We start from the raw sequence: 111,137 nt of genomic DNA on the forward strand, positions 1-111,137 counted from the left end.
CTCCCGCCAATGGCTGCGCCTGATGCAGCTTTCCAGCAGTAGCCTGCCGGTCGGGTCATTTACCTGGTCGCAGGGGCTGGAATGGGCTGTTGAGGCCGGATGGATTACCAGTGCCGATGCATTCAAACGCTGGCAAATTCAGCTGATGGAACAGAGTTTTTTCTGCGTCGACCTGCCGCTGTTTATCCGCCTGTATCAGGCCTGTGAGCAGCAGGAACTGGCCGCCGTCAAACACTGGACGGCGTACCTGCTCGCCTGCCGGGAAACGCGTGAGCTGCGCGAAGAAGAGCGCAATCGCGGCGCGGCCTTTACGCGGTTGATTAAAAGCTGGGAGCCGGACTGCCCGGCAGACTGGCTGGCGTTACTTGCACAAAGCCAGCTCTGCGGTATGGCATGGCTGGGCGTGCGCTGGGGAATTGGCGCACGCGAGCTGGCCCTGAGCCTGGGCTATAGCTGGATTGAGAGCGCCGTGATGGCGGGCGTTAAGCTCGTCCCGTTCGGGCAACAGGCCGCACAACAGCTGATTATCGGGCTGAGTGATCATTTTGCGAATGGGCTGGATGCAGCATTTTTACGGGGTGATGAGGCGCTGGGGGCGGCTACGCCACTTTCCGCCATCGCCTCTGCACGACACGAAACACAATATTCACGGTTATTCCGTTCCTGAGGATGCAACATGGCTGATTACAAACATCCCCTGCGCGTTGGCGTGGGCGGCCCGGTGGGTTCGGGCAAAACCGCACTGCTGGAAGCGCTCTGCAAGGCAATGCGCGACACGTATCATCTGGCGGTGGTCACCAATGATATCTACACCAAAGAGGATCAGCGCATCCTGACCGAAGCGGGCGCGCTGGAGCCAGAGCGCATCGTGGGTGTGGAAACCGGCGGGTGTCCGCATACTGCCATTCGTGAAGATGCGTCGATGAATCTCGCGGCCGTAGAGGCATTAAGCGAGAAATTCGGCAACCTTGATCTGATCTTTGTCGAAAGCGGCGGTGACAATCTGAGCGCCACCTTTAGCCCGGAGCTGGCGGATCTGACCATCTATGTGATCGACGTTGCCGAAGGCGAGAAGATCCCGCGCAAAGGCGGGCCAGGGATCACGAAATCCGATTTCCTGGTGATCAATAAAACCGATCTCGCGCCGTACGTTGGCGCCTCGCTGGAGGTCATGGAACGTGACACCAACCGGATGCGCGGCGAACGTCCGTGGACCTTTACCAATCTTAAAGCGGGTGACGGTTTAGCAACAATTATTGCGTTTCTGGAAGAGAAAGGAATGTTGCGGGTGTAGTGCGGTTTATTGCCGGGTGGCGGCTTCGCCTGACCCGGCCTACGGCTTTGTAGGCCCGGTAAGCGCAGCGCCACCGGGCAAAAAAACTTACGCCTCTGGCAGCTCCGCCAGCGGCCAGCGCGGACGCACGGACACGCTCAGGTCAGAGGTTGCCCCGGCGTTCAAACGCACCATCCCCGCGTAAGCAATCATCGCGCCGTTGTCGGTACAAAACTCCGGGCGCGCGTAGAACACTTCGCCGCGACGTTTTTGCATCATCTCTGCGAGCTTCGCGCGCAGGGTACGGTTAGCGCTCACGCCCCCCGCCATCACCAGACGCTTAAAGCCGGTCTGATCCAGCGCACGCTTACACTTGATCATCAGCGTATCCACCACTGCATCTTCAAATGCGCGGGCGATGTCCGCACGAGTCTGATCGTCGTTTTCGTTATTGCGAATCGTATTGGCCGCGAAAGTTTTCAGGCCAGAGAAGCTGAAGTCCAGCCCCGGGCGATCGGTCATCGGACGCGGGAAGACAAAACGCCCTTCCGTACCCTGAGATGCCATTTTCGACAGCATCGGGCCGCCCGGATAATCCAGCCCCAGCAGTTTGGCGGTTTTGTCGAAGGCTTCACCGGCCGCATCGTCAATAGACTCGCCCAGCAGTTCGTACTTGCCAATGCCCGTCACGCTAATCAGCTGGGTATGGCCGCCAGAAACCAGCAGTGCCACAAACGGGAATTCTGGTGGGTTATCTTCCAGCATTGGCGCCAGCAGATGCCCTTCCATATGGTGCACCGGTATCGCCGGAACATCCCACGCGAACGCCAGCGAACGCCCGACCGTTGCCCCAACCAGCAGCGCGCCGACCAGACCTGGGCCTGCGGTATAAGCAACTGCATCGATATCTTTTGCGCTCAATCCGGCTTCTTTCAACGCCGCCTGAATCAAAGGAACCGTTTTACGTACGTGGTCACGAGAGGCCAGTTCAGGGACAACGCCGCCGTAATCAGCATGGAGTTTCACCTGACTATACAGTTGGTTGGCGAGCAGCCCTTTTTCGTCGTCGTAAATCGCGATGCCGGTTTCATCGCAGGATGTTTCTATACCCAGTACACGCATGGCTTGTTTTACCTCATTTCAATACCGCGCAGTGTAGAGCCTGGGCGGGTTGATGTAAAACTTTGTTCGCCCCAGGAAGAAGGCTCGTGTATACTCCTCACCCTTATTAAAGTCCCTTTCAAAATCGCATCGGTGCTTTACAAAGCAGCAGCATTTGCAGTAAAATTCCGCACCATTTTGAAATAAGCTGGCGTTGATGCCAGCGGCAAACCGAATTTATTAAAGGTGAGAGTTACATGCCGGTAATTAAAGTACGTGAAAACGAGCCGTTCGACGTAGCACTGCGTCGCTTCAAACGTTCATGCGAAAAAGCAGGTGTTCTGGCGGAAGTTCGTCGTCGTGAGTTTTATGAAAAACCAACGACCGAACGTAAACGCGCTAAAGCTTCTGCTGTGAAACGTCACGCGAAGAAACTGGCTCGCGAAAACGCACGCCGTACTCGTCTGTACTAATCTGTTGAGGGCTACAGCCCTCAATTGACAGACAGAGTAGTAGTCGTAAGGCCGTGCTTCCGGAAGGAATGCGCGGCTTGTTTTCGTTTATAAGTCGCTTAATTTTTTGGGGCATATGGCCGGAAGAATCCCACGCGTTTTCATCAATGACCTGCTTGCCAGAACCGACATCGTCGATCTCATCGACGCGCGGGTAAAGCTCAAAAAGCAGGGCAAGAACTACCATGCGTGCTGTCCGTTCCATAACGAAAAAACCCCCTCTTTCACCGTAAACGGTGAAAAACAGTTTTACCACTGCTTCGGCTGTGGCGCTCACGGTAATGCCGTCGATTTTTTAATGAATTACGACAAGCTCGAGTTCGTTGAAACCGTCGAAGAACTGGCGGCGATGCACAACCTTGAAGTGCCGTATGAAGCAGGCAGCGGGCCCACTCAGATAGAGCGCCATCAACGCCAGACGCTGTATCAACTGATGGACGGCCTGAACTCGTTTTACCAACAGTCTCTTAAGCACACTGCTGCTGAGCCTGCGCGTCAGTATCTGACTCAGCGCGGACTGAGCGACGATGTCATTGCGCGTTTCGCTATTGGTTACGCCCCGCCCGGTTGGGACAACGTGTTAAAGCGTTTTGGCGGTAATAGCGAAGATCGTAAGTCACTGATTGATGCAGGAATGCTGGTCACCAACGACCAGGGACGAAGCTACGATCGCTTCCGTGAACGGGTGATGTTCCCGATTCGCGACAAGCGTGGCCGGGTGATTGGTTTTGGTGGTCGTGTACTGGGCGATGCCCTGCCGAAATACCTTAACTCCCCGGAAACCGATATTTTCCATAAGGGCCGCCAGCTTTACGGTCTTTATGAAGCGCAACAGGATAACGCGGAACCTCAGCGTCTTCTCGTCGTCGAAGGGTATATGGACGTTGTCGCACTGGCACAGTATGACATCAACTATGCCGTTGCTTCGCTGGGGACATCGACAACTGCCGACCATATCCAGCTGCTGTTCAGGGTGACCAACAACGTCATCTGCTGTTACGACGGTGACCGTGCCGGACGCGATGCCGCCTGGCGAGCACTGGAAACGGCGCTGCCGTACATGACCGACGGTCGCCAGTTGCGCTTTATGTTTCTGCCTGACGGCGAAGACCCGGATACGCTGGTGCGTAAAGAGGGTAAAGCGGCGTTTGAAGCGCGGATGGAGCAGGCACAGCCGCTCTCCACGTTTTTGTTTAACAGCCTGATGCCGCAGGTCGATTTGAGTACGCCCGATGGCCGCGCTCAGTTGAGCACGCTGGCACTGCCGTTAATCAGCCAGGTACCTGGCGAAACGCTGCGTATTTATTTGCGTCAGGAGTTAGGCAATAAGCTCGGCATTCTGGATGACAGCCAGCTTGAACGTTTAATGCCAAAACTGGCTGAAACCGGGGCGGTTCGCCCTGCGCCACAGCTAAAACGCACAACCATGCGTATACTGATAGGGTTACTGGTGCAAAACCCCGAACTTGCTCCGCAAGTGCCGTCGCTGGCGGGTTTGAACCACGAAAAATTGCCCGGACTTGGCTTATTTTCAGAATTGGTCAACACTTGTTTGTCGCAGCCAGGTCTGACCACCGGACAACTTTTAGAGCATTATCGCGGCACAAAAGAGTCCGCAACCCTTGAAAAACTGTCGATGTGGGACGATATAGCAGATAAGGATATTGCAGAAAAAACGTTCACCGACTCACTCAACCATATGTTTGATTCGATGCTTGAGCTGCGCCAGGAAGAGTTGATTGCTCGCGAGCGCACACACGGTTTAAGCAGCGAAGAACGCCGGGAACTCTGGATGTTGAACCAGGAACTGGCGAAAAAATAAGTTAAAGACAAAAGTATTTAACGGCTTAAGTGCCGAATATCGATCGGGGAGCCCCCGGCAGCCGCACTGAGAGGCAGCGGCAAAAATATAAGTACGCCCTCGCTTTAAAGGTTGGCAGCCCTATCGCCAACACCAATCAAACGAATTAAGTGTGGATACCGTCTTATGGAGCAAAACCCGCAGTCACAGCTGAAACTTCTTGTCCAACGTGGTAAGGAGCAAGGCTATCTGACCTATGCCGAGGTCAATGACCATCTGCCGGAAGATATCGTCGATTCAGATCAGATCGAAGACATCATCCAAATGATCAATGACATGGGTATTCAGGTGATGGAAGAAGCACCGGATGCCGATGATCTGTTGCTGGCTGAAACCTCCAACAACACTGACGAAGATGCGGAAGAAGCTGCTGCACAGGTACTGTCCAGCGTAGAATCTGAAATCGGGCGCACCACTGACCCGGTCCGCATGTACATGCGCGAAATGGGCACCGTTGAACTGTTGACCCGCGAAGGCGAAATCGACATCGCTAAGCGCATCGAAGACGGGATCAACCAGGTTCAGTGTTCCGTTGCCGAATACCCGGAAGCAATCACTTATCTGCTGGAACAGTACGACCGCGTTGAAGCTGAAGAAGCGCGTCTGTCTGACCTGATCACCGGTTTTGTTGATCCGAACGCTGAAGAAGATTTGGCGCCGACTGCTACTCACGTCGGTTCTGAGTTGTCCCAGGAAGAGATGGATGACGACGAAGACGAAGATGAAGAAGACGGCGACGACGACAGCGATGACGACAACAGCATCGACCCTGAGCTGGCGCGCGAGAAGTTCGGCGAACTGCGTACGCAGTACGAACTGACCCGTGACACCATCAAAGCAAAAGGCCGTAGCCACGCCGCTGCTCAGGAAGAGATCCTGAAACTGTCTGAAGTCTTCAAACAATTTCGCCTGGTGCCAAAACAGTTCGACTACCTGGTAAACAGTATGCGCGTCATGATGGACCGCGTGCGTACCCAGGAACGTATCATCATGAAACTGTGTGTTGAACAGTGCAAAATGCCGAAGAAGAACTTCATCACGCTCTTCACTGGCAACGAAACCAGCGAAACCTGGTTCAACGCCGCTATCGCGATGAACAAGCCGTGGTCTGAAAAACTGCATGACGTGAAAGAAGACGTGCATCGCGGGCTGCAGAAACTCCAGCAGATTGAAGAAGAAACCGGCCTGACCATCGAGCAAGTGAAGGATATCAACCGTCGTATGTCTATCGGTGAAGCGAAAGCCCGCCGTGCGAAAAAAGAGATGGTTGAAGCGAACTTACGTCTGGTTATCTCTATCGCCAAGAAATACACCAACCGTGGTCTGCAATTCCTGGATCTTATCCAGGAAGGCAACATCGGTCTGATGAAAGCGGTAGATAAATTTGAATACCGTCGTGGTTACAAGTTCTCCACCTACGCAACCTGGTGGATCCGTCAGGCTATCACCCGCTCTATCGCGGATCAGGCGCGCACCATCCGTATTCCGGTGCATATGATTGAGACGATTAACAAACTCAACCGTATCTCCCGCCAGATGCTGCAAGAGATGGGCCGCGAGCCAACGCCAGAAGAGCTGGCTGAACGTATGCTGATGCCGGAAGACAAGATCCGTAAAGTGCTGAAGATTGCCAAAGAGCCTATCTCCATGGAAACGCCAATCGGCGACGATGAAGATTCGCATCTGGGTGATTTCATCGAGGATACCACCCTCGAGCTGCCGCTGGACTCTGCCACCACCGAGAGCCTGCGTGCCGCAACGCACGACGTTCTGGCTGGCCTGACCGCCCGTGAAGCAAAAGTTCTGCGTATGCGTTTCGGTATCGACATGAATACCGACCACACGCTGGAAGAAGTGGGTAAACAGTTCGACGTTACCCGCGAACGTATCCGTCAGATCGAAGCGAAGGCGCTGCGTAAATTGCGCCACCCGAGCCGCTCTGAAGTGCTGCGTAGCTTCCTGGACGACTAATCCGTCCGCGATGAAAAAGCTCCCTTCGGGGAGCTTTTTTTTTGGGATTTTTCGTAGAGTACAAAAATTAGTAGGTACCCCCCGCAATAGATGCAATTGTAAATGATATTTATTTTCATTATCATTTTTCTTTTCGTAAACTACTGTAAAGAAAAATTACATGAATTTCAAAATATTAAAAAATCAATCTCTCTGCGCGCTCGCGATTTCTCTGGCCCTTCACGCGGGTTCTGCCTGTGCAAAGGACTTCTCCGAGGATCAGTTTTCTTCTCAACCGCTGGGTCACGGCGTTTACGAACTGGCTTATGATGCCGGACAAAACGCGGTCTATGCGGCGTCCGCCCCCTCTTTCGATAAAGATAAAACCGCCGGCGAAATGTTCCTGCTTTCAGCTGACTCGCTGAAGGTTGATAAGCGGATCGCGACCCAACGCCGCCCCTTCGCCGTTTCACTGGATGAAGCCAACCACATTCTCTGGTCAGGCAATGCGCTGGATGGCTCATTAACCCTGCTGGATACCCGCACCAACAAAGAAGTGAAGACGCTCCAGCTCGCGGATGATGAAAACAAAGCGCACGTTCGCGAAGTGGTACTCGATAAGAAACACCAGCGCCTCTACGTCTCCGGGATTGGCAGTGAAGGCAAAGGCGTGCTGTGGGTTGTCGACACTAAAAACCAGACGCTTGCGCACACCCTGAAAGGGATGGATCCGGTTGGCTTTGCCGTTGATGAAGCAGGCGACAAGGTTTACGCCGTCACCGGCAAAGGCGAACTGGTAACGCTGGATGGCAAAACATCCCAGGTTATCTCCCGCGTGAAAGTTGACCCATCCGAGCCAAAACATTACTTCCTGAATATCGCCCTGAACACCGCCAAAGGCGTCGGGTTTATCGCCGATACCAACACCGCCGATGTGCTGGTTGTACAGCTCGATTCCGGTAAGTTAGTTCACCGCGTTCCCACGCCGAACTCCATTGCCGCCGTCTACAACCCGGCGCGCAACGAAGTGTACGTTACCCATCGCAATGCCCGTCAGATAAGCGTTATCGATGCCAATACCTACAGCCTGAAACACACCATTAAAACGGCTGCCATGCCCAACAGCATGGTGCTTTCTCCGGACAGCAAAACGCTCTTTGTCAGCGTGAAGCAGGATGAAAAAGCCACCCAGGCTGACTATGTGCTCAAACTCGATTTAACCCAATTCTGAGGATTGCTTTGTGATTAACCAGACACGTACGGCGCTGGCGATTTCGCTCGCCCTCGCCAGCCTTCCTGCGGCCGTTTTCGCCGAGGAGACAACACCCACTAATGAAGATCAGATGGTGGTCACCGCCACCGGTTTCGCCCAGGAGCGCCGCGAAGCACCGGCGACCATCTCCGTGGTCGGCGAGAAAGAGCTGAACACCCGTTCGAACCAGAACGTGACCGAAGCGTTGCGTGAAATGCCCGGTGTATTAGTGGGGAACGGTAACGGGAGCCTTGCCACTGGCGATGTGCAGATGCGCGGCATGGACTCCACGTATACCTCCTACATGGTCAACGGCATCAAACAAGGGACCCGCGAGTCCCGCCCTTACGGCCATCATATCGGCACCGAAGCGGCATTCCTGCCACCGCTTGCGGCTATCGAACGTATCGAGGTGATCCGTGGGCCGATGTCCTCCCTGTATGGTTCAGACTCCATTGGCGGCGTGGTGAACGTCATCACCAAAAAAGGCTACAACCTGGATAAATGGACCGGGGTGCTGGAGGATAACTACTTCCTTCAGGAAAAAAGCGAGTACGGCAACACCAACCAGACCAATGCCTTTTTGATGGGGCCGGTCATTCCTGGCAAACTCGGCGTGAGCGTGGCGGCGGATTACCTTGATCGCCGTGACGACGACAGCCAGAACGATGAACGTTTTGTTAAGCACCAGGCCGGCAACCTGGACGCCACCATTAATATGGCCCCGACCGACACCCAGCTGTGGGATTTGAACGTCGTCAAAGGACATCAGGTAAAATCACACAACGATAAAGCCTGGCAATGGGACTTCGACCGAGACGCCGCGTCGTTATCCCAGCACGCGTGGTACGGCGACGACCTGGTGGAAGTGAAGAACTTCATCAGTTACGAGAACGCCAAAACCGAATACCGCATACCGGGCATGAGCTCGCAGTTTATCAAGCAGAAAAACTATGAAGCCAACAGCGCAAACACCTTTAATCTTGGCGATCATAAGCTAACGCTCGGGATCAACTTCACCCGCAATGAGCTGGATGATACGTTCGGTATCGCAGACAAAGAAGTTCCGGGGATCACGCCGGTCAGCGAGATCAGCCGTAACGGCTGGGCCGTGTTTGCCGAAGACGCATGGATGATGGTGCCGGACTTCACGCTGACCACGTCGGCACGTCTCGACCATGACAGCTACTTTGGCTACCACGTGACACCGAAACTCTACGGGAACTGGACAATTGATGAAAGCTGGGCGCTGAAAGGCGGCGTATCGGCGGGCTATAAAAAGCCAGACCTGCGTGAGAACAATGAAGGCTTTACCAGCGTCTACGGCTCCTATCCTTATTCATATATCGGGATCGGTAACGATGACCTGAAGCCAGAGCAGAGCGTCAACACCGAGCTGGGCGTCTACTGGCAGCAGGATACACTGGCGCTGGATGCCACCGCGTTCTTCACCAAATTTAAAGACAAGATCAGCGACTACACCATCTGCACCGCAACTGCCACGCAGAAGTGTATTTACAACGGTTATGAAGCTGAAGAAGTGTCCCAGTATTTCAACGTCAGCGATGCGGAAATCTATGGTCTGGAGCTGAATGCCGACTGGCAGGTCACTCCAGCTCTGAAGGCTAACGCAAACTATACCTACACTCACAGCGAGCAAAAAAGCGGTCAGTATAAGGGAGAGGCGCTGAACGAATTCCCGAGCAGTATGGCCAACCTGTCACTGACGTGGAATGCTCTCAATGACCTGGAGCTGTGGACCACCAGCAGCTGGCGCAGTAATACGCCAAACACCGGCAAATCGACCTCAACCGAGGCCTATGCACTGGTCGATTTAGGCGCCCGCTACCATCTCAATAAGAGCATCACGCTGATGGCGGGGGTTTATAACCTGTTCGACGTGAACCCGATTTACAAAACGTCCTATAACCAGTCTTCCATCCTGGAAGGACGCCGCTACAACATGGGGGCACGATTCGAATTCTGATAGTACTGCCGGAGCCTCAGGCTCCGGCGGTTACAGCCCGCGAACGACTAACGCTTCGTCGAGTTCGCGATATGCCTCAACCAGCTTATCCAGCGTCGCCCTGTTCAGCCCGCTCGGGTTTGGCAGTACCCACACCTGCGTGACGCCGATAGTGATTCGTTGTTTACCCCACTGCGTTCCGCGCTGACTAAACGCCTGCTCGTAGGCCTGCTTCCCGAGGATCGCCAGCGCCGCTGGCTGGTAGTCTTCCATCTTTTTAATCAGCTCACGCCCGCCACTGCGCAGTTCGTGCAGATTGACTTCGGTTGCCTGTACCGTTGGCCGCTCGACCAGCATAGTGATCCCGCAGCGTGTATCCAGCAGATGCTGTTCCTCTTCGGGCTTCAGTAACCTGTCGGTAAACCCTGCCTGATGGATAACCTTCCAGAAGCGATTTCCCGGATGAGCAAAGTGAAAACCGGTGTGCGCAGAGGACTTACCGGGGTTGATACCGCAGAACACCACCCGCAGGCCCGGGGCAAGAATATCGTTGATCATGTTTACTCCGATCGATACATCATCCGGGAAGTATAAAGGATTGATTATGCATTGTTTATAAAAACAGCAGGCAGGTGTGAATGGCTGGATCGCTGCGGGGAGTTACTTTATAATTCACCGCCACGGCCCCTTAGCTCAGTGGTTAGAGCAGGCGACTCATAATCGCTTGGTCGCTGGTTCAAGTCCAGCAGGGGCCACCAAATACAGCAAGGGCTGGAGAGAAATCTCTGGCCCTTTTGTTTTTCTTGGGACCACTGGCAGCGACAGTGCTTTCCGGGGCTCCAATTGCGTGACTTTCGGGTAAAGCGATTGTCTGCGGTTAATTTTTAGTTATCAAACAGCTGAACACCTCTATTGCTGATCCTATACGCAGCGCTCCCTGTACCAGGAACACAACAAACCTCTCACTCACCGTCAAAAACCCGAAAAACTAAAGAAATCCCCCATCGCGCCGATCATCATCCGTGTGTATTATTTCCTGTAGTGTTTACAACAACTAACCTTAACTCAAATACTTAAGCCCCAAAGCGAAAGGCATCATGAGCACACCGATCAAACGGCTAGAAATCATTAAAAATGCCATTGAACTGGAAGATGACGACATCATCATTAGCCAGCTGGCACGCCTGAAAAATGAAGCGTTTGGCGATGAGCTACAGGCAATCGTCGTGGCGCTTGAGCAGAAGAATTACACCGCCGCCATCGCGGCTATCACCGCCTGGTTACAAAGCCAGCGGGCGATTACCCAGTGGCGCGATCCGCAGGTGGCGGCCAGCAAGCTGGAGCTGAAAGCGCTGGAAGAACGCCTGCGGGATCTTATCGATCGTCGCAATGCACGCGTACAGCAGCTTGATGAGTTCAACGATCTCTATTTCTCCCGCCTGGGGCCGCTGATGCAGCAGATCCTCGCCCTGCGCAAAACACTTGCCGAGCTGAATCTTCGTCGTCAGCAGGCAGAAGCGCGTCGTCGCGAAGAGGACTATCGCCGCTGCCAGCAGTATATGGCGCAGGCGGTTGAGGTGTTAGCAACACTGACCCAGCGCTGGCGTGAGCTGCCAGCGGATTCAGTGCAGGCTGCGGAAGCACGCAAGCAGCTTCAGCAGCAAAGCAACCTGATTGCTAATTTGCTGGCCGAAGCACTGGAGCTGGAAAGCGGGTTAACGCGTGAAGAGGAGCCCGCACGTCAGGCCCAGGATGATGCTAATGACGAGTATGAAAAATACCGTGAACAGCACCACGATGCCGAAGTCCGTCTGCGGAAAGGGAAAAACCTCTCCGAAGAGGATCAGAACGAGCTAAAACGGCTCTGGCGTCAGGCGAGCAAGCTGTGCCACCCGGATCTGGTGGCAGACGATCTGAAAGAAGAAGCCAACACCATGATGGTGCAGCTGAATCAGGCCAAACAACGTGGAGACGTGAAAGCCATTCGTTCTCTGGTTGCTCGTCTGCAACAGGGCTTTGAGCCACTGATGGCAAGCGACCGGCTGAACGATCTGGAGCGTATCCGCAAAAAAATGGCGCAGGTACGCGAGCAAATCGACACCTTAGTGAACGAGCTGGCCGAGCTGGAAAAAGAAGAGTCCTGGCTGCTGGTCTCGTCTCTTAGCAATATGGAAGCTTACTTTGTCCAGCAGGAGAAAGCCCTGCATGACGTCCGCGCCTCGCTCGAACATCAGGTGAGCGAAGCGCAGCTGGATACCGCAGCGTAATTATTTGGCGTGCCAGTATGCGCTGGCACGCACTAATTGCTGATCAATCTCGTCATTTTCAAACTGGCGACTCAGGCTTTTCACCACCTTCCCTTCCCCGGTTAACCAGATAAAGTAATCCTCGGCGGGTACGTTAAACGCCGCCAGTTGGTCAGCCACCGCCTGCTCGCTATGCCCGACCACCCAGGTGATGTTGAACTCACTCAGATGCGCCAGATAATCCTTGTAAGATGCATCGCCAATGGTCACAACAGCATGAATTTCAGGGCGTACTGGCAGTTTTGCTATCGCTTCTAAACGACGACGCAGCGCAGGCATCCCGGACTCATCGCACACATACAACTGCCAGGCGTAATCCTCCGCGACCACCAGTGAACCGCGCGGGCCGCCGATGGTGAGTGTGTCACCCACTTTCGCCTGTAGCGCCCAGTTGCTGGCAACGCCGCCATCATGGACAAAGAAATCGAAGACCAGTTCATGACGCGCTTCATCGTACAGCGGTGTGTAGTCACGCGCCTGTGGGCGCACGCCTTCGCCCCAGTTGATCCCTTCATCGGTAACCACTGGCGGGACAAACGTCGCCCCTGGCTCCGGGAAAAAGACTTTGCTGTGGTCGTCGAAGCCTCTGGAGCTAAAGCCCTCCAGGGCATCTCCGCCTAAGACGATGCGCTGGAAGCCAGCCGCGACTCGCTCAACGCGGAGCACAGTCAGCTCGCGAAAGCGCAGGTCGTTACGGACGCGTTGTGGGTAGCGGGTCGATGTCATTTTTATGCCTTCCTGATGTGAATACGATATATCTAAATTAAACTGCAAATGATAATGATTGCTAACAATCAGGATTGCAAGATATTTTTTGATATAGTTAACACCAGACAAGCCACACAATAAAAATAACAACATAATCATATTATTAACTAATTACGTGATGACTATATTGCTATTAAGACATGTTTAGATATAAATTAGATATATCATTTTTAGGAGATACAATGCGACACGCACACGAAGGCGGTGGACGCCGCCAGCGATTTTTCGGCCACGGCGAGCTGCGGCTGGTGATTCTGGATATTCTGACCCGCAATGCGAGCCACGGTTACGAGCTGATCAAAGAGATTGAGAACATGACTCAGGGAAACTACACCCCGAGTCCAGGCGTCATCTACCCGACTCTCGATTTCTTGCAGGATCAGTCCTTTATCACCATTACGGAAGAAGACACCGGGCGCAAAAAGATTGCCATTACCCTGGCCGGGCAACACTGGCTGGATGAAAATCTGGAACATCTGGAGAACATTCAGCTGCGGATCAAAGCCCGCTGCGTTGGCTTCCAGTTGCGAAAAAACCCGCAGATGAAGCGGGCTCTGGATAACTTCAAGGCCGTGCTCGACCTCAGGGTCAATCAGGGAGAGCTCAGCGACGCGCAGCTTAAGCAGATCATCGGCGTTATCGACCGCGCGGCGCTGGAGATCTCCCAGCTGGATTAAGCTGGTGCGTACTCGTTCACGCGGAAGACTTTTACCAGCTCTTTCAGCTGCGTCGCTTGCTCGTTAAGCGATGCAGCCGCCGCAACAGACTCCTCCACCAGCGCCGAGTTCTGCTGAGTGGTGGCGTCGATCAGGCCAATCGCGCTGTTAATCTGCGAAATACCTTCCGTCTGCTCATGGCTGGCCTGGCGGATCTCCCGCAGGATGACGTCCATCTCTTCCACGTTACCGACCATGCCGTTGATAAGCCCGCTGGCCTTCTCGACCAGGTTCATCCCGTCCTGGGTCTGGCTGGTTGAGCTTTCAATCAGCTGGCGGATCTCACTGGCAGAAGACGCACTCTTCTGTGCCAGTTGGCGCACTTCACCTGCCACCACAGCAAAGCCACGACCGTGCTCACCCGCACGCGCCGCTTCCACTGCCGCATTCAGCGCCAGAATATTAGTCTGGAAGGCAATGGCGTCGATCAGGTCGATGATGTCGGACATCCGGTTTGATGTTTCGTTAATCAGGCGCATTTTGCTGGTCACCTGCTTCATCATCTCGCCGTTGTTTTTTACCACCGTGGCCGCATCGGCAGAGAGGTTGGTCGCTTCCCCGGTATGTGATGCGGTGTTTTTTACCGTTGCCGTGATTTGTTCCATCGATGCCGCAGTCTGTTCAACGGAGCTGGCCTGCTCTTCCGTGCGCGCAGCTAAATCCTGGTTACCGGCGACAATCTGCGCGGCGGCGCTGGAAATGTTTTCTGAGCCGGTCTGCACCTGCTGCACAATCTCCAGCAAGCGGGTTTTCATCTCCATCAACGCATTGAGCAGATGGCCGGTTTCATCCTTACCGTGGGAGGCGATAGTGCGTGTCAGGTCACCTTGTGCAATCGCTTCGGCAAAGGCCACCGCGGTACCCAGTGGGCGGGTAATCGAACGCACAATGTACCAGCCAATCAGGCTGCCAGCGCCCACGCTAAACAGCGTGATAACAATCAACCACAGGCGGTTGTTTTTGAAATCACCATCCACCTGCGCGCCAGCGCTTTGCATCTGACCATTCTGAACGCTGATAAGCTCCTTCACTTTATCCTTGTAGGCCTTTTGCAGGTTGAGCGTGTTGGTCATCATCTCCTGAATCGCCCCTGCGCGATCGTTGTTCTGTACGGCCTGCAAAATGCGGTAGCGGGAGTCGAGATACTGCTGGCGCACCCCGCGAATATCAGCCAGAACCTGCTGAGATTTTCGATCGTGCAGTTCGTTATTCAGGTCACCCAGGATAACGGTGATATGTTCGCTGATCTCTTTCAGATGCTGCTGGGACTGTGCGGTGTACTTGCCCTGCTCATCCAGCAACATGAGCTGCTGAGTGCTAATAAATTCCTGGAAGTTATCGATTAACTCGTTTGCTTTTACCGTGGTCGGATAATCATTGGTGATGATGGTTTGCATCCCGTTGTTGGCCCGGTTCAGGCTCAGCAGAGACAAGGTTGCACTGACCACCATCAGCACAATAAAGAACCCAAACGCCAGAAATAATTTTGTGCCGATCTTTACGTCATGTAAGAACATATTTACTCCATCGATGTGATTATTTCCCAGTCGTTCACCGTTATCGGTAACTAACCACCTAACTTTATGACTTTGATCGTTTTTTTATTCAATAACCACCACAATGGATAGGCACTAACTATTAATATTGACGCATTGATCGTTATACAACCAACGGAATGACGATTTCTGAAACAGTATCGGGGAAAACTGACTTAGGTAGGAATAAATAGCTGAGATAATTTATTTAGTTATTTAATATATATTTAACATTAAGTGGTAATAGTAATTACAAATAGCGGAAATAATAAAGCCGTTTATTCCGGACGAAATAAACGGCTTTCTGGAACGTTACTGACTCAATGCAGCACTGTCACCGCGTCTTCCAGACGCCCGGCACGGTGTTTAACCATGGCGGAAATCTGTGCGCTCTCTTCTACCAGGTCGGCATTTTTCTGGGTGATGCTGTCCAGCTCGGCGACTGCGCGGGTCAGCTCCGATAACCCGGTTGCCTGCTCAGAGGTCGAATGGCTAATCTGCGCGATAAGCTGGGTCACGTTTTTCACCTGCTCTACGATGTCGTCCATCGTGCGGCCTGCGGCGTGAACCTGATCGGAGCCCGACTGCACTTTACTGGCGCTGGCATCAATAAGCTTACGAATATCGTTGGCCGCATTGGCGCTGCGGCTGGCCAGGTGGCGAACTTCGCCGGCCACTACCGCAAAGCCTTTACCCTGCTCGCCTGCTCTTGCCGCCTCTACCGCCGCGTTCAGCGCCAGAATATTCGTCTGGAATGCAATGTCGTTGATAAGCGAGGTAATCGAGCCAATCCGCTGAGTGCTGTCGGCAATATCGTCCATGGTTTTCACCACGGTCTGCATCGCATTTCCGCCTTCGGTTGCCGCGCTGCTGGCGGCCATAGAAAGCTTATCCACTTCGGCGGCAGTTTCAGAGTTGCTTTGTACCGAGGCCGCCATCTGGTTCATTGTCGCCACGGTCTGCTGCACGTTCGTAACGGTCTGACGCGTGCGGTCGTTGAGATCCTCGTTGCCCTGCGCCAGCCTGTCGCTGCCATTACGCACGCTAACCACCTGGCTTGATACATCATTAATCAGCCAGCGGCACATCAGCCCCAGTTGCCCGACAGCCCGTAAAGTCAGCCCCAGCTCGTCGCTGCGGTTGAGGTGCTGCACGGTGTTGCGATCGCCGGTGGCGACCTTCAGCGCCTGGCGCGCCACGTTTTCCACCGGGCGGACAATTTGCTGCTCAAACAGCAGGGTTCCCAGCAGCATGACCACAGCCGCAGCCACAAGCGAAGCCCAGCCTGCGGACGTTGCCCAAAGCGTTGCCGCCATCACCGCAAACAGTACCGCCATCACGCTGCGTACCCGCCAGCGCAGCGGCATTGCCGGCAGTTTGCCGAGCCAGCTTTTGCGTACCACCAGCCCTTTGTGGATCCGCTTGTTGCAGCGCCCGTCATTCAGCGCCTGATATAAAGGCTCCACGGTGGCAATCTCTTCAGCCGTCGCTTTGGTACGAATCGACATATACCCCGTGACCTGGCCGTGACGCACCATCGGCACCGCGTTTGCGCGCACCCAATAGTGGTCGCCATTTTTACGGCGGTTTTTGACAATGCCGCTCCACGGTTCACCCTTTTGTAGCGTGTACCACATATCGGCAAAGGCCGCTTTGGGCATGTCCGGGTGGCGCACCAGATTATGCGGCTGTCCCAGCAGTTCATTGAGTGAATACCCACTCACCTGTACAAAGGTGTCGTTGGTGTGGGTCATGTAGCTGTGCAGGTCGGTGGTCGACATTAAGGTGGTGTCATCATCCAGAGGATATTCGTTCTGGGTGACATAGGATGGAGAGGACATTATGAGCATCCCTTGCAGGTTATTTGAATGTTAATTTTGTGGCTTAATCTTTTTTCGGCGGTAAACAGTTTATCTTTAGTTGTTAAATTTGACTGGGATCGCAAATTCCGGTTAAACCGCACTTTCTGTGCGTTTTTCTAATTAATTGATTTAAAATACTTTCGTTGAGAAATTACTCACAAAGCATGACCTGTTAATGCCCACTAAAGAAGCACGCCCTGCACCACGCAGGTGCAATTGACGAAACCGGTCGCTAAAACATCACCTCTTTCCCTGTCGCTTAATCCCGTTTGGCTTGCTTCGACATGATTAAATACTGAGCAACATAAATTTAACCTGGCGTTTATCCCGATTTTCGTTAAGTCAGCTGAAGTGGCGTAATCCCTGCAATACTTAAATCAGTATCATGTGATACGCGATCCCCGGGAGCACATTTTGAACAGGTTACCTTCCAGCGCCTCGGCTCTTGCCTGTACCGCGCACGCACTGAATCTCATTGAGAAGCGAACGCTTGATCATGAGGAGATGAAACAACTTAACCGAGAGGTCATCGATTACTTTAAAGAGCATGTCAATCCTGGGTTTTTGGAGTATCGCAAATCTGTTACCGCCGGCGGGGATTACGGAGCCGTAGAGTGGCAAGCGGGAAGTCTGAACACGCTTGTCGACACCCAGGGACAGGAATTTATAGATTGCCTGGGTGGTTTTGGCATTTTCAACGTGGGGCACCGTAATCCAGTTGTGGTTTCCGCCGTACAGAATCAACTCGCGAAACAACCTCTTCATAGCCAGGAATTGCTCGACCCACTTCGCGCCATGCTGGCGAAAACGCTGGCTGCGTTAACGCCAGGCAAACTGAAATACAGCTTCTTTAGTAACAGCGGCACGGAATCGGTCGAAGCGGCGCTGAAACTCGCCAAAGCGTACCAGTCGCCGCGCGGGAAATTCACCTTCATAGCCACCAGTGGCGCATTCCACGGTAAGTCGTTAGGCTCGCTGTCTGCAACCGCGAAATCCACCTTCCGCAAGCCGTTTATGCCGCTGCTGCCAGGCTTCCGTCATGTGCCGTTTGGCGACATTAGCGCTATGCGCACCATGCTGAGCGAGTGCCGTAAAACCGGCGACGATGTGGCGGCGGTGATCCTCGAGCCGATTCAGGGCGAAGGTGGTGTGATCCTGCCACCGCCAGGCTATCTGCCTGCCGTGCGTCAGCTGTGCGATGAGTTTGGCGCGCTGCTTATCCTTGACGAAGTGCAGACCGGCATGGGACGCACCGGCAAGATGTTTGCCTGCGAGCACGAAAACGTGCAGCCAGATATCCTGTGCCTGGCGAAAGCGCTCGGCGGCGGTGTAATGCCGATTGGTGCGACGGTCGCGACCGAAGAGGTGTTCTCGGTGTTGTTTGACAACCCGTTCCTGCACACCACTACCTTCGGCGGTAACCCGCTCTCCTGTGCGGCGGCACTGGCAACCATCAACGTGCTGCTGGAGCAAAACCTGCCTGCGCAGGCCGAGCAGAAAGGCGACATGCTGCTGGATGGCTTCCGTCAATTGGGGCGTGAATATCCTGACCTGGTGCAGGAAGCACGCGGCAAAGGGATGCTGATGGCCATTGAGTTTGTCGATAACGAAATCGGCTACAGCTTCGCAAGCGAGATGTTCCGCCAGCGGGTACTGGTGGCCGGTACGCTCAACAACTCAAAAACCATCCGTGTTGAACCACCGCTGACGCTCACCATCGAGCAGTGTGAGCTGGTGCTGAAAGCGGCGCGTAAAGCGCTGGCCGCGATGCGGGTCAGTGTGGAAGAAGCGTAATAACCCCTCCCCCTCCTGACGGAGGGGGAATATACGCACGCTTATGCCTACTCCGGTAATAAACCGACAAAACTGCGTTTCTTGCGCGGCTCCGACATCAACGCCTCAAGCTTATCCACGCACGCCAGGTAGTGCGGCGTTTTCTTATGGGCCAGCACCGCCTCTTCGTCCTTATAAGCCTCGTAGATAAAGAACCGGGTTTTCACCCGCGGGTCCTGCAATACATCAAAACGCAGGTTCCCCGGCTCCTGAATCGCCCCTTCGTGGTTGGCACGAAAGACCTCCAGAAATTCGTCCACCCGTTCAGGCTTGATGTTGATCTCCACTAACGTCACGTTCATTTTGCTTCTCCCTGTTTTTCTTCCTGCCAGAACTGGAACGCTTCCCGCGCGTTCATGTTCTCATGTACCACTTTCTTCACCGCTTTCAGCATGGCCAGCGGCGCGCTGGACTGGAAGATGTTGCGCCCCATGTCCACGCCTGATGCGCCCTGGTCAATTGCCCGCCAGCACATTTCCAGCGCCTCGTGCTCCGGCAGTTTTTTGCCCCCCGCGATGACGATCGGCACCGGGCAACTGGCGGTCACTTTTTCAAAGCCTTCATCCACGTAATAGGTTTTGACGAACTGCGCCCCCATTTCGGCGGCGATACGGCTGGCAAGCGAGAAATACCGCGCGTCACGCGCCATCTCTTTGCCGACTCCCGTCACCGCCAGCGTCGGCACGCCGTAACGCGCTCCGGCATCCACCAGCTTGATGATGTTGTTGATCGACTGATGCTCAAACTCACTGCCGATGTAGACCTGCGCCGCCACCGCGCAGACGTTCAGGCGCAGGGCGTCTTCCATCGCCACCGCCACACACTCGTTGGACAGCTCACCCAGAATCGAGTTACCGCCAGACGCCCGCAGCACCACCGGCTTGTTAGTGGCGGCAGGCACCTGACTGCGCAGAATACCCCGTGTACACATCAGCACATCGGTTTCACCAAACAACGGCGCAATAGAGAGATCGATACGCTCAAGGCCGGTGGTCGGCCCCTGGAAATAGCCGTGGTCAAAGGCCAGCATCACCGTGCGATTGCTTTTCGGGTTAAAGATCCGCGCCAGCCTCGACTGCATTCCCCAGTCCAGCGAGCCGCAACCCTTCAGGGTGAATGGCACGTTCTGCTGCGGTGTGCCGATGCCAAAATCCTTGCCGTCTTTGATGTCGTCTAAATCAGCCATGTGCTCCCCCGTCAGAAATCGTATTTGTTGATGTTCTCTTTGGTGAATACCACGCGTTCTGGCAGCAGCACGATGCCATTGCCTTTCGCTTCATATTGATAGCCCTGCACGCTGTTCGGCTCGACCTTCAGCGCCCCGATGTCTTTGACATCCACGCTGTCGCCCACGTTAAGATCGCCCTTTTTGAGTAAATGATCGGCGACATTGACCGCAATTTTGCCCTGTTGAACCACATCCCACAGACCGAAGGCTTTCACCGTGCCGCGTTCCACGTACGGACGCATCACGTTCGGGGTGCTGAACCCGACAATGGCGACCCCTTCACGTTTGAGGTTTTCCGCCGCCTGCGCCGCCGCTGGCAGCGCGTTGGCGTCCGGGGCGATGATCGCATCCAGATCCGGGTAGGCTTTTAAGATCCCTTCTGCGGTTTGCAGGGATTTGGTGGCATCGTTATAGCCAAACTGAGTGGTCACGATTTGCCACTGAGGGTGCTCTTTCTCGATTTTGGCTTTGGCCTCTTTCACCCACTGGTTCTGGTCGGTAACGGTCGGGCTTGAGTAGAAGAATGCGACTTTGGCATTCGGTTTGGTGACCTGCTTGCCGGCCATATCTACCAGCAGGCCGCCGAGCTGTTCCGGGGTTCCCTGGTTGATGTAAATACTGCGGCACTCGGGTTTGGTGTCGGAATCCCAGGTCAGGACCTTAACACCGCGCTGCATTGCGCGCTTGAGCGCCGGGCAAAGCCCGTCTGGCGACACGGCAGAGACGATAATGGCGTTATAGCCCTGGTTGACGAAGTTATTGATAAGCTGCACCTGCCCGGAGACGCTTGGCTCGGTTGGGCCGTCATAGGTAACGTCTGCACCGAGGTCTTTGCCCGCCTCTTTTGCGCCGTTACCACCGCTGGTAAAGAAGCCTACGCCCACCAGCTTAGGAATAAAGGCAATGCGGTCTGCCGCCTGCGCAGACGCCACGCTAAGCGCTATCGCCAGGACTATCAGTTTTGTTTTCATCTTACGCTCCGGGTAGTTTTGTGAAGAGAGATCGCACCCATTCACGGTGCAGACTCAACGAACGTCCCATCACCACCACAACCAACAGCGCCCCTGACAGCGCGCTCGACACTTGGTTGGGGATGCCGACCATCTGTAAACCCTGTTGCAGATACCCCACCAGCAGCGCCGCCAGTGCTGTACCCAAAACCGAACCTGATCCCCCGTAGATATTGGCCCCGCCGAGCACAGCGGCGGTGAGAGCAGGCATTAACAAATCGCGCCCCAAATCCGAACGCGCCGAGCCAAAGTACGAAACCATCACCAGGGCGGCAATCGCCGAAGCCACGCCCACCAGGCCATACAGCGCATAAGGCATCCCGTTGACCGATAGCGCCGCATAACGCGCCGCTCGCGGGTTTTGCCCAATCAGAAACAGATGCCGGCCAAAGCGCCCCCGGTGGGTGATAAGCCAGAAAAAAACGGTAATCAGCGCGAACAGCACCAGCGGAACCGGCAGCCCTATCAGCGTAAGATTGGCGAAGGCGGTAAAGCTGTCCGGGAAACCGCCAATCCCTTCATATCCCGTTGCCCCCGCCATACCGGAAAGCAGCAGCGCCCCGCCTCCGTAGAGGTACAGCGTGCCAAGGGTGATCACCAGCGGGCTAATGCCGGTGTAGTGAATGAGTGCGGCGTTAACCAGACCACACAGCAGACCCAGCAGCAGGGTCAGCGGAATAGCCACAAACATTGGCCAACCGGCCTGCATCATCACCCCCAGCGCAATGGCGCACAGGCCAATGGTCGAGCCGAGTGAAATATCGATACCGCCGCTGATAATCACCAGCGTCAGCGGAAGGGCCACAATGCCGATGCAGATAAAATCGCTGGTGCTGAACAGCAGCATGTTGATATCCAGCATCCGTGGGTTGATGGCCCCAAAAAGCAGGATTTCGAGCACCAGAAGGATCAGCAGCGCGCTTTCCCAGTTAAGCTTCATCTACGCCACCTCTTTTTTGCGTTTTGGGAACGGGGTGACGTGCTTTCCCCCCCGGTTACCCGGCTGGAAGCGACTGTATTTCAGCGCCCGCTGATGACGCGCCAGGGCCTGACGCAGACGCCCGTCGAGCACCAGTACTCCCAGCAGCACCAGCCCGGCGATAAAGTCATTCCACCAGGCCGGAAGCTTGAACAGCACCAGCACGGTGTCGATTTGGGTCAGGAAGAAGGCGCCGAGAAACGCGCCCACCAGCGTGCCGGTGCCGCCCAGCAGCGAAATACCCCCAAGCACGCAGGCCGCGATGGCCTTCATCTCCAGCCCGCTGCCAGTCTGGTTCGGTACAAAGCCAATTTGCGAGGCAAAGACGATCCCCGCACAAGCCGCCAGTACACCGTTCAGGGTGAAGGCAATCATCCTGGTGCGGTTCACCGCCACGCCAAGCTGGCGCGCAGCGGCAAGGTTATCGCCCACGGCGTAGAAATCCCGGCCAAACAGAGTACGCGAGAAGATCCATGCCCCAATGCCTGCCAGAATCAGCACGCCAAACCCTATCGGTGAGATCCCGATAACCACCGGCTCTGAGAGTGATTTCAGGCTCGACGGTAACCCTTCTATCCACTTGCCGCCCGTCCAGAGCAGCATCCCGCCGCGATATAACCCCAGCGTACCGAGGGTGGCAACAATCGCCGGGATACGTAGCCCGACCACCAGAAAGCCGTTAAATGCCCCCGCCAGTGCGCCAATGGAAAGCGCAAAAAGCATCGCCACCGGCAGGTTGTAGCCGCTGTTGAGCGCGACCCCCACGGCAATCGCGCACAGACCCACCGTTGATCCCACAGAGACATCAATATTGCGGGTCAGCATCACCATCGCCGCGCCCAGCGCCAGCAGGATCAGAATTTGCGAGCTGGCGAAGATCATTCCCAGGGTCTGAAAACTGAAATAGGCCGGGTTAAGGGCCACCAGCACGGCAAACAGCGCCAGGATCGCCAGCAGCGCGCTGAGCTCGCGGTTTCTCAGTAACATCTTCATGATTGTCCTCCGAAGGCCAGCGACATCATTTTGTCGAGGCTGACGGCATGGCGTGGCAGTTCCCCGCTGAGCATCCCCTGATGCATCACCAGTACGCGGTCAGCAAGACCTGGGAATTCGTCGAGATCGCTTGAAATCATCAGCACCGCGACGTTTTGCGCCGCCACGCTTTTTATCAGCTGATAGATGTCTGCCCGCGCCGACACATCCACGCCACGCGTGGGTTCATCCACAATCAGCAGCAGCGGGTTGGCCTCCAGGCAGCGCGCCAGCAAGACCTTTTGCTGATTGCCACCGGAGAGCGTCCGCACGGTCTGGTCTGCATCGATGAGTTTGATCCCCAGCGCCCGGTGATAACGCTCCACCACCGCCGCCTCGCGTTTGCGCTGCTGCCAGATGGACGGCTCATTCAGGGCGACCGTGTTCCAGCGAACTGGCGCATCCAGGAACAACCCTGAAACCTGCCGGTCTTCCGGCAGATACACCAACCCCTTATCCAGCCGCGAAAATACCGAATCGCTGCTGATATCCTGATTTTCCAGCCAGACGCGCCCCGCACGTACCGGGCGCAGGCCATAGAGTGTTTCGGCGAACTCAGTACGCCCGGAGCCCACCAGCCCGGCAAGACCGACAATCTCACCGGCGTAAATCTCAAGGCTGAGATCGATAAACCCTTCCCCGGTCAGCGTTTCAACCCGCAGCACCGGAAAATCCTGCGCCTGGGTGCGTCGGTTTCCCGGCAGCGACAGCCACAGCTTTTGGGTGTCACTTAATTCTTTATCGCGGCTAACCGGCGTCATCGCGCCAATGAGGGCGTTATCGTCGTATTGCGCCGTTTCACCGCTGAGGACAATGGCGCCGTCGCGCATGACTGAAACATGGCTCGCCAGTTGGCGGATCTCCGGCAATTTATGCGAGATAAACACAATGCCAACGCCCTGATCCTGCAACGCCCGGATCTGGCGAAACAGGCGATCGGTTTCCCCTGGTGTTAGCGAAGCCGTTGGCTCATCCAGGATCAGGATCGTTGCATTGCGCATTAATCCGCGCAGGATCTCCACCATCTGTTGATCCGCCACTTCCAGCGTGCTGGCGGTGGCATCCAGGTTGATCTGGCACTGGAGCTGCCGGAGTTTATCCGTCAGCTTTTTATCCAGACCGTTTTCGCGGGGCAGACGGAAAAGGATGTTTTCCCGCACCGTCAGATTCGGAAACAGCATCGGCTCCTGCGGGACAAGGTAGATCCCGAGCTTGTGCGCCTGCCCGGGCTTCAAACGCGCAAATGACTGCCCGGCGACTGAAAGTTCACCGCTGTCAGGCGTCTCGACCCCGGCGATGATTTTCATTAGCGTCGATTTTCCCGCGCCGTTTCCCCCCATCAGCGCATGAACCTGGCCCGCAAGTAGCGTGAAATCAATGCCTTTTAGCACCGGTACGCCAGAAAACTGTTTGCAGATATCACGTGCTTCGATAAGTGGGGTCATCATCGCTCCGCTATTGAACAAATGATTTTTAGAATTAATAATGTTCAAAAGCGTAGACGGTGAACTATATTTACAACCGTGCAGGGATCACAGTTTTATCGATTAAGATCCAGATAAACCAGAAACAATCTAAAAGATCCGTTTTGCCGCGTGGCTCACACTTTCCACCCGCGCCATCACGAACATATGATCTAAATTTTTATAAGAGTTCAAATATGGGCGATAAACGCATTGCTGAAGAAGGTCGGTTTGCAGGGCTTGCACTGGCGGAAGAGGAACTGGTGGCACGCGTCGCCTGGTGCTATTACCACGACGGCCTGACCCAGAACGATATTGGCGAGCGACTTGGCCTGCCCCGTCTGAAAATTTCGCGTCTGCTGGAAAAGGGGCGTCAGTCGGGGGTGATTCGCGTCCAGATAAATTCCCGCTATGAAGGATGTCTGGCGCTGGAAACCGAGCTACAGCGGCGATTTGGTCTGAAGCTGGTGCGGGTGTTGCCTGCCCTGAATACCCCGCCGATGAACGTGCGGTTAGGCATTGGCGCGGCGCAGTCTCTGATGGGCGTACTGGAACCCGGGCAGCTGCTGGCGGTGGGCTTTGGCGAAACCACCATGAGCAGCCTGCAACACTTAAGCGGCTTTATTAGCTCACAGCAGATCCGCCTGGTCACGCTTTCGGGCGGCGTAGGGCCGTATATGACCGGCATCGGTCAGCTGGATGCGGCCTGTAGCGTCAGTATGATCCCGGCGCCGCTTCGCGTTTCCTCCGCTGAAGTCGCCGGAATTTTAAAACGAGAAACCAGCGTGCGGGATGTGATCCTCGCGGCTACCGCAGCCGATGTTGCCGTGGTGGGAATTGGTGCGGTGAACCAGCGTCGCGATGCCACGATTTTACGTTCCGGCTATATCAGTGAAGGCGAACAACTGATGTATGCCCGCAAGGGCGCCGTGGGCGATATCCTGGGCTATTTCCTCAATGCCGAAGGGGAATGCGTAGACGAACTGGAGATCCACCGTGAATTACTAGGCGTAACGCTCGATGAGCTGGCGCAGTTACCCACCATCGTTGGCGTGGCCGGAGGTGAAGAGAAAGCCGATGCGATTTATGCCGCACTCAAAGGTCGCCGTATCAATGGCCTGGTGACGGAAGAGACGACAGCCCGCGCGGTGCTGGCTCTGGCAAACTGAGAGCCTGCCTTTCCCGCGCTAACAACGAGGCAAACTCATGAGTTACCTTTTAGCGTTAGATGCAGGGACAGGCAGCGTTCGCGCCGTTATTTTCGATTTACAGGGCAACCAGATTGCCGTCGGCCAGGCCGAGTGGAAACACCTGAGCGTGGAGAACGTGCCGGGGTCGATGGAGTTTGACCTCGACACCAACTGGCGGCTGGCCTGCCAGTGCATCCATCAGGCGCTGGAGCGCGCGCACCTGAGCGCCGCCGATATCCAGTCGGTCGCCTGCTGCTCAATGCGTGAAGGCATTGTGTTGTATGACCGCAACGGCGAGGCTATCTGGGCCTGCGCCAACGTCGACGCCCGCGCCAGCCGCGAGGTGGCGGAGCTCAAAGAGATACACGACTACCGTTTTGAATCCGAAGTGTACGGTGTTTCCGGGCAGACGCTGGCACTCAGTGCCATGCCGCGCCTGCTGTGGCTGGCCCACCATCGTCCGGATATTTACCGTAAGGCTGCCACCATCACCATGATCAGCGACTGGCTGGCGGCGAAGCTCTCCGGAGAACTGGCGGTCGATCCCTCCAATGCGGGCACCACCGGGATGCTCGATCTCTTCAGCCGCGACTGGCGTCCAACGTTACTGGATATGGCCGGGCTGCGCGCCGATATCCTCTCCCCAGTGAAAGAAACAGGCACGCTGCTGGGTGCGGTTACCGGGGCGGCGGCTCAGCAAAGCGGCCTGCGCGAAGGCACGCCGGTAGTGATGGGCGGTGGCGATGTGCAGCTTGGGTGCCTGGGTTTGGGCGTGGTACGCGCCGGGCAAACGGCGGTGCTGGGTGGTACGTTCTGGCAGCAGGTGGTGAATTTGCCGCAGGTGCGTACCGATCCCGATATGAATATCCGGGTTAACCCCCACGTGATCCCCAGCATGGCACAGGCGGAATCCATCAGCTTCTTCACCGGATTAACCATGCGCTGGTTCCGTGACGCTTTCTGTGCAGAGGAAAAACTGATTGCCGAGCGAATGGGCATGGATACTTACGCCCTGCTGGAAGAGATGGCGGCTCGCGTTCCGGCGGGTTCGCACGGCGTGATGCCGATTTTCTCCGATGCGATGCATTTTAAGCAGTGGTATCACGCTGCACCGTCGTTTATTAACCTCTCCATCGATCCGGAAAAGTGCAACAAAGCCACGCTGTTCCGTGCGCTGGAAGAAAACGCCGCGATTGTCTCGGCCTGCAACCTGGCGCAGATTTCGCATTTTTCCGGCGTGACGTTTGAAAGCCTGGTGTTTGCGGGCGGCGGCGCGAAAGGTGCCTTGTGGAGCCAGATCTTAAGCGATGTGACCGGGTTGCCGGTGCGTGTGCCTGAGGTCAAAGAGGCCACCGCGTTGGGCTGTGCAATCGCCGCCGGAACAGGCGCGGGCCTGTTTGCAGATATGGCATCCACCGGAGAACGGTTGGTGAAATGGAGCCGGGAATTTACGCCAAACCCAGAACACCGCGAGCTGTACGACGGCATGATGCAAAAATGGCAGGCAGTCTACGCCGACCAGCTTGGGCTGGTGGACAGCGGGCTGACCACGTCGATGTGGCAAGCACCTGGGCTGGTGCGGGTATCACCCTCACCCCGGCCCTCTCCCTGAGGGAGAGGGCGGTTTCGTCCCCTCTCCCCGTGGGGGAGGGTTAGGGTGAGAGCATCAGGCCACACAATTTTTGAATCCCATCACAATCACCGCATTCCCCTTTTCCCTTTTACTCCCCGCTGGCTAAATTAGTAACTCATCCGACCACATAACAATAATTTTACACTGGAAGAGAGTATGAGCCGCTACCCGTCGTTATTCGCCCCCCTCGATCTGGGGTTCACAACGCTCAAAAACCGCGTGTTGATGGGCTCGATGCATACCGGTCTGGAAGAACACCCCGACGGTGCTGAGCGTCTGGCTGCGTTCTACGCCGAACGTGCGCGTCATGGTGTAGCATTGATTGTCACCGGAGGCGTAGCCCCCGCTCCATCAGGTGTAGGTATGGAAGGCGGAGCCGTGCTGAACGATGCCAGCCAGCTGCCACATCACCGAATTGTGACCGATGCGGTTCACAAAGAGGGGGGGAAAATCGCCCTGCAAATTCTGCATACGGGCCGTTACAGCTACCAGCCGAAACTGGTCGCGCCATCGGCCATTCAGGCCCCCATCAACCGCTTCAAACCGCACGCCCTCGGCCACGACGAGATCCTGACGCTGATTGATGACTTCGCCCGCTGTGCCGCACTGGCGCGGGAAGCGGGCTACGACGGCGTGGAAGTGATGGGCTCTGAAGGGTATCTGATTAACGAATTCCTGGCGGCCCGCACTAACCAGCGCGACGATGAATGGGGTGGTGATTACGCGCGCCGGATGCGTTTTGCCATCGAAGTGGTACGCGCCGTGCGCGAACGTGCGGGCGCTGATTTTATCATCGTCTTCCGCCTGTCGATGCTCGACCTGGTGGAAGGCGGCGGGACGTTTGACGAAACCGTACAGCTGGCCCAGGCCATTGAAACGGCAGGCGCAACCATCATCAACACCGGGATCGGCTGGCACGAGGCGCGTATTCCCACCATCGCCACGCCGGTACCCCGCGCAGCATTCAGTTGGGTGACACGCAAGCTGAAAGGCAAAGTGTCGATCCCACTGGTAACCACCAACCGCATTAACGATCCTCAGGTGGCGGACGATGTGATATCACGGGGCGATGCCGATATGGTATCGATGGCGCGCCCGTTCCTGGCTGATGCCGAACTGCTGTCCAAAGCGCAAAGTGGCCGCGCGGATGAGATCAACACCTGTATCGGCTGTAACCAGGCCTGTCTTGATCAGATCTTTGTCGGCAAAGTCACCTCGTGCCTGGTCAACCCGCGCGCCTGCCACGAAACCAAAATGCCGGTGATCCCCACTAGCAATAAGAAGCGTCTGGCGGTGGTTGGCGCAGGCCCTGCGGGGCTGGCCTTTGCCGTCAATGCCGCTTCACGCGGGCACAGCGTGACACTGTTTGATGCGGCAAGTGAAATTGGCGGGCAGTTTAATATCGCCAAACAGATCCCCGGCAAAGAGGAGTTCTACGAAACCCTGCGTTATTACCGTCGGATGATCGCCCTGACCGGCGTGGATCTGCGATTAAATCAGTTTGTGAATGCTGCGGATCTGGCTGATTTCGATGAGGTCATCCTGGCAAGCGGGATCGCCCCGCGTCTGCCGGCGATCGAGGGGATTGATCACCCGAAAGTGCTGAGCTACCTCGACGTATTGCGCGATAAAACCCCGGTTGGGGAGAGCGTTGCCATTATCGGCTGCGGCGGCATCGGCTTTGATACGGCGATGTATTTAAGCCAGCCGGGTGAAGCCACCAGCCAGAACATTGCCGAGTTTTGTGTGGAATGGGGTATCGATACCAGCCTGAATCAGGCTGGCGGTTTGCGACCAGAAGGCCCTCAGCTGCCGAAAAGCCCGCGCCAGATTGTGATGTTGCAGCGTAAAGCCAGTAAACCCGGCGAAGGGCTGGGCAAAACGACGGGCTGGATCCACCGCGCCACGCTGTTGTCGCGCGGCGTGAAAATGATCCCGGCGGTCAGTTATCAGAAGATCGACGACGAGGGGCTACACGTGCTGATCGGCGGTGAACCGCAGCTGCTGCGCGTGGACAACATCATTTTATGTGCCGGACAGGAGCCGAAACGCGATCTGGCCGATCCGCTGCGTGAGGCAGGTAAAACGGTACATTTAATTGGCGGGTGTGATGTGGCGATGGAGCTGGATGCGCGGCGCGCGATTGCGCAGGGGACGAAATTAGCTCTGGCGATATAGGGCAAGGTAAAAGCAAAACGGCAACCCAGTTGCCGTTTTTAGTGTTTGCTCCCTCTCCCTGTGGGAAAGGGGTGGGGTGAGGGCATCAGGCCGCACATACAAAATCTTAACGACGACGACCCAGCTTAACCGCTTTCAGCACCACGAACTTGTTGTTGGTGGCGATGGTGGTGCAGTTACCAAAAATCTTCTTCAGCTTGTGGAAGTAGTCCAGGTGGCGGTTCGCCACGATATACAGCTCACCGTTAATTTTCAGGCAACGACGCGCATGGTGGAACATCTCCCAGGCGACGTTATCCGTCAGGGCATGTTTCTGGTGGAACGGCGGGTTACACAGTACAGCGTTGAAGCGGAAAGGTTCCACACCTGACAGCGCGTTGTTGATCATAAACTCGCAGCGATCCAGCGCCTCTGGCATGTTGGTTTCCACGTTAAGACGACTGGAAGCCACCGCCATCGGCGATTCATCACTAAACACCACGCTGGCTTCCGGGTTCTTCGCCAGCAGCGTCAGGCCAATCACCCCATTACCGCAGCCCAGATCGACAATCTCACCTTCCAGATTTTCCGGCAGATGTTCAATAAAGAAACGCGCCCCGATATCCAGACCGGTGCGGGAGAAGACGTTCGCATGGTTATGGATGGTCCAGTCGGTCCCTTCCAGTTTCCAGCTCAGCGTTTCTGGCGCGTCAGCCAGTTCCGGCGCACTGAAGGTACAGTTGATGAGACGCGCTTTTTTCCACGCCAGCGTGGTGGTAGTTGGGCCGAGCACTTTCTCGAACAATTCCAGCGTCGAGGTGTGAATATCACGCGCTTTTGCACCTGCGATAATACGCGTTTCCGGGGTGACGACTTTACGCAGCGCGCGCAGCTGTTGTTCCAGCAACGCCATGGTTTTCGGCACTTTGATCAGCACCACACCCGGCGCCTGCGGGTAGTCCGCAGTGCTGTCGAGAAACTTCACGCTGGATTCTTTGAGGTCGTTGTGGCGCAGGTTTTCACGCGTCGCCAGCTCACTTAAGTAGGAATCACCGATGCTGTAAGGGGTGTGTTCCGCCAGAGCACAGCCCAGCGCGCCAAACGCATCATTCAGGATCAGAACCGGGCCGCTGATTTCAGTGTCATCCAACTGTTGCAGCAGATATTCATCCGCCGCTTCCCACGCCATAAGCGGGTTGACGTCGTCCGTTTCCGGGAAACGTTTAAGGTTGAGTGAACGGAAACCGTTGTCTAAGTGGCTCATCGGCCCTCCTGAATGGTAAAATTTCGGCGTATCCCTGAAAAGGGTGCGTGAGTATACCCGTTTTCGCATTAATTTGGGCTTTTGATGAACCAACTAACTTATCTCCAGGGCTACCCGGCGCACTTACTTTCCCAGGTTCGCAGCTTAATTGCCGAGCAAAAGCTGGGCACGGTGCTGGAAAAACGCTACCCGGGCACCCATGATTTCGCGACCGATAAAGCCCTCTGGCAGTATACGCAGGATCTGAAAAGCCGGTACCTGAAGAGCGCACCGCCGATCAATAAGGTGATGTACGACAACAAGATCCACGTGCTGAAAAACGCGCTCGGCCTGCATACCGCTATCTCTCGCGTTCAGGGCGGCAAGCTGAAGGCGAAAGCCGAGATCCGCGTGGCGACCGTGTTCCGTAACGCGCCGGAAGCGTTTCTGCGAATGATCGTAGTGCATGAACTGGCACACCTGAAAGAGAAAGAGCACGACAAGGCGTTCTATTCCCTGTGCTGCCATATGGAGCCGCAGTACCACCAGCTCGAGTTTGATACCCGACTGTGGCTTACGCATTTATCGTTAAAAGGTAATGCGGAATAGCGCACTGGTTTTGCAATAATCCCGTGCTACAGTGGCTGAAGGTTCCCAGCTACGGAGTACGTAAACGTTTATGATACGTTTCGCAGTCATTGGTACGAACTGGATCACACGCCAGTTCGTCGACGCCGCCCACGAAACCGGCAAATATAAGCTCACCGCAGTCTATTCCCGCAGCCTTGAGCAGGCGCAGTCCTTCGCGAATGATTACCTGGTCGAACACCTGTTCACCTCGCTCGATGAGATGGCGCAAAGTGATGCCATTGATGCGGTCTATATTGCCAGCCCGAACTCCCTGCACTTCCCGCAAACCAGGCTGTTCCTCAGCCATAAAAAACATGTGATTTGCGAGAAGCCGCTTGCCTCCAACATTCAGGAAGTGGAAGCCGCCATCGCCCTGGCGCGTGAAAATCAGGTGGTGCTGTTTGAAGCATTCAAAACCGCCAGCCTGCCAAACTTCCTGCTGTTGCAGCAGTCTCTGCCGAAGCTTGGCAACGTGCGTAAGGCTTTCATCAACTACTGCCAGTACTCTTCACGCTACCAGCGCTACCTGGACGGTGAGAACCCGAACACCTTTAATCCGGCCTTCTCGAACGGGTCGATTATGGATATCGGCTTCTACTGTCTGGCCTCGGCAGTCGCGCTGTGGGGCGAGCCGCACGGCGTGACGGCCACCGCCAGCCTGCTGGATAGCGGTGTGGATGCACACGGTGTCGTGGTGCTGGATTACGGTGATTTCAGCGTTACGCTGCAACACTCTAAAGTCAGTGATTCAGTGCTGCCGAGCGAAATTCAGGGCGAAGCCGGATCGCTGGTGATTGAGAAGATCTCCGAGTGTCAGAAACTGAGCTTCGTGCCGCGCGGCGGGAAAGCGCAAGAGCTGACGCAGCCACAGCATATTAACACTATGCTCTATGAGGCAGAGGTCTTTGCACGCCTGGTAGAAAACAATGAAGTGAATCACCCAGGGCTTTCGGTCAGCCGCACTACGGCGAAGCTGCAAACGGAGATCCGCCGTCAGACTGGCGTGGTGTTCCCGGCAGACGACGTGAGCGCAAAAGCGATCGCGTAAAGCTGTGTAATGAAATCATGCACACCATTGACGAAACCGATGGTCTGACATATTTTGTTACCCGCAAAGGGGAGTAACTTCCTTGCCGGTGGATCGTCATTACGATGCGTGAAAATCGCATCCGGTCGCCGGGCAATCAAAAGCGTCTTTTTGGTTGTAAGTGAGACCTTGCCGGAAGGCGAGGTCTATGCATAAAAAGCGTAACGGCTATCGTCTTCTGACCATAGCCGTTTTTGTTTTTATGCGTAAGGAAGAAATATGAATACTGTCGGTACTCCGCTGCTGTGGGGCGGATTCGCAGTCGTGGTCCTCATCATGCTGGCTGTCGACCTCTTTTTGCAGGGTCGTCGTGGCGCGCATGGCATGTCCATGAAACAAGCCGCCGTCTGGTCGCTGGTGTGGGTAACCCTGTCCCTGCTCTTCTGTGCCGCCTTCTGGTGGTATCTGGCCTCAACCGAAGGCCGCGCGGTTGCCGACCCTCAGGCACTGGCGTTCCTCACCGGTTATTTGATCGAAAAAGCCCTGGCGGTGGATAACGTCTTCGTCTGGCTGATGCTATTCAGTTACTTCGCCGTACCTGCCGCACTGCAACGCCGCGTACTGGTATACGGCGTGCTGGGGGCGATCGTTCTGCGTACCATCATGATCTTTGCCGGTAGCTGGCTGATAACCCAGTTCGAATGGCTGCTGTATGTCTTTGGTGCCTTCCTGCTGTTCACCGGGATCAAAATGGCACTGGCGAAAGAAGATGGCTCCGCTATTGGCGATCGTCCGCTAGTGAAGTGGATCCGTGGGCATCTGCGCATGACGGACAAGATCGAGAGCGAACACTTCTTCGTGCGTAAAAATGGCCTGATGTTTGCCACTCCGCTACTGCTGGTGCTGATTCTGGTTGAGCTGAGCGACGTTATCTTCGCGGTAGACAGTATTCCGGCTATCTTCGCGGTGACCACTGACCCGTTCATTGTGCTGACCTCTAACCTGTTCGCAATCCTTGGCCTGCGTGCGATGTACTTCCTGCTGGCAGGCGCGGCGGAACGTTTCTCGATGCTGAAATACGGCCTGTCGGTGATCCTGGTATTTATCGGTATCAAGATGCTGATTGTCGATTTCTATCATATCCCGATCGCCATTTCGCTCGGGGTAGTGTTTGGCATCCTGATCGTGACGCTGATTATCAATACCTGGGTTAATCGCCAGCACGATAAGAAGCAGCAGGTGTAGTGGGTTTTGCCGGGTGGTACAGCGCCACCCGGCACTTCCGTTAATCAATAGTTAAAAAACATGACGCAACACGTAAAATCCAGCATTTTACGCTTCCCTCCCCTGCCACTTTCCCTATACTCGACCAGGCAAACATTTACTTACATCCGGACATAAATGTGACTTAGAGCACATCCGGGATGGAACGCAATTTCACTTAAGGAATCTCCATGACCACATCATCATCTGGACTGTTTGCGCGCCTGTCGCGCGGCAGCCTTGTTAAGCAAATACTGGTTGGCCTGGTGTTGGGTGTTGCGCTGGCACTGATATCTAAACCCGCCGCAGAGGCCACCGGCCTGCTCGGTACCCTGTTCGTCGGCGCGTTGAAAGCCGTTGCCCCGATTCTGGTCCTGACCCTGGTGATGGCTTCCATCGCCAACCATCAGCAGGGACAAAAAACCAATATCCGCCCAATCCTGTGGATGTACCTGTTAGGGACTTTCTCGGCGGCACTGACTGCGGTTGTCGTCAGTTTCATCTTCCCTTCAACGCTTCAGTTAACTACCGGCGCAACCGACATTACGCCGCCTGCGGGTATCGTTGAGGTGATGCACGGTCTGTTGATGAGCGTCGTGGCTAACCCTATCCATGCCCTGATTAACGCTAACTACATCGGCATTCTGGTGTGGGCTGTCGGTCTTGGATTTGCCCTGCGCCACAGCAATGACACCACCAAAAACCTGATTAACGATGTATCCAATGCCGTGACCTTCATCGTGACGCTGGTGATCCGCTTTGCACCAATTGGTATTTTTGGTCTGGTATCCTCAACGCTTGCAACCACCGGTTTTGGCGCACTGTGGGGTTATGCCCAACTGCTGCTGGTATTGATTGGCTGTATGGCCGTGGTGGCGCTGGTGATTAACCCGCTGCTGGTGTTCTTACAGACGCGCCGTAACCCTTATCCGCTGGTGTTGATGTGCCTGCGTGAGAGCGGCGTAACCGCCTTCTTTACCCGCAGCTCAGCCGCGAATATTCCGGTAAACATGTCGCTGTGTGAAAAACTGAATCTGGACCGTGATACTTACTCTGTGTCGATCCCCCTGGGTGCGACCGTTAATATGGCGGGCGCGGCAATCACCATTACGGTTCTGACGCTGGCGGCAGTCCATACGCTGGGTATTCCGGTAGATTTACCGACGGCACTGCTGTTGAGCGTGGTGGCTGCACTTTGCGCTTGTGGGGCTTCTGGCGTGGCGGGTGGTTCGCTGCTGCTGATCCCGCTGGCCTGTAATATGTTTGGCATTCCGAACGAGATTGCCATGCAGGTTGTCGCCGTTGGTTTCATCATTGGCGTGTTGCAGGACTCCTGCGAAACCGCGATCAACTCTTCCACCGATGTGATGTTTACCGCGGCCGTATGTCAGGCGGAAGACGCGCGCTTAGCGAAAAACGCCCTGCGTAGCTAATCTGTTAGCCCTTCCGTCAGCGGACGGAGGGGCTCTCTTCCTGTACCTGGTTTTCCACTTTAAACGGATCGATACCGCGCTTCTGCATTCGCCAGAAACGAATGATGTTCAGCCCGTTCATGATGAGGAAACTGCCTTCGATTAATGTCCCGCCAATCGACCCCAGCCAGAAGTTGTGGATCACCCAGCAGCAGGTTGAACACCAGATCACACAGCGCATCGTCAGGCCTTTACTGCGAAACAGCGCCCAGGTACTGACAATGGTGCCAATCACCGGTAGCAGCTCTATCGGATGATGAAACTTCGCCAGCCCAATTCCCCCGGTCAGCACAATAAATACCGCCATCACCCACAGGCTGCGGGTGCGCAGAGTAATGAGCGTACGCACGGTGTTGAGCATGGCGCTTGAGCCTGCCGGAAATGCACCCATCAGAAAGAAGTGCACGCCGATAACGGCGCTGTAAACCGAAAGCTGGATTTTGAATTTCCGCTCGTCGCGATTGATAAAAGTGGTGATACCAATCAGAAAGGCGATAACACCAACGCCCTGGGCCAGCCAATACGCGCTCATGAAGGAGTCCTGTGTTCAGGCAAAAAGAAACGGCGCTTCATTATATGAAACGCCGTTTCGGATTTAAAGCATGATGACTTACAGCGTAACGCCGCTTTTGAATATCGCCAGCTCGCGGAAGTCGTTTTTCTCGTTACAGGTCTGCTTGCCGTTAGCGAAGTCCACGATGGTATCGACGAATTCGTTCAGCAGTTGCGGCATTGCCTTGCCGTGGATCAGCTGGCCGGCATCGAAGTCGATCCAGTGTTTTTTCTTCGCCGCCAGCTCGCTGTTGGTGGCAATTTTCACCGTTGGCACAAAGCCACCGTACGGTGTACCGCGGCCCGTACTGAACAGCACCATATGGCAGCCTGCTCCGGCCAGCGCGCTGGTTGCTACCGCATCGTTACCCGGTGCGCTAAGCAGATTCAGACCGTGGGTTTTCAAACGTTCGCCATAGCGCAGCACGTCAACCACCTGGCTTGCCCCTGCTTTCTGGGTACAGCCGAGCGATTTCTCTTCCAGCGTCGTGATCCCGCCCGCTTTGTTGCCCGGCGATGGGTTCTCGTAAATCGGCTGGTTGTGCGCAATGAAGTACTGTTTGAAGTCGTTCACCATGGTGACGGTTTTCTCAAACGTCTCTTCGTCGCGGCAATGGCTCATCAGAATACGTTCAGCACCAAACATTTCTGGTACTTCGGTCAGCACGGTGGTGCCGCCGTTAACGATCATGTAATCCGAGAAGCGGCCCAACATTGGGTTCGCGGTGATGCCGGACAGGCCATCAGACCCGCCGCACTCAAGCCCGAATTTCAGCTCACTCAGTTTACCTGGTTCACGTTTGTCGTGGCGCATCACGTCATACAGCTGATGCAGCTGCTCAAGCCCTGCTTCCACTTCATCGTCCTGGTGCTGGCACACCATAAAGTGCACACGATCAGGATCAAACTCGCCCAGCGTTTCGCGGAAGGCATCTACCTGGTTGTTTTCACACCCCAGGCCAATCACCAGAACCGCGCCCGCATTCGGGTGGCGCACCATGTTTTGCAGCATGGTACGGGTATTAATATGGTCATCACCTAACTGTGAACAACCGTAAGTGTGGCTAAACAGGTGCACACCGTCGGTGCCTTCGGCATTGTTGGTCTCTTTCAGGAAACGCGTCTGAATTTGACGCGCGATCCCATTAACACAGCCCACCGTCGGGAGGATCCACAGTTCATTGCGGATCCCCACATCACCGTTGGCACGGCGGTAAATCTGTACGTCGCGATCTGCCGCCTGCCCGATGTCCGCCGGGGATTCAGGTTGATAGCTATACTCGTCCAGATCGCTAAGATTGGTGCGGGTATTGTGGGAATGAATATGTTCACCCGGCGCAATATCCGCCAGCGCATGACCAATAGGCAAACCGTACTTCACGACGTTTTCACCTTTGGCGATAGGACGTATGGCAAATTTGTGCCCACGCGAAATCGCCTGACGCAACGTGACTGTCTCATTTTCAACAGTCACGTCCGTACCTTCGGTCAGATCCGCCAGCGCTACGACAACGTTATCCAGCGAATGGATTTTGATGTATTGCATATCAACCTCAAACGGCCTTAGTTCAGTTCAATGGCGAAGTAGTCACGCGCATTGTTAAAGCAGATGTTTTTCACCATTTCGCCCAGCAGCTGAATATCCGCCGGTGCTTCACCCGCAGCCACCCAACGGCCAATCATCTGGCACAGAATGCGGCGGAAATATTCGTGACGGGTATAAGACAGGAAGCTGCGGCTGTCGGTCAGCATCCCGACAAAGCGGCTTAACAGGCCCAATTGTGCCAGCTGCGTCATCTGACGCTCCATGCCGTCTTTTTGGTCGTTGAACCACCAGCCGGAACCGAACTGCATCTTGCCTGGCATCCCTTCGCCCTGGAAGTTACCGATCATGGTGCCCAGTACTTCGTTATCGCGCGGGTTCAGGCAGTACAGAATGGTTTTTGGCAGCAGATTCTGTTCGTTCTGTTTGCTCAGCAGTTTTGACAGCTCTTCCGCCAGCGGACGGTCGTTGATGGAGTCAAAGCCCACATCCGCGCCCAGCAGTTTGAACTGACGCTGGTTGTTATTACGCAGCGCACCAATGTGATACTGCTGAACCCAACCGCGACGAGCATATTCTGCGCCGAGGAACACCAGTACCGCGGTTTTAAACTGAGCCACTTCGTGCTCGCTTAATGTCTCACCGGACAGACGACGCGCCAGGATGCTATCCAGCTCGGCTTCGTTTGACTCCGCGAACAGCACCACATCAAGCGCGTGGTCAGACACCTTACAACCGTGCGCAGCAAAGTGATCCAGACGTTTGGTCAGGGCGGTTTGCAGGTCGGTGAAACGACGAATGTCGGTATCAGACACTTCCGCCAGCTTCGCCATGTAGTCGTTGAATGTTGCCAGCTCGATGTTGAACGCCTTATCCGGGCGCCAGCTTGGCAGCACTTTGATATCAAAAGAGGTGTCTTTCGCGACAACCGCGTGATGCTCCAGTGAATCGATTGGATCGTCGGTTGTACCGACCATCTTCACGTTCATCTGTTTCATGATGCCGCGTGCGGAAAACTTATCCTGCGCCAGCAGTTCGTTGCACTGGTTCCAGATCTCATCCGCCGTGGTTGGAGAAAGCAGTTTGCCGGTGATACCAAACGGACGACGCAGTTCGAGGTGCGTCCAGTGGTATAACGGGTTGCCGATAGTGTGCGGCACGGTCGCTGCCCAGGCGTCAAACTTCTCGCGGTCAGTTGCGTCGCCGGTACACAGGCGCTCGGCCACACCGTTGGTGCGCATTGCGCGCCATTTGTAGTGGTCACCCTTCAGCCAGATGTCATACAGGTTTTTGAAACGATAATTTTCGGCAACCTGCTGCGGCGGTAAATGGCAGTGATAGTCGAAAATTGGCTGGTCTTTTGCGTAGTCGTGGTACAGCCGGCGAGCAAATTCAGTATCTAGCAGAAAATCTTCAGTCATAAACGGAGTCATTTATCGTCTTCCTCTTAACGAGTGCGTCAAAAAGCTTATGTTCAGATGCTGCAAAGTTATCACACCAATTTCCAGCAGCCGAAGTTTTTTTCGTGAGTTAGATCAATAAACGTCAACAAATAAAATACCCTCAACGGAGTAAACCCTCTCGCAGCCCGCGCCATATCTGGCTTTGCGTGCAGAAGATAATGTCCCTACAAAGAATCACACTTTTGTGATGTCACTCACCTTTTAAAGTTGTATGACAAGTTATCTTTTCGCCGTCGCAAACAATTAGCCGACGGAATGCATTACTGGTGTGAAAAACATCGGATTTAACGGTACGGATACCGACTTATGCACGATTACTTATGGCAAGGTTCGGGCCGTTCCGGGAAATTATCCCGGTTACGCCCCTCCCGTTAACAACAGCTCCCGGCAACGGTTGAGAGGTTGCCGTGCTCCGGCACGGAAATAACATAACGATGAGGTTTTACATGCGTAAAATTAAAGGGTTACGTTGGTACATGATTGCACTGGTGACGTTGGGCACCGTGCTGGGCTACCTGACACGTAACACCGTGGCAGCAGCGGCTCCTACGTTGATGGAAGAATTGCATATCTCCACACAGCAATACTCTTACATCATTGCTGCTTACTCCGCGGCTTACACCGTAATGCAGCCTGTAGCAGGTTATGTTCTTGATATTCTGGGTACTAAAATCGGTTATGCGTTCTTCGCTGTCGCATGGGCCATTTTCTGCGGTGCAACAGCACTGGCAGGCAGTTGGGGCGGTCTGGCACTAGCGCGCGGTGCGGTAGGTGCAGCAGAAGCCGCCATGATCCCGGCAGGCCTGAAAGCCAGCTCCGAGTGGTTCCCGGCGAAAGAACGTTCTATTGCTGTCGGTTACTTTAACGTCGGTTCTTCTATTGGTGCGATGATTGCTCCGCCACTGGTGGTCTGGGCTATCGTGATGCACAGCTGGCAGATGGCGTTCATCATCTCTGGTGTACTGAGCTTTGCATGGGCAATGGCGTGGCTGATTTTCTATAAACACCCACGTGACCAGAAAAAACTGTCTACTGAAGAACGTGATTACATCATTGGCGGTCAGGAATCTCAGCACCAGACTAACAACGGCAAAAAAATGTCTGTCTGGCAGATTCTGGGCACCCGTCAGTTCTGGGGTATCGCACTGCCACGCTTCCTGGCAGAACCAGCCTGGGGTACGTTTAACGCCTGGATCCCACTGTTCATGTTTAAAGTGTATGGCTTTAACCTGAAAGAGATCGCGATGTTCGCCTGGATGCCAATGCTGTTCGCTGACCTGGGTTGTATCGTGGGGGGTTACCTGCCACCACTGTTCCAGCGCTGGTTTGGTGTAAACCTGATTGTCTCTCGTAAAATGGTGGTTACCATGGGTGCGCTGCTGATGATTGGCCCAGGTATGATCGGCCTGTTCACCAGCCCTTACATTGCTATCGCCCTGCTGTGTATTGGTGGTTTTGCTCACCAGTCCCTGTCTGGCGCACTGATTACGCTCTCATCTGACGTCTTTGGTCGTAACGAGGTTGCTACCGCAAACGGCCTGACCGGTATGGCCGCCTGGACTGCAAGTACCATGTTTGCTCTGGTGGTTGGTGCCCTGGCTGACACCATCGGTTTCAGCCCACTGTTCGCTGTGCTGGCTATCTTCGACCTGCTGGGTGCGGTGGTTATCTGGACGGTGCTGAAAAGCAAATCGGCTGAAGAGCTACAAAAAGAGTCCGTCGGGGGACCCGCAACACAAAGTTAGCGGTGATGCTGTTGTGCCGGGTGGCGGCTTCGCCTTACCCGGCCTATAAAACCCAATAAAACCGCAGGCCGGGGCAACCTGGCAAATACAACAAGAAAGCCGCCATAGGGCGGCTTTTTTCATGGCGAAATCTGGAGACTGGCTCGCAAAAGTGGTATAACAAATAATCCGTCGTACCCTGCCTGGAGCGCATATGGAAATCACCGAATCACGTCGTTTATATCAGCAACTTGCTGCCGAGCTGAAAGATCGCATCGAGCAAGGTGTCTATCTTGTCGGTGATAAACTCCCCGCTGAGCGTTTTATTGCTGATGAAAAAAGCGTGAGCCGCACGGTGGTGCGTGAAGCCATCATCATGCTGGAAGTCGAAGGCTATGTTGAAGTACGCAAAGGCTCCGGCATTCATGTGATTTCCAACCAGCCAAAACACTCCCCGGTGCCGGACGAAAGTCTGGAGTTCGCCAGCTATGGGCCGTTTGAGCTGCTTCAGGCGCGTCAGCTGATCGAAAGTAACATTGCCGAATTTGCTGCGACGCAGGTGACCAAGCAGGACATCATGAAGCTGATGGAAATCCAGGAGAATGCGCGCAAGGAAAAATGCTTCCGCGATTCCGAATGGGATTTGCAATTCCATGTTCAGGTTGCGCTGGCAACGCAAAACACCGCTCTGGCGGCAATTGTTGAAAAAATGTGGACTCAGCGCGTTCATAACCCGTACTGGAAGAAACTGCACGATCACATCGATTTGCGCACCGTGGATAACTGGTGTGACGACCACGACCAAATTCTTAAAGCGCTGATTCGTAAAGACCCACACGCGGCAAAACTGGCCATGTGGCAGCACCTGGAAAATACCAAGCAGATGCTGTTTAACGAAACCAGTGATGACTTCGAATTTAACGCCGATCGCTATCTTTTTGCGGATAATCCTGTCGTTCACCTGGATACGGCAGCCAATCTCGCAAAATAGTTCCCCTTTCTGCTGGCAGGCGCTTCGCTGCGCCTTCCGGCGCAACAGGGTAAGCAAAACATATATAGTGTCAGCCTTTGTAAATCCCCTCGCTCACCTTCATGGCTTAAGCCAAAATCATTCCGCCCCATGCAAAATCTGTGACGCAGAACGTTGGGCTTTGTTACAATTGGATTCAATTTGCTTTCTTGTAAGTTAGTGCTTGCCAACTAGCCATTTAACAGGGAACAGTTCTGGCCACCACAATGTGTCCGCGAGCGACCATAATGAAATCATAAAAATGTCGCCGTACTGTTTTTCCCGGATAACAGGCGTGACGTTAACCGATTTCCAGGAACACTGAATGGAACTTTTGACCCAACTACTACATGCCTTATGGGCCCAGGACTTCGAAACGCTGGCCAATCCGTCCATGATTGGGATGCTCTATTTCGTTTTGTTTATGATCCTGTTTCTTGAGAATGGATTGCTTCCTGCCGCCTTCCTGCCTGGCGACAGTCTGTTAGTGTTGGTCGGCGTGCTTTGTGCCAAAGGCGCAATGGCATTCCCCCAGACCATCCTGCTATTAACCATTGCTGCAAGCCTCGGCTGCTGGGTGAGCTATATCCAGGGACGATGGCTGGGTAATACACGCATCGTGCAAAACTGGCTTTCGCATCTGCCGGCGCATTACCACCAGCGGGCGCACCACCTGTTCCACAAACATGGGCTTTCGGCGTTGCTGATTGGCCGTTTCATCGCGTTTGTACGCACTTTGCTGCCAACCATTGCAGGGCTTTCCGGCCTAAGTAGCGCACGCTTCCAGTTCTTTAACTGGATGAGTGGCCTGCTGTGGGTACTGATCCTGACAACGTTAGGCTATGCACTTGGCAAAACGCCAGTGTTCATGAAGTATGAAGACCAGTTAATGTCCTGCCTGATGCTGTTGCCAGTTGTGCTGCTGGTCTTTGGTCTGGTCGGTTCACTGGTTGTCCTGTGGAAGAAAAAATACGGGGCCAAGGGCTAACAATGGTCATTTCACCGTTATCCCTGCGCCGCTTGTCTTACGCATTGATTGTGCTGGTGTTCTTCAGCGCGATGCTGCTGATATGGACGGCGCTCCAGCACCAGGAATCCACACTGGCAATCCGGCCGGTGAATCAGGGAGCCAGCGTACCAGACGGTTTTTCCATCTGGCACCACCTGGATGCAAACGGGATCCGCTTCAAGAGCATCACGCCACAAGATGATGTTTTACTGATTAAATTTGACTCCAGTGCGCAAAGTGCAGCAGCCAAAGTCGTGCTCGACAGAACGTTGCCGCACGGATACATCATTGCTCAGCAGGAAGATAACAGCCAGCCAGCGGCCTGGTTGTCACTTCTGCGCGACACATCGCACCGGTTTGGATAACTTCCAGGATTCTGAATCTTTTCACTTACTTTGGTGATTACCCCGTTTACTTACTATGCTTAAGTACGCGGAGCATCATATCTATGTTCTCCGCATGACTTTGGACATCAGCACACTCCCCGGACGTGCTGCAAACAATGGAAGGTTCCAATAATGAAATACCGCATCGCCCTGGCTCTGGCCCTTTTTTCATTAAGCACAGCCTCTTTCGCCACCTCTCTGTGTCAGGAGAAGGAGAAAGACATTCAGCGTGAAATCAGTTATGCCGAAAAGCATAACAATCAGAACCGGATCAATGGCTTGAAAAAAGCGCTTAGCGAAGTGAAAGCTAACTGTTCCGACAAGGAGCTTCGCGCAAGCCACCAGAAGAAAATCACGGAGCAAAAGGAAGAAGTAGCAGAGCGCCGTCACGATCTTCAGGAAGCGAAAGAGAAAGGAGATGCGGATAAAATTGCCAAACGCGAGAAGAAACTGAAAGAAGCGCAAGAAGAACTGAAAGCGCTGGAATCCCGCGATTATTGAGTTAACGGAAGTCTCACAGGAGAAAATCATGTCAAAAGATACTACGTCAGAAAACCTGCGCGCTGAGTTGAAATCCCTGGCGGATACCCTGGAAGAAGTGCTGAACTCCTCTACCGATAAATCAAAGGAAGAGGTCAGCAAGCTGCGCAGCAAAGCCGAGCAAGCATTGAAAGAGAGCCGTACCCGCCTGGGTGAAACCGGTGATGCTCTGGCGAAGCAGACCCGCGAAGCGGCTGCACGCGCTGACGAATACGTTCGCGATAATCCATGGACTGGTGTAGGCATTGGTGCCGCTGTTGGTGTGGTTCTGGGTGTCCTGCTCACGCGTCGTTGATTATGGAAGACAATCGTCATACTGAAGGTCCGGCAAAGAACATCATTGGCATCGGACAGCGGATTTTAACCACCCTCGTTGGTATCGCTGAAACGCGCATTCGCCTGGCCGTGGTTGAACTGGAAGAAGAGAAAGCCAATATCTTCCAGATCCTGCTGATGCTTGGTCTTACCCTTCTCTTTGCCGCATTTGGCCTGATGAGCCTGCTGGTGCTGGTTATCTGGGTTGTCGATCCGCAGTATCGTCTTAACGCCATGATTGCGACCACCGTGGTGTTGCTGCTGGGTGCTGTGATAGGCGGTATCTGGACGCTGCGAAAAGCGCGCAAATCCACGTTGCTGCGCCATACCCGCCAGGAGCTTGCAGCCGACCGCACGCTGCTGGAGGACGACAAACCATGAGCAGCAAAACCGAGCTCAGGCAGCGAAAAGCGTTCCTGTTAAGCCAGATCCAGCAACAACGGCTGGATCTGGCAGCCAGTCGTCGTGACTGGGTGGATGCAACGCGCCCGCTGGATCGTAGCTGGAATACCTTCCTGAACCTGCGTTCATGGGTGCTGGTTGGCAGCAGCGTGATGGCAATCTGGGGTGTCCGCCATCCCAGTAAGCTGATTCGCTGGACGCGTCGCGGCTTTGGTATCTGGAGCGCATGGCGTCTGGTGAAAGCAACCCTTCGTCAGCAGCAACTGCGCTAGTCTGTGTGGTGCCGGGTGGCGGTTACGCCTTACCCGGCCTACATTTCCCATTTCTCTTTCTTGTCCCTCCTTGCTCAATATCTTTGATAAAGATTGACAGTTTTCCTTGCTAACAATTGTCATTCGTCACGTTTATGATTCTCTCCATCGACAGCAAAGACGCGGTATCTACCCGAATTTGCACACAAATAAAGATCAGCCGCTCATGTGGTTTCCTGGAGAGTAAAATGAAAAAATTAGAAGATGTTGGTGTACTGGTAGCGCGTATCCTGATGCCAATTCTGTTCATCACCGCAGGTTGGGGCAAAATCACCGGTTATGCGGGTACACAACAGTATATGGAAGCTATGGGCGTGCCGGGGTTCCTGCTGCCACTGACCATTCTGCTTGAGTTCGGCGGCGGCCTGGCAGTACTGTTCGGCTTCCTGACCCGTACCACTGCACTGTTTACTGCGGGCTTCACATTGCTGACAGCATTTATCTTCCACAGCAACTTTGCGGAAGGCGTGAACTCCCTGATGTTCATGAAAAACCTGACTATCGCTGGCGGCTTCCTGCTGTTGGCTGTGACCGGTCCAGGCGCATTCAGCATCGACCGTGTTCTGAATAAGAAGTGGTAAGCACGCTATACTGACTTAAAAAAGCGAGGAGATATCTCCTCGTTTTTGCTATCTGACGGAGGAGGAAAAAATGGGACAACTCGTAGACGGCGTCTGGCAGGATGTCTGGTATGACACTAAATCCACCGGAGGACGTTTCAAACGCTCTGTTTCGGCCTTCCGTAACTGGCTGACGGCAGATGGCGCACCTGGCCCCAGTGGCGAAGGGGGCTTTGCAGCCGAGAAAGACCGTTATCATCTCTACGTTTCACTCGCCTGCCCGTGGGCACACCGCACGCTGATTGTGCGTAAACTCAAAGGCCTGGAATCATTACTGCCTGTCTCAGTTGTCAATCCGCTGATGCTGGAAAACGGCTGGACATTCGACAGCGATTTCCCTGCCGCGACAGGTGACGACCTTTACCATCACGATTTCCTGTACCAACTGTATCTGCGTGCAGATCCGCACTATACCGGCCGCGTCACCGTACCGGTGCTCTGGGACAAGAAAAACCAGACGATTGTCAGCAATGAGTCGGCCGAAATCATCCGTATGTTCAACACCGCGTTTGATGCGCACGGCGCCCGCGCCGGTGATTACTATCCGGTTGAGCTGCGAGATAAAATTGATGAACTGAACAGCTGGATCTACGACAACGTGAACAACGGTGTCTACAAAGCCGGTTTTGCCACCAGCCAGGAAGCCTATGACGAAGCGGTCGCGAACGTCTTCACATCGCTGGAGCGTCTGGAGCAGATCCTCGGTCAGCATCGCTACCTGACGGGCGATCGCCTGACGGAAGCGGACATCCGTCTATGGACCACGCTGGTGCGTTTTGATCCGGTCTACGTCACTCACTTTAAGTGCGATAAACATCGTATCAGCGACTATCTGAATCTGTACGGGTTCCTGCGTGATATCTACCAGATGCCGGGCATCGCTGAAACGGTCGATTTTGGCCATATCCGCACCCACTACTACCGCAGCCACAAGACCATTAACCCGACGGGTATTATCTCGATTGGCCCGTGGCAGGATCTGGATGAGCCGCACGGGCGCGACGTTCGATTTGGATAAATATTAAGGGCATCAATAGATGCCCTTTTTTAATTCATAATATCAATCTATCCTTACCTCGATCGCCTGGAAAACAAGTGATTAACTGAATATTGAGGCAAGGAAAAAATGGACTGGTATTTAAAAGTACTGCGCAACTACATCGGATTTGGTGGACGCGCTCGCCGCAAAGAATACTGGATGTTCGTTCTGGTGAACTTCATCCTTATCATGGTGCTGGGCATTGTCGATAAAATTCTCGGCTGGGAACGGGCTGGTGGTGAAGGCGTTCTCACGACAATTTATGGTCTGCTGGTTTTGCTGCCGTCCTGGGCCGTGCTGTTTCGTCGGTTGCACGACACCGACCGTTCGGCATGGTGGCTACTGCTGCTGTTGATCCCGATAATCGGCTGGCTGGTGATTCTGATCTTTAACTGTCAGAGCGGTACGCCGGGTGAAAACCGCTTTGGTGCCGACCCTAAACTCAACGCCTGATTCGTTGCCCGGTAGCTTACGCTTACCGGGCGTACGAACCTATTTATTGTAGTGGGCAAACAGCTTCGGTATTTCTCGCAAACACCACGACTTCGCTTCCCCCATACTGTCACGACGCCACGCCATAATAATATCGACCTCACTGGTGTATTCCGGACTCACCACGCGCAGCCGTCCTTCGGCGATATCTTTTTCGACGAAGGGATAAGGCATGGTCGCCATCCCGAGGCCAGCCAGCAGTGCCTGGCGCTTATCTTCCAGCGATGTCACCGTCAGACGCGGCTGTTTATCCAGCAGCTGTACCGTTAATACCGGGCGTTCACGTGCGGTATCCGCTACCGCCACACCGCGATATTTCACGCGCGTCACTTCAGACAGTGGCTCGGGCTCCTGATGAATTGGGTGGTCGGGTGCAGCCACATATACGTTCATCACGCTGTAGAGCTTACGGGAGTTGATTTCAGACGATGAACGGAAGTGCATATCCGGTGCAATCACGATATCCGCCCTGCCCGTTTCCAGACGCTCCCACGCCCCTGCCAGCACTTCGGTAATGATCGACAGCTGGGTGTTGGCTTTATCCGCCAGGCGGTCCACCAGCGGGAACAGCGCCTCAGTTGGCACTAACGCTTCCGTGACCAGCGTCAGATGCGTTTCCCAGCCACGCGCCAGCGCTTCGGCGTCGGTGGTTAGTTTATCGGCCGCTTCCAGCAGCACGCGCCCACGCTCCAGCAGCATCCGCCCAACGTTGGTGAATTTTGTTCTATGACCGGAACGATCGAATAACACCACGTCCAGCTCTTCTTCAAGCTTCTGCATGGTGTAGCTCAGCGCAGACGGAACGCGCCCCAGTTCATCTGCCGCAGCGGCAAAGCTGCCACGCCTGTCAATCGCGTCCATGACGCGAAGCGCCTCAAGCGTCAATGCTCTCTCTTTTGCCATCTCGTTCTCATTCAGGAAATTTGAACATACCAGGCAGAATATCTGGCTAACAATCAAGCGTCCATACCTTTACCATTGTTTTAGTGTAAAGAGAGGTCAAGTTTATGATTACGACAAGAACAGCTAAACAGTGCGGACAAGCTGATTTCGGTTGGCTACAGGCCCGCTACACCTTTTCCTTTGGACACTACTTTGACCCAAAACTCCTCGGTTACGCATCACTGCGCGTATTGAATCAGGAAGTGCTCGCCCCAGGTGCGTGCTTCCAGCCGCGCACGTATCCGAAAGTCGATATCCTGAACCTGATCCTGGAAGGCGAGGCAGAATACCGCGACAGCGAGGGCAATCATGTCCAGGCGAAGGCTGGCGAAGCGTTGCTGATTTCAACGCAGCCGGGCATTAGTTACAGCGAGCATAACCTCAGCAAAGACAAGACGCTGACCCGAATGCAGCTGTGGCTGGATGCCTGCCCAGAGCGGGAAAATCCGCTGGTACAGAAGATAGATTTGAAGGGCGAAAAGCAGCAGTTGCTTGCATCGCCTGATGGCAGCAACGGCAGCCTGCAACTGCGCCAGCAAGTGTGGCTGCACCATATCGAACTGAAAAAAGGTGAGCAGGCAAGTTTCCAGCTTCACGGCCCGCGCGCCTATTTGCAGTCGATTCATGGCACGGTACATGCGTTGACGCACACGGAAGAAAAAGAAGCGCTCACCTGCGGTGACGGAGCGTTTATTCGTGATGAAGCGAATATTACGCTGGTTGCCGATACGCCGCTGCGTGCGCTGTTGATTGATTTGCCGGTGTAAAAATCCCCCTCACCCCACCCCCTCTCCCCAAAGGGGCGAGGGGCTCGATTGGTTCCCTCTCCCCTTTGGGGAGAGGGCTAGGGTGAGGGGTGAGAGGCAATTCACGACACCTTACTCGCCATTATCTCAATGATCTGCCGGTCTGTTGCCTGCATCGAGCGGCACGCCAGTGAGCACAGATTAGCGATAGACTGCTCAACATCGTGCGCGACAATTCCTTCATTGCCCGTTACAGCGGAATCATCCAGCGCCATCATGACCGCCTTCCAGGCGCTCCCGACGCTGGTTGATACCTTCATCGCGCAACTGTTAGACGCTCCGTCACAGATAATCCCGCTGACATCGCCGATCATGCTGCCGATAGCCATTGCGATCGTCTGGTAACGCCCGTCCATTAGCCACGCCATTCCTGCCGCCGCGCCCATGGCCGCCGTTGTTGCAGCGCACAGCGCCGACAAGCGTGGAAGCTGGTAATGGATATAGATGGCCGCCAGATGCGACAACATCAATGCCCGGGCAAGACGTTCATCATCAGCCTGAACATACTCAGCCACCACTACAACCGGCATCGTTGCGGTGATCCCCTGATTGCCCGAACCGGAGTTGCTCATGGCCGGCAGCGTTGCGCCCCCCATTCTGGCATCAGAGGCTGCACTGGTGCGGATAACAATGTCTGAACCTATATCCTGCGCCATCCATCCACGCGCGCGCTGTTTATGCAGCGTGGCGCCGATGTGCAGCCCCCACTTTCCGCTTAACCCTTCGCGAGAGAGCGCATCGTTCAGACGTGCCGCTTCCAGGATAAAGCGGATCGCATCGAACGGTACCTGCTCCACAAATTCGACGATCTGCGACAGCGTGGTGTGTGAAAACACCCCCAGTGGATCGCAGCCCATCTCACCGGGCTGCTCGTTAAGGACAAAGCGCGTTTCACCCTGACAAACGATCTCCACGACGCGGGTATGCCCACCGACAATGGTGACCATAGCCGATGTGGTGCCAGCATGAACACTGGCACGGGAATAAAGGATCTCATCGCAAGGTTCTTGCAGCTTCACCTGTACCCGTCCGGCTTGCAGCAGTGCTTTTGCCTTTGCCAACGCGTCGCCTGAGGCATCTTTCAACACCTCCAGCCCGGCCTGCGCGTTACCGCCAATGGCACCCAGTGCTGCGGCAATGGGTAGCCCGACCATGCCTGTTCCCGGTACCGTAACGCCAAGCCCGTTTTTCATCAGGTTTGGCGACACCCACGCATCTATCTGCGTGACCTCACCGGGAAGTTGTTCCGCGGCAATGGCACAAGCCAGCGCCAGTGAGACAGGCTCTGTACACCCCAGCGCAGGTTTAACTTCTTCCTGCACGGCACGAATAAAATGGTTCCATAAAGGATTGATTTGCTCAGACATCGTTACGACCTTTATTGCTCCTCAGGAGAACGCGAGGAAAGGAGAAACACAAAGCAGCAGCCCGGTGATGATAATAATCACCAGCGATACGCCTTTATATTTATGCAGCGCGGGGACTTTGTAGACCAGCCACGCCGGGATCAGGCAGCCAACCATTCCAAAGATAGGGCTACAAATAGAAGTGAAGCTCAGGACCGGTGCGTTTAAGACAATGGCGCTCCAGGCAAGCAGGATGGCGAACAGCATGATCCCACGTTGAACGGTACGTTCATTGATATTCTCTGCCGGCATTCTGCGGCGCAGAATATTCATCACAATGCCCTGCGTGGCTTCGCGAAAACCGAGGTAGACACCGAAGAAGGCGGTCATGACGGCGAAAATATTCAGGATCACGCTGACGATTTTGACCCAGCCCGCACCGTCACCGCTAATAAACTGTGCGGCGATCGCCAGAGCCGAAATATTTTGCTCATAGGCTTTTACCGCTTCATCGTGGCCCATCGCCAACGTGAAGGAGACGGCATAGAAGAAGACCGTCACAAACAGCACGCCAAAGGCAATGTTCATCGCCCGCAGCGCTTTGTGTCGCGCCACTTCTACCGATTTTTCCCGTGAACGATAAGAGATAACCATCGGGCTTAAGGTCTGGATAAACAGAATCGAGGTTAAGGTGAATGGCAGCGTAATAATGGCGTTTTTAATTAATAGCCCCATCGGTGGCAACATGCCCACATTAGCTAAATGCCAGAGCCCAATCATCGACAAGCCCAGCGCTGCAACCACAAACAGCTTGGTGAGCACCATCAGGCTGGAAACTTTAAACAGCAGCTTTTCACCACGTGATGAAATCGCCACCAAAATACAAATCAAAAATAAACCGTAGAACGGGTTTTCGGAAAGCAAACCGTCGGTGATGCCGAAGGTGTGCAGATACGAGGCGCTGTCGTTAGTGATGGCGGTGGAATAGACAAACATCCAGATCACCAGCATCACAAAATAAAGTGCCCCTAATAAAACCCCCCAGTTTTTCCCCAGATAACCGCTGATGACGCTCGGGTAATCTTTGCACTCCGGCGATTCCGCCAGCGTATTAATAAACAGGCGCTGGAATAAATACATGGCTGGATAGCCAATAATTGACGAGAGCAAAAATACCCACAGCCCCATCAATCCCACCTGTACCGGGAGAAAAACAATCCCCGCGCCGATAGCCATCCCGATACTCATAATGACCCAGCCCGTGTCGGAGCTGTCGAATTTAATGGCCTCGCGCCATTCACTTTCACTCATTCCTGCCCGTCTTGCCGCGGGAGAATCGTTCACAATCACACTGCTATTTGTTGCCGTATCCATAAGGCACTCGCTTATTTTGTAGGGTAAACAGTTGTTTTTATAAGGTTCTGCCCACCAGCGATAATGAGCCAGATTGTTGCAGGTGCTTGTTATTAGAGTGAAAAGATCATACCTGGAGAGAGGGAGAAAAAAGTCACAAGTTTTATAGGGATTTTCTGTTACGGGAGGAAAATTTACTTCTTTGTGAGATGAAAGGACGTATTTTTTCTAAAAGTGATGACGATCAAGAAATAAAAACCCGCGCCACGCGCGGGTCCGAAATCATTCAGCCAGCGCATTCGCCATATCGGTTCGAATCTGCTTACGCTGTTCCGCCGTCAGTACCTGGCTTACGTCGAAGTAGTATTTCACCCGGTAGTAGCGAGTCTGCTCTTCAACTTTGCTGAAGGCAGCAAGCTGGTTTTTCACCGTGCTTTCATCCCATTTTCCTGCCTGGAACATGTCGATCAGCGCACCGTCTTTCACGCCGGTCATTGGGATTTTTGCGACGTTTTGCTCCAGCTTCTGGTGGAGATCTTCGATCTTCTTCACCTGCTCGTTACTGAGTTTCAGATGCTGTACCAGCGGATCCTGCGATGGGGATGGTGCGGCTTCAACATTGGCGGCCTGGGCCGCAAAACTGCACACGGTCAGTGATGCAGCAACCAAAGCAATACGGGTCATTTTCATCATCTTACTTTCCTTAAAAACTGTTTACGTGGAAAACAGGTGCATTGTTTTTCAAGAGCGGATGAATATGTGTGAATAATTATATAAACAATTTTGTATGTTCAGCGGGCAAAAAAATGCCCCCTGAAGAAAGGGGGCATGGAGGCTGGATTATGTCAGATCGCCTGCGTAAACGTCCTTGAAATGACATCTTGCTGCTGCTCACGCGTCAGGGCATTAAAACGCACTGCATAGCCTGAAACGCGAATCGTCAGGTTCGGATAATTCTCTGGATGTTCGATAGCATCCATCAGCATTTCCCGGTTCATGACGTTCACGTTCAGGTGCTGCCCGCCTTCGATGGCGGCTTCATGGTGGAAGTATCCGTCCAGCAACCCTACCAGGTTGGTTTTGCGCACCATCTCATCTTTACCCAGTGCCTGCGGCACAATCGAGAAGGTATAAGAGATGCCATCTTTCGCGTAGGTGAACGGCAGTTTCGCCACTGAGGTCAATGATGCCACTGCCCCTTTCCGATCGCGGCCGTGCATCGGGTTTGCGCCCGGGGCGAACGGCGTGCCGCCACGGCGTCCGTCCGGTGTGTTACCGGTCTTCTGGCCGTAAACCACGTTAGAGGTAATGGTCAGAATTGACTGGGTCGGCACCGCGTTGCGGTAGGTTGGCAACGCCTGAATTTTCTTCATAAAACGTTCAACCAGGTCGCAGGCAATGCTGTCCACGCGGTCATCATTGTTGCCGTACTGCGGGTAATCGCCTTCTATTACGAAGTCGACTGCCAGGCCGGTGTGGTCACGCACCGGTTTCACCGTGGCGTATTTGATGGCCGACAAGGAATCTGCCGCGACCGACAGCCCCGCGATCCCACATGCCATCGTGCGATGTACATCCCGATCGTGCAGCGCCATCAGCGAAGCTTCATAACTGTACTTATCATGCATGTAGTGGATAAGATTCAGCGCGCTGATGTACTGCACTGCCAGCCAGTCCATAAAGTGATCCAGGCTCGCCATCACGGTGTCGTATTCCAGCACATCATCCAGCAGCGGTTCAGTTTTCGGTCCGACCTGGATTTTCAGCTTCTCATCCACCCCACCGTTGATTGCGTACAGCAGCGTTTTGGCAAGGTTGGCGCGCGCCCCAAAGAACTGCATCTGCTTGCCGATCACCATCGGGCTAACGCAGCAGGCAATGGCGTAGTCATCGCTGTTGAAGTCGGCACGCATCAGATCGTCGTTCTCATACTGAAGTGATGAGGTCACAATCGACACCTGCGCGGCATATTTTTTGAAAGCAATCGGGAGTTGTTCAGACCAGAGAATGGTCAGGTTTGGCTCTGGTGCAGGCCCCATGGTGTGCAGCGTGTGCAGATAGCGGAAGCTGTTTTTGGTTACCAGCGTTCGGCCATCCAGCCCCATGCCGCCGATCACTTCTGTGGCCCAGATAGGATCGCCCGAGAAGAGGGTGTCGAATTCCGGTGTGCGCAGGAAGCGTACCATGCGGATTTTCATAATGAAGTGGTCAATCAACTCCTGCGCCTGCACCTCATTTATCCGCCCGGCGTGCATATCACGTTCAATATAGATATCGAGGAAGCTGGCAGTACGCCCGAGCGACATCGCCCCGCCGTTCTGCGATTTCACTGCCGCCAGGTAGGCAAAATAGACCCACTGCACCGCTTCCTGCGCGTTCATCGCCGGACGAGAAATATCAAAGCCATAGTTCGACGCCATCTGCTGAATTTGCAGCAATGCGCGCTTATGTTCAGCCAGCTCTTCGCGCAGGCGGATCGTGGCTTCCAGATCTTCACCACGCTCCAGTTTTGGCTGAAGATCCGCGAACTGGAGTTCACGCTCGCGCACCAGATAGCTAATGCCGTACAGTGCTACGCGGCGATAGTCACCAATGATACGCCCACGCCCGTAGCCGTCCGGCAGGCCCGTCAGCACGCCCGATTTGCGACAACGCATCATCTCCGGTGAGTAGACATCAAACACGCCCTGGTTATGGGTTTTACGCAGGTCGGTAAACAGGTATTCAAACTGCGGATCCATCTCGCGACCGTAGGCCTCGAAGGAACTGCGGATCATGTTGATCCCGCCATACGGATGCAGTGCGCGCTTGAGCGGTTTATCGGTTTGCAGGCCGACGATCGTTTCCAGATCTTCGTCGATGTAGCCCGGCCCATGGGCGGTAATAGTGGTGGCAATATTGGTATCAAAATCCACCGGGGCGTGGGTGGTATTCTCCTGGCGAATACCGACCATCACCTTCTGCCACAGCGCCGTCGTTGCAGGCGTCGCCTGCGCGAGGAAAGCTTCATCGCCTTCATAAGGGGTGTAGTTATGCTGAATAAAATCGCGCACGTTAACGGCGTCTTTCCATTCTTCACCGCGAAACCCGGCCCATGCATCACTGTAGGGTGCAACGCTCGTATCGATTGTTACTTTCATGACATTCTCGCTTTATCAGGCGTAAGCCGCAGCCGGAGTCACCTTTCCAAGACGGAGGGCGTCCAGCGCGATCATTTTTTCTTCATTAGTTGGGATCACCGCGCAGGCCACGCGGGATAAATCTGTAGAAATCACGCGCTCACCCGCACTGCCCGGCAGCGCGTTTTTGGCTTCATCCAGAATGATGCCAAAGACTTTCAGGTGCTCAGCCACCAGGGCGCGAATGAGGGTTGAGTTCTCGCCAATGCCTCCGGTAAAGACCACGCCATCCAGACGATGCAGTGACGCTGCGTGGCCGGCGATATGCCGCGCGATGCGATGAACAAAGGTGTTTATCGCCAACTGTGCGCGCTGATGCCCGTTATGCCAGGCCTTTTCCAGGGTGCGCAAATCGGACGACAACCCGGAGATCCCCAGCAGGCCAGATTCCTTATTCACAACGCGCTCCAGATCCTCGAAGGATTGCCCCGTTTGCTGGCCAATCCACGCCATCGCGCCAAAATCGACATCACCGCAGCGCGTGCCCATCACCAGCCCTTCCAGCGGCGTCATTCCCATGGAGGTATCCACACTTTCACCGTTGCGCACTGCGCAGATGGAGGCACCGTTACCGAGATGAGCGATGACCAGGCCGCTGTCATTTTCTGATAACGCCAGCAACTGATGCGCCTGCCCGGAAACATAGCGGTGGGAGGTGCCATGGAAACCGTAGCGACGCACGCCCAGCTCTTCGAAATAGTGATAAGGCAAACCGTACAGATACGCCTGCGGCGGCAGGGTCTGGTGGAAACTGGTATCAAACACAGCCACCTGCTGCACACCCGGGAATAACTGCTGTGCGGCTTCCACGCCGCTTAAGTTGGCGTAGTTATGCAGAGGCGCGAGTGGGGAAACCTGGCGGATCTGCTCAATAACCTGTTCGGTGATAAGGGTCGACTCGCTGAAGAGTTCGCCACCGTGAGCAATGCGGTGACCAATTAAGGCCACGCTGCTCATCAGGTCGCGTTTTTCCAGCTCGAGGGCGATGGCAGCCAGCGCCCCTTCGTAGTCATGGTGAGCCAGTCTGGCTGGCTCACCCCCATTCACGGAAATAAAGGCTTTTTCAGTATTGATACCGTCTGCAATGCCCGTCACCAGGGCATCGCAGCTGTTGGCGTCCAGTACTGAAAACTTAACAGAGGACGATCCGCAGTTAATAACCAGTACAACCGGAAATTCAATCATGGTGTGGCTCCGCTCATCCTGAGCTTTGATTTAGAACAGTTTGTAAACGATATTCAGAATGGTCAGCAGGCCGACAACGGTGACGAAGATGTTCTCCGTTCTGCCTTTGTATTTCGCCAGCGCCGGAGTCTTGCGGATGGCATACATCGGCAGCAGACACAGCAGAGAGGCGATGATTGGCGCGCCCATAGCTTCGATAAGGTCGAGAATGTTCGGGTTGGCGTAGGCCACAATCCAGGTAGAGCCCATGATGAAGACCATGCTGATGGTATTCAGTTTGCCCACCGAGACTTTCTTCTTATCGCCCTTGTAACCAAACTTCAGGACAAGGCCGTTCAGCCCTTCCAGCGTGCCGAGGTAGTGGCCGAAGAAGGATTTGAAGATAGCGACCAGCGCAATGATTGACGCACCGTATTCCAGAACCGTTGCAAAGGTAGATTTGGTTCCGGACAGTGAAGCAAAGTGGTTTGCCAGGTAGGAAAGCACCGGAATGTTCTGCGCTTTGGCTTCCGCCATGTTCTGCGGAGAGAGCGTGAACAGGCAGCTAAAGGCAAAGAACATCACCACTGCCACCATCAACATGCTGGCGCGGCCGATGATTTTGGAACATTTTTGCTCAGTGAACTCTTTACCGAACTCCGGTTCGTACTCTTCGCGTTTCGATACCACGAACGAAGAGACAATCGGTGAGAAGTTGAAGGAGAACACCATGATGGAAATCCCCAGCCAGACGGTAACCAGAATGCCGTCATGCCCGGTGAAAGCGATGTCGCTCAGGTTGACCTGGTCGATAACAGCAGAGTTCCAGTAAGGGATCAGCGACAGGGAAATCAGCACCAGGCTTGCGATAAAAGGGAACACCAGGAAGCTCATTACCTTCACCATCAGGTCTTTACCAAACCAGATAACAAAGGCCATCAGCAGCAACAGGAACAGCGCCACAAAGCCACGGTTCAGCGCAGGCAGCTGGAGCTGATTTTCCCAGAAGGTCATGAATGTGTTGGTAATGGTGACGCCGTAAATCCACAGCAGCGGGCAAATGGCAAAGAAGTAGAGGAAGGTGATCACCACCCCGCCGGTTTTGCCGAAGTGTTCTTCCACCGTCTCGGTGATGTTGCCGGACACATTGCTGCCAGACAGGCATAAACGCGCCAACGCACGATGGCAATAAAACGCAATCGGGAAGGCGAGAAGCAGCATGAGCAGGATAGGGATCAGGCCGCCAAAGCCTGCGCGGATTGGGAAGAACAGCACGCCTGCGCCGATTGCGGTACCAAACAGGCCGAGCGTCCAGGTGGTATCAGACTTACGCCAGGTGGACGTTTTTGTCTGGCCAACGATAATGCTTTCAGTGTTGCTCATAGGTCATCCTTTTATGCGTCAACAAAGCCGGTAATTTGGGAAACGCGGGAGAGGTCAATATTGCCGCCGGAAATAATGCTCACGGTTTTACGGCCCTGAATATAATGATCAAGCTTGCCGCTTAATAACGCCGCACACGCCAGTGCGCCAGCACCTTCAGTGACCACTTTATTTCGCTGAATGAGGGCAATCATGCTGTTGCGAATATCGTCTTCACTGACCAGCACAATGTCGTCAACTAATTCGCGAACAATTTCGAAGGTTAAATTACCCGGACGAGAAACATCGCAACCATCAGCTAATGTACCGGTGACACGGTGATTCATTATTTCTCCGGCATAATAGGATGCCGCCATTCCGTGAACATTTTCAGACTGTACGCCGATAATATTAATGGTTGGGTTAATAGATTTAATGGCTGTTGCAATCCCGGCAATTAAACCACCGCCGCCAATCGGTACAATCACGTTATCGACATCGTATAAATCTTCGAGGATTTCCAGACCTATGGTGCCCTGTCCGGCAATCACTTTAGGGTCGTCATAAGGCGGGATAAAAATACGCCCTTCCATCTCAACAATTTCACTCACTTTGGCAATGGTGTCGTTGAAGTTTTCACCGTGTAGCACCACTTCAGCCGAGTAGTCACGGGTGGCCGCGACTTTTGATTTCGGCGCGCCCATCGGCATCACCACTTTGCCGTCGATACCGAGCATAGCGCAGGATAGCGACACGCCCTGCGCATGGTTGCCCGCTGAACATGCGACCACGCCTTTACGTTTTTCGGCATCGGTCAACGAGCTTAATTTATTAAACGCACCGCGAATTTTAAAAGAGCCGGTACGCTGCATGTTTTCAAACTTCAGAAATATCTCACCTTTACAACGTTCGCTGAGATAGTTTGAACGTGGCATTCCGGTTTTATATATTTTTCCTGCCAGTCGTTTTCTGGCGTCCTGAATATCTTCAATTGTCACCGGGAGATCGTAGGTAATGTGCATAATATCCTCGTTATAATAATTCATTTTCTTCAGGCAAGATCAGAGTGTCAGAGTTTTAACAAGATAAACTCTGGGTGTTTTTAAAAAGGGTTAAACGTATTGTTGTTAACGTTATTAATGAATCATCGTCGTCGTTCACTGTTCAGCGAAGAATACTGTTTTGCCAGTTCGACTAATACTGACGCCGATTTTTTAATACTGTAATTTTTAGACCACACCGCGGCATAACGTGCTACGGGTAATTCATCTTCAACCGGCAGCACAATAAACTGATCTGAACCAAAAGGCGCAATCATGTCGCGCGGGATCACCGTCAGGTAATCGGCATTCAGTACCAGGTTGTAGATGGTGACGACGGAATCGGTCTGGACGATGTTTTCAATGCTGATGTGGTTGTCTTGCAGGGTGGTCAGGAGTTCTTTGTAGTAGCCCATATCGGTTTGCGGCATCACCCACTGTTCATCCGTGAGCGATGCCAGTGTAGTCGATCCGGTGCACGTTCGGGATTTGCTGGCCACCAGCACAAATTCGGATTCAAACAGCGGCTCAACATGCAGATCCTGGAGCAACATTTCATCGCTCAGGGTACCAATCGCGAAGTCGAGCCGCCCGTCGCGAATGGCTGGCAGGAAAGAGGAGAGCTGCGCTTCATACATAGAGACTCGCGCTTTTGGGAACACTTCCTTGAATTTTTTGATCATTTCCGACAGGAAGGTGAAACCAATCAGCGACGGGTAGCCAAAGGAAACATCCATAACGGTGCTGAAACTGAGGCTGTTAATTTCGCTCACCATGTTTTTCATTTCGCGGGTAATTGACTCAGAGTAGGACAGCAGCACCTGGCCTGCGGCAGTCAGTTTTACGCCGGTATTTTTGCGGACCATCACTTCAACACCGAAGTAGGACTCGATATCGCTGATAATTTTGCTGACAGCGGGTTGCGTCAGGCCCAGTTGTCTTGCAGCAGAACCTATGGAGCCACTTTTAATGACTTCCTGAAATACCACGAGGTGCTGTGTTTTCGGTAGAATAATAGTGTTCATAATATTCTGCGCTTATTTCCCTATGACGGGGAAGGATTCTACTCAATATCGTTAAGAGGGGTATGTGCTGTTACTCACAATTTGCCTTTTCTCACGATTACCCCAGGCCATGAAAACTCATTAAAAAACCTTAAAATCAATGAGTTAACAAATTAAAACCACACCATTCCGCTGATATTGATCAACAAAAAAGGGAGTAATAACTTTATTTTATGCCGATAACCAAGGTGGATTTTGTCTATTTTTAAATATCAATAAAGACTATCTTTCAGGCAATTAAAGGCGAATAAATAGCCATTATTCGTTTAAAACATTTTTGTGGCTTATCAAATTTATCAATAATATTTTTACTGGGCTGCGGGAAAGGGTGGAACACATCACATATTCACGGGGTAAATGTTTTTAGATTCAATATATGCATATCAAATAAGAAAAAAATGAGCACCATCATGACAACAACTACAACAATTTATCAACACTGGAAAATGACGGTTTTTCAGCGTTAAATTTTGCGCTCGAAGCCATCTACGGATGATGAATGTAAGCATTAATCATGGAATAGTGAAATGTGCTTAGTGTCGCAAATTTGAGAATTGATGTCGTTTGCGGGCATTGCCGGATAGCGTTGCGCTTACCCGCCGACAACCAACCAAAAGCAAAAACCCCGCCGAAGCGGGGTTTTTTAAGAAGTTGAAGCTGACCGATAAGGCGGCTTCGTTCAACTATACGTCAGGTATCAGCGGCGCAGGGGTTGTCTTGTGTCTCAGACTGTTTCTCACTTTGTGTTGCAGAGTAAAGCCCGCCAAGAGACGAGTCTTTCACATCCAACCGTGTTTTATCGCCAACATCAAAATCCCTGCAATGACAAAAAATACAATACTAATCAGACCTAGAAATGCTTCTACATAGAATGGTCTGATAATCCGTTTTGGTAATCCCCGGATGAAGTCTTTGTCATCGTTTTTGGTCAATATCGAGCTTTTATTCCACAATAGCGGCATGAATATGAACTGTGTTTTTATGCCGTATGCTCCCTCGTAATAAAGCGAGTTAACATTCTCGAATAGCACTACGGCATCGGGAAGACTGCCGAATTTCTCTTTGTATAGTTGGCAGATCTCATTAAATCTCTTCCTGTTCAGAAGTGAGGCTATGACACTGGTTGTCAGGAATAATCCGCCCAAAAGAGTCGTTATTATAAAAATCATTTTTAAATCAATCATTACTGGTTACCTCGTAAAGACCCAGTTTTTCCCCAATGAACTCACCAGTAACCCCGAACAATTCGCTTAGCACTTTATCACTTCCATATGCTATGCCCCCACTTACCCCGATTGTGCAAAGCAACGCACCAGCGCCTCCAGCTTCTATTGTTGCCGCTCCCAGCATCACTGCACAGACTGTATTTGCTGCACTACCCTGGATAATTCTACTTGCCAAAGCCCCTCCAGCTAAACTACCGGAAAACTCCCCAATAGAGGTAAACGAGGTTTTGGCACAATCGCGCCCAACGGTACAAGCCTCGGTGATCTTCGCAGCGGTATCAAGGGCTGACAGACCAATGCCAATTTTCCCGGCGGTTTCCATCAGCTTCACGTACTTTGCCAGCTTCTCGATATGGGTGGCGTAACCTTCAATATCGCTTACGCCTGTTTCGTTCCACCGTTGAGTGATTGAACGGCTGGAGAGACCAAGGGCGCTTTTCAGATCGGTGTATTCATTGAACATGAAACGATGCTTCATGAACATCCTCAGCACGCTATCAAGCTGACCAAACAGACGACGTCGTTCAACGAAAAACTGTTCACCAATCAGTGTGCCGCTGGTGATGTACTGGTTTTTGTAGGTCTGCTCGATCTCGAGGAGGATTTTTTCGACTCGTTCGAAATATCCCTTAGCGGCCTCCGTCGCTCTTCCCATATTTCCGGCAGCATCGTTTGTTGATTTAGCTGCGGCAGCGAACATCTCAATGGCGTCTTTGTGCCTGAAAAGAAAGTTGGCTTGCTGGATGGAGAGCGGCGCTAATGCTGCATCAATACGCTGTTTCGCGGCCTGCATATGGGCGATTTGCTCTTCATCCTGCTTTTTAGGGTCAACCACCAGCATGACAGAACCCGCTTTGTATCTTTCTTCCGGGCCGTTCAGCGTGGCAAATAGCTCCTTTACCCCTGCTGGCGGATTCTCAGTGAATAGCAGGCGCTGCCAGGCTTCTGTCGTCCCGCCGTAAGGGATAATGACAAAACCTGCATCGATGCCTGTTTTCTTTTTCGCAGTCTGGGCGTGTTGTTCCGGCCCTGAACGAAGTTTTGGCATCAGTGCGGCTGGATTAGGGGCCGCCGCTAAACCTGAACGCCTTAACGAAGATACTGTTTCTTTTTCATAGCAGTCAGGTATGGAGGGAATGAACTTCGCCTTGCAGGGGCAGGAACTGATACTGTCCAGCGTTCCGGCTAATTGCCGAGTTTCATCCATAAATCCCTCTGTGCCCCCAATAATCTTGTAGGAAACACCTGGATTTTTACCACAAGAAACAAAATCGCCTTCGCGGGCAGCATCAGCACCGTACCAGTCTATTTCCGGGGTTCCGGTTAAGATTTTGCCACCACAGGTAGTTTGGTCTCCAACCCGGAGATAATAACCCGTTGCCATAAGTCCCTCTACTTGCTATGGAAATAACAATGCTGGACACTTTACAAGCATTAATCTCACACACAAGAAACATCAGACTTAAGTAAAACTTAATCAGGCTTGCTCAATGGGTATATGTTATGGAGGCAGGAAAATGACAACCGCTGATGCATCCCATTTTTTAAATCTGAGATACATCAACGATCGTTTTAGAAGAAGTTGAAGCTGACCGATAAGCCGGGTTCTGTCGTTGGACAGTCATTCATCTAGGCCAGCAATCGCTCACTGGCTCAAGCAGCCTACCCGGGTTCAGTACGGGCCGTACCATGTGAACCCCTATTTGGCCTTGCTCCGGGTGGAGTTTACCGTGCCACGGACTGTTACCAGCCGCGCGGTGCGCTCTTACCGCACCCTTTCACCCTTACCTGATCCCACTTGCGTGGGCCATCGGCGGTTTGCTCTCTGTTGCACTGGTCGTGGGTTTCCCCCCCAGGCGTTACCTGGCACCCTGCCCTATGGAGCCCGGACTTTCCTCCCCTTCGCCCGTCTCCACCCGAAGGAGGACGACGACGAAGCGGCGACTGTCTGGTCAGCTTCGGCGCGCAGTATAGAGGGTTTGCACGCCGCTGTCACCCTTGCGTGCGCATCCCCATCTGCAAAGTCGCCGCGATATTGCGTGATGCGCGGTAAATGTTGTCGAATGCTCCCCGGAACGCCTCTTCCAGAGAACCAATACTGGTCAGTACGCTGAACACCGCATCGATACCGTACTGGTGCACAACGCCCACGTCTTTGGTCAGGCTACCGGCGATACCAATCACCGGCTTGTGGTATTTTTTGGCGACATTCGCTACGCCGACGGGCACTTTGCCATGAATACTCTGGCTGTCGAGCCGCCCTTCTCCCGTCACAACCCAGGTACAGTCGTGAATATGTTCTTCCAGGTTAAGCGCCTGCGTGACTATCTCAATACCGCTACGCAGTTCTGCGCCGAGAAATGCCATCAGCGCCGCCCCCATCCCACCAGCAGCCCCTGCGCCCGGAACATGCTTCACGTCGATGCGCAGGGACGTTTTAATCACATCCGCATAGTGGCTAAGGTTGGCATCCAGCTCCAGGATCATCCCTTCATCCGCCCCTTTCTGCGGGCCAAAGATACGGGATGCCCCTTTTTCCCCCACCAGCGGATTTGTCACATCACACGCCACACGAAGGGTGCAACTCTTCAGGCGTGGATCAAGACCCGATAAATCAATGCTATTGAGTGCCATCAGGCTACCGCCACCGTACCCAATCTCTTTGCCGTTGGCATCGCAGAGTTTTGCGCCCAGCGCCTGCACCATGCCAGCACCACCGTCGTTCGTCGAGCTACCGCCAATACCGATAATGATATTGCGCGCGCCTTTATCCAGCGCACTGAGGATAAGCTCCCCGGTACCGCGCGAGGTGGTGACAAGTGGGTTACGCAACGCGGGAGGCACAAGAGCCAGGCCGCTTGCCGCTGCCATCTCAATAAATGCAGTTTTACCATCGCCAGACATACCCCAGCAGGCATTCACCTTTTCGCCCAGGGGGCCGGTCACCACGGCATGATGCTCCGCACCCTGGGTTGCGGCAATCATCGCTTCGACTGTACCTTCCCCGCCATCGGCAACAGGAACAGAAACATAAAGTGCATCGGGGAAGATCTCCCGAAATCCTTTTTCTATCGCCTGAGCTACCTCGGTGGCAGAAAGGCTTTCTTTATAAGAGTCTGGAGCGATTACGATTTTCATAGTTGTAGCCTGTTACTGCACTCGGCAAAAATACCGGGCGCGTTCCCGCGCCCGTTTTTATTAGCGAGAGACTTCTACCTTCGCCAGTTTTTCGTAGTAGCACGCAATCGCGCTGTGGTCGGCGGTGCCCAGACCATCGGCACGCAGCGCCTGCATCATTTCCATTACCGCTGCGGTCAGCGGCAACTGCGCACCCACGCCGTGAGAGGTATCCAGCGCATTCGCCAGATCTTTGATGTGCAGGTCGATACGGAAACCTGGCTTGAAGTTACGATCCATCACCATCGGCGCTTTCGCATCCAGCACGGTGCTGCCTGCCAGGCCGCCACGGATTGCCTGATACACCAGATCCGGGTTGACCCCTGCTTTGGTCGCCAGCGTCAGCGCTTCGGACATGGCGGCAATGTTCAGCGCCACAATCACCTGGTTTGCCAGCTTGGTCACGTTACCTGCACCGATTTCGCCGGTGTGGACAACAGAGCCCGCCATCGCTTTCAGCAGGTCGTAGTACTTGTCGAAAATCGCTTTGTCGCCGCCCACCATCACTGACAGCGTGCCGTCGATCGCTTTAGGTTCGCCGCCGCTGACCGGAGCATCCAGCATATCCACGCCTTTCACTTTCAGCGCTTCACTGATTTCACGGCTCGCCAGCGGGGCGATAGAACTCATATCAATCACTACCAGACCCGGTTTCGCGCCTTCAATAATGCCGTTCTCACCCAGAGCAACCTCTTTCACATGCGGTGAGTTTGGCAGCATGGTGATGATCACGTCGCACTGCTCGGCAATGGCTTTGGCGGTAGTTGCCGTTTCTGCCCCTGCGGCAATCACTTCAGCAACCGCCTCTGGATTACGGTCAGAAACCACCAGTGAGTAACCTGCTTTAATGAGGTTTTTACTCATTGGTTTACCCATGATACCCAGGCCAATAAAACCAACTTTCAGTGTCATAATTGCGTCTCTCTCTTTCTCTCAGGGGTGGTTATTTCTTAAAGGAATCAGCCAGTTTTTGGGTGGCAGAGCGGAATACGCCGAGGTCACTGCCGACAGCGACAAACGTCGCGCCCCACTCCAGGTAGCGGCGGGCATCAGCTTCAACCGGAGCCAGAATGCCGCACGGTTTGCCGTGTGCTTTGGCGCGGGCAAAAATATGCTGGATAGCGCGTTGTACTTCCGGGTGAGAAGCATTGCCGAGGTGTCCGAAGGCGGCAGCCAGATCGCTTGGGCCAACGAAAATCCCGTCAACGCCCTCGGTCGCTGCGATGGCATCGACGTTATCGACACCCTGCTGGCTCTCAATCTGCACCAGGATGGTGATGTTCTTGTTGGACTGCGCAAAGTAGTCCGGCACGGTGCCAAACATGTTGGCACGGTGAGAAACAGACACGCCGCGAATACCTTCTGGCGGGTAGCGTGTAGAAGCCACGGCCTGCACCGCTTCCTCAACGTTCTCCACAAACGGGATCAGGAAGTTGTAGAAACCGATATCCAGCAAACGCTTGATGATCACCGGCTCGTTAGTCGGGACGCGAACGACCGGCGCACTGTTGCTGCCTTTCAGCGCCATCAGCTGCGGGATAAAGGTGCTGATATCGTTCGGTGCATGTTCGCCGTCCAGTACCAACCAGTCAAACCCTGCAAGGCCGAGCACTTCCGTGCTGATTGGGCTTGCCAGCGCTGACCAGCAGCCAATCTGAATCTGGTGTGCCGCGAGGGCCGCTTTAAACTTATTCGGGAAGATATCGTTACTCATCGCTTATACCTTTGCTTATTTCTGCAATTCCATACGTTTGATGTCGCCGACTACGAACAGGTAGCAGACCATCGCCATCAACGCTGAACAGCCAACGAATACCAGTGCCGCGTTGAACGAATGCAGTTCACTGACCAGATAACCAATTACTAGTGGAGTCACGATGGACGCCACGTTACCAAAGACGTTAAACACACCACCGCACAGGCCCACAATCTCTTTTGGCGCCGTGTCGGAAATTACCGGCCAGCCCAGCGCACCAAACCCTTTGCCGAAGAACGCCAGCGCCATCAGGGCCACCACCAGCGCGGTGTTATTGGTGTAGTTGCACAGGATGATTGAAGAGGCCAGCAGCATTCCCAGTACAATCGGCAGCTTACGCGCCAGGGTAATCGACTTGCCTTGCTTAATCAGACGATCCGAGAACACCCCGCCGAGTACGCCACCGGCAAACCCACACAGTGCCGGGATAGAGGCCACCAGACCCACTTTCAGAATCGACATGCCCTTTTCCTGCACCAGATAAATCGGGAACCAGGTGAGGAAGAACCAGGTGATGGTGTTGATAAAGTATTGACCAAAAAATACGCCCAGCATCATGCGGTTAGTCAATAACTGTTTGATGTAATGGAGCTTAGGCCCGCTCGCTGCCTGTGCGCCCGGCTTTTTATGGTCCATATCAACCACTGCGCCGCCTTCGGAGATAAACTTCAGCTCCTGCTCAGACATCCGTGGATGATCGGTTGGGTTATGGATGAACTTCACCCACATCCCTGTCAGCACGAAGCCAATCACACCCATTACGGTAAAGACATGTTCCCAGCCCCAGGCGAAGGTCAGCCAGCCGAGCAGCGGCGAGAAGATCGCCAGCGAGAAATACTGCGCGGCGTTAAAGATGGCAGACGCTGTGCCGCGCTCTTTGGTCGGGAACCAGGCGGCCACAATACGGGCGTTAGCCGGGAACGACGGTGCTTCCGAGAAGCCAAGCATAAAACGCATGATAAACATCGACACGCCTGCCCAGGCCAGCGGGAAGACATCAACAAAACCTTGCAGGAAGGTGAACAGCGACCAGAAAAACAGGCTATAGGTATAGACCTTTTTTGAGCCAAACTTATCCAGCAGCCAGCCGCCGGGGATTTGCATCAGCAGGTACGCCCAGCCAAACGCAGAGAAGATGTATCCCATTGATACGGCACTCAGTTGCAGCTCCTTCGCCACTTCAGTACCAGCAATTGACAGCGTCGCACGGTCAGCGTAGTTGATGGCCGTAACGATAAATATAATCAGTAGAATTAAATAGCGGGTTGGTACGCCCTTTTTTGATTCTACAGCAGTATCCAGTATCATGTTTATTTCCTCGGGCACATCGATAGATTTATATTTATAATTTTTAGAAAGAATATTTCCTGATTATTTATCGATAGCAGGCAATATCAGGTAATTAACCAGATGCAATGAAATCGTGATTCAGTATAATCACCACCCGGCGGCTGCACATTGTTTTAATGCTCAATTATCACTTCCCATTTCAACAATATATTGAGCATATGCACAAAGCACTGGGCGCTGATGCACAGAATCACGTATTACTGACCAGGACGCGCTATCTCTGGTTTTGTTGAGTGATCTGGATCACATTCTTATCCCTTAAGTCCTGACATTCTTTATTTAAGAAAGCAGCGTCTTTATTTCGCTAATAAGAAAATAAATACCCAACCTGCTGCATTTATTATCAGACACTTTGCTGGAGAATACTGAACAATGGCCGACATTGAAATTCGACAAGCGTCGCCGACGGCGTTCTATATAAAAGTACACGACACAGATAATGTGGCGATTATTGTCAACGACAACGGTTTAAAAGCCGGAACCCGATTCCCGGACGGGCTGGAACTGATTGAGCATATTCCACAAGGACATAAAGTTGCCCTGGTGGATATCCCCGTTCATGGCGAAATCGTTCGTTATGGCGAAGTCATTGGCTACGCGGTTCGTGCTATCCCGCAAGGAAGCTGGATTGAAGAATCTCTGGTTGAGCTGCCAAAAGCGCCGCCGCTGAACACGCTGCCGCTGGCGACCCGCGTTCCTGAACCGCTGCCACCGCTGGAAGGTTATACTTTCGAAGGTTATCGCAATGCAGACGGCAGCGTTGGCACCAAAAACCTGCTCGGCATTACCACCAGCGTACACTGCGTGGCGGGCGTGGTGGACTATGTGGTGAAAATCATCGAACGCGACCTGCTGCCAAAATACCCGAACGTAGACGGCGTGGTGGGCCTGAACCATCTTTACGGTTGCGGTGTGGCCATCAACGCACCGGCGGCTGTTGTGCCTATCCGTACCATTCACAATATCGCCCTGAACCCGAACTTTGGCGGCGAAGTGATGGTGATTGGTCTGGGCTGCGAGAAGCTGCAACCCGAGCGCCTGCTGCAAGGCACTGAAGACGTAAAAGCCATTCCGGTGGACGATGCCAGTATTGTGCGTTTGCAGGATGAGCACCATGTCGGTTTCAAATCGATGGTCGACGATATTCTTCAGGTTGCAGAACGCCATCTGGATAAACTGAACAATCGCCAGCGTGAAACCTGCCCGGCCTCTGAGCTGGTAGTCGGCACGCAGTGCGGCGGCAGCGATGCGTTTTCCGGCGTAACCGCGAACCCGGCGGTCGGCTATGCCTCTGACCTGTTTGTACGCTGTGGCGCAACGGTGATGTTCTCTGAAGTCACCGAAGTACGTGACGCCATCCATCTGCTGACACCACGCGCCATCAACGAGGAGGTGGGCAAGCGCCTGCTGGAAGAGATGGCCTGGTACGATAATTATCTTGATATGGGCCAAACCGACCGCAGCGCCAACCCGTCTCCGGGTAACAAAAAAGGCGGCCTGGCAAACGTGGTGGAAAAAGCCCTGGGATCGATTGCCAAATCCGGCCAGAGCGCCATTGTGGAAGTGCTCTCTCCGGGCCAGCGCCCAACTAAACGCGGCCTGATCTACGCCGCAACACCGGCCAGCGATTTTGTCTGCGGCACGCAGCAGGTGGCATCCGGCATTACGGTGCAGGTCTTTACCACCGGGCGCGGCACGCCGTACGGCCTGATGGCGGTACCTGTCATTAAAATGGCGACCCGTACCGAGCTGGCCAATCGCTGGTATGACTTAATGGACATTAACGCCGGGACCATCGCCACCGGGGAAGAGAGCATTGAGGATGTGGGCTGGAAGCTGTTCCATTTCATTCTGGATGTGGCGAGCGGTCGCAAGAAAACCTTCTCTGACCAATGGGGATTACATAACCAGCTGGCGGTGTTTAACCCGGCGCCGGTGACCTGATAAACTTAAATCCTCTCCCGCACGGGAGAGGATTACCCTAACCCCTTAAACCAATACCACGTCAATCCCGCTTTTACGCAACCCTTCCAGACTTTCCGCCGGAATACCTTCATCGACAATAATCATATCAATCCGTTGTGTATCAATGATTTTATGCAGGCTTGAGCGGTTAAATTTGCTGGAGTCAGTGACCACGATAATGCGCTCGGCGACCTCGCACATTTTGCGATTCAGACGGGCTTCATCTTCGTTATGCGTGCTCACACCGCGATCGAGATCGATGGCGTCTACACCCAGAAACAACAGGTCAAAATGGTAATTCTGTAAGGACTGCTCCGCCTGGTCGCCATAAAACGACTGCGACTGACGCCGCAGATGCCCGCCGGTCATCAGCAGTTCCACCCCTTCAGCTTCCAGAAGCGCATTCGCCACGTTCATCCCGTTGGTCATGGCAATCACGTCCGTGTGCTGACGCAACATCCGCGCAATCTCAAACGTCGTGGTACCGGAATCCAGAATGATGCGGTGCCCAGGCTTCACCAGCGCAGCTGCGGCCTGCGCGATACTGCGCTTCACCGCCGTATTCAGCGAGCTTTTATCCTCCACGGAAGGTTCAACGCCCGGGATATTGCCTTCGCAAATCAACGCGCCGCCATAAGCGCGAACAGCAATGCCCTGCTTCTCAAGAAAAGCCAGGTCGTTGCGGATCGTCACCGTCGAAACGCCGTAAAGATGAGAAAGATCGTTAACCTGCACGCTACCCTGCGCCCGCAACCGCTGAATGATCTGCTCTCGCCTTTCACTGGTGCCGGTGACACGCTTTTCCGCGGATGAATCGGTGCTGCTCATACGAGCTCCTTAATAAATAAACTTTCGTTTCATTTCGTTTTGACTATTAAGGCCTTTCTTTTACGGGAATGCAAGCCCTGTCAGGCGCGTAGACGCAAGATAGCCTGGCGCTGAAACCTTTCATTATGTTTCTTTTGTGAAACAGATCGGAAAACTATTATCTTTCGTTTTATTTTTATACCACCATGATGCAGGATTAAATGAAACAAAACGAAAGACAAGAGCCATAAACATCCGAAACGGAGAGGAAAGTGAAACATCTGACAGAAATGGTGGAACAACATAAACGGGGGAATGCAAACGGGATCTATGCCGTCTGTTCCGCACATCCACTGGTACTTGAAGCTGCAATTCGTTATGCGCATTCGCATCAAACACCACTTCTGATTGAAGCCACCTCCAACCAGGTGGATCAGTTTGGTGGTTATACCGGCATGACACCTGCTGATTTTCACGGGTTTGTCTGCAAGCTGGCAGAATCTCTTGGTTTCCCGACGTCACACCTCATCCTCGGTGGAGACCATTTGGGTCCCAACCGCTGGCAAAATTTGCCTGCGCAGCAGGCGATGGCAAATGCCGACGCTCTGATCAAAAGCTATGTTTCAGCCGGATTCAAAAAGATCCATCTCGACTGCAGCATGTCCTGCGAGGACGATCCGGTTCCCCTGACCGATGCGATCGTCGCCGGGCGCGCCGCACGTCTGGCGAAAATTGCCGAAGAGACCTGCCGTGCACAGTTTGGTGTAGCCGATCTGGTTTACGTTATCGGCACGGAAGTTCCGGTTCCAGGCGGCGCCCATGAAACGCTCACCGAGCTTGAAGTCACCACGCCGAACGCGGCACGCGCGACGCTTGAAGCGCATCGTCACGCCTTCGAAAAGGAAGGATTAAACGACATCTGGCCACGCATTATTGGTCTGGTGGTTCAGCCTGGCGTGGAATTCGACCATGCGCACGTCTGCGACTATCAACCGCAGAAAGCCGTCGCGCTAAGCAAAATGGTTGAAACCTACGACACGCTGGTATTTGAAGCGCACTCCACTGACTACCAGACCCCGCAGGCGCTGCGCCAGCTGGTAAACGATCACTTCGCGATTTTGAAAGTTGGCCCAGCCCTCACCTTCGCCCTGCGTGAAGCCCTCTTCTCTCTGGCCGCGATTGAAGAGGAACTGCTGCCAGCAAAAGCCAGCTCTGGCCTGCGCCATGTTCTGGAAAACGTGATGCTAGACCGGCCGGAATACTGGCAGAGCCATTACCACGGTGACAGCAACGCCCGACGCCTGGCGCGCGGCTATAGCTACTCTGACCGCGTGCGCTATTACTGGCCTGACAGCCAAATTGACGTCGCTTTTGAACAACTGGTGCGCAACCTTGCAGACGACCCCATACCGCTGCCGCTCATCAGCCAGTACCTGCCGTTGCAGTACAGCAAAGTTCGCGAGGGTGCTCTCAAGTCGACACCGCGGGAACTCATCATCAACCACATTCAGGACATACTTCAGCAGTACCACGCCGCCTGCGAAGGCGTAACAACTCAAAACGCATAAATAAAAATGAGGAAAACGCTATGCCAAACATTGTCTTATGCCGCATCGATGAACGCCTGATCCACGGTCAGGTAGGCGTGCAATGGGTGGGGTTTGCGGGGGCGAACCTGGTGCTGGTGGCAAATAACGAGGTGGCTGAAGATCCGGTTCAGCAAAACCTGATGGAAATGGTGCTCGCGGAAGGGATTGCCGTGCGTTTCTGGTCGCTGCAAAAAGTGATCGACAACATTCACCGTGCCGCCGAGCGCCAGAAAATTCTGCTGGTCTGTAAATCACCCGCCGACTTTTTGACGCTGGTTGAGGGCGGCGTGCCAATCACCCGTATCAATGTTGGAAACATGCACTACGCCAATGGCAAACAACAAATTGCCAAAACGGTATCTGTCGACGCAAGCGATATCACTGCGTTCAACGGCCTGAAAGCGGCCGGAGTGGAGTGCTTCGTTCAGGGCGTTCCAACAGAGACTGCTTTGGATCTCTTTAAACTGCTCTGAGGGATTCACAATGGAAATCAGTCTATTGCAGGCTCTGGCGCTTGGTGTTCTCGCCTTTATCGCCGGTCTGGATATGTTTAACGGCTTAACGCATATGCACCGCCCAGTGGTGCTTGGGCCGCTGGTTGGCCTGATTCTCGGCGATTTGCACACCGGCATTTTAACCGGTGGTACGCTGGAACTGGTCTGGATGGGGCTGGCCCCGCTGGCGGGAGCACAGCCACCTAACGTAATTATCGGCACGATCGTGGGCACCGCGTTTGCCATTAGCACCGGCGTGAAGCCAGAAGTCGCCGTTGGCGTTGCCGTCCCGTTTGCCGTCGCGGTACAGATGGGGATCACCTTCCTGTTTTCCGTTATGTCCGGCGTGATGTCCCGCTGCGATCGCATGGCAGCAAACGCCGACACCAACGGCATTGAACGGGTCAACTATCTGGCGTTGCTGGCTCTCGGTATCTTCTACTTTCTGTGTGCTTTCCTGCCGATCTACTTCGGCGCGGAACATGCAAAAACCGCCATTGACGTTCTGCCAGCTCGATTGATTGACGGCCTCGGCGTGGCGGGCGGCATCATGCCAGCGATCGGCTTCGCCGTGCTGCTGAAGATCATGATGAAAAACGTCTACATCCCTTACTTCATCATCGGCTTTGTGGCTGCGGCCTGGCTCAAGCTTCCGGTACTGGCGATCGCGGCTGCGGCCCTGGCAATGGCGCTGATCGATCTTATGCGTAAATCACCTGAACCGACGGCACCTGCTGCCCAGAAAGAGGAATTCGAAGATGGCATCTAATCAAACAACGTTACCGGGCGTGTCTGAAAGTGAAGAGACCCTGCTGACTGGCGTTAACGAAAACGTCTACGAAGACCAAAGCATCGGTGCTGAACTGACGCAAAAGGATATTAACCGCGTGGCCTGGCGTTCCATGCTGCTGCAAGCCTCGTTCAACTATGAACGTATGCAGGCATCCGGCTGGCTGTACGGGTTGCTCCCAGCGCTGAAAAAGATCCATACCAACAAACGGGATCTGGCGCGCGCCATGAAAGGGCACATGGGCTTCTTCAACACCCATCCCTTCCTGGTCACCTTTGTTATCGGCATCATCCTGGCGATGGAACGCTCCAAGCAGGATGTGAACAGCATTCAGAGCACCAAAATTGCCGTCGGTGCACCGCTCGGCGGCATTGGTGACGCCATGTTCTGGTTAACCCTTCTGCCCATCTGCGGCGGTATTGGTGCCAGCCTGGCGCTACAAGGATCTATTCTGGGTGCAGTGGTCTTTATCGTGCTGTTTAACGTTGTACACCTCGGCCTGCGTTTTGGCCTGGCACATTACGCATATCGAATGGGCGTAGCGGCAATACCGCTGATCAAAGCCAACACCAAAAAGGTTGGCCATGCAGCCTCCATTGTCGGGATGACGGTGATTGGCGCGCTGGTGGCAACCTATGTCCGCCTCAATACGACGCTCGAAATCAAGGCGGGTGATGCCGTTGTCAAACTGCAGGCTGACGTTATCGACAAGCTCATGCCCGCGTTCCTGCCGCTGGTCTACACCCTGACCATGTTCTGGCTGGTGCGCCGCGGCTGGAGTCCACTGCGTCTGATTGGTATCACCGTGCTGCTGGGCGTTGTGGGTAAATTCTGTCACTTCCTGTAAAAGCAAAGAGGTTTCGATGTTAGGCATTATTTTGACGGGTCACGGTGGTTTTGCCAGCGGGCTTGAGCAGGCGATGAAGCAGATCCTTGGCGAGCAACCACAGTTTATCGCCATCGATTTTCCTGAAACCTCCACCACCGCTCGGCTGACTGAGCAGCTTGAACAGGCGGTAAACGGGCTGGACTCGCAGCACGATATTGTGTTTCTCACCGACCTGCTGGGCGGCACACCGTTTCGCGTGGCGTCAACCCTGGCCATGCAGAAACCGGGCAGCGAAGTGATTACTGGCACCAACCTGCAACTTCTGCTGGAGATGGTGCTGGAACGCGAGGGATTAAGCAGCGAAGCCTTTCGTTTACAGGCACTAGAGTGTGGGCACCGCGGGCTGACCAGCCTGGTAGATGAGCTTGGACGCTGCCGCGAAGAAGCTCCGGCAGAGGAAGGGATATGAGCCAGCTGTTACGCGCTCGTCGTGTGCTCACCGAGCAGGGCTGGCTCGACGACCACCAGCTGCGCATTGACGATGGCGTCATCACCATGATTGAGCCCATCCCTGCGGGCATCGCGGTGCGGGATGCTGAACTGCTTTGCCCCGCGTACATCGATATTCACGTTCACGGCGGCGCGGGCGTTGACGTGATGGATGATGCACCTGACCTACTGGATACCCTGGCGAAGCATAAAGCGCGTGAAGGGGTGGGCGCATTTCTGCCCACAACCGTCACCGCGCCGCTTGAGGCTATCCATGGCGCACTCCGGCGAATTGCCCGGCGCACTCTGTCCGGTGGGCCTGGCGCGCAGGTTCTGGGCAGCTATCTGGAAGGCCCGTACTTTACCCCGCTAAACAAAGGGGCGCATCCGCCGGGGCTGTTCCGGGAACTGGATATTGCTGAGCTGAACGCCCTGTCCGACGTTTCGCAAAACACGCTACGCGTGGTGGCGCTTGCGCCAGAAAAACCCGGCGCGCAGCAGGCAATCCAGCACCTGAAACAACGCGGTATACGCGTCATGTTAGGTCACAGTGGGGCCACCTACGCGCAAACTCTTGCGGCTTTTGACGCGGGCGCGGATGGCCTGGTGCACTGTTATAACGGCATGACCGGATTACATCACCGGGAACCTGGGATGGTTGGCGCAGGGCTTACGGACACGCGAGCCTGGCTGGAACTGATAGCCGACGGACATCACGTCCATCCGGGTGCCATCCGCCTGTGCTGCTGCTGTGCGAAAGATCGCATAGTGCTAATTACTGATGCGATGCAGGCTGCAGGAATGCCGGACGGGCGCTACACCCTTTGCGGGGAAGAGGTCAGTATGCAAAACGGTGCCGTGCGTACCGCCACCGGTGGCCTGGCGGGGAGTACGCTCTCGCTGGACGCCGCCGTACGCAATATGGTGGAACATGCGGAGATCACTGCTGAAGATGCTATCCATATGGCCTCTCTGCACCCTGCCAGACTGCTGGGTATCGCTAACCAGCTCGGATCGCTAGCACCGGGTAAACGTGCAAATCTTATTGCTCTGGACGGTGGTTTACACCTTCAGCAGATCTGGATTCAGGGTCAGGCTCTTCCCCTTTAACCCTTTCATTGTGTCTCCTGTTGGCCTTACGAAACTCGATCGTAAGGCCTTTCTTTTTCTTTCCCTCTTCATTTCCTTTCCCTTTGCGATCACACTTTTCGTTTTATTTCTTTTCTTTCATTGAACTTTCGATTTCTTTTCTATAGATTTTATTTAACTGCTTAAGTGAACAAGTGAAACGAAACGAAAGATAGCGACATATTTGCCAGGCATCTGATGTGGAATTCACGCGACTAAGGACTGAGTTATGCCAGAAACGTACACCCCCACCCCCGCCACAACAGGCACATGGACTGAAGAAGAGATCCGTCAACAACCTTCCTGCTGGATCCGCTCTCTCACGAATATCGATAGCCTGCGTTCAGCGATCGACAGCTTCCTGACGCCGCTGCTAAACAAGAACGATCTGCGGATCGTCCTGACCGGCGCAGGCACTTCAGCCTTTATCGGCGACATCATTGCGCCGTGGCTCGCAAGCCACACCGGGAAAAACATCACCGCCGTACCCACAACCGATCTGGTCACGAACCCGATGGATTACCTCAGCGCGGGGCATCCGCTGCTGCTGGTTTCTTTTGCGCGCTCCGGCAACAGCCCGGAAAGCGTGGCAGCCGTTGAGCTGGCAAACCAGTTTGTGCCGGAGTGCTACCACCTGTCGATCACCTGCAATGAGGCGGGCAGCCTGTACCAGAACGCCGTCGACAGCGAGAACGCGTTTGCCCTGCTGATGCCTGCCGAAACGCACGATCGCGGGTTTGCCATGACCAGCAGCATTACCACCATGATGGCGAGCTGCCTGGCGGTATTCGCACCGGAAACGATCAACAGCAAAACCTTCCGCGACGTTGCCGAACGCTGCCAGGCGATCCTCGCCACGCTCGGCGATTTTAGCCACGGCGTCTTTGGCAACGAGCCATGGAAAAGGATCGTTTATCTGGGAAGCGGGGGATTACAAGGTGCTGCGCGCGAATCAGCGCTGAAGGTGCTGGAGCTGACTGCAGGCAAGCTGGCGGCATTCTACGACTCCCCAACCGGCTTCCGTCACGGGCCTAAGTCGCTGGTAGACCACGAAACGCTGGTGGTGGTGTATGTCTCCAGCCATCCGTACACGCGTCAGTACGATCTGGATTTGCTGGCCGAACTGCGTCGCGATCGCCAGGCCATGCGCGTCGTGGCCATTGCCGCCGTTACGGATCCAGTGATTGAAGCGGGCCCCCATATCCTGCTGCCACCTTCCCGTCCGTTTATCGATATGGAACAGGCGTTCTGTTTCCTGATGTACGCCCAGGTCTTTGCGCTCACGCAGTCGCTCAGCGTAGGCAACACGCCAGATACACCATCCGCCAGCGGTACGGTTAACCGTGTGGTGCAGGGCGTTGTTATTCATCCGTGGCAGGCTTAATGAGGATCTGATTATGAGTATCATCTCGACGAAATATCTTCTGCAGGACGCACAGGCAAAAGGCTACGCCGTTCCGGCGTTCAATATTCATAACGCAGAGACGATCCAGGCGATCCTCGAAGTGTGCAGCGAAATGCGATCGCCGGTGATCCTCGCGGGTACCCCAGGCACCTTTAAGCATATTGCGCTCGAAGAGATCTACGCCCTGTGCAGCGCTTACTCCCTCACTTACGAGATGCCGCTGGCGTTGCATCTCGACCATCACGAATCGCTGGACGATATTCGTCACAAGGTCAACGCCGGTGTGCGCAGCGCGATGATCGATGGTAGCCACTATCCGTTTGAACAGAACGTGAAGCTGGTGAAATCCGTCGTCGATTTCTGCCATCTCAACGACTGTAGCGTCGAGGCCGAACTGGGCCGTCTGGGCGGTGTGGAAGATGACATGAGCGTGGATGCTGAAAGCGCCTTCCTGACCGACCCGCAGGAAGCGAAACGCTTTGTCGAACTGACCGGTGTAGATAGCCTTGCCGTTGCCATCGGCACCGCGCACGGCCTCTATACCAAACGCCCAAAAATCGACTTTCAGCGGCTAGCTGAAATCCGCGAAGTCGTCACTGTGCCGCTGGTGCTGCACGGCGCGAGCGATGTCCCCGATGAGTTTGTTCGCCGCACTATCGAGTTAGGCGTTTGCAAAGTCAACGTGGCAACCGAGCTGAAAATCGCCTTCTCTGACGCGGTCAAAGCCTGGTTTGCCGAAAATCCGCAGGGCAACGATCCCCGCTTCTACATGCGGGTTGGCATGGACGCCATGAAAGAAGTGGTCAGAAGCAAAATCACCGTTTGTGGTTCCGCAAACCGGTTACTGCTTCCGGCTGAAGCCTGATCCCATCGCCCATTACATCAATACCTAAAAAATAACTATAAGCCTCGCAAATATGAAGGCGCGTCCTTAAGCCGGACAGCGCCTTCCTTTATCCTAAAAATCCGAGGAGTCCCTACATGACACAGGAAAAGTCGTTTAAATCGAAAGCGTGGGAGTTTTTTCAAAGCCTGGGAAAGACCTTTATGTTCCCGGTCTCCCTGCTGGCCTTTATGGGTCTGCTGTTAGGTATCGGTAGCTCTGTTACCAGCCCTTCCACCATCAAGAGTTTTCCCTTTCTGGGCGGCGAATTAACGCAGCTCACCTTTGGTTTTATTGCCATGGTCGGCGGCTTTGCCTTTACCTACCTGCCGCTAATGTTTGCCATGGCGATTCCGATGGGCCTTGCGAAACGCAACAAGGCCGTGGGCGCGTTTGCCGGGTTTGTTGGCTATATGCTGATGAACATGAGCATCAACTATTACCTGACCGCAACCCACCAGCTTGCTGATGCCGCGACAATGAGACAGGTTGGGCAATCGATCGTTTTGGGGATCCAAACCCTGGAGATGGGCGTGCTGGGCGGCATCGTGGTTGGCGTCATCACCTATTTCTTGCACGAGCGTTTTCAGGATACGGTCTTACACGATGCTTTCGCTTTCTTTAGCGGCATTCGCTTCGTGCCAATTATCACCGCCCTCACCCTTTCGTTAGTCGGTCTGGCCATTCCCCTGTTGTGGGAATACGTGGCGCTGGGGATTGCCGGAATCGGTCATGTCATCCAAAGCACCAGCGTTTTTGGGCCATTTCTGTATGGCGTCGGCGTGCTGTTGCTTAAACCTTTTGGCCTGCACCACATCCTGCTGGCGATGGTGCGTTTCACCCCGGCGGGCGGCATTGAGATGGTGAATGGTCATGAGGTCGCCGGTGCGCTGAATATCTTCTACGCCGAGCTGAAAGCCGGTCTGCCGTTTAGCCCGCACGTCACCGCATTCCTGTCGCAGGGCTTTATGCCGACCTTTATCTTCGGCTTACCAGCGGTGGCTTACGCCATCTATCGCACCGCTCGTCCGGAGAACCGCCCAGTGATTAAAGGGCTGCTGCTTTCCGGCGTACTGGTTTCCGTCGTCACCGGTATTTCGGAGCCGATTGAATTCCTGTTCCTGTTTATTGCCCCTGCGCTGTACGCCTTCCACATCGTGATGTCTGGCCTGGCCCTGATGGTGATGGCCCTGTTGGGCGTAACCATCGGCAACACCGACGGCGGAATTCTGGATCTGCTGATCTTCGGCGTGATGCAGGGAATGTCGACCAAATGGTACCTGCTGTTCCCGGTCGGTATTGCCTGGTTTGCCATCTACTTCTTCGTCTTCCGCTGGTACATCCTCAAGCACGATATCAAAACGCCTGGTCGTGAAGTGGATACTCAGGGCGCGCTACAGGCCGTGGAGGCTAACACCCGCGCGCGCGGAAAATCGAAATACGATCATGGGCTTATTCTGCGTGCGCTCGGTGGCAAAGAGAACATTGAGTCGCTCGATAACTGCATAACCCGGTTGCGTCTGGTGGTGAAAGAGATGGGCCTTCTCGACCAGCAGGCATTGAAAGAGGCTGGTGCGCTGTCGGTGGTGGTGCTTGATGCCCATAGCGTTCAGGTGATCATCGGCCCGCAGGTCCAGAGCGTCAAAACCGGCATTGAAGCCTTAATTTAACAGGGGGTAGTTGTGTTTGATTTCGACAAAATCATCGAGCGTAAAAGCGATAAGTGCCGCAAGTGGGATCATGCGTTTGTCTGCTCGCGCTTCGGTGACGTCCCGGAGGGATTTATCCCGCTGTGGATCGCAGACATGGATTTCACCTCACCGCCCACCGTCATTGAGGGTTTCCAGCGCATCGTGGAACATGGCACCTTCGGCTATACCTGGTGCTTCGACGAATTCTACGACGCGGTTATCGCCTTCCAGCGTACCCGCCATCAGGTTGAGGTGGAGAAGTCGTGGATCACGCTGACCTACGGCACCGTTTCCACGCTGCACTACACGGTGCAGGCATTCTGTGAGCCTGGCGACAGCGTGATGATGAACACGCCGGTCTACGATCCTTTCGCAATGGCGACGCAGCGCCAGGGCGTGCAGGTACTTGCTAACCCGCTTCGCGTGGAGGAAAACCGCTACCAGCTCGATTTTAATCTGGTCGAAGCGCAGCTCAAAACCCACCGTCCAAAGCTGTGGTTCTTCTGCTCACCGCATAACCCTTCGGGCCGGATCTGGCGTGCGGATGAGATACGCCAGGTATCTGATCTCTGTAAGCGCTACGGCACGATTCTGGTAGTCGATGAGGTTCACGCTGAGCACCTGCTCGACGGCAAATTCGTCAGCTGTCTGACCCCTGACTGTGCCGCACAGGACAACCTGATTGTACTGACGTCCCCTAACAAAGCGTTCAATCTCGGCGGGCTGAAAACCTCCTACTCGATGATCCCGGATGCTTCGCTGCGCCAGCATTTCCGCCAACAGCTTGAGAGGAATTCTATTACTTCACCCAACATGTTTGGCGTATGGGGAATTATCCTGGCTTACCAGCACGGTCTGCCGTGGCTCGACGCGCTAAACGGGTATCTGCGCGGTAACGCCCGCTACCTTGCGGATTCCATACAGACCCACTTCCCGGCCTGGAAAATGATGAACCCGGAATCCTCGTATCTGGCCTGGGTAGACGTCAGCGCAGACGACCGCAGCGCCACAGAGTTGACCCAACATTTTGCTCAAAAGGCTGGTGTCGTCATTGAAGACGGCAGCCACTACGTGCAAAACGGCGAGAACTACCTGCGTATCAACTTCGGCACCCAGCGCTACTGGCTGGAACAATCCATCAACCGAATGCTGAAGCATTACTAATAAGGAATCTAACCCTAATGAAAAAAGTGCTCACACTCTCGATGCTTGCCCTGTTTGTTTCTCATAGCGCGCTGGCGGCGAACTACGCGCTGGATAATGACAACATCGCCCTCTCATTTGATGACTCCAGTTCAGCGGTAGTGGTGAAAGACAAAAACACCCATCACCTGCTCTCGCCGCAGGAGCTGTTCTTTTTAACGTTGCCGGATGAGACCAAAATCCACACCGCGGATTTTAAAATCAAGCACGTAGAGAAACAGGACAATGCGATTGTCATCGACTTTACCCATCCGGATTTTAACGTAACGGTGAAGCTGAATCTGGTGAAGGGAAAATATGCCAGCATCGACTACACCATTGCGGCAGTCGGTCAGCCGCGAGACGTGGCGAAAATCACCTTCTTCCCTACCAAAAAGCAGTCGCAGGCACCTTACGTTGACGGGGCAATCAACAGCTCGCCGATCGTTGCTGATTCATTCTTTATCCTGCCGGATAAGCCCATTGTGAATACCTACGCCTATGAAGCGACGACCAATCTCAACGTCGAGTTGAAAACGCCAATTCAGCCGGAGACGCCGGTCAGTTACACCACCTACTTCGGTACTTTCCCGGAAACCACCCAGTTGCGCCGCAGCGTAAACCTGTTTATCGATGCCGTGCGTCCTCGTCCGTACAAACCTTACCTGCACTACAACAGCTGGATGGATATAGGTTTCTTTAATCCGTACACGGAGCAGGATGTGCTGGGCCGCATGAACGAGTGGAATAAAGAATTCATTACCGGTCGCGGCGTGAAGCTGGATGCGTTCCTGCTGGATGACGGCTGGGACGACCGCACCGGACGCTGGCTTTTTGGCCCGGCGTTCAGCCACGGCTTTGGCAAAGTCCGGGAAAAAGCCGATAGCCTGCACAGCTCAATCGGACTGTGGCTTTCACCGTGGGGCGGCTACAACAAACCACGCGACATTCGCGTTTCACATGCGAAGGAATACGGCTTCGAAACCGTGGACGGGAAACTGGCCTTGTCAGGCCCGAACTACTATAAAAATTTCAACGAGCAGATCATTAAGCTGATTAAAAACGAGCACATTACCTCGTTTAAGCTCGACGGAATGGGCAACGCTAACTCGCATATCAAGGGCAGCCAGTTCGCCTCAGATTTTGATGCCTCAATCGCCCTGCTGCATAATATGCGCAGCGCGAATCCAAATCTGTTTATCAACCTGACCACCGGCACCGACGCCAGCCCGTCCTGGCTGTTATACGCTGACTCCATCTGGCGTCAGGGCGATGACATCAACCTGTATGGCCCCGGCACACCTGTTCAGCAGTGGATGACCTATCGCGATGCCGAAACCTACCGCTCCATTGTGCGCAAAGGTCCACTGTTCCCGCTCAACTCGCTGATGTATCACGGCATCGTCAGCGCGGAGAATGCCTATTACGGCCTTGAGAAAGTGCAAACGGACAGCGATTTTGCCGACCAGGTCTGGAGCTACTTCGCCACCGGAACCCAGCTACAGGAGTTGTATATCACCCCATCAATGCTGAACAAGGTGAAGTGGGATACCCTGGCGCAGGCAGCGAAATGGTCACGGGATAACGCCAGTGTGCTGGTGGATACGCACTGGATTGGCGGGGATCCAACCGCGCTTCAGGCTTACGGCTGGGCATCCTGGAGTCAAGACAAAGCGATCCTGGGTTTGCGTAACCCGTCGGATAAACCGCAAAGCTACTATCTGGATCTGGCAAAAGACTTTGAAATCCCGGCAGGCAATGCAACACAGTTTACGTTGAAAGCAGTTTACGGCAGTAACACTACCGTACCGGCTGAGTATAAGAATGCGGTGGTGATTACGCTGCAGCCGCTGGAAACGCTGGTATTTGAGGCGACGCCAGGGAAATAAAACAGGGATGTCGATTTGCAGGCCGGGTCAACATAGCGTCACCCGGCGAAAACAGGCGCAGGGGGCTTACTCCCCCTGCTGCTCCAGCGCATACTTATACAACGCATTTTTCTTCACGCCGTGGATTTCCGCCGCCAGCGCAGCCGCTTTCTTGAGTGGCAGCTCGCTTTGCAGCAGCGTCAGGGTGCGGATGGCATCAGCAGGGAGTGCGTCTTCTTCCGCTTTGTGGCCTTCAACAATCAGTACCATCTCGCCTTTACGACGGTTTTCGTCTTCTTTTACCCATGCCAGCAGTTCGCCGACCGGCGCGCCGTGGATGGTTTCCCAGGTTTTCGTCAGCTCACGCGCCAGCACCACGTAGCGGGCTTCACCCCAGACGGTGACCATATCTTCCAGGCTTTCCAGCAAACGGTGGGTTGATTCATAGAAAATCAGCGTACGTGGTTCGGTTTCCAGGTCTTTTAACACGTCGCGGCGGCCTTTTGATTTCGCCGGCAGGAAGCCTTCATAGCAGAAACGATCGGACGGCAACCCCGCAGCACTCAATGCGGCAATCGCGGCGCACGGCCCCGGCAATGGCACAACGCGAATGCCTGCCTCGCGGCAGGTACGCACCAGATGGTAGCCAGGATCGTTAATCAGCGGCGTTCCGGCATCGGACACCAGGGCGATGTTCTGCCCTTCCTTCAATTTCGCCACCAGGGTGTCAGCTTTTTGTTGCTCATTGTGATCGTGCAGGGCAAACATTCGGGCGTTAATGGCGAAGTGTTGCAGCAATAAACCGGTATGGCGCGTATCTTCAGCAGCAATTAAATCAACGGCTTGCAATACAGTGAGGGCACGTTGGGTAATATCAGACAAATTCCCGATAGGAGTAGGTACAATATAAAGCTGGCCTTGAGAATTATCTGCCGTTTCGTGTTGTTTCATTGTTTAGTCCGTATTGCCGATTTAATATTGAGCATTGCGTAAAAAAAATCACTGGATACAGTATGGTACCGTTAACGTTTCTTCGAACAAAAGCCGCGCGCAGCGTGCCTCTGCTGCTGGCAGCCCTGATCTTTGCAGGCTGTGGCACCCAGGCGCCCGATCAAAGCGCTGCCCATATGCAGGGATCCGCGCAGGCTGATTCTGGCTTTTATCTGCAACAAATGTCGCAGAGCTCAAATGATACCAAGACCAACTGGCAATTACTCGCCATTCGTGCACTGCTGAAAGAAGGTAAAACCCAGCAGGCAGCCGAACTGTTCAACCAGCTTCCGCAAGATCTTAACGACACACAGCGTCGTGAACAGGTATTGCTTTCAGCTGAGCTGAAAGTGGCGCTGAAAGATTATGCGGCCGCCAAAAAGATCCTCGGCGACATTGACGTCAGCGCGCTGGATAAAAACCAGCAGGCGCGTTTCTGGCAGGCCGGTATCACCGCTGAACAGGGGCGTGCTTCCCTGCCGCTGCTCCGCGCGCTGATTGCTCAGGAACCACTGCTGAGCGGTGCCGACAAACAGAAAAATATTGATGCCACCTGGCAGGCGCTCTCCTCAATGACGCAGGAACAAGCGCAGCAGCTGGTGATCAACGCTGACGAAAACGTATTGCAGGGCTGGCTGGATCTGCAACAGATGTGGTTCAACAACCGCAACGATCCGAACATGCTGAAAGCCGGTATTACCGACTGGCAAACCCGCTACCCGCAAAACCCTGGCGCGAAAATGCTGCCAACGCAACTGGTTAATGTGCAGAACTTTAAACCTGCTTCCACCAGCAAAATCGCCCTGCTTCTGCCGTTAAACGGCCAGGCAGCGGTGTTTAGTCGTGCGATCCAGCAGGGTTTTGAAGCGGCGAAAAACGGCACAACAGCCGTTGCAGGCAATGCCGTGCCAGAGCAGGCTGCTCAGGCCGCTAACGTCAACACCGTGGTCAGCCCTTCAGCTGCGGAAACCAGCGATCTGACAACGGCACAAACGCCTGCCCAGGGTACGATGCAAAACCCGGTCACGGCACCAACAACACCAGCCGCGACTGCACCAGCAGCGGCCCCGGTACAGGCACCAGCGGCAACGCCAGCTGCACCTGCAACCCAGGCAGCACCTGCGACAACTACACAGCAGCAGGCGACTGAACAACCTCAGGCCCCGGCACAACAACCGGCAGCGCAGCCTCAGGCTGCGGCGACAACCAGCGCGAACCCAGGCGCAGAGCTGAAAATCTACGACACCAGCTCACAGCCGCTCGATCAGGTTCTGGCGCAGGTTCAGCAGGACGGTGCCAGCATCGTGGTTGGCCCACTGCTGAAAAACAACGTCGATGAGCTGATGAAAAGCAACACCACCCTGAACGTCCTGGCGCTTAACCAGCCAGAGCAAGTTCAGAACCGCGCGAATATCTGCTACTTCGCACTCTCCCCGGAAGATGAAGCCCGCGACGCGGCGCGCCATATCCACGAGCAGGGTAAACAAGCGCCACTGCTGCTCATTCCGCGCAGCACGCTGGGTGACCGCGTGGCGACAGCATTCGCACAAGAATGGCAGAAACTGGGCGGCGGCATTGTTTTACAGCAGAAATTTGGCTCAGTGTCTGAGCTGAGAGGCGGTGTCAACGGCGGCGCAGGCATTTCGCTCAGCGGCAGCCCGGTTTCAGCAAGCCTGCCACAACAGCAGGGTGTCACCATTGGCGGCCTGAATATCCCTGCCCCACCGACCGATGCCCAAATCAGCGGTGGCGGTAAAGTTGATGCCGCTTACATCGTCGCAACCCCGGAAGAGATCGCGTTCATCAAACCGATGATCGCCATGCGTAACGGTAGCCAGAGCGGCGCAACACTGTATGCTAGCTCTCGCAGCGCGCAAGGCACGGCTGGCCCGGATTTCCGTCTGGAAATGGAAGGCCTGCAATACAGCGAAATTCCAATGCTGGCGGGCAGCAACCCGGCACTGATGCAGCAGGCGCTGGGCGCCGTGCGTAACGACTACTCTCTGGCTCGCTTGTATGCCATGGGTGTTGATGCATGGGCGCTGGCGAACCACTTTACTCAGATGCGCCAGGTGCCGGGGTTCGAACTCAACGGTAACACCGGTGATTTGACCGCCACTCAGGACTGCGTGATTAACAGGAAGTTATCATGGCTCAAATACCAGCAGGGGCAGATCGTCCCGGCCAGTTAAGCCGTAAACAAACCGGTGACGCGTGGGAAGTTAAAGCGCGTCGCTGGCTTGAAGGCAAGGGACTGCACTTTATCGCCGCCAACGTTCGTGGGCGAGGCGGCGAAATCGATCTCATTATGAAAGACGGTCAGACGACCGTGTTTGTCGAAGTACGCTTCAGGCAGTCATCGCAATTTGGTGGTGCTGCCGCCAGCGTGACGCCCGCCAAACAACAAAAATTATTACAGACAGCCCTCTTGTGGCTTGCCCGCCATAATGGGAGCTATGATACTGTGGATTGCCGGTTCGATGTGGTAGCCTTCACCGGAAACAACATTGAGTGGCTGAAAAACGCGTTTGGCGAAGACACCTGATTACGATTTAAAGGGATAACGTGCTCGAAAGAATTAAAGTGTGCTTCACAGAAAGCATTCAGACTCAGATTGCAGCGGCGGAAGCCCTCCCGGACGCGATTTCTCGCGCAGCGATGACGCTGGTACAGTCCCTGCTTAATGGCAACAAAATCCTCTGTTGTGGCAATGGCACCTCGGCCGCCAACGCACAGCATTTTGCTGCCAGCATGATAAATCGCTTTGAAACAGAACGACCTAGTTTACCTGCCATTGCACTAAACACCGATAATGTGGTCTTAACAGCGATTGCTAACGATCGTCTGCATGACGAGATTTACGCGAAGCAAGTGCGCGCCCTGGGTCACGCAGGAGATGTTCTGTTGGCTATCTCCACGCGGGGTAACAGTCGCGACATCGTCAAAGCCGTTGAAGCGGCCGTCACCCGCGATATGACTATCGTGGCGTTAACGGGTTATGACGGCGGTGAGCTGGCGGGCCTTCTGGGGCCGCAGGATGTGGAAATTCGCATTCCTTCTCATCGCAGCGCACGCATTCAGGAAATGCACATGCTTACGGTGAATTGCTTATGCGATCTGATCGATAACACGCTTTTCCCTCACCAGGATGATTAAGGAGTATTCATGAAGGCTTTATCGACCCTCGCAGTCCTGATGTCTGCACTGCTACTTCAGGGATGTATTGCTGCGGCCGTTGTGGGTACCGCAGCCGTTGGTACAAAAGCAGCAACCGATCCTCGCTCCGTGGGCACTCAGGTTGATGACGGTACACTGGAACTGCGCGTAAACAGCGCACTGTCGAAAGACGAACAGATTAAGAAAGAAGCGCGCATCAACGTAACGGCGTATCAGGGCAAAGTGCTGCTGGCAGGCCAGGCGCCAAATATGGAGCTCGCCTCCCGCGCCAAACAAATTGCGATGGGTGTAGAGGGCACGACGGAAGTCTTTAACGAAGTACGTCAGGGTCAGCCGATTGGTCTGGGAGACGCATCGTCCGATACCTGGATCACCACCAAAGTTCGCTCTCAGTTACTGGGCAGTGACCAGGTGAAATCCTCTAACGTGAAAGTCACCACCGAGAACGGCGAAGTGTTCCTGCTGGGCCTGGTCACCGACCGTGAAGGGAAAGCCGCTGCCGATATTGCCAGCCGGGTAAGCGGCGTGAAACACGTCACCACCGCGTTTACTTACATCAAGTAACCCACACCTGACTGTAAGCCCGGTAAGCGCTTGCGCCACCGGGCTTTTTTATATCAGCGCAATACTCCCCACAATCACGCCACTCAACGCCACCAGACCCGCAGTCAGCCACAGCGCTTTTGCCGGGAATGACTTACGCAGCATGATAAGTGACGGCAGGCTGATCGCAGGCAAGGTGATAAGCAGCGCCAGCGCCGGAGCCGTTCCCATGCCAGCCAGCATCATCGTCTGAACAATCGGGATTTCAGCGGCCGTCGGGATAACGAACAGGCAGCCTGCAACCGCCATCGCAATGACCCACAACATCGAGTTATCGATAGCGCCATCCGCATGAGGGAACAGCCATACCCGCGCAGCCCCAAGCACCAGAACCGCCAGGATATACACCGGGATAGTGCTCCAGAACAGCTGCCAAAGCGCTTTACCCCAACGCGCAAAGAAACTGCCCTGTGGCTCGGCTAACGTCACGTCCACAGACACAGGTTCGACCGTTTTGTCTTTCACCAGGTTCTGCACAAGCGTTGCGACCACCAGCACCGTCAATAACCCAGCAACAAGGCGGATAAACGCAAAATGCCAGCCGAGGACAAACCCCATGAACACCAGTGTGGCCGGGTTCAGCAGCGGGTTGCCCATCCAGAATGCCAGCGCACCGCCCATTGAAACGCGCTGACGGCGCATTCCGGCGGCAACAGGTGCTGCACAGCAAGAGCACATCATGCCTGGCAAAGAGAATATCGCCCCCAAAAGCGTGCCCTGAAAACGTGGCTGCCCTAAGGTTTTCACCAGCCAGTTACGCGGAATAAGCACCTGAATCAGCGAGCCTAACAGCACACCCAACACGGCAGCTTTCCAGACGGCAAGGAAATAGACCATCGCATAATCCCACGCCGCCTGAAGCGGGCTGGAATCAGCCTGAGCAAGAATGGATTTGCCGATACTGTGCGTTTCGGCGGCAGTGAAGGCTTTTCCGTAATAGGGCTGCCACTTCACATACCAAAGACCAACGATAACAACGAGAAAGAAGAGAGCGGGTTTCCACCATTGAAATGGCGTTGCCGCCTGAGATGAAGACTGACCAGTCATAGCATTCCCCAGGGAGTGTTAATAAGCCCGAAGATACTACGCCTCACCTCGCGCAAGTTCACGTAATTTTGCCGATGGGATGATGTTAACGCCCTCCTGCGATGGCGACAGCGCCTCTTTCAGCATTGCACGCGCGACATCACGCGCATGAATTGATTTCCAGTTACCGGGAAAGATGCGAAACAACGGCGCAAAAATAGATTCGTTAAAACGGCGTTTGTCGCGGTGCCCCAGCAGCATAGAGGGGCGAACAATCGTCAGATGTTCCCATTTCTGCGCAATCAACGCAGCCTCCATCTTTCCTTTCACTTTGTTGTAAAAGAACGGCGAGCTTGCGTTTGCCCCCATCGAACTGACCACCACCAGATGTTTGGCCCCGAGCTTTTTCGCCCTGAGCGCGGTATCCACAACCAGCGCGTAGTCGGCGTGGACAAACGCCTCCTTACTGCCCGCTTCGCGGCGGGTCGTACCCAGACAACAAAAGACGATATCAATGGGGTCGCACACCTGAGCCAGGGCATCGCTCAGTTTCGGCGCATGAGGATTAAACACACCTGGCATGGAGGCAAGGGGGCGACGCGTGGGGGCAGCGATGTAGTTCACCTTTCGCTCCTGAATCAGCATACGCAGCAGATACCCACCCACCAGCCCGGTCGCACCTGTAATTAGTACCTGACTCATACCTTACTCCTGACGCAGCCAGTGGATCTTTTTACCAAACCCCAGTGTGTTATCTGTAAATTTTAGTTCATCGAGGCGGATTTCCCACACTGGCGCTTTAAGCGCAATGGCAACCGGAAAACGGCGATTGTAGTGTCTGCGTTGTACGTCACTCTCTTCACCGTCCAGACGGCGGATCTCACCTTTGAACTGGACGCCCCGGATCAAGGCGACCGTTTTCGGCTGGCCGTTAACCGTACCGGCCACCTTCGCCTGCTGGCCTGTCATCTGCGCATGACGTGTTTTGTCTTCACTTAAGACGTAGAACGCCACGCGCTCAGGATCGTAGTAATAGAACGCGTTCGCACACCACATTTCACCTTCATCATAAACACACCAGGTGACAACATGTTGTTTCGCCAGCCAGCGGTTAATGGCCGTCAGTGTTTCCATTTTTCTTGTCTCTCATGCTAAGGTGCGTTCACCTTAACATACTGAATCTGTTTACCGTGTCCTGGTTTCTTTATCTTGTCCGTACCGCTGATAACACACTCTATACCGGGATTACCACCGATGTGGAGCGGCGTTTCGTGGAACATCAAACGGGGAAAGGAGCAAAAGCGCTACGCGGGAAAGGGGAATTGCGGCTGGCCTTTTCGGCTCACGTGGGCGACCGTTCGCTGGCGCTCAGGCTGGAATACCGCATCAAACAACTGACGAAGCGCCAGAAAGAGCGCCTCGTCGCCGGAGACGGGTCGTTTGAGGCGCTACGCGAGAGCCTGATTAAAAGCGATTGAAGTGGTCGTGGTATTCCACCAGCCCGTTTACGCCGTTAAGGGCATCATCTGCCAGGCGATGCAGCTGGAAGGCAGACTCGGTGCCCGGCCAGCGACAGCGCAGATCGTAATGCGCCGCCTGTTCAAAGCCTAAACGGCTGTAGAACGCAGGATCACCCAGCGTAACAACGGCGGCATAACCGAACTCATTCAGCGAATCCAGTCCTTCATAGACCAACTGACGGGCAACGCCCTGGCCACGGTAGCTTTCGTCTACCGCCAGCGGCGCCATTCCCACCCACTGAAGCTCCTCACCCTGAACCGTCACCGGGCTGAACGCCACATAACCGACAACCTGACCTTCGTCATCGGTGGCAACCAAACCCAGGGTGATCAGGCCATCTTCGCGGAGATCGTGGACCAGTTCGGCTTCGGCATCGCTCGCAAAAGAACGGCGTAATAATGCATCGATACCCGGTGCATCAATCCCAATTTCAACTCGAATCAGCATGGCTCACCTACTGAAGTGTGTTTACTTTCAGGCGGGGTTTTCAGCCCGGCCTCTACAAAATCAGCCATTTGCAGCAGAACCACGCGCAGCGCTTTCGGCATCTGCTCCAGCTCAATGGCATCCATCAAATTTTTCACGTACAAGCCAAGCTCCGTGTCCCCTTCAATAACCAGACGACGCTGGAAGAAGAGTGTGTCGGGATCTTGCTTACGCGCGGCGATCATCAGCAGATCGCTGGCATTAGCGCTAAAGCTTACGTCCGCTTCCGCAGATTCCCGAACAATCAGCTGATCATTCTCTACCGAAGTAAACCAGCGCAGCCCGATATCGCGGACTTCAATACTCAGCCAGCGGCCATCAAGGAATTCCAGCTCACCTTCCTGTAACGCCTGGCGGAATTGCCAGCTCAGCACTTGCTCCAGAACCTGGCGTTTCAGCGCGAAAGGCGTCAGTTTTACCGGCACGCTCAGCATTGATGGACCAAATTGTACGAGTCGTGAACGCAGTTTATCCAGCACGAGCTTTACTCCCTGATATCTATAGTCCTGTTATTTTGCCATAACCTGAGGCCAACATAGCGGCGTAAATCAACAAACCGTCGTCCGGTGTGACCCATTATTGGTGCCATCAATACGCCATTAGCTGCCTTAAATCAAAAATTGTCGCGTATGGGTTAATTAAAATCCCAGTTCGTTAACAATTTTGCGATCGCTGAGATCGAGATTATCAGGATAAATTATGGAGCTGCTCTGCCCTGCCGGAAACCTTCCGGCGCTTAAGGCGGCCATCGAAAATGGTGCCGATGCGGTATATATCGGGCTGAAAGATGATACCAACGCCCGCCATTTTGCTGGCCTCAACTTTACGGAGAAAAAGCTTCAGGAAGCCGTTAACTTCGTCCACCAGCACCGCCGCAAGCTGCATATTGCTATCAATACCTTCGCCCATCCTGATGGCTACGCCCGCTGGCAACGCGCGGTGGACATGGCGGCACAGCTGGGGGCCGATGCGCTGATCCTGGCCGACCTCGCCATGCTTGAGTATGCAGCAGAACGTTATCCGCATATTGAGCGTCATGTCTCTGTTCAGGCATCCGCCACCAACGAAGAAGCCGTTCGCTTCTACCATCGCCACTTTGACGTGGCCCGCGTGGTGCTGCCGCGCGTGCTCTCTATTCATCAGGTTAAGCAACTCGCCCGCGTCACGCCAGTTCCGCTGGAAGTTTTTGCATTCGGCAGCCTGTGCATCATGGCTGAAGGGCGTTGCTATCTCTCCTCTTATTTGACCGGTGAATCCCCGAACACCGTGGGGGCCTGTTCCCCTGCCCGCTTTGTGCGCTGGCAGCAAACGCCGCAAGGGCTGGAATCCCGCCTGAATGAAGTGCTGATCGACCGTTACCAGGATGGCGAAAACGCCGGCTACCCGACGCTGTGCAAGGGCCGTTATCTGGTCGATGGCGAGCGCTATCATGCGCTGGAAGAGCCCACCAGCCTCAACACCCTGGAGCTGCTGCCAGAATTACTGGCGGCGAACATTGCGTCCGTGAAAATCGAAGGTCGCCAGCGTAGCCCTGCCTATGTGAGCCAGGTGGCGAAAGTCTGGCGTCAGGCGATCGACCGTTGCATGGCAGACCCACAAAACTATGCGCCGCAAGCCGCCTGGATGGACACGCTCGGTTCAATGTCCGAAGGCACGCAAACCACGCTTGGCGCGTATCACCGTAAATGGCAGTGAGAAGACCATGAAATATTCATTAGGGCCAGTGCTGTACTACTGGTCAAAAGAGACGCTGGAAGATTTCTACCAGCAGGCGGCGACAAGCAGCGCCGATGTGATTTATCTCGGTGAGGCGGTATGCAGCAAGCGCCGGGCAACAAAAGTAGGTGACTGGCTGGATATGGCCAAAAACCTGGCGGGAAGCGGCAAGCAGGTTGTGCTCTCTACCCTGGCGCTGGTTCAGGCTTCATCCGAACTGGGCGAGCTGAAACGCTATGTGGAAAACGGTGATTTTCTGATAGAAGCAAGCGATCTTGGCGTAGTGAACATGTGCGCCGAACGTAAACTGCCGTTTGTCGCTGGACATGCCCTGAACTGCTATAACGCCGTCACGCTGCGTCTGCTGCTGAAACAAGGTATGACGCGCTGGTGTATGCCGGTCGAACTCTCCCGCGACTGGCTGGTGAATCTGCTGAACCAGTGTGAAGAACTGGGCATCCGTAACCAGTTCGACGTGGAAGTGTTGAGCTATGGCCACTTGCCGCTGGCCTACTCCGCGCGCTGTTTTACCGCACGCTCTGAAGACCGCCCGAAAGACGAATGCGAGACCTGCTGCATCAAATATCCAAACGGACGCAGTATGCTGTCGCAGGAAAATCAGCAGGTCTTTGTCCTCAACGGTATTCAGACCATGAGTGGCTATGTCTACAACCTCGGCAACGAACTGGCGTCGATGCAAGGGCTAGTAGACGTGGTGCGCCTGTCACCGCTGGATACCGACGTCTTCGCAATGCTGGATGCCTTCCGCGCCAATGAAAACGGTGCCTCTCCGCTGGCGCTGACGGCAAACAGCGACTGTAACGGCTACTGGAAACGCCTCGCCGGGCTGGAGCTTCAGGCGTAAATTTAGGCACATCATGCACGCAGCCAACACAGAGGCAGCGTGAAGGATGAAGTGTAAAAGCTCACTTTGTTAACAACGGTTATTAATATTTAATGCACTATTAAAAGATTCACCGTCGACAAAGTGAGCTGTTATGACTAATAAAACCATTCCGTTTTCGGTGCTGGATCTGGCACCGATCCCACAAGGCGCCTCAGCAAGAGCAGCCTTTTCGCACTCGCTCGATCTTGCTCAATTAGCCGAAAAGCGTGGTTACCACCGCTACTGGCTGGCCGAGCACCACAATATGGTGGGCATCGCCAGCGCTGCGACATCGGTACTGATTGGCTACCTGGCGGCAAACACCACCACCCTGCACCTGGGCTCTGGCGGCGTTATGTTGCCAAACCATGCCCCACTGGTGATAGCCGAGCAGTTTGGCACATTGAATACTCTTTATCCGGGTCGTATTGATTTGGGTCTTGGCCGGGCACCGGGTAGCGATCAGCCGACAATGCGCGCCCTGCGCCGCCATATGAGCGGCGATATCGATAACTTCCCTCGTGATGTGGCTGAACTGGTGGACTGGTTCGATGCGCGCGATCCGAACCCGCACGTGCGCCCTGTGCCGGGATACGGTGAGAAGATCCCCGTTTGGCTGCTGGGTTCGAGCCTGTATAGCGCTCAACTGGCCGCGCAGCTCGGCCTGCCGTTTGCATTTGCCTCGCACTTTGCGCCAGACATGCTGCACCAGGCGCTACATCTTTATCGCACGAATTTCAAACCGTCCGAACGGCTGGAAAAACCGTACGCGATGGTATGTATCAACATCATTGCCGCCGACAGCAATCGCGATGCGGAATTCCTGTTTACCTCTATGCAGCAGGCGTTTGTGAAACTGCGTCGCGGCGAAACGGGCCAGTTGCCGCCACCGGTAGAGAATATGCACCAGCTGTGGTCTGCTTCCGAGCAGTATGGCGTGCAGCAAGCGCTGAGCATGTCTCTGGTGGGTGATAAAGCGAAAGTGCGTCACGGTCTGGAAGCCGTGCTGCGCGAGACGCAGGCGGATGAGATTATGGTTAACGGGCAGATTTTCGATCACCAGGCACGTTTGCACTCGTTTGAGCTGGCAATGCAGGTAAAAGAGGAGTTGTAGTGTAGTGCGGTTTGCTGCCCTCACCCCAGCCCTCTCCCACAGGGAGAGGGTGAAAAGAGGCGTTTACTGATACACCGGCAACAGATTAAAGCTCGACAACACATGTACCAGCGCGTTGCCAACACCGAACACCAGAATCAGCGCTATCATCGGCTTGCCGCCCCAGACGCGGAATGTCGGGCTTCCAAAACGCTGACGTGATTTACGCGCCAACAGCGCCGGCACAATCGCCGCCCAGATGGTAGCTGCCAGTCCTGCATAGCCAATGGCGTACAGGAAACCGTTCGGCCACAGCAGGCCACCTACAATCGGTGGCAGGAAGGTCAGCAATGCGGTTTTGAAGCGCCCCATCGCAGAATCATCAAAGCCAAACAGATCCGCCAGATAATCGAACAGGCCTAACGTCACGCCGAGGAAAGAGCTCGCTACCGCAAAGTTGGAGAACACCACCAGCAGCAGATCCAGGCTGCGACTGTTCAGTACACCGCTCAGCGCTTGCACCAGCACATCAATGTTACCGCCCTTCTGCGCAATACCAACAAATTCCGGACGCGGGATGTTCCCCATCGTCCCCAGCAGCCAAATCACATACAGCCCCAGCGCCAGCAGCGTGCCGTAGACCAGGCACTTCACAATGGTGCGCGGATCTTTACCGTAGTACTTCATCAGGCTCGGCACGTTACCGTGGTAGCCAAACGATGCCAGACAGAACGGTAGGGTCATCAGCAGGTACGGCGTATAGGAGGTATTCGCTTCCGCCACGTTAAAGAGCGTGGTCGGGGTAACGTGCCCCAGCAGGCTGCCGAAGGTCAGGAAGAAGGTAATCACCTTGGCGCCCAGCACAATCGCCGTCATACGGCTGACCGCTTTGGTGCTTAACCAGACAATAAACGCCACGCCCAGTGCAAAGCACAGCCCTGCCAGACGTGCAGGGACGTTCAGGGACATCTCCGAGAAGGTGTGATGCAGAATCGAACCACTGGCAGAGATGTACGCGTAAGTCAGGATATAGAGCACGAACGCAATGGAAATACCATTCACCACGTTCCAGCCTTTCCCGAGCAGGTCTTTGGTGATGGTATCGAAGCTGGAGCCAATACGGTAATTCAGGTTGGCTTCGAGGATCATCAGCCCGGAGTGCAACATACAGAACCAGGTGAAGACCAACGCCGCCAGCGACCAGAAGAACCACGCACCGGACATGACCACCGGCAGGGAGAACATCCCCGCACCAATGATGGTTCCGCCGATGATCACCACGCCGCCTAACAGCGAAGGTGATGTTTGTGTGGTAGTTAGTGTCGCCATACAGCCATGTCTCCAGTTAAAAATATTGGTCCTGCATTTTAATGTGCTGCACTGTACCAGTACAAGAGTACAAAGGGAATAAAAAAAGCCCCGATAGATGTTATCGGGGCTGTATATTTTACTTTACGTCAGAAGCGTAAGGTTTACGCGTCACGGCGACGGCTTGAGCCTTCATCGCGACGTGGACCACGGCTTTCACGACGTTCGCCGCTGAAGCGACCTGCGCCTGGCGCGCCGCCTTCACGACGAGGACCACGACCGCCTTCACGACGCTCACCGCCACCGAAGCTACGGCGTTCGCCAGATGGACGATCGCCACCACGACGTTCGCTGCGCTCACGCGGCTGAGCATCACCCAGCAGTTGCATGTTCATCGGCTTGTTCAGGATGCGAGTGCGAGTAAAGTGCTGCAATACTTCGCCCGGCATACCTTTAGGCAGCTCGATAGTAGAGTGAGAACCGAACAGCTTGATGTTACCGATGTAACGGCTGCTGATGTCGCCTTCGTTCGCGATCGCGCCAACGATGTGACGAACTTCAACACCGTCATCACGGCCCACTTCAATGCGGTACAGTTCCATTTCGCCAGCGTCACGACGCTCACGACGTGGACGGTCTTCGCCACCACGCTCTGGACGGTCACCACGTGGACCACGGTCATTGCGATCGCCACGACGTTCGAAACGATCGTCACGGTCACGGAATTCACGCTTAGGACGCATCGGCGCATCTGGTGGCACGATCAGGCTACGTTCGCCCTGAGCCATTTTCAGCAGTGCTGCGGCCAGGGTTTCCATATCCAGCTCTTCGCCTTCAGCGGTAGGCTGGATCTGCGCCAGCAGCGCACGGTACTGATCCAGATCGCTGCTTTCCAACTGCTGCTGTACTTTCGCAGCGAATTTCTCCAGGCGGCGTTTGCCCAGCAAGTCTGCGTTTGGCAGATCAGCTTCTGGAATGGTCAGCTTCATGGTGCGTTCGATGTTACGCAGCAGACGACGCTCACGGTTCTCAACGAACAGCAGCGCACGACCCGCACGACCTGCACGACCGGTACGGCCGATACGGTGAACGTAAGACTCGGAATCCATTGGGATGTCGTAGTTAACAACCAGGCTGATACGCTCAACGTCCAGACCACGTGCTGCCACGTCGGTTGCAATCAGGATATCCAGACGACCGTCTTTCAGACGCTCCAGAGTCTGCTCACGCAGAGCCTGGTTCATGTCGCCGTTCAGCGCTGCGCTGTTGTAGCCGCTACGCTCCAGGGCTTCAGCCACTTCCAGGGTCGCGTTTTTGGTACGAACGAAGATAATCGCCGCATCAAAATCTTCTGCTTCCAGGAAACGGACCAGCGCTTCGTTTTTACGCATCCCGTACACAGACCAGTAGCTCTGGCTGATGTCAGGACGAGTGGTGACGCTGGACTGAATACGCACTTCCTGCGGCTCTTTCATAAAGCGACGGGTAATGCGACGAATAGCTTCTGGCATGGTTGCAGAGAACAGAGCGGTCTGATGACCTTCCGGGATCTGCGCCATAATGGTTTCGACGTCTTCGATGAAGCCCATACGCAGCATTTCATCTGCTTCATCCAGTACCAGGCCGCTCAGTTTAGAGAGGTCCAGAGTACCGCGCTTCAGGTGATCCAGCAGACGGCCCGGCGTACCGACAACAATCTGTGGACCCTGACGCAGGGCACGTAACTGCACGTCATAACGCTGGCCGCCGTACAGGGCAACCACGTTCACGCCGCGCATATGTTTAGAGAATTCAGTCATCGCTTCCGCCACCTGAACAGCCAGTTCACGGGTCGGAGCCAGGACGAGGATCTGCGGTGCACGCAGGTCCGGATCGATGTTGTTCAGCAGCGGCAGCGAGAACGCCGCAGTTTTACCGCTACCAGTCTGGGCCATGCCCAGCACGTCACGACCAGAGAGCAGATGTGGGATACATTCTGCCTGGATCGGAGATGGTTTTTCGTAACCCAGATCGGTAAGGGCTTCAAGGATAGGAGCCTTCAGGCCCAGATCTGCAAAAGTGGTTTCGAATTCAGCCATGTAGTACAAGTGCCTCGATATTAATGGCGGCCAGTCTACTTAGCTCATCGTGAAAATGATCTGCAATTTTCATTGAAAAGTGTGAACCGGCTCAAATTAGGTGTATTGACGAACAACAACGCCCTCACCAGTGAAGGTGATGGCAATCAAAAGATTACGGGCTGATGTTTATGTCGTCAGCTATTGCTGGTCCGATTCTGCCAGGTCGTCTTGCTCCTGGCCCAAGAGCGATAATTCCAACAATGCATAACGGTGCTCAACGAAGTTGTGTACGTTGTTAGCAACCGCTAATTTGAACAGTGCCGTAGCGCTGTCCTTATCCCCCAGACTTAGGTAGTACTTACCTAAATAGAAGTTGGTTTCACTGAGATGCTCAGCGAGCGAGGTGTTATCCGTTGCGTCTGCCTTGAGTCTTTCCATCAGCGTTGCTTCGCTAATGTTACCCAGGTAGAACTCGACAATATTCCATCCCCATTGTTCCTTGTCCGATTTGTCGAAGCGTTGTTGTAACGCATCTTTTGCCTGCTTCTCATTGAGCTTCAGCTCAACGATATAAAGCCACAGGCTGCGGAAAGGATCATTAGGATCGTCATGATAAAACGCCAGCAGATCATCTTGCGCTAACTTATCACGACCGCCGTAATACAATGCGATACCGCGATTCAAGTGCGCGTAGTTGTAAGTTGGATCAAGCTCAAGTACAGAATCAAACGCTTCATAGGCAGCATCAAAATTGCCTGCCTGCGTTAAATATATGCCTAAGTAATTGAATACTTCAGGCATATCAGGTCGGATTGCCAGCGCTTGTGAAAAATCATTTCGCGCCAATGCCCTCAGACCGAGACTATCATACAACACTCCGCGCTCATATAAAAGCTGTGCGCGTTCGTCATCGGTTAAAGCCCGACTGGCAAGAATTTGTTCCATGCGTGCCAGAATCACTTCCTGTTGCAAAGTCGGTTGCAATGGCACTGCGAGGACTTCGCTCTTACGCCAGGCAGAGTTGCTGCATCCTGCCAGCGTTAAAGCTGTCGCAACGAAACACCAGCGCAAAAAAGGCTTCATTTCCCACTCCCGAAGACAACTATTGGATGAACGTCCTGTCCCCCGGCGGCTCAACAAGGCGTCCTGCCTGATAATAGGCCCTCCGCTAAGCGGAGGGCAAATGGCAACCTTACTCGCCTTGCTGTTCTGCGGCCGGTGCTTCCGGCGCGGCAGCTGGCTGAGACTGCTCGGTTGCTTCTTTAATGCTCAGACGGATACGGCCCTGGCGGTCAACTTCCAGAACTTTAACCGGTACTTCCTGACCCATTTGCAGGTAATCAGTCACTTTCTCAACGCGCTTGTCAGCGATCTGAGAGATGTGAACCAGACCTTCTTTACCGCCACCGATGGCAACGAATGCGCCAAAGTCAACGATACGGGTCACTTTACCAGCGTAGATACGGCCCACTTCGATTTCTGCGGTGATCTCTTCGATACGACGAATCGCGAATTTCGCTTTCTCGCCGTCGGTTGCTGCGATCTTCACAGTACCGTCATCTTCGATTTCGATGGTGGTGCCAGTTTCTTCGGTCAGAGCGCGGATAACAGAACCGCCCTTACCGATAACATCTTTGATCTTGTCTGGATTGATCTTGATGGTGTGGATACGCGGAGCGAACTGAGAAATGTCGCCACGTGGCGCATTGATCGCCTGTTCCATCACGCCCAGGATGTGCAGACGCGCACCTTTAGCCTGGTTCAGAGCAACCTGCATGATCTCTTTGGTGATACCTTCAATTTTGATATCCATCTGCAATGCAGAGATACCTTCGCGGGAACCCGCTACTTTGAAGTCCATATCGCCCAGGTGGTCTTCGTCGCCCAGAATGTCAGACAGAACAACAAAGTTGTCCCCTTCTTTCACCAGACCCATTGCGATACCCGCAACAGCGGCTTTGATAGGCACGCCTGCATCCATCAGCGCCAGAGATGCGCCACACACGGAAGCCATGGAAGAAGAACCGTTAGATTCGGTGATTTCAGAAACCACACGAACGGTATACGGGAATTTATCAGCTTCTGGCATCACAGCCAGCACGCCGCGCTTCGCCAGACGACCGTGACCAATTTCACGACGCTTAGGCGAGCCAACCATGCCGGTTTCACCTACGGAGTACGGAGGGAAGTTGTAGTGGAACAGGAAGCTGTCAGTACGCTCGCCCATCAGTTCATCGATGTTCTGAGCATCACGGGCAGTACCCAGAGTCGCGGTAACCAGCGCCTGAGTTTCACCACGGGTGAACAGCGCAGAACCGTGAGTACGTGGCAGAACGCCAGTACGAACGTCCAGACCACGGATCATGTCTTTTTCACGGCCATCGATACGCGGCTCGCCTGCCAGTACGCGGCTACGAACAACGTTTTTCTCGATTGCGTGCAGAATTTCGCTCAGCTCGTTAGCATCCAGCGCTTCGTCTTCTGCAACCAGAGTCGCGATAGTTTCAGACTTGATCACGTCAACCTGAGCATAACGCTCTTGTTTGTCAGTGATGCGGTAAGCATCGCTCAGACGAGATTCTGCCAGTGCAGCAACGCGTGCGTTCAGCGCGTCGTTTACCGCTTCTGGCTGCCAGTCCCAACGTGGTTTACCGGCTTCTTTCACCAGGTCGTTGATGTTCTGGATAACAACCTGCTGCTGGTCGTGGCCAAATACCACAGCACCCAGCATCTGGTCTTCGCTCAGCAGTTCAGCTTCGGATTCAACCATCAGAACCGCCGCTTCAGTACCTGCAACAACCAGGTCCAGCTTACTTTCTTTCAGCTCTTCCTGAGTTGGGTTCAGTACGTACTGGTCGTTGATGTAACCTACGCGCGCAGCACCGATTGGACCATTGAATGGAATACCAGACAGAGACAGTGCAGCAGAAGCACCGATCATCGCAACGATATCCGGGTTAACCTGTGGGTTAACGGAAACAACGGTCGCAATAACCTGAACTTCGTTTACGAAGCCTTCCGGGAACAGCGGACGAACCGGGCGGTCAATCAGACGCGCAATCAGGGTTTCGCCTTCGCTTGGACGGCCTTCACGACGGAAGAAACCGCCTGGGATTTTACCGGCAGCGTAAGTACGCTCCTGGTAGTTAACAGTCAGTGGGAAGAAGTCCTGACCTGGTTTTGCTTTTTTCTGGCCAACTACGGTCACGAATACCGCAGTGTCATCCATGCTTACCATTACGGCAGCAGTAGCCTGACGTGCCATCATGCCGGTTTCCAGCGTGACGGTATGCTGACCATACTGGAACTTACGAACGATCGGATTCAGCAAAATTCTGTCCTTTCTCAAATGTTTGACAGCACACCCACGGCGTGCTGTCGATTTAACCGGACCTTCTTCGCATCCTCGCGACTAATGACAACCGACACCCTCATGGGTGAAGCCTCTCATTAGCCGCGCGAACCTCTGCAATGAAGATCATTTATAGCAACAATACAATAGTTTCCAGTCAATTGCTGCCGTCTGGTTGAAAAAAGGGGCCATCAGGCCCCCTTTTCTGAAACTCGCAAGACTTAGCGACGCAGACCCAGACGCTCGATCAGCGCGGTGTAGCGTGCAACATCTTTACGTTTCAGGTAGTCGAGCAGTTTACGACGCTGAGAAACCATGCGCAGCAGACCACGACGGCTGTGGTGATCTTTTTTGTGCTCTGCAAAGTGACCCTGCAGGTGGTTAATCTGTGCAGTCAGCAGTGCAACCTGAACTTCGGTAGAACCGCTGTCGTTAGTACCACGACCAAACTCAGAAACGATTTTAGCTTTAGCTTCAACGCTTAGAGACATTTTCAAACTCCAGAATATAAAGAATGTAAGGATGCCGATCTCTAATTCAGCAATCCCAGTATACGTCCCGCAGATTGTTAAACAATTTGCAGGACGTTAAGCGGCGATATTCTACTCGTCTCCCCTGTTTATCGCAAGGTGAGACATTATCGCCGTTAGCCTTCGACCGGGTATTCAACCACCAGACGGCGCGGCGCAACGCGCCCTTCGCCATCCATTTCGCCCATGCCGATAAACTTACCGTCATCGCCTTCGGTCACACGGACCAGGCCTTCCAGTGGTGCATCGGTGGTGCGAACCGGATTTCCGTTTTTAAAGTAAACGGACGATGTTAAAGGAAGATTAACGATCGGGAAGTCAGCCGCCGGGCTGTCCATCGGCATTAACAGTGGATCAAGCAACTCCGCAGGAGAAATTCCCTGCGCTTGTGCCTGCTCAACCAGTGCATGAAGATGCTCAAGGGTCACCATCCGCTCAACAGGGTATTTGCTGACGGCCAGACGGCGCAGGTAAATCACGTGCGCGCCACAACCCAGTTTTTCGCCCAGATCGTCGATGATGGTACGAATATAGGTGCCTTTCGAGCAGTGAACTTCCAGCTCCAGTTCGTCACCTTCGTGGCGAATGAAGAGCAGTTCATACACGGTAATCGGGCGAGCTTCACGCGGAACGTCAATGCCCTGGCGCGCATATTCGTAGAGCTTCTTGCCCTGATACTTCAGCGCCGAATACATCGACGGCACCTGCATCGTATCACCACGGAAACTCTCCAGCGCGGCATCGAGTTGCTCTGCGCTGAAGGTCACAGGACGCTCTTCAACAACCTGACCATCCGCATCGGATGTGTCCGTACGCTGGCCAAGCTTTGCAATCACGCGATAGCGCTTATCGGAATCAAGCAGGTACTGGGAAAACTTGGTTGCTTCTCCCAGGCAAACCGGCAGCATTCCGGTCGCCAGAGGATCTAGCGCACCGGTGTGACCCGCACGGTTAGCGTTAAAAATACGCTTAACCTTTTGCAATACGTCGTTGCTGGAGGCACCTTGCGGTTTATCCAGCAGTAACACACCATGCACATCACGACCGCGACGACGAGGACGACTCATCAGTCCTCCTTGTTGTCGTCCGCAGGGTTCACACGACGTTCATCGTCATGCTTCACCACGCTGGTCACCAGGTTGGACATACGCATCCCTTCGACCAGTGAGTTGTCGTAGAAGAAGGTCAGTTCCGGCACGATGCGCAGGCGCATTGCCTTACCCAGCAGAGAGCGGATGAAGCCAGAGGCTTCCTGCAACGCTTTAATGCCGTTCTTAACCGCGGCTTCGTCCTGATCGTTCAGGAAGGTCACGAACACTTTGGCGTAGGCCAGGTCACGGGACATTTCCACACCAGAAACGGTGGTCATCATACCCACGCGTGGGTCTTTAATTTCACGTTGCAGAATGAGTGCGATCTCTTTCTGCATTTCTTGCGCGACGCGCTGTGGGCGACCAAATTCTTTCGCCATAATAAATTCTCCAGACAAAAAAGGGGCTAAAGCCCCTTTTTAAAATTATTGCCGGGTGGCGCGAGGCGATCCCGGCTTACTCTCGAAAGTTACGCAATGGTACGCTGAATTTCGATGATCTCGAACACTTCGATCATATCGCCAACACGAACGTCGTTGTAGTTCTTCACGCCGATACCACATTCCATACCGTTACGGACTTCGTTAACGTCATCTTTGAAGCGGCGCAGGGATTCCAGCTCGCCTTCGTAGATAACCACGTTGTCACGCAGAACGCGGATTGGGTTGTGACGCTTGATGTTACCTTCGGTAACCATACAGCCCGCGATCGCACCGAATTTCGGCGATTTGAACACGTCACGTACTTCAGCCAGACCAATGATCTGTTGTTTCAGCTCTGGCGACAACATGCCGCTCATTGCTGCTTTCACTTCGTCGATCAGGTTATAGATGACGGAGTAGTAACGCAGATCCAGGCTTTCTGCTTCGATAACTTTACGTGCAGATGCATCAGCACGAACGTTGAAGCCAACCAGAATCGCGTTGGACGCAGCAGCCAGGGTCGCGTCGGTTTCGGTGATACCACCTACGCCAGAACCGATGATCTTCACTTTCACTTCGTCGGTAGACAGTTTCAGCAAGGAGTCGGAGATCGCTTCCACAGAACCCTGAACGTCTGCTTTCAGAACGATGTTCACTTCGTGAACTTCGCCTTCGGTCATGTTAGCAAACATGTTCTCGAGTTTAGATTTCTGCTGACGAGCCAGTTTAACTTCACGGAATTTACCCTGACGGTACAGTGCAACTTCACGCGCTTTCTTCTCGTCACGAACCACGGTCACTTCGTCACCGGCAGCCGGAACACCGGACAGACCCAGGATTTCCACTGGAATGGATGGACCCGCTTCCAGCACTTCCTGACCCAGTTCGTTACGCATCGCACGCACACGGCCGTATTCGAAGCCGCACAGAACGATGTCGCCTTTGTTCAGCGTACCTTCGCGAACCAGAACGGTTGCAACCGGACCACGACCTTTATCCAGGAAGGATTCGATTACCGCGCCGCTTGCCATGCCTTTACGCACCGCTTTCAGCTCCAGAACTTCAGCCTGCAGCAGGATAGCGTTCAGCAGGTCGTCGATACCGGTACCCGCTTTTGCCGATACAGGAATGAACTGCGCTTCACCGCCCCACTCTTCTGGCATAACACCGTACTGAGACAGTTCGTTCTTAACGCGGTCCAGGTCGGCTTCTGGCTTATCAATTTTGTTCACTGCAACAACCAGAGGCACCTGCGCTGCTTTCGCGTGCTGGATAGCTTCAATGGTCTGTGGCATCACGCCATCGTCTGCTGCAACAACCAGAACAACGATATCCGTTGCCTGAGCACCACGAGCACGCATTGAGGTAAACGCGGCGTGGCCTGGGGTATCCAGGAAGGTGATCATGCCGTTTTCGGTTTCTACGTGGTATGCACCGATGTGCTGGGTAATACCACCCGCTTCACCAGAGGCAACCTTCGTAGAACGAATGTAGTCGAGCAGAGAGGTTTTACCATGGTCAACGTGACCCATGATGGTCACAACCGGTGCACGCGGTTCAGCCGCTGCGCCAGTGTCACGGTCGCTCATTACTGCTTCTTCCAGCTCGTTTTCACGACGCAGGATAACTTTGTGGCCCATCTCTTCGGCAACCAGCTGTGCAGTTTCCTGGTCGATAACCTGGTTGATGGTCGCCATAGCGCCCAGTTTCATCATCGCTTTGATGACCTGAGAACCTTTAACCGCCATTTTGTTAGCCAGATCGCCAACGGTGATGGTTTCGCCAATCACAACGTCACGGTTAACAGCCTGCGCTGGCTTCTGGAAGCCCTGTTGCAGAGCGGAACCTTTACGCTGCTTGCCGCCTTTACCACCGCGAACGGCGGCACGAGCTTCTTCACGGTCAGCTTTAGATTCAGCGTGCTTGTTACCTTTTTTCGCTGGACGCGCAGCTTTCGTGCTGCGAGTACGGCCACGGCCGCCTTCAACTTCACGGTCGTTGTCGTCTTCAGCCTGACGGGCATGCTGAGAAGTGGTCACGTGGTAATCGCTGTTGTCTTCAGTAGGCTCAGCGGTATTCACGCCATTCTTCTCATTTTCTTCTGCCATACGACGCGCTTCTTCTGCGACGCGACGCGCTTCTTCTTCCAGCTTGCGGCGTGCTTCTTCTTCCGCTTTACGCTTCAGCTCGGCAGCTTCATTTTCACGGCGGGCTTTTTCAGCCTGGGCAGTTTTGGTCATTTCGTCGGTCTGTTGATTGCTCACTTTGTCTTTTTCCGCAGCGTCACGCTTCACTTTATCACTTGCGTCGCGTTTCGCTTTTTCTGCGGCCTCACGTTCAGCTTTTAATTCTGCCTCGCGTTTGGCAGTTGCTTCTGCCTCACGCTGAGCTTGTTCTTCCGCTTCACGCTGTGCCTGCTCTTCCGCGGCAAGGCGTTCTGCCTCTTGCGGATCACGTTTTACAAAGGTGCGCGTCTTGCGGACTTCAATTTGTACCGATTTGCTTTTACCACCGGTACCAGGGATATTCAACGTGCTGCGCGTTTTGCGCTGCAACGTCAGCTTGTCAGGCGTAGAACCGTGTTCACGGTTCAAATGCGCTAACAAGGTTTGTTTTTCAGTCGCAGTCACCGAGTCATCAGCGGACTTTGGGATCCCTGCATCAGCAAATTGCTGTACCAGGCGGTCCACAGAGGTCTGAATCTCGGCAGCCAGCGATTTTACAGTTACATCAGTCATGCTGTTCCTTCCTGCTACAGTTTATTACGCTTCGTCGCCGAACCAGCAAATATTACGTGCGGCCATGATGAGTTCGCCGGCTTTCTCGTCGGTTAAACCTTCGATATCAGCCAGGTCATCAACGCCTTGCTCAGCGAGATCTTCCAGCGTACAAACACCACGGGCAGCCAGCTTGAACGCAATCGCACGATCAAGACCTTCCAGATTCAGCAGGTCATCAGCCGGCTTGTTATCACCAAGGCTTTCTTCCTGAGCCAGTGCCAGGGTGGTCAGTGCGTTTTTAGCGCGTTCACGCAGGGCTTCAACGGTTGGCTCATCCAGACCGTCAATTTCCAGCAGCTCTTTCATTGGCACATAGGCCAGTTCTTCAAGCGTTGAGAAGCCTTCTTCAACCAGAACGGTGGCGAAATCTTCGTCAATGTCCAGGTATTTAGTGAAGGTATCAATCGCTGCATGGGCTTCAGCCTGATGCTTAGCTTGCAGGTCATCAACAGTCATCACGTTGAGTTCCCAGCCGCTCAGCTGTGAAGCCAGACGAACGTTCTGACCATTACGACCGATGGCCTGCGCCAGGTTGCCCGCTTCAACGGCGATATCCATGGTGTGCTTGTCTTCGTCAACAACGATAGACGCCACATCAGCCGGTGCCATTGCGTTGATAACGAACTGCGCTGGGTTGTCGTCCCACAGAACGATATCGATACGCTCGCCGCCCAGCTCAGTAGAAACTGCCTGAACACGCGCGCCGCGCATACCTACACATGCACCCACAGGATCGATACGCTTGTCGTTGGTTTTCACAGCGATTTTCGCGCGAGAACCCGGATCACGTGCAGCGGCTTTAATTTCGATAACTTCTTCGCCGATTTCCGGCACTTCGATACGGAACAGTTCAACCAGCATTTCTGGTTTAGAACGGGTCACGAACAGCTGCGCACCACGTGCTTCAGGGCGAACGGCATACAGAACGCCACGGATACGGTCGCCAGGACGGAAGTTTTCACGCGGCAGCATGTCTTCACGCATGATAACGGCTTCAGCGTTACCCGCCAGCCCTTCGGATTTGACTTCCAGAGAGATGTTATCGCGGTTAACTTTCTTCACCACGCCAGTGATGATTTCACCTTCCTGGTCGCGGAACTGATCGACAACCATTGCGCGCTCAGCTTCACGTACTTTCTGTACGATAACCTGTTTCGCGGTCTGAGTAGTGATACGGTCAAAGGTCACAGATTCAATCTGATCTTCAACGTACTCGCCAACGTTCAGGCTTTCGTCTTCGAAACGCGCAGCTTCCAGCGTGATTTCTTTGGTCGGCTGGGTCACTTCTTCAACAATCACCCAACGACGGAATGTATCGAAGTCACCGCTTTTACGATCGATTTCTACGCGAACATCGATCTCTTGTTCGTATTTTTTCTTGGTTGCTGTAGCCAGTGCACTTTCCAGCGCTTCGAAAATTTTCTCACGCGGCAGTGATTTCTCGTTGGAAACGGCTTCAACAACAGCCAAAATTTCTTTGTTCATCGCGGGCTTTTCACCTCAATCCAGACTGTTAAAAGTGGGGAACCAGGTTCGCCTTCTGGATATTACTCAGCGCGAACACTTCATCTTTGCCTTCGACTGTCACCGTGATCATTTCACCATCAACGGCTTTGATAATACCCTGCCATTTGCGGCGGTTCTGTACGGCCATACGCAGAACGAGAGCCACTTCTTCACCGGTAAAGCGCACGTAGTGCTCGGCCGTGAACATCGGGCGATCGAGGCCAGGTGAGGAAACTTCCAGGTTGTATGCGACGGTAATCGGGTCTTCAACATCCATCACCGCACTGACCTGGTGGCTAACATCAGCACAATCATCAACATTGATGCCATCTTCACTATCAATATAGATGCGCAGCGTCGATGTACGGCCGCGAACGAATTCGATGCCGACCAGTTCGTAGCCCAGTGCTTCGACCGGTGCAGTAATCATCTCTGTTAATTTTTGCTCTAATGTGGACAAGCCCACCCCCAAGACATAAAAAAAGGGCGTAAAGCCCAGTTATTCTGTAGTCAGATAACAAAAAACCCCGATAAATCGGGGCTTTAGATAACTGAACCCTATAGCCGCAACTGCGGCCTGGAGCACTTTCTGAAAGAATTTTTTCAAATCCAGCTACGAAGGCTCTAAGTCTTCACAGTATATTTGAAAAAGGACTTTATGGGAAAGTGGTTGCGGGGGCCGGATTTGAACCGACGACCTTCGGGTTATGAGCCCGACGAGCTACCAGGCTGCTCCACCCCGCGCCTGAAACGTGGCAAATTCTACGCGTTTTAGGTAGAAAATGCAAATAATGCTGGGATTTGGTACCGAAGACGGGACGTAAAATCGGCGTTCAGTATATTGATAGTTAACCCTGCCTGTCAACCCTGCTCGCTATGCGTTTTGCTGAATACGCCATTGCGCACTATTCTGTTCTGGCATCCTGGCGACAACTGGCTTGCAGCGAGGGAAATTTTTACAAAAAGCACATGAATCTCTTCCGGTCATCGGCAAAAGATGATTAAATGAAAACTCACTTATTTTGCATAATCATGCAGTGAGAGCGAAAGCGGTCTCTAATCAGTCAATCAAGCAGGGTTTTATTTTATGACGACGATTCTCAAGCATCTTCCGGTAGGACAACGTATAGGCATCGCCTTCTCCGGCGGTCTGGATACCAGCGCTGCACTGCTGTGGATGCGCCAAAAGGGAGCGGTTCCTTATGCATATACTGCGAACCTCGGTCAGCCAGATGAGGAAGATTATGATGCGATCCCTCGTCGTGCCATGGAGTATGGCGCAGAGAACGCACGTCTGATTGACTGCCGTAAGCAACTGGTCGCTGAAGGTATTGCAGCTATTCAGTGCGGCGCATTCCATAACACCACTGGCGGCCTGACCTATTTCAACACCACCCCACTGGGTCGTGCTGTTACCGGCACCATGCTGGTTGCCGCCATGAAAGAAGATGGCGTAAACATCTGGGGCGATGGCAGCACCTATAAAGGTAACGATATTGAGCGTTTCTATCGTTATGGCCTGCTGACCAACGCCGAACTGCAAATTTATAAGCCATGGCTGGATACTGACTTTATCGATGAACTGGGCGGTCGTCATGAAATGTCCGAGTTTATGATCGCCTGCGGCTTTGACTACAAAATGTCTGTCGAGAAAGCCTACTCCACCGACTCCAACATGCTGGGCGCGACGCACGAAGCGAAAGACCTGGAATTCCTGAACTCCAGCGTAAAAATCGTTAACCCAATCATGGGCGTGAAGTTCTGGGATGAGAATGTAAAAATCCAGGCTGAAGAAGTGACCGTACGCTTTGAGCGCGGCCACCCGGTAGCGCTGAACGGCCAGACCTTTGCTGATGATGTGGAACTGATGCTGGAAGCTAACCGCATTGGCGGCCGTCACGGTCTGGGTATGAGCGATCAGATTGAAAACCGTATCATTGAAGCGAAAAGCCGTGGCATCTACGAAGCCCCGGGAATGGCGCTGCTGCATATCGCTTACGAACGTCTGCTGACCGGTATTCATAACGAAGATACCATCGAGCAGTATCACTCTCATGGCCGTCAGCTGGGTAAACTGCTGTATCAGGGTCGCTGGTTCGATCCACAGGCACTGATGCTGCGTGATTCTCTGCAACGTTGGGTGGCAAGCGCAATTACCGGTGAAGTTACGCTGGAACTGCGTCGCGGTAATGATTACTCGATTCTGAACACCGTGTCTGACAACCTGACTTATAAAGCTGAACGTCTGACCATGGAAAAAGGCGAGTCTGTGTTCTCTCCTGATGACCGTATTGGCCAGCTGACCATGCGTAATCTGGACATTACAGATACCCGCGAGAAGCTGTTCAACTATATTGAAAATGGCCTGCTTTCCGCAAACTCCGGTAACGGCCTGCCGCAGGTTGAGAACCTGGAACACAGCGACAAGAAGTAATCGCTGACCAGAATTGCAAAAGGCGCCCGATGGGCGCCTTTTTTATGGCCTTCGCTTACCCGCCCTACAAAAGATCGGAGACACAGAATGTACAGACGAAAAAAAAGACGTCTTTCGACGTCTTTCTTCTGGAATATTGGTACCGAGGATGGGACTCGAACCCACAAGCCCGTTAGGGCACTACCACCTCAAGGTAGCGTGTCTACCAATTCCACCACCTCGGTACGGATACTGCTGTTAGTGCGGGATATCGCTGGTCGGCTTAGCCGGTTCAGCTGGCTGAGTAGTCTGCTCAGTTTTCGCTGGCGCACTCAGATTTTCCCACTCGCTTCCTTTACTGGTCTTGTTGCTGTTGATATTGCCCAGCGCCAGACTGATGATGAAGAACAGCGTAGCCAGAATCGCCGTTGTACGGGTCATGAAGTTCGCAGAACCACTTGAGCCAAACAGCGTACCGGAAGCGCCTGCTCCGAAGGAGGCTCCCATATCAGCGCCTTTACCTTGCTGCAGCATGATCAGCGCTACGAGAGCGATGGCTACAATAAGGAAAATAACTAAAAGAGCTTCGTACATAATCAACCTGTTCCTTGCGGATTTGCCGCATACCAATGCTTCGACCAATTAGCAGGATTTTTGTTTCCCACTGAAGCGGGTGTGAATACTAACCAAAGCGAATGACCTTCGCAAGGGCATTTTCGACGCATTGTATCAACTGCGGAAAAAAACAGCAAAAAGCTATTCATCGCTTAAAAAACAGGGGACAACTGCATTACTTTTAAGCAATTAATCAATAAGCGCGCTTGCGCGCGCTTATTCTTAGGCTTCGATTGGCGCACGCCAGTCATCTGCACCAGACGTGCCTGATACAGTATGTTCCCAGGTAATCTTACGGTAGGCCAGAGACACTTTTACCAGCTGTGTAAACTCCGCTTTCTGCAGATCCTGACAGTGTGGCATCTTGCAGTCGATATCCACAATGGTCGCATCATCCAGGATGGTTGAGAAGAAGTGTTCCTGTTTGCCTTCAATTGACGTGCGATACCATTTCATTTCAACTTTAGGCAGCATCTCGCCGGAAGCCAGGGCGTTATAAAGAAGAGGAACCGCTTTGTTCAGTGCAACAGTGAATCTGAACGGTTTATGCGCACGCTGTCCTGATGGCTGGCCTGACTGCGGATCGGTCGGAACCGTAACGATATGTTCAAATTCCTGGACCAGCATCTGATCCTCGTGCCCCTGAACATAGATGTTACCGACAGAGTCAGACGTAAACGCGCCGGAGGTGATGTTACCCTGGGTCTTACCCTGGATTGAGATATAACATGGAGTTGGCATTTCAATTTCCTTTGAAAAATAACCATCATTTAAGTGAAAAAAAACATCCTGTCTCTTTTCACAACAGAAGAGATTATTCAGCATCCGGCTAAACAAAACATCTCTGTCAAAAACGTAACATGCCCTGCGCGCAATAAATTTCTCATGCCCGGTTCAAATGTAAAAAAGCATGAAGAACGTTTTTTCCATTGAGAAAAAAATTTCCATTTCGAGATTAAATATAATCTTTAAAAATAATAAGGCTCTTTTCTTTATGAAATCAGCCCAAAAACATTCATTGAATTAATATTACTATTCATTGTTCAAGCGCTGTTGCAGAGGGATTTCACTAGTATTCATTTGCCCATCCACCCATTTATATTGCCATGCACGTTGCGCCGTCATTAGTGGATTCGGATCCGGGCTGATCCACATTTGCACCGGGCCAAAGAAATCCGCAAGGCGGACAGAGGCCAGGTTCTGCAACCAATGGTTAAATACCCGCGGATCATAAAAACGAAACCGACTCGAAGCCCCTCCTTCTTCCTTTATATAGAGCAATCCCTGGAGATGGCGGATAAGCTGTTCAGGTTCATCCACATCTGCCACCAGCCACAGAGCGTTGAACCCATATTCAGGTCTGGAGAGTATGTATTGCGCCAGACGCGGTTTAGTCCATGCCGCCAATAGCCATGGCCCTCTGACAGAGAGCGCTTGTTCATCAGCACGAAACAGTGAGTAACTCGCCACCTCCAGCGCATCGGCCATTCCCTGAACGGAAGCATCAAGGGCATTATCGACAATAACCCATAAGGGCAGTCCCGCTTCACACAGACGATAAATCGTATTTTGCGTGACGTCGGTTTTTACCTGTGGTCTGGGGGTTATTGAACAAGGGTTAAGTAAGGCCAGCTCTTCTAATACCATTAATTTCTCCAGGCCTAATTCCCCCTGGCTCAGCAGATTTTGCACATCGTCCTGTAACCAGAAATGGCTTCCCCCGATAAGAGAGATCGCCAGCATCTGCGCAAACCCTCCGCGCGTAAGTACGTTATATTCCCGCGCACGCTTGACCTGCTCTTCAACCCAACACATTCCCACGGCACCCGACGGCAGAGCGGGAATATCATCGCGCCTGCCGACATCCCGCAGGGCATTACAAATCATCGCGTTCTCTGTTCCCTGCTCCAGAACCCGGCGGTCTTCATCGCGTAAATGCCAAAAAGACTTTTCCATTTATTCTCCTTCAGGCTCCGTCTTTGACGGAGCCATTTGTGCTCGATTAATTGC

General features: G+C 54.0%; 101 protein-coding genes, 3 tRNA genes and 1 other RNA gene (1 of these 105 only partly in view). 51 read left to right on the top strand and 54 right to left on the bottom strand.

Going from position 1 to position 111,137, the window contains the following annotated elements:
* Positions 1-667 carry the 3' portion of an urease accessory protein UreF gene (locus M987_RS02205; RefSeq protein WP_014071812.1) on the top strand. The gene continues 8 nt to the left of window position 1, outside the view, so the window shows 667 of its 675 coding nt (coding positions 9-675); its start codon lies beyond the left edge, outside the window; its stop codon occupies positions 665-667.
* Between the two features lie 9 nt (positions 668-676).
* Positions 677-1,294, top strand: coding sequence for an urease accessory protein UreG (gene ureG / locus M987_RS02210; RefSeq protein WP_014071813.1), 618 nt, complete (start codon positions 677-679; stop codon positions 1,292-1,294).
* Positions 1,295-1,381: 87 nt separating this feature from the next.
* On the opposite strand, the gene tsaD is transcribed toward ureG, so the two are convergent.
* Positions 1,382-2,395, bottom strand: coding sequence for a tRNA (adenosine(37)-N6)-threonylcarbamoyltransferase complex transferase subunit TsaD (gene tsaD / locus M987_RS02215; RefSeq protein ID WP_014071814.1), 1,014 nt, complete (start codon positions 2,393-2,395; stop codon positions 1,382-1,384).
* Positions 2,396-2,631: 236 nt separating this feature from the next.
* Here tsaD and rpsU point away from each other — a divergent pair, with 236 nt between their 5' ends.
* From rpsU to M987_RS02240, 5 genes are all read left to right on the top strand, one after another.
* The gene (rpsU, locus tag M987_RS02220; RefSeq protein ID WP_001144069.1) at positions 2,632-2,847 is read left to right on the top strand and encodes a 30S ribosomal protein S21; all 216 of its coding nucleotides are present in this window, start codon (positions 2,632-2,634) and stop codon (positions 2,845-2,847) included.
* A 115-nt stretch (positions 2,848-2,962) separates the two neighbouring features.
* Positions 2,963-4,708, top strand: a complete 1,746-nt coding sequence (gene dnaG, locus M987_RS02225; protein WP_014071815.1) for a DNA primase — start codon at positions 2,963-2,965, stop codon at positions 4,706-4,708.
* A gap of 165 nt (positions 4,709-4,873) precedes the next feature.
* A complete protein-coding gene (gene rpoD / locus M987_RS02230) occupies positions 4,874-6,718 on the top strand; it encodes an RNA polymerase sigma factor RpoD (RefSeq protein ID WP_041162131.1) in 1,845 nt (614 codons plus the stop codon).
* Positions 6,719-6,878: 160 nt separating this feature from the next.
* Entirely contained in the window at positions 6,879-7,928 is a 1,050-nt protein-coding gene (gene yncE, locus M987_RS02235; protein WP_014071816.1) for a 7-bladed beta-propeller protein YncE, read from the top strand.
* A gap of 10 nt (positions 7,929-7,938) precedes the next feature.
* Entirely contained in the window at positions 7,939-9,936 is a 1,998-nt protein-coding gene (locus M987_RS02240; protein ID WP_014071817.1) for a TonB-dependent receptor domain-containing protein, read from the top strand.
* A 30-nt stretch (positions 9,937-9,966) separates the two neighbouring features.
* On the opposite strand, the gene mug is transcribed toward M987_RS02240, so the two are convergent.
* Positions 9,967-10,473, bottom strand: a complete 507-nt coding sequence (gene mug, locus M987_RS02245) for a G/U mismatch-specific DNA glycosylase (protein ID WP_014071818.1) — start codon at positions 10,471-10,473, stop codon at positions 9,967-9,969.
* Between the two features lie 124 nt (positions 10,474-10,597).
* Between mug and M987_RS02250 the strand changes: the two genes are divergently transcribed.
* Both M987_RS02250 and M987_RS02255 read left to right on the top strand, forming a co-directional pair.
* A tRNA-Ile gene (locus tag M987_RS02250) sits at positions 10,598-10,673 on the top strand.
* A 339-nt stretch (positions 10,674-11,012) separates the two neighbouring features.
* Positions 11,013-12,182, top strand: coding sequence for a DNA repair ATPase (locus tag M987_RS02255; protein ID WP_014071819.1), 1,170 nt, complete (start codon positions 11,013-11,015; stop codon positions 12,180-12,182).
* Here the strand turns inward: M987_RS02255 and M987_RS02260 are convergent, their stop codons facing one another.
* A complete protein-coding gene (locus M987_RS02260; RefSeq protein WP_014071820.1) occupies positions 12,183-12,947 on the bottom strand; it encodes a siderophore-interacting protein in 765 nt (254 codons plus the stop codon). It abuts the gene before it with no gap.
* Positions 12,948-13,171: 224 nt separating this feature from the next.
* Here M987_RS02260 and M987_RS02265 point away from each other — a divergent pair, with 224 nt between their 5' ends.
* On the top strand, positions 13,172-13,666 hold the full coding sequence (locus M987_RS02265) for a PadR family transcriptional regulator (protein WP_014071821.1): 495 nt from the start codon (positions 13,172-13,174) through the stop codon (positions 13,664-13,666).
* On the opposite strand, the gene M987_RS02270 is transcribed toward M987_RS02265, so the two are convergent.
* Together M987_RS02270 and M987_RS02275 are read right to left on the bottom strand one after the other, a co-directional pair.
* Complete coding sequence (locus M987_RS02270) at positions 13,663-15,222, bottom strand: methyl-accepting chemotaxis protein (protein WP_014071822.1); 1,560 nt, start codon at positions 15,220-15,222, stop codon at positions 13,663-13,665. The genes M987_RS02265 and M987_RS02270 overlap by 4 nt on opposite strands.
* A 338-nt stretch (positions 15,223-15,560) precedes the next feature.
* Positions 15,561-17,081 (bottom strand): methyl-accepting chemotaxis protein, encoded by a 1,521-nt coding sequence (locus M987_RS02275; protein WP_014071823.1) that lies wholly within the window; start codon positions 17,079-17,081, stop codon positions 15,561-15,563.
* A gap of 435 nt (positions 17,082-17,516) precedes the next feature.
* On the opposite strand from M987_RS02275, the gene ygjG reads away from it, so the two are divergent.
* Positions 17,517-18,896, top strand: a complete 1,380-nt coding sequence (gene ygjG, locus M987_RS02280; RefSeq protein ID WP_041162132.1) for a putrescine aminotransferase — start codon at positions 17,517-17,519, stop codon at positions 18,894-18,896.
* A gap of 47 nt (positions 18,897-18,943) precedes the next feature.
* On the opposite strand, the gene lsrG is transcribed toward ygjG, so the two are convergent.
* Genes lsrG through lsrA form a run of 6 tightly spaced genes read right to left on the bottom strand, consistent with a single transcriptional unit; the run spans position 18,944 to position 24,629 of the window.
* Positions 18,944-19,237, bottom strand: a complete 294-nt coding sequence (gene lsrG / locus M987_RS02285; protein ID WP_014071825.1) for a (4S)-4-hydroxy-5-phosphonooxypentane-2,3-dione isomerase — start codon at positions 19,235-19,237, stop codon at positions 18,944-18,946.
* On the bottom strand, positions 19,234-20,121 hold the full coding sequence (gene lsrF, locus M987_RS02290; RefSeq protein WP_014071826.1) for a 3-hydroxy-5-phosphonooxypentane-2,4-dione thiolase: 888 nt from the start codon (positions 20,119-20,121) through the stop codon (positions 19,234-19,236). Before lsrF ends, lsrG begins: the two co-directional genes overlap by 4 nt.
* Positions 20,122-20,132: 11 nt before the next feature.
* Complete coding sequence (gene lsrB, locus M987_RS02295; protein WP_014071827.1) at positions 20,133-21,134, bottom strand: autoinducer 2 ABC transporter substrate-binding protein LsrB; 1,002 nt, start codon at positions 21,132-21,134, stop codon at positions 20,133-20,135.
* A 1-nt stretch (position 21,135) separates the two neighbouring features.
* A complete protein-coding gene (gene lsrD / locus M987_RS02300) occupies positions 21,136-22,113 on the bottom strand; it encodes an autoinducer 2 ABC transporter permease LsrD (RefSeq protein ID WP_014071828.1) in 978 nt (325 codons plus the stop codon).
* Positions 22,114-23,145 (bottom strand): autoinducer 2 ABC transporter permease LsrC, encoded by a 1,032-nt coding sequence (gene lsrC, locus M987_RS02305; protein ID WP_014071829.1) that lies wholly within the window; start codon positions 23,143-23,145, stop codon positions 22,114-22,116.
* On the bottom strand, positions 23,142-24,629 hold the full coding sequence (gene lsrA, locus M987_RS02310; RefSeq protein WP_014071830.1) for an autoinducer 2 ABC transporter ATP-binding protein LsrA: 1,488 nt from the start codon (positions 24,627-24,629) through the stop codon (positions 23,142-23,144). Before lsrA ends, lsrC begins: the two co-directional genes overlap by 4 nt.
* A gap of 215 nt (positions 24,630-24,844) precedes the next feature.
* On the opposite strand from lsrA, the gene lsrR reads away from it, so the two are divergent.
* From lsrR to M987_RS02325, 3 genes are all read left to right on the top strand, one after another.
* Positions 24,845-25,816 carry a transcriptional regulator LsrR gene (gene lsrR / locus M987_RS02315; RefSeq protein ID WP_014071831.1) on the top strand — a complete coding sequence of 324 codons (972 nt, stop codon included), beginning with the start codon at positions 24,845-24,847 and terminating at the stop codon, positions 25,814-25,816.
* A 37-nt stretch (positions 25,817-25,853) separates the two neighbouring features.
* Complete coding sequence (gene lsrK, locus M987_RS02320; protein ID WP_014071832.1) at positions 25,854-27,449, top strand: autoinducer-2 kinase; 1,596 nt, start codon at positions 25,854-25,856, stop codon at positions 27,447-27,449.
* A 177-nt stretch (positions 27,450-27,626) separates the two neighbouring features.
* Positions 27,627-29,648: an NADPH-dependent 2,4-dienoyl-CoA reductase gene (locus tag M987_RS02325; RefSeq protein ID WP_014071833.1), complete on the top strand. Its 2,022-nt coding sequence runs from the start codon at positions 27,627-27,629 to the stop codon at positions 29,646-29,648.
* Positions 29,649-29,754: 106 nt separating this feature from the next.
* Here M987_RS02325 and rlmG read toward each other — a convergent pair whose 3' ends face one another.
* Entirely contained in the window at positions 29,755-30,891 is a 1,137-nt protein-coding gene (gene rlmG, locus M987_RS02330) for a 23S rRNA (guanine(1835)-N(2))-methyltransferase RlmG (RefSeq protein ID WP_014071834.1), read from the bottom strand.
* Positions 30,892-30,975: 84 nt separating this feature from the next.
* Here rlmG and M987_RS02335 point away from each other — a divergent pair, with 84 nt between their 5' ends.
* The 4 genes from M987_RS02335 (at position 30,976) to sstT (ending at position 35,223) form a co-directional block, all read left to right on the top strand.
* The gene (locus M987_RS02335; RefSeq protein ID WP_014071835.1) at positions 30,976-31,479 is read left to right on the top strand and encodes a YgjP-like metallopeptidase domain-containing protein; all 504 of its coding nucleotides are present in this window, start codon (positions 30,976-30,978) and stop codon (positions 31,477-31,479) included.
* Positions 31,480-31,549: 70 nt separating this feature from the next.
* Positions 31,550-32,548: a Gfo/Idh/MocA family protein gene (locus M987_RS02340; RefSeq protein ID WP_014071836.1), complete on the top strand. Its 999-nt coding sequence runs from the start codon at positions 31,550-31,552 to the stop codon at positions 32,546-32,548.
* A gap of 258 nt (positions 32,549-32,806) precedes the next feature.
* Positions 32,807-33,772 (top strand): TerC family protein, encoded by a 966-nt coding sequence (locus tag M987_RS02345; protein WP_014071837.1) that lies wholly within the window; start codon positions 32,807-32,809, stop codon positions 33,770-33,772.
* Between the two features lie 209 nt (positions 33,773-33,981).
* Positions 33,982-35,223, top strand: a complete 1,242-nt coding sequence (sstT, locus tag M987_RS02350; protein ID WP_014071838.1) for a serine/threonine transporter SstT — start codon at positions 33,982-33,984, stop codon at positions 35,221-35,223.
* Positions 35,224-35,239: 16 nt separating this feature from the next.
* Here the strand turns inward: sstT and M987_RS02355 are convergent, their stop codons facing one another.
* The 3 genes from M987_RS02355 to uxaC form a co-directional block, all read right to left on the bottom strand.
* Entirely contained in the window at positions 35,240-35,794 is a 555-nt protein-coding gene (locus M987_RS02355; protein ID WP_014071839.1) for a YgjV family protein, read from the bottom strand.
* 78 nt (positions 35,795-35,872) lie between these two features.
* Positions 35,873-37,360, bottom strand: a complete 1,488-nt coding sequence (locus M987_RS02360; RefSeq protein ID WP_014071840.1) for a UxaA family hydrolase — start codon at positions 37,358-37,360, stop codon at positions 35,873-35,875.
* Positions 37,361-37,377: 17 nt separating this feature from the next.
* On the bottom strand, positions 37,378-38,790 hold the full coding sequence (gene uxaC, locus M987_RS02365) for a glucuronate isomerase (RefSeq protein ID WP_014071841.1): 1,413 nt from the start codon (positions 38,788-38,790) through the stop codon (positions 37,378-37,380).
* 476 nt (positions 38,791-39,266) lie between these two features.
* Between uxaC and M987_RS02370 the strand changes: the two genes are divergently transcribed.
* From M987_RS02370 to M987_RS02420, 11 genes are all read left to right on the top strand, one after another.
* On the top strand, positions 39,267-40,565 hold the full coding sequence (locus M987_RS02370; RefSeq protein ID WP_014071842.1) for an MFS transporter: 1,299 nt from the start codon (positions 39,267-39,269) through the stop codon (positions 40,563-40,565).
* A gap of 193 nt (positions 40,566-40,758) precedes the next feature.
* A complete protein-coding gene (exuR, locus tag M987_RS02375) occupies positions 40,759-41,535 on the top strand; it encodes a transcriptional regulator ExuR (RefSeq protein WP_014071843.1) in 777 nt (258 codons plus the stop codon).
* 343 nt (positions 41,536-41,878) lie between these two features.
* Positions 41,879-42,541, top strand: coding sequence for a DedA family general envelope maintenance protein YqjA (gene yqjA / locus M987_RS02380; protein WP_014071844.1), 663 nt, complete (start codon positions 41,879-41,881; stop codon positions 42,539-42,541).
* Between the two features lie 2 nt (positions 42,542-42,543).
* On the top strand, positions 42,544-42,927 hold the full coding sequence (gene mzrA, locus M987_RS02385) for an EnvZ/OmpR regulon moderator MzrA (RefSeq protein ID WP_014071845.1): 384 nt from the start codon (positions 42,544-42,546) through the stop codon (positions 42,925-42,927).
* A 153-nt stretch (positions 42,928-43,080) separates the two neighbouring features.
* Positions 43,081-43,449, top strand: coding sequence for a DUF1090 domain-containing protein (locus M987_RS02390; protein WP_014071846.1), 369 nt, complete (start codon positions 43,081-43,083; stop codon positions 43,447-43,449).
* A gap of 28 nt (positions 43,450-43,477) precedes the next feature.
* Positions 43,478-43,783, top strand: coding sequence for an ElaB/YgaM/YqjD family protein (locus tag M987_RS02395; protein ID WP_014071847.1), 306 nt, complete (start codon positions 43,478-43,480; stop codon positions 43,781-43,783).
* Positions 43,784-43,785: 2 nt separating this feature from the next.
* A complete protein-coding gene (locus M987_RS02400) occupies positions 43,786-44,184 on the top strand; it encodes a phage holin family protein (RefSeq protein ID WP_014071848.1) in 399 nt (132 codons plus the stop codon).
* Complete coding sequence (locus tag M987_RS02405; protein ID WP_014071849.1) at positions 44,181-44,477, top strand: YqjK-like family protein; 297 nt, start codon at positions 44,181-44,183, stop codon at positions 44,475-44,477. The genes M987_RS02400 and M987_RS02405 overlap by 4 nt, the downstream gene beginning before the upstream one ends.
* A gap of 227 nt (positions 44,478-44,704) precedes the next feature.
* A complete protein-coding gene (locus tag M987_RS02410; RefSeq protein ID WP_014071850.1) occupies positions 44,705-45,097 on the top strand; it encodes a DoxX family protein in 393 nt (130 codons plus the stop codon).
* A 70-nt stretch (positions 45,098-45,167) separates the two neighbouring features.
* Complete coding sequence (locus tag M987_RS02415) at positions 45,168-46,154, top strand: glutathione S-transferase family protein (RefSeq protein ID WP_014071851.1); 987 nt, start codon at positions 45,168-45,170, stop codon at positions 46,152-46,154.
* Positions 46,155-46,262: 108 nt separating this feature from the next.
* Positions 46,263-46,628: a DUF805 domain-containing protein gene (locus M987_RS02420; protein ID WP_014071852.1), complete on the top strand. Its 366-nt coding sequence runs from the start codon at positions 46,263-46,265 to the stop codon at positions 46,626-46,628.
* Positions 46,629-46,667: 39 nt separating this feature from the next.
* On the opposite strand, the gene M987_RS02425 is transcribed toward M987_RS02420, so the two are convergent.
* Positions 46,668-47,570 (bottom strand): LysR family transcriptional regulator, encoded by a 903-nt coding sequence (locus M987_RS02425; RefSeq protein ID WP_014071853.1) that lies wholly within the window; start codon positions 47,568-47,570, stop codon positions 46,668-46,670.
* 104 nt (positions 47,571-47,674) lie between these two features.
* On the opposite strand from M987_RS02425, the gene M987_RS02430 reads away from it, so the two are divergent.
* A complete protein-coding gene (locus M987_RS02430) occupies positions 47,675-48,376 on the top strand; it encodes a pirin family protein (protein ID WP_014071854.1) in 702 nt (233 codons plus the stop codon).
* 101 nt (positions 48,377-48,477) lie between these two features.
* Here the strand turns inward: M987_RS02430 and M987_RS02435 are convergent, their stop codons facing one another.
* The 15 genes from M987_RS02435 to M987_RS02505 all read right to left on the bottom strand — a co-directional run bounded on the left by M987_RS02435 (position 48,478) and on the right by M987_RS02505 (position 66,390).
* Positions 48,478-49,782: an L-cysteine desulfidase family protein gene (locus tag M987_RS02435; protein WP_014071855.1), complete on the bottom strand. Its 1,305-nt coding sequence runs from the start codon at positions 49,780-49,782 to the stop codon at positions 48,478-48,480.
* Between the two features lie 21 nt (positions 49,783-49,803).
* On the bottom strand, positions 49,804-51,135 hold the full coding sequence (locus M987_RS02440) for an SLC5/6 family protein (protein ID WP_014071856.1): 1,332 nt from the start codon (positions 51,133-51,135) through the stop codon (positions 49,804-49,806).
* A gap of 261 nt (positions 51,136-51,396) precedes the next feature.
* A complete protein-coding gene (locus tag M987_RS02445; protein ID WP_041162133.1) occupies positions 51,397-51,807 on the bottom strand; it encodes a Spy/CpxP family protein refolding chaperone in 411 nt (136 codons plus the stop codon).
* Between the two features lie 152 nt (positions 51,808-51,959).
* Positions 51,960-54,254: a formate C-acetyltransferase gene (gene pflB, locus M987_RS02450; RefSeq protein WP_014071858.1), complete on the bottom strand. Its 2,295-nt coding sequence runs from the start codon at positions 54,252-54,254 to the stop codon at positions 51,960-51,962.
* 15 nt (positions 54,255-54,269) lie between these two features.
* Positions 54,270-55,478, bottom strand: coding sequence for a propionate kinase (tdcD, locus tag M987_RS02455; RefSeq protein ID WP_014071859.1), 1,209 nt, complete (start codon positions 55,476-55,478; stop codon positions 54,270-54,272).
* A gap of 30 nt (positions 55,479-55,508) precedes the next feature.
* On the bottom strand, positions 55,509-56,840 hold the full coding sequence (gene tdcC, locus M987_RS02460) for a threonine/serine transporter TdcC (RefSeq protein WP_014071860.1): 1,332 nt from the start codon (positions 56,838-56,840) through the stop codon (positions 55,509-55,511).
* A gap of 11 nt (positions 56,841-56,851) precedes the next feature.
* Entirely contained in the window at positions 56,852-57,841 is a 990-nt protein-coding gene (gene tdcB, locus M987_RS02465) for a bifunctional threonine ammonia-lyase/L-serine ammonia-lyase TdcB (RefSeq protein WP_014071861.1), read from the bottom strand.
* Between the two features lie 122 nt (positions 57,842-57,963).
* Positions 57,964-58,884, bottom strand: a complete 921-nt coding sequence (tdcA, locus tag M987_RS02470; protein WP_014071862.1) for a transcriptional regulator TdcA — start codon at positions 58,882-58,884, stop codon at positions 57,964-57,966.
* Between the two features lie 818 nt (positions 58,885-59,702).
* Positions 59,703-60,107, bottom strand: a complete 405-nt coding sequence (locus tag M987_RS02475) for a hypothetical protein (protein ID WP_014071863.1) — start codon at positions 60,105-60,107, stop codon at positions 59,703-59,705.
* Positions 60,100-61,533: a PAAR domain-containing protein gene (locus M987_RS02480; protein WP_014071864.1), complete on the bottom strand. Its 1,434-nt coding sequence runs from the start codon at positions 61,531-61,533 to the stop codon at positions 60,100-60,102. The genes M987_RS02475 and M987_RS02480 overlap by 8 nt, the downstream gene beginning before the upstream one ends.
* Before the next feature lie 196 nt (positions 61,534-61,729).
* Positions 61,730-62,109: RNase P RNA component class A (rnpB, locus tag M987_RS02485), an RNA gene on the bottom strand.
* 32 nt (positions 62,110-62,141) lie between these two features.
* Positions 62,142-63,287, bottom strand: a complete 1,146-nt coding sequence (gene garK, locus M987_RS02490; RefSeq protein WP_014071865.1) for a glycerate 2-kinase — start codon at positions 63,285-63,287, stop codon at positions 62,142-62,144.
* A 60-nt stretch (positions 63,288-63,347) separates the two neighbouring features.
* A complete protein-coding gene (garR, locus tag M987_RS02495; protein ID WP_014071866.1) occupies positions 63,348-64,238 on the bottom strand; it encodes a 2-hydroxy-3-oxopropionate reductase in 891 nt (296 codons plus the stop codon).
* A 31-nt stretch (positions 64,239-64,269) separates the two neighbouring features.
* Entirely contained in the window at positions 64,270-65,040 is a 771-nt protein-coding gene (gene garL, locus M987_RS02500) for a 2-dehydro-3-deoxyglucarate aldolase (RefSeq protein WP_014071867.1), read from the bottom strand.
* A gap of 15 nt (positions 65,041-65,055) precedes the next feature.
* The gene (locus tag M987_RS02505; RefSeq protein WP_014071868.1) at positions 65,056-66,390 is read right to left on the bottom strand and encodes an MFS transporter; all 1,335 of its coding nucleotides are present in this window, start codon (positions 66,388-66,390) and stop codon (positions 65,056-65,058) included.
* A gap of 414 nt (positions 66,391-66,804) precedes the next feature.
* Here M987_RS02505 and garD point away from each other — a divergent pair, with 414 nt between their 5' ends.
* Entirely contained in the window at positions 66,805-68,376 is a 1,572-nt protein-coding gene (gene garD, locus M987_RS02510; RefSeq protein WP_014071869.1) for a galactarate dehydratase, read from the top strand.
* Positions 68,377-68,421: 45 nt separating this feature from the next.
* Here garD and M987_RS02515 read toward each other — a convergent pair whose 3' ends face one another.
* Complete coding sequence (locus M987_RS02515; protein ID WP_014071870.1) at positions 68,422-69,225, bottom strand: DeoR family transcriptional regulator; 804 nt, start codon at positions 69,223-69,225, stop codon at positions 68,422-68,424.
* Positions 69,226-69,476: 251 nt separating this feature from the next.
* Between M987_RS02515 and kbaZ the strand changes: the two genes are divergently transcribed.
* The 11 genes from kbaZ (at position 69,477) to M987_RS02570 (ending at position 81,573) form a co-directional block, all read left to right on the top strand.
* Complete coding sequence (gene kbaZ / locus M987_RS02520) at positions 69,477-70,772, top strand: tagatose-bisphosphate aldolase subunit KbaZ (protein WP_014071871.1); 1,296 nt, start codon at positions 69,477-69,479, stop codon at positions 70,770-70,772.
* Positions 70,773-70,792: 20 nt separating this feature from the next.
* Positions 70,793-71,266, top strand: a complete 474-nt coding sequence (gene agaV, locus M987_RS02525; RefSeq protein ID WP_014071872.1) for a PTS N-acetylgalactosamine transporter subunit IIB — start codon at positions 70,793-70,795, stop codon at positions 71,264-71,266.
* A 10-nt stretch (positions 71,267-71,276) separates the two neighbouring features.
* The gene (gene agaW / locus M987_RS02530; RefSeq protein WP_014071873.1) at positions 71,277-72,056 is read left to right on the top strand and encodes a PTS N-acetylgalactosamine transporter subunit IIC; all 780 of its coding nucleotides are present in this window, start codon (positions 71,277-71,279) and stop codon (positions 72,054-72,056) included.
* The gene (gene agaE, locus M987_RS02535; protein ID WP_014071874.1) at positions 72,046-72,924 is read left to right on the top strand and encodes a PTS N-acetylgalactosamine transporter subunit IID; all 879 of its coding nucleotides are present in this window, start codon (positions 72,046-72,048) and stop codon (positions 72,922-72,924) included. The genes agaW and agaE overlap by 11 nt, the downstream gene beginning before the upstream one ends.
* A gap of 16 nt (positions 72,925-72,940) precedes the next feature.
* Complete coding sequence (gene agaF, locus M987_RS02540) at positions 72,941-73,375, top strand: PTS galactosamine/N-acetylgalactosamine transporter subunit IIA (RefSeq protein WP_014071875.1); 435 nt, start codon at positions 72,941-72,943, stop codon at positions 73,373-73,375.
* Positions 73,372-74,505 (top strand): N-acetylglucosamine-6-phosphate deacetylase, encoded by a 1,134-nt coding sequence (gene nagA, locus M987_RS02545; protein ID WP_014071876.1) that lies wholly within the window; start codon positions 73,372-73,374, stop codon positions 74,503-74,505. The genes agaF and nagA overlap by 4 nt, the downstream gene beginning before the upstream one ends.
* A 247-nt stretch (positions 74,506-74,752) precedes the next feature.
* On the top strand, positions 74,753-75,907 hold the full coding sequence (locus M987_RS02550; RefSeq protein ID WP_014071877.1) for an SIS domain-containing protein: 1,155 nt from the start codon (positions 74,753-74,755) through the stop codon (positions 75,905-75,907).
* 13 nt (positions 75,908-75,920) lie between these two features.
* Complete coding sequence (gene kbaY, locus M987_RS02555) at positions 75,921-76,793, top strand: tagatose-bisphosphate aldolase subunit KbaY (protein WP_014071878.1); 873 nt, start codon at positions 75,921-75,923, stop codon at positions 76,791-76,793.
* Positions 76,794-76,909: 116 nt separating this feature from the next.
* Positions 76,910-78,481, top strand: coding sequence for a maltose/glucose-specific PTS transporter subunit IIBC (gene malX, locus M987_RS02560; RefSeq protein ID WP_014071879.1), 1,572 nt, complete (start codon positions 76,910-76,912; stop codon positions 78,479-78,481).
* 12 nt (positions 78,482-78,493) lie between these two features.
* Positions 78,494-79,666 carry a MalY/PatB family protein gene (locus M987_RS02565; protein ID WP_014071880.1) on the top strand — a complete coding sequence of 391 codons (1,173 nt, stop codon included), beginning with the start codon at positions 78,494-78,496 and terminating at the stop codon, positions 79,664-79,666.
* 17 nt (positions 79,667-79,683) lie between these two features.
* Positions 79,684-81,573: an alpha-galactosidase gene (locus tag M987_RS02570; protein ID WP_014071881.1), complete on the top strand. Its 1,890-nt coding sequence runs from the start codon at positions 79,684-79,686 to the stop codon at positions 81,571-81,573.
* Positions 81,574-81,639: 66 nt separating this feature from the next.
* On the opposite strand, the gene rsmI is transcribed toward M987_RS02570, so the two are convergent.
* Complete coding sequence (gene rsmI / locus M987_RS02575) at positions 81,640-82,503, bottom strand: 16S rRNA (cytidine(1402)-2'-O)-methyltransferase (protein WP_014071882.1); 864 nt, start codon at positions 82,501-82,503, stop codon at positions 81,640-81,642.
* A 62-nt stretch (positions 82,504-82,565) separates the two neighbouring features.
* Here rsmI and M987_RS02580 point away from each other — a divergent pair, with 62 nt between their 5' ends.
* From M987_RS02580 to dolP, 4 genes are read left to right on the top strand one after another with little or no spacing between them, the layout of a single operon-like run.
* Positions 82,566-84,734 carry a penicillin-binding protein activator gene (locus tag M987_RS02580; RefSeq protein ID WP_014071883.1) on the top strand — a complete coding sequence of 723 codons (2,169 nt, stop codon included), beginning with the start codon at positions 82,566-82,568 and terminating at the stop codon, positions 84,732-84,734.
* Positions 84,692-85,087: a YraN family protein gene (locus M987_RS02585; RefSeq protein WP_014071884.1), complete on the top strand. Its 396-nt coding sequence runs from the start codon at positions 84,692-84,694 to the stop codon at positions 85,085-85,087. Before M987_RS02580 ends, M987_RS02585 begins: the two co-directional genes overlap by 43 nt.
* A gap of 20 nt (positions 85,088-85,107) precedes the next feature.
* Positions 85,108-85,698, top strand: coding sequence for a DnaA initiator-associating protein DiaA (diaA, locus tag M987_RS02590; RefSeq protein WP_003861754.1), 591 nt, complete (start codon positions 85,108-85,110; stop codon positions 85,696-85,698).
* Between the two features lie 9 nt (positions 85,699-85,707).
* Entirely contained in the window at positions 85,708-86,283 is a 576-nt protein-coding gene (gene dolP, locus M987_RS02595; protein WP_014071885.1) for a division/outer membrane stress-associated lipid-binding lipoprotein, read from the top strand.
* Positions 86,284-86,331: 48 nt separating this feature from the next.
* Here the strand turns inward: dolP and M987_RS02600 are convergent, their stop codons facing one another.
* The 3 genes from M987_RS02600 to M987_RS02610 are packed head-to-tail and all read right to left on the bottom strand — an operon-like array spanning position 86,332 to position 88,482.
* On the bottom strand, positions 86,332-87,369 hold the full coding sequence (locus M987_RS02600) for a permease (RefSeq protein ID WP_014071886.1): 1,038 nt from the start codon (positions 87,367-87,369) through the stop codon (positions 86,332-86,334).
* A 36-nt stretch (positions 87,370-87,405) separates the two neighbouring features.
* Positions 87,406-88,050 (bottom strand): NAD(P)H-binding protein, encoded by a 645-nt coding sequence (locus M987_RS02605; RefSeq protein WP_014071887.1) that lies wholly within the window; start codon positions 88,048-88,050, stop codon positions 87,406-87,408.
* A gap of 3 nt (positions 88,051-88,053) precedes the next feature.
* On the bottom strand, positions 88,054-88,482 hold the full coding sequence (locus tag M987_RS02610) for a YhbP family protein (protein WP_014071888.1): 429 nt from the start codon (positions 88,480-88,482) through the stop codon (positions 88,054-88,056).
* Between the two features lie 14 nt (positions 88,483-88,496).
* Here M987_RS02610 and M987_RS02615 point away from each other — a divergent pair, with 14 nt between their 5' ends.
* A complete protein-coding gene (locus M987_RS02615) occupies positions 88,497-88,826 on the top strand; it encodes a GIY-YIG nuclease family protein (RefSeq protein WP_014071889.1) in 330 nt (109 codons plus the stop codon).
* Here the strand turns inward: M987_RS02615 and M987_RS02620 are convergent.
* Both M987_RS02620 and ubiT read right to left on the bottom strand, forming a co-directional pair.
* On the bottom strand, positions 88,813-89,316 hold the full coding sequence (locus M987_RS02620; protein ID WP_014071890.1) for a GNAT family N-acetyltransferase: 504 nt from the start codon (positions 89,314-89,316) through the stop codon (positions 88,813-88,815). The two genes, M987_RS02615 and M987_RS02620, sit on opposite strands and share 14 nt — an antisense overlap.
* The gene (gene ubiT, locus M987_RS02625; protein ID WP_014071891.1) at positions 89,310-89,834 is read right to left on the bottom strand and encodes a ubiquinone anaerobic biosynthesis accessory factor UbiT; all 525 of its coding nucleotides are present in this window, start codon (positions 89,832-89,834) and stop codon (positions 89,310-89,312) included. The genes M987_RS02620 and ubiT overlap by 7 nt, the downstream gene beginning before the upstream one ends.
* A gap of 220 nt (positions 89,835-90,054) precedes the next feature.
* Here ubiT and ubiU point away from each other — a divergent pair, with 220 nt between their 5' ends.
* The 3 genes from ubiU to M987_RS02640 all read left to right on the top strand — a co-directional run bounded on the left by ubiU (position 90,055) and on the right by M987_RS02640 (position 93,071).
* Positions 90,055-91,050, top strand: coding sequence for a ubiquinone anaerobic biosynthesis protein UbiU (gene ubiU / locus M987_RS02630; RefSeq protein WP_014071892.1), 996 nt, complete (start codon positions 90,055-90,057; stop codon positions 91,048-91,050).
* 7 nt (positions 91,051-91,057) lie between these two features.
* Entirely contained in the window at positions 91,058-91,936 is an 879-nt protein-coding gene (locus M987_RS02635) for a U32 family peptidase (RefSeq protein WP_014071893.1), read from the top strand.
* A 133-nt stretch (positions 91,937-92,069) separates the two neighbouring features.
* Positions 92,070-93,071: a luciferase-like monooxygenase gene (locus M987_RS02640; protein WP_014071894.1), complete on the top strand. Its 1,002-nt coding sequence runs from the start codon at positions 92,070-92,072 to the stop codon at positions 93,069-93,071.
* Between the two features lie 63 nt (positions 93,072-93,134).
* Here M987_RS02640 and mtr read toward each other — a convergent pair whose 3' ends face one another.
* The 12 genes from mtr to M987_RS02695 all read right to left on the bottom strand — a co-directional run bounded on the left by mtr (position 93,135) and on the right by M987_RS02695 (position 106,843).
* Positions 93,135-94,379 carry a tryptophan permease gene (gene mtr, locus M987_RS02645; protein ID WP_014071895.1) on the bottom strand — a complete coding sequence of 415 codons (1,245 nt, stop codon included), beginning with the start codon at positions 94,377-94,379 and terminating at the stop codon, positions 93,135-93,137.
* A 143-nt stretch (positions 94,380-94,522) separates the two neighbouring features.
* Positions 94,523-96,436, bottom strand: a complete 1,914-nt coding sequence (locus M987_RS02650) for a DEAD/DEAH family ATP-dependent RNA helicase (protein ID WP_014071896.1) — start codon at positions 96,434-96,436, stop codon at positions 94,523-94,525.
* Positions 96,429-96,509 (bottom strand): protein YrbN, encoded by an 81-nt coding sequence (gene yrbN, locus M987_RS24595; protein WP_128738939.1) that lies wholly within the window; start codon positions 96,507-96,509, stop codon positions 96,429-96,431. The genes M987_RS02650 and yrbN overlap by 8 nt, the downstream gene beginning before the upstream one ends.
* A 107-nt stretch (positions 96,510-96,616) precedes the next feature.
* Positions 96,617-97,501, bottom strand: coding sequence for a lipoprotein NlpI (gene nlpI / locus M987_RS02655; protein WP_014071897.1), 885 nt, complete (start codon positions 97,499-97,501; stop codon positions 96,617-96,619).
* Between the two features lie 109 nt (positions 97,502-97,610).
* Entirely contained in the window at positions 97,611-99,749 is a 2,139-nt protein-coding gene (gene pnp / locus M987_RS02660; RefSeq protein ID WP_014071898.1) for a polyribonucleotide nucleotidyltransferase, read from the bottom strand.
* Between the two features lie 242 nt (positions 99,750-99,991).
* On the bottom strand, positions 99,992-100,261 hold the full coding sequence (gene rpsO, locus M987_RS02665) for a 30S ribosomal protein S15 (RefSeq protein ID WP_003861789.1): 270 nt from the start codon (positions 100,259-100,261) through the stop codon (positions 99,992-99,994).
* A gap of 155 nt (positions 100,262-100,416) precedes the next feature.
* Entirely contained in the window at positions 100,417-101,367 is a 951-nt protein-coding gene (gene truB / locus M987_RS02670) for a tRNA pseudouridine(55) synthase TruB (RefSeq protein ID WP_014071899.1), read from the bottom strand.
* Positions 101,367-101,771, bottom strand: a complete 405-nt coding sequence (gene rbfA / locus M987_RS02675) for a 30S ribosome-binding factor RbfA (protein ID WP_014071900.1) — start codon at positions 101,769-101,771, stop codon at positions 101,367-101,369. Before rbfA ends, truB begins: the two co-directional genes overlap by 1 nt.
* A gap of 89 nt (positions 101,772-101,860) precedes the next feature.
* Positions 101,861-104,551 carry a translation initiation factor IF-2 gene (gene infB, locus M987_RS02680; RefSeq protein ID WP_014071901.1) on the bottom strand — a complete coding sequence of 897 codons (2,691 nt, stop codon included), beginning with the start codon at positions 104,549-104,551 and terminating at the stop codon, positions 101,861-101,863.
* A 24-nt stretch (positions 104,552-104,575) separates the two neighbouring features.
* Positions 104,576-106,078 (bottom strand): transcription termination factor NusA, encoded by a 1,503-nt coding sequence (nusA, locus tag M987_RS02685; RefSeq protein ID WP_014071902.1) that lies wholly within the window; start codon positions 106,076-106,078, stop codon positions 104,576-104,578.
* A 28-nt stretch (positions 106,079-106,106) separates the two neighbouring features.
* Positions 106,107-106,559, bottom strand: coding sequence for a ribosome maturation factor RimP (gene rimP / locus M987_RS02690; RefSeq protein ID WP_014071903.1), 453 nt, complete (start codon positions 106,557-106,559; stop codon positions 106,107-106,109).
* A gap of 207 nt (positions 106,560-106,766) precedes the next feature.
* Positions 106,767-106,843: transfer RNA gene (locus M987_RS02695), tRNA-Met, on the bottom strand.
* A 343-nt stretch (positions 106,844-107,186) separates the two neighbouring features.
* On the opposite strand from M987_RS02695, the gene argG reads away from it, so the two are divergent.
* Positions 107,187-108,533, top strand: a complete 1,347-nt coding sequence (gene argG / locus M987_RS02700) for an argininosuccinate synthase (RefSeq protein ID WP_014071904.1) — start codon at positions 107,187-107,189, stop codon at positions 108,531-108,533.
* A gap of 137 nt (positions 108,534-108,670) precedes the next feature.
* On the opposite strand, the gene M987_RS02705 is transcribed toward argG, so the two are convergent.
* The 4 genes from M987_RS02705 to M987_RS02720 form a co-directional block, all read right to left on the bottom strand.
* Positions 108,671-108,757, bottom strand: a tRNA-Leu gene (locus tag M987_RS02705).
* Positions 108,758-108,770: 13 nt separating this feature from the next.
* Positions 108,771-109,106 (bottom strand): preprotein translocase subunit SecG, encoded by a 336-nt coding sequence (gene secG, locus M987_RS02710; RefSeq protein WP_014071905.1) that lies wholly within the window; start codon positions 109,104-109,106, stop codon positions 108,771-108,773.
* A 243-nt stretch (positions 109,107-109,349) separates the two neighbouring features.
* Positions 109,350-109,868 (bottom strand): Hcp family type VI secretion system effector, encoded by a 519-nt coding sequence (locus M987_RS02715; RefSeq protein WP_014071906.1) that lies wholly within the window; start codon positions 109,866-109,868, stop codon positions 109,350-109,352.
* Between the two features lie 291 nt (positions 109,869-110,159).
* On the bottom strand, positions 110,160-111,083 hold the full coding sequence (locus M987_RS02720) for a DUF4123 domain-containing protein (protein ID WP_014071907.1): 924 nt from the start codon (positions 111,081-111,083) through the stop codon (positions 110,160-110,162).
* Positions 111,084-111,137 lie beyond the last annotated feature (54 nt).

The sequence above is a fragment of the Enterobacter soli ATCC BAA-2102 genome (genome assembly GCF_001654845.1).
GTDB classification, from domain to species: Bacteria; Pseudomonadota; Gammaproteobacteria; order Enterobacterales; family Enterobacteriaceae; genus Enterobacter; species Enterobacter soli.

Excerpts from the sequence above, each read along its gene's own strand:
- M987_RS02340 (WP_014071836.1), top strand. The coding sequence starts at position 31,550 with ATGATACGTTTCGCAGTCATTGGTACGAACTGGATCACACGCCAGTTC.
- M987_RS02325 (WP_014071833.1), top strand. The coding sequence starts at position 27,627 with ATGAGCCGCTACCCGTCGTTATTCGCCCCCCTCGATCTGGGGTTCACA.
- M987_RS02345 (WP_014071837.1), top strand. The coding sequence starts at position 32,807 with ATGAATACTGTCGGTACTCCGCTGCTGTGGGGCGGATTCGCAGTCGTG.
- M987_RS02360 (WP_014071840.1), bottom strand. The coding sequence starts at position 37,360 with ATGCAATACATCAAAATCCATTCGCTGGATAACGTTGTCGTAGCGCTG.
- M987_RS02440 (WP_014071856.1), bottom strand. The coding sequence starts at position 51,135 with ATGGATACGGCAACAAATAGCAGTGTGATTGTGAACGATTCTCCCGCG.
- M987_RS02390 (WP_014071846.1), top strand. The coding sequence starts at position 43,081 with ATGAAATACCGCATCGCCCTGGCTCTGGCCCTTTTTTCATTAAGCACA.
- M987_RS02580 (WP_014071883.1), top strand. The coding sequence starts at position 82,566 with ATGGTACCGTTAACGTTTCTTCGAACAAAAGCCGCGCGCAGCGTGCCT.
- tdcC (WP_014071860.1), bottom strand. The coding sequence starts at position 56,840 with ATGAGCAACACTGAAAGCATTATCGTTGGCCAGACAAAAACGTCCACC.
- agaF (WP_014071875.1), top strand. The coding sequence starts at position 72,941 with ATGTTAGGCATTATTTTGACGGGTCACGGTGGTTTTGCCAGCGGGCTT.
- M987_RS02260 (WP_014071820.1), bottom strand. The coding sequence starts at position 12,947 with ATGACATCGACCCGCTACCCACAACGCGTCCGTAACGACCTGCGCTTT.
- lsrR (WP_014071831.1), top strand. The coding sequence starts at position 24,845 with ATGGGCGATAAACGCATTGCTGAAGAAGGTCGGTTTGCAGGGCTTGCA.
- sstT (WP_014071838.1), top strand. The coding sequence starts at position 33,982 with ATGACCACATCATCATCTGGACTGTTTGCGCGCCTGTCGCGCGGCAGC.
- M987_RS02270 (WP_014071822.1), bottom strand. The coding sequence starts at position 15,222 with ATGTTCTTACATGACGTAAAGATCGGCACAAAATTATTTCTGGCGTTT.
- M987_RS02275 (WP_014071823.1), bottom strand. The coding sequence starts at position 17,081 with ATGTCCTCTCCATCCTATGTCACCCAGAACGAATATCCTCTGGATGAT.
- M987_RS02480 (WP_014071864.1), bottom strand. The coding sequence starts at position 61,533 with ATGGCAACGGGTTATTATCTCCGGGTTGGAGACCAAACTACCTGTGGT.
- lsrC (WP_014071829.1), bottom strand. The coding sequence starts at position 23,145 with ATGAAGATGTTACTGAGAAACCGCGAGCTCAGCGCGCTGCTGGCGATC.
- M987_RS02600 (WP_014071886.1), bottom strand. The coding sequence starts at position 87,369 with ATGACTGGTCAGTCTTCATCTCAGGCGGCAACGCCATTTCAATGGTGG.
- agaV (WP_014071872.1), top strand. The coding sequence starts at position 70,793 with ATGCCAAACATTGTCTTATGCCGCATCGATGAACGCCTGATCCACGGT.
- garL (WP_014071867.1), bottom strand. The coding sequence starts at position 65,040 with ATGAGTAACGATATCTTCCCGAATAAGTTTAAAGCGGCCCTCGCGGCA.
- lsrG (WP_014071825.1), bottom strand. The coding sequence starts at position 19,237 with ATGAACGTGACGTTAGTGGAGATCAACATCAAGCCTGAACGGGTGGAC.
- tsaD (WP_014071814.1), bottom strand. The coding sequence starts at position 2,395 with ATGCGTGTACTGGGTATAGAAACATCCTGCGATGAAACCGGCATCGCG.
- M987_RS02255 (WP_014071819.1), top strand. The coding sequence starts at position 11,013 with ATGAGCACACCGATCAAACGGCTAGAAATCATTAAAAATGCCATTGAA.
- lsrB (WP_014071827.1), bottom strand. The coding sequence starts at position 21,134 with ATGAAAACAAAACTGATAGTCCTGGCGATAGCGCTTAGCGTGGCGTCT.
- M987_RS02640 (WP_014071894.1), top strand. The coding sequence starts at position 92,070 with ATGACTAATAAAACCATTCCGTTTTCGGTGCTGGATCTGGCACCGATC.
- tdcA (WP_014071862.1), bottom strand. The coding sequence starts at position 58,884 with ATGAACACTATTATTCTACCGAAAACACAGCACCTCGTGGTATTTCAG.
- secG (WP_014071905.1), bottom strand. The coding sequence starts at position 109,106 with ATGTACGAAGCTCTTTTAGTTATTTTCCTTATTGTAGCCATCGCTCTC.
- garD (WP_014071869.1), top strand. The coding sequence starts at position 66,805 with ATGGCCGACATTGAAATTCGACAAGCGTCGCCGACGGCGTTCTATATA.
- M987_RS02420 (WP_014071852.1), top strand. The coding sequence starts at position 46,263 with ATGGACTGGTATTTAAAAGTACTGCGCAACTACATCGGATTTGGTGGA.
- M987_RS02400 (WP_014071848.1), top strand. The coding sequence starts at position 43,786 with ATGGAAGACAATCGTCATACTGAAGGTCCGGCAAAGAACATCATTGGC.
- yrbN (WP_128738939.1), bottom strand. The coding sequence starts at position 96,509 with ATGAAAATTGCAGATCATTTTCACGATGAGCTAAGTAGACTGGCCGCC.
- infB (WP_014071901.1), bottom strand. The coding sequence starts at position 104,551 with ATGACTGATGTAACTGTAAAATCGCTGGCTGCCGAGATTCAGACCTCT.
- M987_RS02425 (WP_014071853.1), bottom strand. The coding sequence starts at position 47,570 with ATGGCAAAAGAGAGAGCATTGACGCTTGAGGCGCTTCGCGTCATGGAC.
- M987_RS02570 (WP_014071881.1), top strand. The coding sequence starts at position 79,684 with ATGAAAAAAGTGCTCACACTCTCGATGCTTGCCCTGTTTGTTTCTCAT.
- rsmI (WP_014071882.1), bottom strand. The coding sequence starts at position 82,503 with ATGAAACAACACGAAACGGCAGATAATTCTCAAGGCCAGCTTTATATT.
- M987_RS02505 (WP_014071868.1), bottom strand. The coding sequence starts at position 66,390 with ATGATACTGGATACTGCTGTAGAATCAAAAAAGGGCGTACCAACCCGC.
- dolP (WP_014071885.1), top strand. The coding sequence starts at position 85,708 with ATGAAGGCTTTATCGACCCTCGCAGTCCTGATGTCTGCACTGCTACTT.
- M987_RS02550 (WP_014071877.1), top strand. The coding sequence starts at position 74,753 with ATGCCAGAAACGTACACCCCCACCCCCGCCACAACAGGCACATGGACT.
- M987_RS02410 (WP_014071850.1), top strand. The coding sequence starts at position 44,705 with ATGAAAAAATTAGAAGATGTTGGTGTACTGGTAGCGCGTATCCTGATG.
- lsrA (WP_014071830.1), bottom strand. The coding sequence starts at position 24,629 with ATGACCCCACTTATCGAAGCACGTGATATCTGCAAACAGTTTTCTGGC.
- kbaY (WP_014071878.1), top strand. The coding sequence starts at position 75,921 with ATGAGTATCATCTCGACGAAATATCTTCTGCAGGACGCACAGGCAAAA.
- mtr (WP_014071895.1), bottom strand. The coding sequence starts at position 94,379 with ATGGCGACACTAACTACCACACAAACATCACCTTCGCTGTTAGGCGGC.
- M987_RS02370 (WP_014071842.1), top strand. The coding sequence starts at position 39,267 with ATGCGTAAAATTAAAGGGTTACGTTGGTACATGATTGCACTGGTGACG.
- nlpI (WP_014071897.1), bottom strand. The coding sequence starts at position 97,501 with ATGAAGCCTTTTTTGCGCTGGTGTTTCGTTGCGACAGCTTTAACGCTG.
- mug (WP_014071818.1), bottom strand. The coding sequence starts at position 10,473 with ATGATCAACGATATTCTTGCCCCGGGCCTGCGGGTGGTGTTCTGCGGT.
- M987_RS02435 (WP_014071855.1), bottom strand. The coding sequence starts at position 49,782 with ATGTCTGAGCAAATCAATCCTTTATGGAACCATTTTATTCGTGCCGTG.
- uxaC (WP_014071841.1), bottom strand. The coding sequence starts at position 38,790 with ATGACTCCGTTTATGACTGAAGATTTTCTGCTAGATACTGAATTTGCT.
- rbfA (WP_014071900.1), bottom strand. The coding sequence starts at position 101,771 with ATGGCGAAAGAATTTGGTCGCCCACAGCGCGTCGCGCAAGAAATGCAG.
- yncE (WP_014071816.1), top strand. The coding sequence starts at position 6,879 with ATGAATTTCAAAATATTAAAAAATCAATCTCTCTGCGCGCTCGCGATT.
- rpoD (WP_041162131.1), top strand. The coding sequence starts at position 4,874 with ATGGAGCAAAACCCGCAGTCACAGCTGAAACTTCTTGTCCAACGTGGT.
- argG (WP_014071904.1), top strand. The coding sequence starts at position 107,187 with ATGACGACGATTCTCAAGCATCTTCCGGTAGGACAACGTATAGGCATC.
- M987_RS02605 (WP_014071887.1), bottom strand. The coding sequence starts at position 88,050 with ATGAGTCAGGTACTAATTACAGGTGCGACCGGGCTGGTGGGTGGGTAT.
- M987_RS02585 (WP_014071884.1), top strand. The coding sequence starts at position 84,692 with ATGGCTCAAATACCAGCAGGGGCAGATCGTCCCGGCCAGTTAAGCCGT.
- M987_RS02355 (WP_014071839.1), bottom strand. The coding sequence starts at position 35,794 with ATGAGCGCGTATTGGCTGGCCCAGGGCGTTGGTGTTATCGCCTTTCTG.
- dnaG (WP_014071815.1), top strand. The coding sequence starts at position 2,963 with ATGGCCGGAAGAATCCCACGCGTTTTCATCAATGACCTGCTTGCCAGA.
- rlmG (WP_014071834.1), bottom strand. The coding sequence starts at position 30,891 with ATGAGCCACTTAGACAACGGTTTCCGTTCACTCAACCTTAAACGTTTC.
- lsrD (WP_014071828.1), bottom strand. The coding sequence starts at position 22,113 with ATGAAGCTTAACTGGGAAAGCGCGCTGCTGATCCTTCTGGTGCTCGAA.
- M987_RS02650 (WP_014071896.1), bottom strand. The coding sequence starts at position 96,436 with ATGGCTGAATTCGAAACCACTTTTGCAGATCTGGGCCTGAAGGCTCCT.
- M987_RS02415 (WP_014071851.1), top strand. The coding sequence starts at position 45,168 with ATGGGACAACTCGTAGACGGCGTCTGGCAGGATGTCTGGTATGACACT.
- M987_RS02720 (WP_014071907.1), bottom strand. The coding sequence starts at position 111,083 with ATGGAAAAGTCTTTTTGGCATTTACGCGATGAAGACCGCCGGGTTCTG.
- M987_RS02635 (WP_014071893.1), top strand. The coding sequence starts at position 91,058 with ATGAAATATTCATTAGGGCCAGTGCTGTACTACTGGTCAAAAGAGACG.
- malX (WP_014071879.1), top strand. The coding sequence starts at position 76,910 with ATGACACAGGAAAAGTCGTTTAAATCGAAAGCGTGGGAGTTTTTTCAA.
- garK (WP_014071865.1), bottom strand. The coding sequence starts at position 63,287 with ATGAAAATCGTAATCGCTCCAGACTCTTATAAAGAAAGCCTTTCTGCC.
- rpsU (WP_001144069.1), top strand. The coding sequence starts at position 2,632 with ATGCCGGTAATTAAAGTACGTGAAAACGAGCCGTTCGACGTAGCACTG.
- M987_RS02430 (WP_014071854.1), top strand. The coding sequence starts at position 47,675 with ATGATTACGACAAGAACAGCTAAACAGTGCGGACAAGCTGATTTCGGT.
- truB (WP_014071899.1), bottom strand. The coding sequence starts at position 101,367 with ATGAGTCGTCCTCGTCGTCGCGGTCGTGATGTGCATGGTGTGTTACTG.
- M987_RS02335 (WP_014071835.1), top strand. The coding sequence starts at position 30,976 with ATGAACCAACTAACTTATCTCCAGGGCTACCCGGCGCACTTACTTTCC.
- ubiU (WP_014071892.1), top strand. The coding sequence starts at position 90,055 with ATGGAGCTGCTCTGCCCTGCCGGAAACCTTCCGGCGCTTAAGGCGGCC.
- yqjA (WP_014071844.1), top strand. The coding sequence starts at position 41,879 with ATGGAACTTTTGACCCAACTACTACATGCCTTATGGGCCCAGGACTTC.
- M987_RS02515 (WP_014071870.1), bottom strand. The coding sequence starts at position 69,225 with ATGAGCAGCACCGATTCATCCGCGGAAAAGCGTGTCACCGGCACCAGT.
- rpsO (WP_003861789.1), bottom strand. The coding sequence starts at position 100,261 with ATGTCTCTAAGCGTTGAAGCTAAAGCTAAAATCGTTTCTGAGTTTGGT.
- M987_RS02615 (WP_014071889.1), top strand. The coding sequence starts at position 88,497 with ATGCTAAGGTGCGTTCACCTTAACATACTGAATCTGTTTACCGTGTCC.
- agaW (WP_014071873.1), top strand. The coding sequence starts at position 71,277 with ATGGAAATCAGTCTATTGCAGGCTCTGGCGCTTGGTGTTCTCGCCTTT.
- tdcB (WP_014071861.1), bottom strand. The coding sequence starts at position 57,841 with ATGCACATTACCTACGATCTCCCGGTGACAATTGAAGATATTCAGGAC.
- M987_RS02265 (WP_014071821.1), top strand. The coding sequence starts at position 13,172 with ATGCGACACGCACACGAAGGCGGTGGACGCCGCCAGCGATTTTTCGGC.
- agaE (WP_014071874.1), top strand. The coding sequence starts at position 72,046 with ATGGCATCTAATCAAACAACGTTACCGGGCGTGTCTGAAAGTGAAGAG.
- lsrK (WP_014071832.1), top strand. The coding sequence starts at position 25,854 with ATGAGTTACCTTTTAGCGTTAGATGCAGGGACAGGCAGCGTTCGCGCC.
- lsrF (WP_014071826.1), bottom strand. The coding sequence starts at position 20,121 with ATGGCTGATTTAGACGACATCAAAGACGGCAAGGATTTTGGCATCGGC.
- M987_RS02620 (WP_014071890.1), bottom strand. The coding sequence starts at position 89,316 with ATGCTGATTCGAGTTGAAATTGGGATTGATGCACCGGGTATCGATGCA.
- nusA (WP_014071902.1), bottom strand. The coding sequence starts at position 106,078 with ATGAACAAAGAAATTTTGGCTGTTGTTGAAGCCGTTTCCAACGAGAAA.
- garR (WP_014071866.1), bottom strand. The coding sequence starts at position 64,238 with ATGACACTGAAAGTTGGTTTTATTGGCCTGGGTATCATGGGTAAACCA.
- M987_RS02395 (WP_014071847.1), top strand. The coding sequence starts at position 43,478 with ATGTCAAAAGATACTACGTCAGAAAACCTGCGCGCTGAGTTGAAATCC.
- exuR (WP_014071843.1), top strand. The coding sequence starts at position 40,759 with ATGGAAATCACCGAATCACGTCGTTTATATCAGCAACTTGCTGCCGAG.
- nagA (WP_014071876.1), top strand. The coding sequence starts at position 73,372 with ATGAGCCAGCTGTTACGCGCTCGTCGTGTGCTCACCGAGCAGGGCTGG.
- ureG (WP_014071813.1), top strand. The coding sequence starts at position 677 with ATGGCTGATTACAAACATCCCCTGCGCGTTGGCGTGGGCGGCCCGGTG.
- M987_RS02715 (WP_014071906.1), bottom strand. The coding sequence starts at position 109,868 with ATGCCAACTCCATGTTATATCTCAATCCAGGGTAAGACCCAGGGTAAC.
- tdcD (WP_014071859.1), bottom strand. The coding sequence starts at position 55,478 with ATGATTGAATTTCCGGTTGTACTGGTTATTAACTGCGGATCGTCCTCT.
- pflB (WP_014071858.1), bottom strand. The coding sequence starts at position 54,254 with ATGAAAGTAACAATCGATACGAGCGTTGCACCCTACAGTGATGCATGG.
- M987_RS02445 (WP_041162133.1), bottom strand. The coding sequence starts at position 51,807 with ATGATGAAAATGACCCGTATTGCTTTGGTTGCTGCATCACTGACCGTG.
- M987_RS02405 (WP_014071849.1), top strand. The coding sequence starts at position 44,181 with ATGAGCAGCAAAACCGAGCTCAGGCAGCGAAAAGCGTTCCTGTTAAGC.
- mzrA (WP_014071845.1), top strand. The coding sequence starts at position 42,544 with ATGGTCATTTCACCGTTATCCCTGCGCCGCTTGTCTTACGCATTGATT.
- M987_RS02610 (WP_014071888.1), bottom strand. The coding sequence starts at position 88,482 with ATGGAAACACTGACGGCCATTAACCGCTGGCTGGCGAAACAACATGTT.
- M987_RS02475 (WP_014071863.1), bottom strand. The coding sequence starts at position 60,107 with ATGATTGATTTAAAAATGATTTTTATAATAACGACTCTTTTGGGCGGA.